The sequence below is a fragment of the Limimaricola soesokkakensis genome, from assembly GCF_900172345.1.
Classification (GTDB): Bacteria; Pseudomonadota; Alphaproteobacteria; order Rhodobacterales; family Rhodobacteraceae; genus Limimaricola; species Limimaricola soesokkakensis.
This window is the reverse complement of sequence record NZ_FWFY01000003.1, coordinates 56,822-166,362: the sequence shown is the minus strand read 5'-3', so window position 1 is coordinate 166,362 and position 109,541 is coordinate 56,822. Positions and strand designations below refer to the sequence as shown.

Here is a 109,541-nt window from a genome sequence, read left to right as displayed (position 1 = left end):
CCTATTCCGAGGGGCTGCTCGACAAGGGCATCAGCCGCAAGAAGGTCACGCCCGAGAAGAAGGAGGAGGTGCTGGGCCGGATCAACGCCACCACCGAGATCGAGGCGCTGTCGGACTGCGACCTCATCGTCGAGGCGGTGTTCGAGGATGTCGGCGTGAAGGCCGAGATGACCAAACGGGTCGAGGCGGTGATCAAGCCCGACGCGATCTTCGCTACCAACACCTCGACCCTGCCGATCACCGAGCTGGCCAAGGCGTCCGAGCGCCCCGACCGGTTCATCGGCATCCATTTCTTCTCGCCGGTCGACAAGATGATGCTGGTCGAGATCATCAAGGGCCGTGAGACCGGCGACGTCGCCGTGGCCAAGGCGCTCGACTTCGCACGGCAGATCCGCAAGACGCCTATCGTGGTGAACGACGCGCGCTTCTTCTACGCCAACCGCTGCATCATCCCCTACATCAACGAGGGCATCCGCATGGTCGCCGAGGGCGTCGAGCCGGCGCTGATCGAGAACGCGGCGCGTCTCGTCGGCATGCCGCTTGGGCCGCTGCAGCTCGTGGACGAAACCTCGATCGATCTCGGCGTGAAGATCGCCAAGGCCACCAAGGCCGCGATGGGCGACGCCTATCCGGACGAGGCGGTGGACGAGGTGCTGTTCTGGATGGCCGATCAGGGCCGGATGGGGCGCAAGTCGAAATCGGGCTTCTACGCCTATGACGAAAAGGGTCAGCGCACCGGCCTCTGGGACGGTCTGTCGGAGCGCTATGCGGTTTCGGACGAGCAGCCCGATCTCGTGGAGGTGCAGCAGCGGCTGCTCTTCGCACAGGTACTCGAGGCGGTGCGCGCCTTCGAGGACGGTGTGCTGACCGACATCCGCGAAGGCGACGTGGCGGCGATCCTGGGCTGGGGCTTCGCGCCGTGGTCGGGCGGGCCGTTCTCCTGGCTCGACATGATCGGCGCGGGCTTTGCCGCCGAGCGTTGCGACGCGCTAACCAAAAAGCATGGCCAGCGTTTCGCCTGCCCCAAGCTGCTGCGCGAGATGGCAGGCTCGGGTGCCGCGTTCTACGACCGCTACGGCGACGGCCAAGCCGCCGACGCCGCCTGACCACGACGATCCGCGGCGCCCGCCCCCGGACGCCGCGGATCCCCGTCCCGCATCGGACGGCGAATGCGACGCAGATGCCGCCGATCCGGCACAGGCTTCGAAGCGTCGCCCCTGTTCCTCCCTACATCGCAGGGCTATGTTGGCCGAAACGGCAGGCCGGGACGTTTGGGCCGCGAAAGGAACGATGACCGCACTGAAGGAATTCGCTCGGCTCGAGACGATCGGCACCTGGCATCCGGAGCCGGGCGCCGAACCGCGTTCCGTGACAATTTCCTTCGGCGAGGCGACGCTCGTGTTGTGCGACGACAGCGGTCTGCCGGTGACGCATTGGTCGCTGCCGGCGCTGCACCGGCTCAACCCCAACCAGCGCCCCGCGATCTATGCCCCCGACGCGGAGGCCAGCGAAACGCTGGAGATCGACGACGACACGATGATCGGCGCGCTGGAGAAGGTGCGCCGCGCCGTGGCCGCGCGGCAGCCGCGGCCGGGGCGGCTCCGGCAGGGCGCGATCTGGGGCGGCACGGCGCTGGCGCTCGGTCTCGCCGTGTTCTGGCTGCCCGGCGCGCTGATGCAGCAGACGCTGAGCGTCGTGCCGCCGGGCAAGCGCTCCGAGTTCGGCGCGACGCTTCTAGGGATGGTGCAGGAGATCACCGGCCCGACCTGCCGCGACCCCTTGGGCAGCGAGGCGCTGGGCCGGATGCGCGACCGGCTGCTCGGGCGCAGCGGCGGTCAGATCGTGGTGGTACCAGAGGGGCTGGCCGGACCGCTCTACCTGCCCGGCGGCATCATCGTGCTGCCGCAGGAGATCATCGAGGCGACCGAGGATCCGGCGGTGGTGGCCGGTCACGTGCTCGCCACGGCCGCGAGCCGCAAGGAATCCGACCCGCTTGACGACCTGCTGCGCGAAGCGGGTTTCGGCACGGTGCTACGGCTGCTGACCACAGGTGACATCCCGACCGAGAAGCTGCAGCAGCAGGCACGCCACCTCGTGAGCACTCCGGCGCCGCGCGCGGATGATGCGGTGCTGCTCGACCAGTTCGCGGCCGCCGGCGTGCCGATCGGCCCCTGGGCCCGGGCCAGTGACCCCGACGGCGCCGTCTCGGCCGTGCTGGTCGCCGCCGAACCCGCCGCCACGGCCGGTCCGGTCCTGTCGGATGGCGACTGGGTCAGCTTGCAGGGCATCTGCCGAAACTGAGCTCCGGCCCGCCCGTCTCCCTATCTGCGTGCAAAGGCGTCGGCGTAGCCCGCCTTCCGCACCGAGCCCAGCACGCGGCCGAGCGTGGCCGCGTCGGCGAAGGGACCCGTCGCGACGATACGCATCTCGGTGCCGCCCTTGGTGACCCGCCCATGCGCCACAGGCAGCCCCATCGCCCGAAGGCGCGCCGCGGCGCGATCGGCATTGGCGCTCTGGGCGAAGGCCCCGATCTGCACGAAACGACCCTGCGAGGCGACAGCCGGGGCCACCGGGGCCGAACGGGTCGAGACACGGCTCACCAGAGCTGTTGGCACCGCCACCGGCGCAGCGGTCACGGGGGCCCGGACCTGTCCCGCCCCGGCCTGCTCGACGATGCGCACGCCGCGGTTCGGGTTCAGCCGGCCATCATCCCAAGCATTGCGATAGCCGCGCGGCGGCGACACCGGGTCGGGCATGGGCACCGCCGCGGCGGCGCGGCGCAGATCGCCCGCCGGATCGAGGAACGCCATGACGCCGGTGCCGCGCGGGGCCACGCGGGCGGCATTGCCGAGGCCCGAAGGCGACTGCGCCTGCGGACCGCAGCGGCGCGGTAGCGTCGAGGCACCGGTGACGGCGCGCCCCGATTCGGAGCCGAAATCGCAGGCCTGCGTCCCGGTGGGACCAGCCGGAAGGGCCGGCATCGCCGCAGCCAGCCGGCTGCCCGGCGCCGGAGCGGTTGCGTCGTGCGGGCCGCAGCTCACCGGCTCGCCGCTGTGCTTTAGCACGTAGCGGCGGCCCGTCGCGGCCATGTCGGCGCAGACGGCGGCGAGCGTCACCGCGCCGCGCAGCGGCGCGCCTGGACGGGTATCGCGGTCCTCGCCACAGATGATTGTCTCGCCGGTGCGGCTGCTGACATATCCCGGCTGCGGCCCGCTACGCCCGGCGCAGAAGGCGGCCCGGGTCAGCACCGGCGGCATGTCGCGCGCCACCGCCGGCTGCGGCGTCACCACACGCGGCGAGACAGGCGCGGCGGTGGCGCGGCGCGATGCCGGGCTGGCCTCGGCCCGCCGGGCCGGTGCGGGTGTGGCGGCGGGCCGGGATTCGGCTACGGCTGGCGCGGCCGCGGCAAGGCTCGGCTCGAACCCGCAAAGCGGCTCGCGGCTGCGGCTCATCCGCGGGATCCAGTTGGTCATGCCGCCGATCCCGGCGCGGATGAAGGCACAGCCCTCGCTATCGACATACTGGTTGGCGGCGTAGCTTTCGGGCGGGAACTCGGCCGGAATCGCCTCCTGCGCCATGGCTGGTCCGGCCACGGCCAAGGCCGCCACCGATGCGGCGAGAAATGTCCTGATCATGTTGCCCCTGCCCCCGGAGTGTTTTCCGAAACCATGGCGCAGCCCCGTCAACCTGTAAAGATTGCGCTACTTCGTTCCGAACATCCTGTCACCCGCATCCCCCAGTCCGGGCACGATGTAGCCGTGATCGTTCAGCTTCTCGTCGAGCGACGCGGTCACGATCGGCACGTCGGGATGCGCCTCCTTCATCCGCGCCACACCCTCGGGCGCCGCCAGCAGGCACAGGAAGATGATGTCCTTCGCCCCGGCCTTCTTGAGCATGTCGATCGCCGCGACCGAGGAGTTGCCGGTGGCGAGCATCGGGTCCACCGCGATGGTCAGCCGCTCGCCAAGATGGCTCGGCACCTTGAAGTAATACTCGACCGGCTGCAGCGTCTCGGGGTCGCGGTATAGACCGACAAAGCCGACCCGGGCCGAGGGGATCAGTTCGAGGATGCCGTCTAGCAGCCCGTTACCGGCGCGCAGGATCGAGATCAGCGCCAGCTTCTTGCCCTCGATCACCGGCGCAGCCATCGGCTGCATCGGCGTGTCGATCCGGGTCGAGGTCATCGGCAGGTCGCGCGTGACCTCGTAGGCCAGCAGCAGGCTGATCTCGCGCAGAAGCTGCCGGAAGCTCGCGGTCGAGGTGTCGGATTTGCGCATCAAGGTCAGCTTGTGCTGCACTAGTGGATGCGTGACGACGGTCAAATGTTGGTCGGTGTGGCTCATGCCGCCTCCAGTTTCTTCAGGATTTCCGCTCGCGTCGTCTCATCGCAGAAGGCCGCTTCGGCGGCTACCCTGTTGGCGACGCGCAGCCGCTCCTCCTCCCAGCCGAAATGCCGCTCCAGCATCTCGTATTCGTGGGTCATGGTGGTGCCGAACCAAGGCGGATCGTCGGTCGAGACGGTGACCCGCAGCCCACGGTCGCGCAGATCCTCGATCGGGTGGGACTTCCAATCCGGCACCGCGCCGAGCACGAGGTTCGACACCGGGCAGACCTCGAGCGTGACGCCCCGCTCGATCAGGTGATCGCAGAGCGCGTGGTCGGTCACGGCGTTGATGCCATGGCCGATGCGATCGCAGCCCAGCAGGTCAACGGTCTCGCGCACCATGTCAGGCCCGCCCCATTCGCCGGCATGGGCGGTGAGACCGAGCCCGGCCTCGCGCGCGGCGTCGAAGGCCCATGCGAAATCGCCGGGCCGGTGCATCATCTCGGCCCCGGCCATTCCGAAGCCGGTGATGAAGCGCCCCTTGGTTTCGGCGGCGCAGCGCGCAATCGGCTTCGCCGCCTCGGGACCCAGATGGCGCAGGCAGGTGACGATCCCGCGCGAGGTGATGCCCATGCGGCGCTCGGCCTCGTCGGCGGCATCCACCATCGCGTCGAGATAGTCGCGCCACGCGCCTAGATCGCCGCCACCGCAGAAATCGGGCGACAGGAAGAACTCGGTATAGACCACCCCCTGCTCGGCGCTCTGCTCCAGCACTGCCAGCATCAGCCGACGGAAGTCCTCGGGGCGCTGCAGCACCGTGCAGGCGGCATCATAGGCCTTGAGGAACCAGTCGAAATCGCCACGGACGTAACCGCCGTTCCCGTCGAAGATGCGGTCGATGTCGATGTGCTTTTCGTGCGCCAGCCCCTTGATGAAGGCGGGCGGGGCCGCGCCCTCGAGATGCAGGTGCAGCTCGACCTTCGGCAAAGAGCGGTAGCTCATGGCGCCGCCTCCGGGTCGGGTGCGGGAATACCGAGATGCCGGGCGGCGAGCGCGCCGACATCGGTGAAGCCCATCAGGCCGAGTTCGCGTGCGCCGAGACCGTGGCACAGCACCGGCACCCGCTCGCGCGTGTGGTCGGTGCCGGTGAAGGTGGGATCGTTGCCATGATCGGCGGTGACGATCACGAGATCGCCGTCGCGCAGCCGCGGCAGGATCTTTCCAAGCTCGACGTCGAACCATTCGAGGTGACGCGCATAGCCCGACACGTCGCGGCGATGGCCGAAATTGGTGTCGAATTCCACGAAATTAGCGAAGACCAATGCGCCATCGGCCGCCTCGTCCACGAGATCGGACAAATGATGCATCAGCTTCTCGTCGGGCCCCTTGCGCAGGTCGGTGACGCCGCGCATCGAGAAGATGTCGCCGATCTTGCCGACCGCATGCACGTCGCGGCCCTCCGCATGGGCGCTGTCGAGCAGCGTCCGTCCCGGCGCGGCGATGGCAAAATCGCGGCGGTTCGGGGTACGGGTGAAGCCTGTCGCCTCGTCGCCCACGAAGGGCCGCGCGATCACCCGGCCGACCTTCATGTCATGCAGCAGCGGCGCCACGTCGCGGCACATGTTCAGCAGCCGTTCGAGGCCGAAGCGCTCCTCATGGGCGGCGATCTGCAGGACGCTGTCGACCGAGGTGTAGCAGATCGGCCAACCGGTCCGCATGTGCTCGGCCCCCTCCTCCTCGATCACCGCCGTGCCGGAGGCGTGGCGGTTGCCGAGGATGCCGTCGGTGCCCGCCGCCTGCATCAGCGCCCGCGTCACCTCAGTCGGAAAGGCCGGGATCTCCTTGGGGAAGTAGTGCCAATCCCACGGCACCGGCACGCCCGCCAGTTCCCAGTGCCCAGAGGGCGTGTCCTTGCCGTTCGAGATCTCGGTCGCCGCGCCCCAGGCGCCCGAGGGCTCCGCCCCGAGGCCTGGCGCATCGAGGCCCGATGCCAGCGCGATGGCGCGCCCCAGCCCCATCGCGTCAAGCGTCGACAGCTTCAACGGGCCGGACCGGCCCTCCTCGGCGCGACCGGCGGCGCAGGCCTCGGCAATGTGGCCGATGGTGTTGGAGCCGGTGTCGGGGGTGTCGCCGTTGAAGAAGGCGTCGGCATCGGGCGCGCCGCCGATCCCGGCGCTGTCCATTACCAGAAGAAATACGCGCGTCATGGGTCCACCCTCCCTCGGACGAGGTCGTTGATCTGCGGCGCATCGCCGATCGCGATGGCCGCTCGCAGCGCCGCCTCGGCGCGGTCGGCGGCCTCGTCGCTCGCCGCATGAACCCGCGCCAGAAGGTCGCCGGGGCCAAGCTTCGCGCCGAGCCGGGCCACGTCGGACAGCCCCACCGCCGGGTCGATCCGGTCGGATTCGACCTTCCGCCCGCCGCCCAAGCCCACGACGGCATGGCCCAGCGCCTCGCCATCGATGGCGGCCAGGTACCCCGCCTCGGGGGCGGCCACGTCGCGGATCACGGGGGCCTTGGGCAGATGCGTGCGCCAGTCATCGGCCATGTCCGGCGGCCCGCCCAGGGCATGGATCATCGCGGCGAACCGTTCAAGTGCCCGGCCCGAGGCAATGGCATGGGCAATCTTCTCCTCGCCCTCGCCCTCCGCTCCGCCAGCAAGCGCCATGAGCCGTCCGCCCAGCGCCACGGTAAGATCATGCAGCCGCGGCGCGGCGAGCCGGTCGCCCGACAGCACCTCCATGATCACCGCCATCTCGGTCGCATTGCCCAAGGCAGGCGCGAGCGGCTCGTCCATGTCGGTCAGGAAGGCCGCAGTCGGGCAGCCCGCGCCGTTCGCCGTCGTCACCAGCGCCTCGGCCAGCGCGCGGGCCTCGGCCTCGGACTTCATGAAGGCGCCGGAGCCGACCTTGACGTCGAGCACGAGGCCTTCGAGCCCGGCCGCAAGCTTCTTCGACAGGATCGAGGCGGTGATCAGATCGATGCTGTCCACCGTGCCGGTCACGTCGCGGATCGCGTAGAGCCGCTTGTCGGCGGGGGCGATGCGGCCCGTGGCGCCGACGATGGCGCAACCGACGTCGCGGGTGATCGTGCGCAGCCGCGCCTCGTCAACCTGGGTCGACAGCCCCGGCACCGCCTCGAGCTTATCAAGGGTGCCGCCGGTATGGCCGAGACCCCGCCCGGAAATCATCGGCACGTAGACGCCGCAGGCCGCGAGCGCGGGCGCCAGCAGCAGCGAGACCGGGTCGCCGACGCCGCCGGTGGAATGCTTGTCGAGCACCGGGCCCGGCAGGTCCCAGCGCAGCCGGTCGCCGCTGTCGCGCATGCCGGTGGTGAGCGCGACGCGACCCGCCTCCCCCAGCCCCCGCAGGCAGACGGCCATGGCGAAGGCCCCGGCCTGCGCGTCGGAGACGGTGCCGTCGGCGAGGCCGCGGGTGAAACCGGCAATGGCCTCGGGCGGCAGCGTCTCGCCCCGGCGCAGCGCGGCGATCAGGCGGCTGGCCTCCATCAGGCGCGTTCCATCTGGTGCTGGTCGAAAGCGCCGGGCAGCAGCGCCCCGAGCGTCGTCTCGCTGGTGGTGCCATCGGTCGTGGCCAGCGTGACCTTCACGTCGCCGCGCCCGAACTCGGCGAGCTTCTGGCGGCAGCCGCCGCAGGGCGAGACCGGCACCGGGCTGTCGGCGATCACCGCCACCTCGGCGATCTCGCTGTCGCCAGCGGCGATCATCGCGGCGATCGCCCCGGCCTCGGCGCAGGTGCCCTCCGGATAGGCGACGTTCTCGACATTGACGCCGAGATGGACGGCGCCCGAGGTGGCGCGGATCGCGGCACCGACCTTGAAGTTGGAATAGGGGGCATAGGCGTTCTCGCGCACGCGGCGCGCGTCATCGACCAGCGTCATGGGTGGGCCTCCTCACGGGTTTGCCGAAAACACTGTCCCTCCCCCTGCCGTGATGCAAGTCCGTCCTCGCGGAACCCCTCTCCCGGGCTCCGGGTTTCCCCCGATGACAGGAGGGACCGAGATGATCGAACCGACCAAGGCCGTTCTGCCCGAAACCGAAGCCCGCACGGCGGGGGACCCCGACGCTCCGATGAACGACAGGCAGGCGGTACTGCTGCGCGAATTGTGCGACAGGACCGGCGAGGAATACGACGCCTCCCTGACCGAGCGGCAGGCCGATGAGCGGATAAGCGTGCTTCAGGAGCAGATCGCGGAGCGATAGGACTTTCGCGCCCCCTTGGGAAAGGTTTAATGCTGAACCATTCCGATCAGGGGGAGAAACGACGCGATGGCCGATAGCACAGACGACAACGCCCGCGCGGGCTCCGACAGCCTGCGGCAGGCGGCGCTCGACTACCATCGGCTGCCCAAGCCCGGCAAGCTGGAGATCCGCGCGACGAAACCGCTGGCCAATGGCCGGGATCTTTCCCGCGCCTATTCCCCCGGCGTCGCCGAGGCCTGCCTCGAGATCAAGTCCGACCCCGACACGGCCCGCGACTACACCTCTCGCGGCAACCTCGTCGCCGTCGTCACCAACGGCACTGCGGTGCTGGGGCTTGGCAATATCGGCGCGCTGGCCTCCAAGCCGGTGATGGAGGGCAAGGCGGTGCTCTTCAAGAAATTCGCGAATATCGACTGCTTCGACATCGAGCTGGAGCAGAGCGATCCTGAGAAGCTCGCCGAGATCGTCTGCGCCCTGGAGCCGACCTTCGGTGCGATCAATCTGGAGGACATCAAGGCGCCGGATTGCTTCATCGTCGAGAAGATCTGCCGCGAGCGGATGAACATCCCGGTCTTCCACGACGACCAGCACGGCACCGCCATCGTTGTGGGGGCCGCGGCCACCAACGCATTGCGCGTGGCGAAGAAGAGCTTCGACGAGATCAAGGTCGTCTCGACCGGCGGCGGCGCGGCGGGCATCGCCTGCCTCGACATGCTGGTCAAGCTCGGGGTGAAGCGCGAGAACATCTGGCTTTGCGACATCAACGGCCTCGTCCATGAGGGTCGCGAGGACGAGGCGATGACGCCGCAGAAGGCGGCCTTCGCGCAGCCCGGCGGGCCGCGCGGGCTCGGTGACGTCATCGATGGCGCCGACCTGTTCCTCGGCCTTTCGGGCCCGAACCTGCTGGCGCCCGAGATGGTGGCGCGCATGTCCGACCGGCCAATCATCTTCGCGCTCGCCAACCCGACGCCCGAGATCATGCCGGAGCTGGCGCGCGAGGTGAAACCGGACGCGATCATCGCCACGGGGCGCTCGGACCGACCGAACCAGGTCAACAACGTGCTGTGCTTCCCCTTCATCTTCCGCGGCGCGCTCGACGTGGGCGCGACCACGATCAACGACGAGATGAAGATCGCCTGCATCGAAGGCATCGCGGCTCTGGCCCGCGCCACCACCTCGGCCGAGGCCGCCGCCGCCTATAGTGGCGAACAGCTCAGCTTCGGGCCCGACTACCTGATCCCCAAGCCTTTCGACCCGCGGCTGATGGGCGTCGTCGCCTCCGCCGTCGCCAAGGCCGCTATGGAAACCGGCGTCGCGGCACGGCCGATCGACGACATGGACGCTTACAAGCGGCGTCTCGACAGCTCGGTGTTCAAATCGGCGCTGCTGATGCGGCCGGTCTTCGACGCCGCGCGCTCGGCCACCCGCAAGATCGTCTTCGCCGAGGGCGAGGACGAGCGGGTGCTGCGCGCCGCGCATGCGATCATCGAGGAGACCACGGACACGCCGATCCTGATCGGACGTCCCGACGTGATCGAGACCCGCTGCGAGCGCGCCGGGCTGACGATCCGCCCTGGCATCGACTTCGAGATCGTGAACCCCGAGAACGACCCGCGCTACCGCGACTACTGGGGCACCTATCACGAAATCATGGCGCGCAAGGGCGTGACCCCCGATCTCGCCAAGGCGATCATGCGCACCAACACCACCGCGATCGGCGCGGTGATGGTGCATCGCGAGGAGGCCGACAGCCTGATCTGCGGCACCTTCGGGCAGTATCTATGGCACCTCAACTACATCGAGCAGGTGCTCGGCACCAAGGAATTGCGCCCGGTCGGCGCCCTGTCCCTGATGATCCTCGAGGACGGACCGCTCTTCGTCGCCGACACCCAAGTCCATGCAGAGCCCAGTCCCGCGCAGATCGCCGAGACGGTGGAGGGCTGCGCCCGGCACATCCGCCGCTTCGGCATCGCGCCGAAGATCGCCCTGTGCTCGCATTCGCAATTCGGCAATCTCGACATCTCCTCGGGACGCCGGATGCGCGCCGCGCTGGAGATCCTCGACGCCGAGCCGCGCGATTTCGCCTATGAGGGCGAGATGCATGTTGATGCCGCGCTTGATCCCGAGCTGCGCGAGCGGACCTTCCCCGGTGCACGCCTATCCGGAGCCGCGAACTGCCTCGTCTTCGCCAACACCGACGCGGCCTCGGGCGTGCGCAACATCCTCAAGATGAAAGGCGCGGGCCTTGAGGTCGGGCCGCTGCTGATGGGGATGGGCAACCGGGCTCATATCGTGACGCCCTCGATCACCGCGCGCGGGCTGCTCAACATGTCGGCTATCGCCGGCACGCCGGTCGCGCATTACGGCTGAGATTTACGGGGGAGGCGCGACCTCCCCCGTGCTTCATTCTCCAAAAAGGCGAACACCGCCGCCCCGGCCGAAAGGGGCGGCGTCGGGGCGCGCGTGACGCTTGCCCCAAAGCCTTGCCCGGGCGTAGGATTCCGTCCGGAGGGAGGACGGATATGACTTATGCGGACGTCTATGAGAGCTGGCGCTCGGACCCCGAGGGGTTCTGGATGGGTGCGGCGCGCGCCATCGACTGGCACCGTTTCCCGAGCCGGGCCCTGTCGGAAGAGGCCGATCCGGTCCCGCTCTGGTATCCCGATGGCATGGTCAATGGCTGCCACAACGCGCTCGACCGGCACGTGGCCGAGGGACGCACGCATGATGTGGCGATCATCCATGACAGCCCGGTCACCGAAAGCCGCACCGAGATCACCTATGGCGAACTTCTGGGTCGGGTCGCGCGGCTGGCGGGCGCGCTGAAGGCGCGCGGCGTGACCAAGGGCGACCGCGTCGTCATCTACATGCCGATGATCCCCGAGGCGCTGGAGGCGATGCTGGCCTGCGCCCGGATCGGCGCGATCCACTGCGTCGTCTTCGGCGGCTTCGCGGCGCGCGAACTCGCCGTGCGCATCGACGACTGCAAGCCGAAGGCGATCCTTGCCGGCTCCTGCGGGATCGAGCCGCACCGCGTCGTTGCCTACAAGCCGCTGCTGGACGCGGCGCTGATCGAGGCCGAGCACAAGCCGGAATTCTGCGTGATCCTGCAGCGCCCGCAGGCGATGGCCGGGATCGAGCACGGCCGCGACATCGAATGGCACGATTTCCAGGAGGAGGCCGAGCCCGCCGACTGCGTGCCGGTCGAGGCCAACCACCCCGCCTATATCCTCTACACCTCCGGCACGACGGGAAAGCCCAAGGGCGTGGTGCGCCCCACCGGCGGGCATCTGGTGGCGCTGCATTGGACCATGAAGAACGTCTACGCCACCGACCCCGGCGAGGTGTTCTGGGCCGCCTCCGACGTCGGCTGGGTCGTGGGCCACAGCTATATCTGCTACGGCCCGCTGATCCACGGCAACACCACGCTGATCTACGAGGGCAAGCCGGTGGGCACGCCCGATGCGGGCGCCTTTTGGCGCGTGATCGCCCGCAACAAGGTCCGCACCTTCTTTACCGCCCCCACGGCGCTGCGCGCGATCAAGCGCGAGGATCCCGAGGGGCGGATGGCGCGGGATCACGACCTCTCGGGGCTGCGGGCGATCTACCTCGCGGGCGAGCGGGCCGATCCGGACACGGTGGCCTGGGCGCGCGAGATCACGAATGTCCCGGTCTACGATCACTGGTGGCAGACCGAGACTGGCTACACCATCACCGGGAACCCGGTGGGGATCGAGCCCCTGCCGGTCAAGGACGGCTCCTCGACCGTGCCGATGCCGGGCTACGACATCCGCATCCTCGACGAGACGGGACAGGAGAAGCCGCGCGGCACCTTGGGCGCGGTGGCGATCCGGCTGCCGCTGCCGCCGGGCACTCTGATCGGGATCTGGGGCGACGAAGCGCGGTTCCGGCGCAGCTACCTTTCCGCCTATCCCGGCTTCTACGCCACCGGCGATGCCGGGATGATCGACGAGGACGGCTATGTCTCGATCCTCTCCCGGACCGACGACGTGATCAACGTGGCCGGGCACCGTCTCTCGACGGGCGGCATGGAGGAGGTTCTGGCCGATCATCCCGACGTCGCCGAATGCGCGGTGATCGGCGTCGCCGACCCGCTCAAGGGGCAGCTGCCGATGGGGTTCCTCTGCCTCAACCGCACCTGCGCCAGACCACCCGAGGAGATCTTGCGCGAAGCGGTCGATCTGGTGCGCGAACGCATCGGCCCGGTCGCGGCGTTCCGGCTCGCCGTGGTGGTAGAGCGGTTACCCAAGACCCGTTCGGGCAAGATCCTGCGCTCGACCATGGCGAAGCTCGCCGATGGCGAGGATTTCGCGATGCCCGCCACCATCGACGACCCCGCGATCCTCGATGAGCTGCGCGCGGCGATCGCGCCGCTGGGCTACGGCGTGCCGAGAGAGGCGGTGAGCTGAGCGCCGCTCAGGCGAACTGCTCGCGGATCAGCCGCTCCTCCAGCCCGTGGCCGGGGTCGAACAGGATGCGGTGCCGCACCCGCGGCTCCGAGCGGATCTCGACCGCGATCACGTCGCGCACCAGCCGGCTGTCGGCATCGGCCATCACCGGCCGCTTGTCGGCCTCCAGCACCTCGAAGCGCACGGTGGCGGCGGTGGGCAGCAGCGCGCCGCGCCAGCGCCGGGGCCGGAACGGCGCGATGGCGGTGAGCGCCAGCACGTCGGCCCCGATCGGCAGGATCGGGCCATAGGCGGAGTAGTTGTAGGCGGTCGAGCCCGCGGGCGTGGCGACCAGCGCCCCGTCGCAGACCAGTTCCTCGAGCCGCACCCGCCCATCTACGATCACCTTCAGCTTGGCCGCCTGCGGCCCCGCGCGCAAAAGGCTCACCTCGTTGATCCCGAGGCCCCGATGCATCTCGCCCGAGGATGTCTCGGCGGTCATGGCCAGCGGGTTGATGATCGCCTCCTCGGCGGCGGCGAGCCGATCCGGCAGGTCGTCCTCTGAGAATGCGTTCATCAGGAAGCCCACGGTGCCGCGATTCATCCCGTAGACCGGCAGGTCGAGCCCCTCGGTCGCGTGCAGCGTCTGCAACATAAAGCCGTCGCCGCCCAGCGCCACCACGACATCCGCCTCGTCCAGCGGGCTGTCGCCGTATCGTTCCGCGAGCCGTGCCCGCGTCTCCTGCGCAATGCTGGCCTCGCTGGCCAGAAAGGCGATGCGGTCGGTGCCCAAATCTCTTTCCCCCCGGATGCTGCGCCTAGTTTGTCGGCCAGCGCTTCCCGAAAGGCAAGCGGCGGGCGATTTCGCCGCGAAGCGCCCATGCTGCGACGGTTTCGGGGCTTTTGGCCCTCTTGTCGCTGGGTTAAGAGAGCCGCGACGCAACCCCGCACGAGGTGTCCGAGATGAACGCATCCACCCGCGACGACGGCTTCTTCACCGAGAAGCTCGCCACCCGCGACCCCGAGATCGCCAAGGCGATCACCGACGAGCTCGGCCGCCAGCGCCACGAGATCGAGCTGATCGCGAGCGAGAACATCGTCTCGGCCGCCGTGCTCGAAGCGCAGGGCTCGGTGCTCACCAACAAATACGCCGAAGGTTACCCGGGGCGCCGCTATTACGGCGGCTGCCAGTTCGCCGACGTGGCCGAGAACCTCGCCATCGACCGCGCCAAGCAGCTCTTCTCCTGCGAATTCGCCAACGTGCAGCCCAACTCCGGCTCCCAGGCGAACCAGGGCGTGTTCCAGGCGCTGCTGCAGCCCGGCGACACCATCCTCGGCATGAGCCTCGACGCGGGCGGCCACCTGACCCATGGCGCCAAGCCGAACCAGTCGGGCAAGTGGTTCAACGCGGTGCAGTACGGCGTGCGCCAACAGGACCAGCAGATCGACTACGACCAGATCCAGGCGCTCGCGACCGAGCACCAGCCGAAGATGATCATCGCTGGCGGCTCGGCGATCCCGCGGATCATCGACTTCCCGCGGATGCGCGAGATCGCCGACAGCGTCGGCGCCTGGCTGCTCGTCGACATGGCGCATTTTGCGGGTCTGGTGGCTGCGGGCATCTACCCCTCGCCCTTCCCGCACGCGCATGTGGCCACCACCACGACCCACAAAACCCTGCGCGGCCCGCGCGGCGGCATGATCCTCACCAATGACGAGGCCATCGCCAAGAAGGTCAATTCGGCGATCTTCCCGGGCATCCAGGGCGGCCCGCTGATGCATGTCATCGCCGGCAAGGCCGTGGCCTTCGGCGAGGCGCTGCGTCCCGAGTTCAAGGCCTACCAAGAACAGGTGGTAAAGAACGCACAGGCGCTTGCCGACCAGCTGATGAAGGGCGGCCTCGACATCGTGACGGGCGGCACCGACAGCCATTTGATGCTCGTCGATCTGCGCCCCAAGGGCGTGAAGGGCAACGCCACCGAGGACGCGCTGGGCCGCGCCCACATCACCTGCAACAAGAACGGCATCCCCTTCGACCCGGAGAAGCCGGCCGTGACCTCCGGCATCCGCCTCGGCTCGCCCGCGGGCACGACGCGCGGCTTCGGCGAGGCCGAGTTCCGGCAGATCGCCGACTGGATCGTCGAGGTGACCGAAGGGCTCGCGGCCAACGGGCCCGAGGGCAATGCCGAGGTCGAGGCGAAGGTACGCGGCGAGGTCGAGGAACTCTGCAAGCGCTTCCCGCTCTACCCCGAGCTCTGAAAACGTCGGCGCGGGGTCAGAGGACCTCGCGCCACAACACGCCCGCGATCAGCGCGGCGATGAGGATCGTGGCGACGGTGCGCGCCCGCTTGATCCAGACCGCCCGGCGCAGCGCCTGCCGCAGCTCGTCCGGCTCCTCGGCCATCAGCCAGCTTTGCACGGTGACATAGGCCGTCTCCACCCGCTCCATGTCGATCGCCTCGGCGCGGCCGGGCAGCTTGGCCACCGCCTCGGCGGCGGCGAGGAATCGGGCGCGCGACAGGATCTCGGGGGGCAATGCCGGCGCGGCGCGGTCGAGCCTGTCACCAAGGTTGCGGCCCTCGACCCCCGCCCTGTCGGACAGAAGCCGGGAAATCTCGCGCGTCCAGACGGTTATCATGGTGCGGTCCATGTCTTGTGTTAGCGCCCCCGCGCCCGGCACTCAATGGTCCGTATCGGCATCACCGGGACTGGCGTCCGGCGCTTGCGGCGCTACAACATGCCCCATGCTGAACACCATCCTCACCGGAGAGCCCTCCGACCGCCCGCCCCTTTTGATCGTCCACGGCCTGTTCGGCTCGGCCCGCAACTGGGGCGTCATCGCACGCCGCCTGGGCGAGGACCGGCAGGTCATCGCCGTGGACATGCGCAACCACGGCGACAGCCACTGGACCGAGCGCCACGACTACTTCGGCATGGCCGAGGATCTGGCCGAGGTGCTGGAGCATCACGGGGTCTCGGACGTGCTGGGCCACTCCATGGGCGGCAAGGCGTCGATGGTGCTCGCCCTTACCCGCCCCGACCTCGTGCGCCGCCTCGTGGTCGCCGACATCGCGCCGGTGACCTATGGCCACGACCAGATCGACAACATCCGCAAGATGAAGCAGGTCGATCTGGAGGCCATCGCCAGCCGTGCCGAGGCGACCGAGATGATGGGCGATCTGGAGGCCGCGACGGCGGCGTTCTTCCTGCAGTCGCTGGATCTTCAGGAGAAACGCTGGAAGCTGAACCTCGACGTGTTGGAACGCGATATGGAAACGATCCTCGGCTTTCCGGAGGTCGAGGGCCGCTTTGACGGCCCTGCCCTGTTCCTGTCGGGGGCGAACTCGTCCTACGTGACCGAGGACCACCATGACGCGATCCGGGCGCTCTTTGCCGAGCCGAACTTCGAGGTGATCGAGGGTGCCGGGCACTGGCTGCACGCGGAAAAGCCGCGCGAGGTCGAGGCGGCGGTCAGGGGCTTTCTCGAAGGCTGAGACCCGCCTCGCGCCGGTGTGATCATCGGCGCGGGGAACGCTTTCGCAGCCGGAACATTACATGAACTCCAACACAGGAGATCATGACATGACCGACAACCCCAATAGCCACCCGCAGGGCAACGCCAAGAAGAGCCCCGAGGATTGGGTCACCGGCGACGAACCGATGACCGGCGCGCAGGCGAGCTATCTCAAGACGCTGTCCGAGGAGGCCGGTGAGGAGTTCGACGACGGGCAGACCAAGGCCGAGGCCAGCGAGCGGATCGATGCGTTGCAGGAAAAGAGTGGGCGGGGGAGATGAACAATCTATTTGACTACTTATCAGAAAAAAAGACTTGAAGCTGATCTAAAGTTTTCAGAAAATCTTTTGGAAGTTCGCTTTCAGATATTTCATCTACAACGCGCGAAGGAGTCAAAGATACCTTAAAGTTCTTCTGCACGTAATCCGCCATTTCAGTAAATACCGCCTTCCCTGGAACCACGGATATTCTGCCATGCTCATCTCGCCAAGAGCTTTCGAAGGACTGACTCTCTTCAGTACTTAGACCAGTAACGTCTACCTTCGGATTTCTCTCAAGCTCAAAACTAATTCTAGAACCCGATCGTCTTGCTGAGGTTGATACCTTACATGCCTCAATAGCATTATCTAGCCTTACCTGAATGATAGATTCTAGATCCGCTGGCAGATTATCTCTCGCATACTTCCTCACGACTCTCCCAATTGCCACAGGCACCAGTAGAATGTTCTCGAGCTCCTTGAAAGGCAAAACAAAACACTTAACTTCGGCATCCCGCATTTTCGCGGTAAAGTCTGCCACTTCGAGGTCCGACCTATAATCTCTATCAAATATCGCAGCAACCTTCACCTCAAAATCAAAAAACTTATTGAACACCCAAGATGTGGTCGATACCCTTAACCAATTCGAAAACCCGTCTGTTTTCATGACTGTTATCGATGCATCATTTAGAAAGTCAGATTTGAGAAATTTTCCTGCGACTTTGGACAGAATGCGCGCATCCTTCCCTTCTAAATACAGCACTTTTCTGGTTCGGGCCAACCTAGCAAACTGAGCATTTTCCGAACTGCCGATGGCATTATAAACCTCGGCATAGCCGTCATCGCCCTTGATCCTTTTAGCTGATCGACCCGTTGGCCGAACAATCAGAACATCCCCAGGTTCAACATCATTAATTATCTCAGTTGAATGTGTAGCAATAAAATATTGCCCGGACTTTTTAGTTACATACCTGAGAAGCTTATGTTGCAAATCAGGGTGCAAATACACATCCGGCTCATCCAGAACAACAATCGAGTTCTTGTCGGCATGCAATAAGTGCATCACTGATTGCATCCAAACCTGAAAGCCGAAGCCCGCCCATTGAATTTCCCGGACATGCGGCCCATCCCGAAAAAACATCCTTACGAATGATTTCCCCGGTGCGTAAGGCTCTAATTCAGGCTTGCGTACCCTAATTCCCGGCCAGCCCATCTCCACGAGGTCTGCAAATTTCTCGAAGTCCTCGGAGGACTGGTGAAGCCAAAAATTTCTGAAGTTTCGACTGGCCAGTCGACTGTAGCGGTTCCGCTCTACAGTTACTTGCTGAACTAGCTCCTCATTTTGTTCAAGAGGGCTAAGCGTGGGTATCACAATGAATTTTGCCCCAAACTCTCGCTCAAGAAACCTAGTATTCTTCTGTGGCTCAGAACTTGAAGCCACGAAGCTCTCGATGTCATCGTCGGGCGAAATTCGGATGACGAACTTGCTGCCGTTAGATGCATCGAATATTATTTCGGCATACCCAGAACCAAAGTTATGGACGCAGTGTCTGAGCTCGCTTTGCACGGCTGAATGAGGAATAAAGTACGTCGAGCAAACGCCATAAGGCCCCTGAGATTTCAACTTAGGGGCGCGCTTGCTCGCACTACGGATTACATCAAACGCTATTCTAAAGGCATCAAGTACAGTAGATTTTCCAGCGTTGTTTGGCCCTACCAGTACATTCCGCTCTCTGGCCGAAAGTTTGAAGTGGGCGAAACTCTTATAATCCTTGAACTCGATCGATCGAATAAATACAGGGGCCAAACAATCCAGTCCTATTAGCTATCCATCTTCAACGCAGAGATGAACGCCTCCTGCGGAATGTCCACCTTGCCGAACTGGCGCATCTTCTTCTTACCCGCCTTCTGCTTGTCTAGAAGCTTGCGCTTACGCGTCGCGTCGCCGCCATAGCACTTGGCGGTCACGTCCTTGCGCATCGCCGACAGCGTCTCGCGGGCGATCACCTTGCCGCCGATCGCGGCCTGGATCGGGATCTTGAACATGTGGCGGGGGATCAGCTCCTTGAGCTTTTCCACCATCGCCCGGCCGCGCATCTCGGCTCGGTCGCGATGCACCATCATCGACAGCGCGTCGACCGGCTCGTCATTGACGAGGATCGACATCTTGACGAGGTTGTCCTGCCGGTAGCCGGTGATCTGATAATCGAAGGACGCATAGCCCTTGGTCACCGATTTCAGCCGGTCGTAGAAGTCGAACACCACCTCGTTGAGCGGCAGGTCGTAGACCACCAGCGGGCGCGAGCCGGCATAGGTCAGCTCGATCTGGATGCCGCGCCGGTCCTGGCACAGCTTGAGCACGTCGCCCAGATAGTCGTCGGGGACCATGATCGTCGCCTTGATCCGCGGCTCTTCGATATGGTCGACATGGGTGAGGTCGGGCATGTCGGCAGGGTTGTGCAGCTCGTGCATCGTGCCGTCGCGCATGTGGACGTGGTAGACCACGGAAGGAGCAGTCGTGATCAGGTCGATATCGTATTCGCGGTCGATCCGGTCGCGGATCACCTCGAGATGCAGCAGACCAAGGAAGCCGCAGCGGAAGCCGAAGCCGAGCGCGGCCGAGGTCTCCATCTCGTAGGAGAAGGAGGCGTCGTTCAGCGCCAGCTTCTCGATCGCGTTGCGCAGATCCTCGAACTCGGCCGAATCCACGGGGAACAGCCCGCAGAACACCACCGGCACCGATGGGGCGAAGCCCGGCAGCGGCTTGTCCGCGCCCTTCTTCTCGTGGGTGATGGTGTCGCCGACCTTGGTGTCGCGCACCTGCTTGATCGAAGCGGTGAGAAAGCCGATCTCGCCCGGCCCCAGCTCATCCACGGGGAGCATGCCGGGCTTGAACACGCCGATCCGGTCGACCTGATGGATCGTGCCGTTCTGCATGAACTTGATGCGGTCGTTCTTCTTCAGCACGCCGTCCATGATCCGCACGAGAACCACGACGCCGAGATAGAGGTCGTACCACGAATCGACCAGCATCGCCTTCAGCGGCGCGTCGCGGTCGCCCTTAGGCGCGGGCAGGCGGTGCACGATGGCCTCGAGCGTCTCGCGGATGCCCTCGCCGGTCTTGGCCGAGACCAGCATCGCCTCGGAGGCGTCGATGCCGATCACGTCCTCGATCTGCTCCTTGATCCGGTCCGGCTCGGAGGCCGGCAGGTCGATCTTGTTGAGGACCGGGACGATCTCGTGATCCGCGTCGAGCGCGTGGTAGACGTTGGCCAGCGTCTGCGCCTCGACCCCTTGGGTCGAATCGACGACCAGCAGCGAGCCCTCGACCGCGCGCATGGAGCGGGAGACCTCGTAGGCAAAGTCGACATGGCCGGGCGTGTCGATCAGGTTGAGCACATAGGTCTCGCCGTTCAGCGCCTTGTAGTCGATGCGGACGGTCTGCGCCTTGATGGTGATGCCGCGCTCGCGCTCGATGTCCATGCTGTCGAGCAGCTGGGCCTTCATCTCGCGGTCCTGCACCGTCCCGGTCGACTGGATCAGCCGGTCGGCAAGCGTCGATTTACCGTGGTCGATATGGGCCACGATGGAGAAGTTGCGGATGTGCGAAAGCTCGGTCATGGCCCGCATATGAAGGGGTTCGAGCTTTCGGTCAATGGGGCGGCGCGGCGGCTGCGCGCGCATGCGCTCACGCCATCGTGAGAGAGCCGCGGCGGCGGCGCGGCGCGGTCGAATTGCGCAAGGCTGCGGAGTGCGGCATCTTGGCGCCCGGCAGAGCAGCACCGCGATCCGGGACAACCCGGGCCGGTCAGACGGGGAATACGGGCATGCGCATCATCATTTCCATCATCGCGCTTACGGCGCTGGCGGCTTGCGGCGGCGGGCGACCCACCGGCGCGATCAGCCGCGCCTGCGAGGCGAGCGACCGGCCCGGCGCCAACCCGGCGCTGTGCTCTTGCGTGCAGGGCGCGGCGAACGCGACGCTCACGGGAAGCGAGCAGCGCCGGGCGGCCAAGTTCTTCAAGGATCCGCAAAAGGCGCAGGACACGCGGCAGGCCGAGGGGTCGGGCGCGTTCTGGAGCCGCTACAAGGCCTTTGCCGACCGCGCCGAGGCGATCTGCCGCTGAGGCTGGACAGGCGGCGTCCACGCCGCGACAAGAGGCCATGAGCATCGAGATCGAAGATCTGGCCACGCGTCTCGTCGCGGGCGAGCGGCGGGCGCTGGCGCGGGCGATCACGCTGGTGGAAAGCACCCGCGCCGATCACCGCGCCGCGGCCGAGGCATTGCTGGACCGGCTCGCCGATCCTGACCGCACAGCGCTGCGCGTCGGGCTCTCGGGCACGCCCGGCGTCGGCAAGTCGAGCTTCATCGAGGCGTTGGGGCTGCGACTCGTGGCAGATGGTCACCGCGTGGCGGTACTCGCGGTCGATCCTTCGTCGGCCCGCTCAGGCGGCTCGATTTTAGGTGACAAGACGCGGATGGAGCGGCTGAGCCGCGAGGCCCGCGCCTTCATCCGCCCCTCCCCCGCCGCCGCCCAGCTGGGCGGCGTGGCCCGCCGCACCCGCGAGGCGATGCTGCTGTGCGAGGCGGCGGGCTTCGACGTGGTGATCGTCGAAACGGTGGGTGTGGGCCAGTCCGAGACGCTGGTGTCGCGGATGACCGACGTGTTCCTGCTGCTGCTGGCACCCGCGGGCGGTGACGAGTTGCAGGGGGTGAAGCGCGGCATCATGGAAATCGCCGACCTTGTGCTCGTCAACAAGGCCGATGGCGACCTCGCGGCCCAGGCGCAGCGCACCCGCGCCGACTACGCGGGCGCGCTGCGCCTGATGCGCCGACGCGACACCGATCCCGAGGGCATCCCGGCCGCGCGCACCGTCTCGGCGCTCACCGGCGGCGGTCTCGCCGAGGCCTGGGCCGAGGTGGAACGGCTGGCCCGTTGGCGGCGCGACAGCGGCGTGACGGCGCGTGTACGCGCCGCGCAGGCGGGCCAGTGGTTCGAGGACGAGTTGCGCGCAGGTCTCGAAGCCCTGCTTGCCTCGGACAGCGAACTCGCCGCGCGGCTGGAACGTCTGCGCGCCGAGGTCGAGACCGGTCGCGCCGCGCCCGGCGCTGCGGCGCGCGCGGCGCTCGATCCGCTGGTTCGGGCGCTGCGGGACGCTTGACGCGGCCATGGAATCCCCGTAAGGCCCCCTGACCGAATTCATGGCCCGGCCCCGTTGCCGACGCCGTATCCGTGCCTTCGGGCTCGGATTTCTGCCAGGCCCCGAGACACGAAGGATGAGACCATGTCGCGCCGCTGCGAACTGACCGGAAAAGGCCCGATGACTGGCAACAATGTCAGCCACGCCAACAACAAGACCCGTCGCCGCTTCCTGCCCAACCTGCAGGATGTGACGCTGCTGTCCGACACGCTGGGCCGCGGCTTCAAGTTCCGCGTCTCGTCGCACGCGCTGCGTTCGGTCGATCACCGCGGCGGCCTCGACGCCTTCCTCGCCAAGGCGAAGGAAGAGGACCTGTCGGCGGCCGCGCTGAAGGTCAAGAAAGAGCTCGCGAAGGCCGCTTCGGCCACCGCCTGATCCATTCGGATCGCGAAGACCAAGGCCCGGCCCTCCCGCGAGGCGCCGGGCCTTTTCGCATGCCATCGACTTTGTTCCTGAAATACGCCGGGGGAGCCGCCCAGCGGGCGGCGGGGGCAGCGCCCCCTGCCCGGCCAGACCGAGGCGCGACATGACCCGACTGCCGATCGACGATGCCCTGCCCGAGTTGCTCGCCGCGCTGGAGAGCAAAGGACAGGCGGTGCTGATGGCCCCGCCCGGAGCCGGCAAGACGACGCGGGTGCCCTTGGCGATGCTCGATCGCATCCCCGGCCGCATCGTCATGCTGGAGCCGCGTCGCCTCGCCGCGCGCGCGGCGGCCATGCGGATGGCCGCGACGCTAGGGGAACGGGTCGGTGAAACGATAGGCTTCCGCATCCGGGGCGAGGCCAAGGTCTCCAAGGCGACGCGGATCGAGGTCGTGACCGAAGGCATCTTGACGCGGATGATCCAGTCCGACCCCGAATTGTCGGGCGTCGGGGCGGTGATCTTCGACGAGTTCCACGAACGCTCGCTCAACGCCGATCTCGGCCTCGCCCTATGCCTCGAGATCCGCGGCGCCCTGCGCGAGGATCTGGTGCTCGTCGCGATGTCGGCGACCCTCGATGCGCAGCCCGTGGCGGATTTGATGGGCGCGCCGGTTGTGATCTCCGAAGGGCGCAGCTTTCCGGTCGAAACCCGCTGGCTCGACCGGCCGCTCGGGCCCCGCGCCCGGTTGGAGCCGGAGCTGGCGGCGCTGGTGGAGCGCGCGGCGGCCGAGGCGGCGGGCTCGATCCTCGTCTTCCTGCCCGGGGAGGGCGAGATCCGGCGGGTGCAGGGCCTGCTGGAGGGACGGCTTCGCGATTGCGAGGTGCTGCCGCTCTATGGCGCGCTGCCGCCGGCGCAGCAGGCGGCGGCGCTCGAGCCCGGCACGGGCCGCCGGGTGGTGCTGGCCACCGCCATCGCCGAGACCTCGCTGACGATCCCCGACATTCGCGTCGTCGTCGATGCGGGCCGCGCCCGCCGGGCCCGGTTCGACCCGGGCTCCGGCATGTCGCGGCTGGTCACCGAGAGGGTCACCCGGGCCGAGGCGGCGCAGCGGGCGGGCCGTGCGGGCCGGGTCGCGCCCGGCGTGGCATACCGGCTCTGGACCCGCGGCGAGGAGGGCGCGCTCGCGGCCTTTCCGGACCCGGAGATCGCCAGCGCCGATCTCGCGCCGCTGGCGCTCGAACTGGCGCTGTGGGGCGCGCAGTCCCTACCCTTCCTGACGCCGCCGCCTGCCCCGGCGCTCGCCGAGGCGCAGGCGCTCCTGCGCGATCTGGGCGCGCTCGACGGCATGGGCACGATCACCGCGCATGGTCGCCGCCTCGCCGCGCTGCCGCTGCATCCGCGACTCGGCCACATGCTGGAGACCGCCGGAGCGCAGGCAGCGCCACTGGCCGCGCTGATGGGCGAGCGCGACCCGATGCGCGGTGCCGGCGCCGACCTGTCCCTGCGCCTCGCCGCGATCGCCGGACGCCGCGATTTGCCTGCTCCGCCCGACATGGGCGCGCTGTCGCGGATCCGCGACGAGGCAAGGCGGTTATCGCGCGGCCGCGCCCAGGGTCCGGAAATGTCGTCGGCCGCGATGGCCGCGCTCGCCTATCCCGACCGGATCGGGCTGAGGCGGCCCGGCGACGATCCGCGATGGCTGCTGTCCGGCGGGCGCGGCGCGGTGATGCCGAGCTCGGACGCCCTCGCGGGGGCGCGGCTGATCGTGGCGACGGATCTCTCGGACGATGTGCCCGAGGCCCGCATCCGCCTCGCCGCCCGGATCGAGGAAGCGGAACTGCGCGAGGTCTTCGCAGACCGGATCGAGGAGGTCGCCCTGTGCGAATGGTCGAGGCGCGAGAACCGCGTCACGAGCCGGCTGCAGGAACGGCTCGGCGCGATCGCGCTCTCGGACCGGATCTGGCGCGACGCGCCCGAGGATGGGGTCGCGCGCGCCATGCTCGACGGGGTGCGCCAACTCGGCCTGCGCCCCTCCCCCGCCGCGGAGCGGTTCCGCGCCAGGGTGCGGCTGGTGCGCGCGGGCGGTGCCGACCTGCCCGACCTGTCGGACGAGGTACTGATGGAGCGGCTGGAAGAGTGGCTGCTGCCCTATCTGGGCGGCGTGAAGACCGCCGGCGATTGGAAGGGCTTCGACCTGTTGGGCCCGTGGCGGGCGATGCTCGACTGGAACCAGTCCCAGTTTCTCGACCGCGAAGCCCCGCCCGCCTACACCACGCCGCTGGGTCGGCAGGTGCCGATCGATTACGGTGACGCTCAGCCCGAGGTCTCGCTCAGGCTACAGGAGGTCTTCGGCGTCACTAGGCACCCCACGATCGGTGGCACGCCGCTGAAGATGACGCTGCTGTCGCCCGCAGGTCGGCCGGTGCAGGTGACCGACGACCTGCCCGGTTTCTGGGCCAGCTCCTATGCGGATGTACGCAAGGACATGCGCGGCCGCTATCCCCGCCATCCCTGGCCCGAGGATCCCACCGAGGCGGCACCGACCCTGCGCGCCAAGCCACGGGGGACGTAGCGGCAATCGGCCGATATGCTTCAGTTCGCCAAGGAAGCTGAATGGGTCAGATTGCATTACCTGTTCATGATGTTATGTTACCCGGCACAAGAACAAGAACGGTACGCGTTATCCGAGGCAGCCTTATGACCCCCAAGGACCTTCCGGGCGAGATGTCCGGCAGTTACACCACCCCAATCCACCGGCAGCTTGCTGCCCTGTGCCATCGCAAGGGCAAGAAGGGTCGCGAGGTGCTTCTCGTCACCTCATCCGAGGGGCGTTGGATCCTGCCCAAGGGCTGGCCGATCGAGGGCATGCGCGACAGTGACGCCGCCCTCGTCGAGGCCTGGGAGGAGGCCGGGGTGCGCGAGGGCAAGGTCAAGCGCAAGCCGGTCGGCACCTTCGTCGCGGTCAAGCTGTCGAAGCATGGCGACGAGGAGATCTGCGTCACCCGCGTCTTCGAGGTCAAGGCCAAGACCGTGCTCGACGATTATCCCGAGGTGAAGCGACGCGACCGCCGCTGGGTCCCGGCCAAGGTGGCGGCGCGGCTGGTCACCGAGGACGGGCTGCGCGAGATCCTGCGCGAGATGTGAGAGCTCAGCGCGCGCCGATCAGCCGGTCGATCACCTGCATCAGCGTCTCTCCCTCGGCATCGGCGGGGGCCATCACGGCGCTGCGCGGCCGGCCGCTCCGGGCGACGTAGCCGGTGATCAGCCCGGCGCTCCGCGCGCCCTGCACGTCCCAGCCATGCGCCGCGACAAGGGCAAGCCGCTCGGGCGCGACGTCGATCCGCGCGGCGGCGTGGTGATAGACCTGTGCGGCGGGCTTCCAGCGGCCCGGCTCGTCGACCGAGATCACCTGGCCCACGAAATCCGACAGCCCGTTGCGCTCGACCAGCGCGCGGGCGACCTTTTCGCTGCCGTTGGTAAGGATGGCGACCGGCAGGCCGTCGCGTTTCAGCCGCTGCATGGCGGGCAGCACGTCGGGTTCGGCGTCGAGTTCGGTAAAGCCCGAAAGGATCGCCTCGATCTTGGTGTCGCGCCCCTCGATTGCTTGCGCTTTCATCATCGCGTCGAGCGTGGCTTCCGCGATCTCGCGAAACGGCTTGTAGATGTCGAGCGCGCAGAGTGCGAAGGCATCACGCAGCATCTGCGCGAACCACGTCTCCAAGGTGTGGCCAGGAAGCCCCGCCGCTTCGATACGCGGCCGCAGGCTTTCGAGGGAGAACAGGGTTTCCACCGCGTCGAAGGCGATGGCGTCGGGGCGGGTCATGGGGCGGTCTCCGGGCAGTGCGTCCGGGGCCAACGCGGGCCGCCGGGCCGCGTTCCCGTGGCGCTCAGATGGCGCGGGCGTAGTGCAGGAGCTGCAGCGGCACGCCGCGCAGCTCGGCCGGCGGCAGGTCGCGTCCGGTGGGCGTGAAGCCATTGGCCTCGAGCACCCGGATCGAGGCGGCGTTGCGGGTGGCCACCTTCGCTTCTAGGCGCGCGATCCCAGCATCCCGCGCCAGCGCGATCGCCGCCGCCAGCGCCGCCTTGGCGAGACCCCGTCCCGCATGGTCGGGGCCGATCCGGTAGCCGACCTCAGCGCACAGCCCCTCGGGCGTCTCGGTAAGGCCGGTAAGATTGACCCGCCCCATGATCTCGCCCCCGGGGCTGCGGACCAGATAGAACCGGTCCCGCCCGGCCTCCGGCCCCTCCAGCAGCTCGCGCAGGAACCCGCGCAGCGTCTCGGGATCGAAATAGCCCGCAGGGCGCGGCGGCACCTCGCGCTCGAACCAGTCGCTGCTGGCCATCTCGAACGCCGCCAGCGCCTCGGCGTCCTCGATCTCGAGCGGCTCTAGGCGAAATTCGGGCGTCACGCGCCCAGGCACCAACGCATCACCGCCTTTTGCGCGTGCAGCCGGTTCTCGGCCTCGTCGAAGATCACCGAGTTTGGTCCGTCCATCACCTCGCTCGTCGCCTCGTCGTCGCGATGCGCGGGCAGGCAATGCATGAACAGCGCGTCGGGCTTGGCCCGGCCCATCAACTCGGCATTGACCTGGTAGCCGCGCAGCTGGTTGTGACGCCGCTCCTTCGCCGATTGCGGATCGTGCATCGACACCCAGGTGTCGGTGACCACGAGATCCGCACCTTCGACCGCCGCCATCGGGTCGCGAACGATCTCGATATTGGCGCCTGCCTCCCTGCACGCCGCGAGGATCTCGGGATCGGGGTCAAGCGGCTTCGGGCCGGTAAAGACGAGATCGAAGCCGAACCGGGCGCTCGCATGGGCGAAGCTCGCGAAGACGTTGTTGCCGTCGCCCGACCAGACCACCCGGCGCCCCTTGATCGGGCCGCGATGCTCTTCGAAGGTCATGATATCGGCCATGATCTGGCACGGATGGGTGCGGTTGGTCAGGCCGTTGATCACCGGGACCGTAGCGTTCTCGGCCATCTCCAGCAGGGTCTGTTCCTCGAAGGTCCGGATCATGATCAGGTCGACATAGCGCGACAGCACCCGGGCCGTGTCGGCGATGGTCTCGCCGTGGCCGAGTTGCATGTCGGCGCCGGACAGCACCATGGTCTGGCCGCCCATCTGGCGCACGCCGACATCGAAGCTCACCCGCGTGCGGGTCGAGGGCTTTTCGAAGATCAGCGCCACCATGCGTCCGTCGAGCGGCTTTTCGTCGTCGCACATGCCCTTCGGGCGGCCCCCGCGCGCATCCTTCATGGCGCGGGCATGGTCGATCATCGTGCGCAGATCGTCCGTGGGAGTGGGCAGGATGTCGAGGAAATGGGTCATGTCGGTCTCCCGGGTCGGATGGCGGAGGGGGGGGCGCTGCCCCCCGTCGCTTGCGCGACTCCCCCCGGCGTATTTGAGGAAAGATGAAATCATGCCGGCTCGAGCAGCATCAGCCGGATCGGCGTGCCGTCCTCGCAGGGCAGGATCGTGTCGCCGGCGAAGCCGGCGCGCAGATAGGCCGCGATGGCGCGGGTGTTGTCGGGCGCGGGATCGACCGCGACCAGAGGCGCGCCCGCCGCGATCAGTTGCAGCGCGCGGGCGCGCAGGAAGGCCGCGCCATGGCCGCGGCCGAGATAGGCCGGATCGCCGAGGAAGGCGTCCATGCCGCGCGCGCGCTTTTTCAGATGCGCGTAATGCGGCATGTCGTAGAAATGGACGTCGTAATCCTGGACATATGCGAAGGGATGCGCCCGGTGCTCGACGATGCGCATGTCGGTGCCGGTGTTGCCCTCGGCCCAGTCGCGCTCGATCTCGGCCCATTCGGTGGCGGCGTCGCCCCACCAGCCGTCGATATGCGGCTCCGCCAGCCAGCGGTCGAACAGCCGCCGGTCCGAGGCGACCAGCGGCCTGAAGCGATATTCAGCCGGCATCGGACCCGATCCGCCCCGCCGCCCGGTCGAGCCGCGCCAGGGCCTCGTCGATCTCGGCCTCGGTGATATTCAGGGGTGGCAGCAGCCGCACCACATTGTCGGCAGCGGGCACGGTGAGCACGCCCTCGGCATAGCCCGCCTGCACCAGATCGGCGGGGGCTGCCTTGCATTTCAGCCCGAGCATCAGCCCGGTGCCGCGCACGCCTTCGAACACTTCGGGATGCGCCGCCACGAGGCCTTCGAGGCCTTGGCGCAGCCGCCCGGCCCGTGCCCGCACCCCTTCGAGAAACCCCTGATCGGCGACGATCTCCATCACCTTCGCGCCGACCGCGCAGGCCAGGGGGTTGCCGCCATAGGTCGAGCCATGTGTGCCGGCGGTCATCGCCGATGCCGCCGCTTCGGTGGCCAGCACCGCGCCCAGGGGAAAGCCGCCGCCGATGCCCTTGGCAACCATCATGATGTCCGGGGTCATACCAGCCCATTCATGGGCGAAGAGGCGGCCGGTCCGGCCCATGCCGCACTGCACCTCGTCGAAAATCAGCAGCGCGCCGATGTCGTCGCACAGGTCGCGCAGCCCCTTCAGACATTGGTCGGGCACCGGCCGGATGCCGCCCTCGCCCTGCACCGGCTCGATCAGGATCGCGCCGACATCCGCCTGCGCCGCGGCCTCGCGCAGGGCATCGTGATCGCCCCAGGGCAGCTGGGTGAAGCCCGGCAGCAGCGGGCCGAAGCCCTTTGTCATTTTCTCGGTGCCGACGGCGGCGATCGCCGCCGAGGAGCGGCCATGGAACGCGCCTTCGAAGGTGAGGATGCGCGTGCGCTGCGGCTCGCCCTTCTCGTGCCAGTACCTGCGCGCCATCTTCACCGCGAGCTCCATCGCTTCGGTGCCCGAATTGGTGAAGAAGCAGGTGTCGGCAAAGCTGTTCTCGACCAGCGCGTCGGCGAGCCGCTGCTGCGCCGGGATCTGGTAGAGGTTCGAGACGTGCCACAGCGCGTTCGCCTGGGTGGTCAGCGCGTCCACGAGATCGGGGTTCGCATGGCCCAGCGCGTTGACGGCGATGCCGGCGCCGAGATCGAGATATCGCCGCCCGTCCTCGGTCTGCAGCCAGACGCCCTCGCCCTTCACGAAGGACAGGGGCGCGCGGTTGTAGGTTGGCAGGATCGAGGGGATCATGGCAATGGTCCTTCAAGAGGCCCCGTTGGTGCCGCAGCGGCAGGGGCAAGTCAATTGTCGTGGGGGAAGCGGGACGCAAAATGAGCCGCGTCGCGAAGCGAATGAGCTTCAGCGTCGGCGTCGGGCGGCGGCAAAGGCGGCGATCTGCGTCATGCGCGCGACGTTAGGCGAGGAATACCGGGACGGAAAGAGGAAAACGGCGCCGCCCCCGCGCGGGCATGCTAGCCTTCGCCGAAAGACGAGGGAGGTATCGCATGCAGGACGATCTCGCGATCCGCGCGCGCGGGCTGCGGCGCAGCTTCGGCGATCTCAGGGCGGTGGACGGCATCGATCTCGACGTGCCGCGCGGCATGATCTTCGCCATTCTCGGTCCCAATGGCGCCGGCAAGACCACGCTGCTGCGGATGCTCGCCACGCTGACCCGGCCCGATGCGGGCACCGCGCAGGTGATGGGTCATGATCTCGCGGAGCATCCGGAGAGGGTCCGCGCCGCGATCGCCATGACCGGGCAATTCGCCTCGCTCGACGAGGATCTGACGGGGCGCGAGAATCTGGTGATGCTGGCCCGGCTCTGGGGGTTCGGCTGGCGCGCGGCCAAGGCGCGGGCCGGCGAGCTTCTGGCGGCGTTCGACCTCGCGGAGGCGGCCAAGAAGCAGGTCAAGGACTACTCGGGCGGGATGCGGCGCCGCCTCGACATCGCCGCATCGCTGATCGTGACGCCGGGCGTGCTGTTTCTCGACGAGCCGACCACCGGGCTTGACCCTTCGGCCCGCGCCGGGGTCTGGCGGCTGATCCGGGGGCTTTCTGCCGAAGGGGTGACGATCCTGCTCACCACGCAGTATCTCGAAGAGGCCGATCAGCTCGCGGGCCGCATCGCGGTGATCGACCACGGCCGCAAGATCGCCGAGGGCACCAGCCGCGAGTTGAAGGCGCAGACCGGGTCGGGCGTGCTGCATGTCACGCCGCTAGATCCGGGCAACCGCGCGATCGCGCTGGGCATTCTCGGCGAGACGGCGCAGGCCGACCCGGAGGGGGCGCGCCTCTCGGTGCCGGTCACCGATGACGCCGAGGCGGCGGCGCATCTGGCACGGCTGTCGGAAGCGGGGATCCGGCTCGTAGAATTCTCGCTCGGCGCGCCGAGCCTCGACGAGGTGTTCTTCGCCCTGACCGGAAAGGAAGCCGCATGAGCATCCCCCTGCCCCGCGGCCCGCGCCCCGCCGCCCCCTCGCCCGCCTCGACGGCGCTGACCTTCGCATGGCGCGCGGTGCTCAAGTTCCGCCACGTGCCCGAGCAGTTGTTCGACCTCGTCATGACGCCGATCATGTTCACGCTGCTCTTCACCTTCATCTTCGGCGGCGCGCTGGCCGGGTCGTCCACCGCCTATCTGCAATGGTTCATTCCCGGCATCCTCGTGCAGACCACCGTGTTCAACACCGTCTATTCCGGGATGGGGCTGTCCACGGATCTCTCCAAGGGGCTGTTCGACCGGTTCCGAAGCCTGCCGATCTGGTCGCTGGCCCCCTTTGCCGGGCTGATGGTGGGCGACATGCTGCGCCACTCCATCGCGGGCGCGATCATCCTCGGCATCGGCTTGGCATTGGGCTACCGCCCCGAGGCGGGGCTGACGGGCATCCTTGCCTCATTCGCGCTGCTGCTGGCGATCGGCTTCGGCTGGGGCTGGATCTTCATCGTGCTGGGACTCGTTGTGCGCACGCCGATGACGGTGATGACGCTGGGCTTCGCGGTGCTGTTTCCGGTGACCTTCGCCTCGAACATCATGGTCGACCCCGTGACCATGCCGGGCTGGCTGCAGGCCTTCGTGGCGGTGAACCCGGTCTCTCTGATGACCACGGCGATGCGGGCGCTGATGGCGGGTACGGCGACGCTCGGGGAGATCGGCCTCGCGCTGCTCGGCCCGGCGATCCTGACCGCGCTTCTGGCGCCGCTGACGCTTGCGCTCTACCGCCGCAGGTAGCGCCGCCAGCGCAGCCGCTCGGGACGCGGCGAGGGCACGGGGGTGAACAGGTTGCGCTCCAGCACCCGGATCGAGCCGGCATTGCCCGGGTCGGTTTCGGCGAGAAGCGCCACGAGCCCCTCGTCCAGCGCGCGTTCGATGAAGGCGCCGACCGCCGCGCCGGCTATGCCGCGACCGCGCTGGGCCGGTGACACCGCATAGCCGAACTCGGCATGGCCCGCCGGGTCGGGCAGCTTCGAAACCACGAAGCCGACCATGAGGTCGCCCTCGGTAATCAGGCACGTGCCCCAGCCCTGCGCTGCTCGCAGGTCCTCGCAGCGCCGGGCGATCAGCATCGCGGTGGTCACGGTGACCAGCCCGGTCTCCGGCAGCTTCAGCCCCTGGGGCGGCAGCCCGACGGCAAGGCGCTCGAAATCGGCCGGGACGGCGTCGCGCAGCTTCATGGTTTGAGCCTGTAGCCCTTCTCGAGCCAGGCCCAGGCCAGGCCGAGAACCACCATGCAGGAGACCAGTGCGATGCCGAGGCCGAGAACCGGCGAGCTGTCGGAGACGCCGATCATGCCGTAGCGCGCCCCGTCGATCAGGTAGAAGAACGGGTTGGCGTGGCTCAGCGTCTGCAGGAATCCCGGCAATGCGTCGATCGAGTAGAAGGTGCCGGACAGGAAAGCGAGCGGGGTCACGAGGAAATTTGTGATCGCCGCCAGCTGGTCGAATTTCTGCGCGTAGATCCCGGCGATCAGGCCCAGCGCGCCCATGAAGATCGACCCCAGCACCCAGAAGGCCAGAGCCCAGAGCGGATGCGCGAGACCGACGCCGAGAAACAGCCAGACGCCCGTGGCGATCACCGTAGCAACGATCAGGCCGCGCGCCACCGATCCCGCGACATAGCCCGCCAGCACCTCGGCCGAGGAGAGCGGCGCCATCAGCGTGTCGACGATGTTGCCCTGCACCTTGGCCGAGGCGAGGGAAGACGAGGTGTTGGCGAAGGCCTGCTGGATCACCGTCATCATCAACAGGCCCGGCGCCAGGAAATGCAGGAACTCCACCCCCATCACGTCGCCGCGTCGCGGCCCGATGGCGATGGTGAAGATCAGCAGGAACAGCGCCGCGTTGATCAGCGGCGCCATCACCGTCTGCGCCCAGACATTGAGGAAACGGCGGATCTCGCGGATGGCGAGCGTGGCGGTGCCCAGCCTGTTGAACCGGCCGAAGCGGCGGATGCCCTGGTCTGTATCGATGCTCATTTGCGCACCTCCTAGGGCCCGGGTTGTAGCCGTCACATGCGCGGTGGCAAGGCCGCAACGCGGGCGATGCCGGCCACCGGGCTGCGCGCGCCGGGTTGAACTGCGGCGCGTGGCTGTGTAAATCGGCACGTCGCAACTGAAACGGCGGGCCACCGCCCAACCGATCGGAGGCATTGCATGTCCTGGACCGACGAGCGCGTCGAGACGCTCAAGAAAATGTGGAACGAGGGCCAGTCGGCGAGCCAGATCGCCAAGGAACTCGGGGGCGTGACGCGCAACGCCGTGATCGGCAAGGTGCACCGCCTGGGCCTGTCGAACCGCACCGGCGTGGCGCCGCAGCCCACCCCGGCCGCCCCGCAGGCCGCCCCCGCGGCCCCGGCCCAGCCGGCGGCCCCGTCGCGCCCAGAGCCCGCGCCGCAGGCCGCCGCGCCCGAGCCCGCGAAGGAAGAAGAGGACGACACGCCGATCCCGATGAGCGCCGCGCGCCGTGCCATCATCCCTGCGGGTCAACCGCTGCCGCCGCAGCCCTCGGCCAACGAGATCAGTCCCGAGGCGCTCGCCAAGGTCTCCGAGGTGGAGAAGGGCGCCAAGAAGCTGACGCTGATGGAGCTGACCGAGAAGACCTGCAAATGGCCGGTGGGCGATCCCGCGACCGACAATTTCTGGTTCTGCGGCCTGCCGACCCAGCAGGGCAAACCCTATTGCGAAGCGCATGTCGGCGTCGCCTTCCAGCCGATGTCCTCGCGCCGCGACCGCCGGCGCTGAGTTCCTCGCAATCGAGAGACGCCAAGGGGCCGCCACCGCGCGGCCCCTTTCTTCATGCGGCCACGGCTATCCGGCGGTCTTCGATGGTCGGCGGTACCAGTCCAGCGCCATCCTTTCGGTCTGCATGATGAACGGGGCCTTGCCGTCCTGATAGGCTTCGCGGGATCGCACCCCGCCATTCGTCAGCCGTAGCTTGAGCGCGCCATAGGCGGCGGCTCGCTCCGGGTGCTGTCGCAGGTAATCGCGGAACGCGAGATGCCGCTCGATATGGGCCGAACCTTCCGAATAGATGTGCAGGTGAAAGGTGTGCCGCCCGGCTGCATCCTTCTTGAGAAAGTAGCGGCGGCCTTCGATGCCGTAGGCGCCCATCGCCACGTAGCCCAACGCACGCAGCTCGGCCGTTCGCTGATCCAGCTGTCCGAGTTCCGGTACCACACCCAACATGTCAATCACCGGTTTCGACGGAATTCCGGGTATGGCCGTGCTGCCGATATGGTGCAGAGCAATGACCATTTCGGCCAGCACCGCCTGAACCGCCCGAGCCTCGGCGGCGAAAGCGGCGGACCAGTTCGGGTCATGGGGCATGATGAGATCTCGCATGCCCGTGCCTAGCGGCGGCCGCGCCCCGCTGCAACGCTACCTCACAGCAAGGCGCCGCCGAGTTAGTTGAGAATTATTCGCAATCCAGTTGACTTCTTGCGAATGGTTCGCATCTTCTCGGTGGCAGAGTTCTAGTCAATCCGGAGACCTACATGCGCCCCCTGCCCCTTCTCGCCCTCGGCCTCTCGGTGCTGGCCCTGCCCGCCACCGCGCAGGACAAGCTCAAGGTGGCGACCAGCTTCACCGTGATCGCCGACATGGCCCGCAATGTCGCGGGCGATGCCGCCGAGGTGGTGTCGATCACCAAGCCCGGCGCGGAGATCCACAACTACCAGCCCACGCCGCGCGACATTCTCGGCGTACGCGATGCCGATCTCGTGCTGTGGAACGGGCTGAACCTCGAACTGTGGTTCGAGCAATTTCTCGACAATGCGGGCGACCGGCCCGCCGCCGTGATCTCCGAGGGCATCGAGCCGATCTCGATCTCGGGCGGCGAATATGAGGGCAAGCCCAACCCGCATGCCTGGATGAGCCCCGACAGCGCCGCGATCTATGTCGACAACATCCGCGACGCCCTGAGCAAGGCCGATCCCGAGAACGCCGAGACCTATGCCGCCAACGCCGAGGCCTACAAGGCCGAGATTGCCGCGATGATCGAGCCGCTGCGCGCCGAGATCGAGAAGGTCCCCGAGGAAAAGCGCTGGCTGGTCTCCTGCGAGGGGGCGTTCAGCTATCTCGCCCGCGACCTCGGGCTGAACGAGCTCTATCTGTGGCCGATCAATGCCGACGCCACCGGCACGCCGCAGCAGGTGCGCAAGGTGATCGACGGGGTGCGCGAGCACGAGATCCCGGCGGTGTTCTGCGAAAGCACGGTCAACACCGACCCGGCAAAGCAGGTCGCACGTGAAACGGGCGCGATCTATGGCGGCGAACTCTACGTCGACTCGCTGTCCGAGCCGGACGGCCCAGTGCCGAGTTATCTTGACCTGCTGCGCGTCACCACCGAAACCATCGCCGATGGCCTGAACGGAGGCGAGTGATGGATGCCCGCGCCTATCCCGAGCACGCGCAAGGCGCGGGCGCCGGCATTTCCGCCGAGGGTGTCACCGTCTCCTACCGCAACGGCGTCACGGCGCTGCGCGAGGCCAGCTTCGCGCTGCCCGTCGGCACGATCTCGGCGCTGGTCGGGGTCAACGGCGCGGGCAAGTCCACCCTGTTCAAGGCGATCATGGGTTTCCTGCCGCTGGCGCGGGGCTCGATCTCGATCCTCGGGCAACCGGTGAAACAGGCGCTTAAATCCGGCCTCGTCGCCTATGTGCCGCAGGCCGAGGAGGTCGACTGGACCTTTCCGGTGCTGGTCGAGGACGTGGTGATGATGGGTCGCTACGGGCGCATGGGCTTCCTGCGCCGGCCGCGCGCGGCCGACCACGCCGCCGTCACCTCGGCGCTGGAGCGGGTCGGCATGACCGATTTCCGGCATCGCCAGATCGGCGAGCTGTCAGGCGGCCAGCGCAAGCGGGTCTTCCTTGCCCGCGCGCTGGCGCAGGATGGGCGGGTGATCCTGCTCGACGAGCCCTTCACCGGCGTCGACGTGCAGACCGAGGAGGCGATCATCCGCCTGCTGCGCGAGTTGCGCGACGAGGGTCGGGTGATGCTGGTCTCGACTCACAACCTCGGGAGCGTGCCCGAGTTCTGCGACCGCACCGTGCTGGTGAAGGGCACGGTTCTCGCGCATGGCCCGACGCGCGAGGTGTTCACCCGCGACAATCTCGAGCGCGCCTTCGGCGGCGTGCTGCGGCATTTCGTGCTGGGCGGCGCCGAGCTGCATCAGGACGAGGATGCCCGCAAGCTGCGCATCCTCTCGGATGATGAACGCCCGCTGGTGTTCTACGACGACCGCCAGCAGACCGGCGGCAGCAACGGGGGCGAGAGATGATCGAAACGCTCACCCTGCCCTTCACCTATGGCTATATGCTCAACGCGATGTGGGTGTCGGCCCTCGTCGGCGCGGTCTGCGCCTTTCTCTCGGCCTATCTGATGCTCAAGGGCTGGTCGCTGATTGGCGACGCGCTCTCGCACTCCATCGTGCCGGGCGTCGCGGGGGCCTACATGCTGGGCCTGCCCTTCGCGCTAGGCGCGTTCCTCTCGGGCGGGCTGGCGGCGGCGGCGATGCTGTTCCTCAACCAGCGCACCGGCCTCAAGGAAGACACGGTGATCGGCCTGATCTTCACCGGCTTCTTCGGGCTGGGGCTGTTCATGGTCTCGGTCTCGCCGACGCCGGTGGACGTGCAGACCATCATCCTTGGCAACATCCTCGCCATCACGCCGGAGGACACGCTCCAGCTCGCCATCATCGGCGCGGTCTGCCTCGTGGTGCTGCTCCTGAAATGGAAGGACCTGATGGTCGCCTTCTTCGACGAGACGCATGCGCGCTCCGTGGGCCTGCGCCCCGGCATGCTGCGCTTCGTGTTCTTCGTGCTGCTTTCGGCGGCCTGCGTGGCGGCACTGCAGACCGTGGGCGCATTTCTCGTCATCGCCATGGTGGTGACGCCCGGCGCCACGGCCTACCTGCTCACCGACCGCTTCCCGCGGCTGATCGTCATTGCCGTGATGCTGGGGAGCCTCACCAGCTTCACCGGCGCCTATGCCTCCTTCTTCCTCGACGGGGCCACGGGCGGCGTGATCATCACGTTGCAGACGCTCATCTTCCTGCTCGTCTTCGTCTTCGCGCCCAAGCATGGCTGGCTCGCGGCACGGGCCCGCGCGAGGGCGGCGCTATGAGCGACTGGCTGCTTCCGTTCCAGCTCGACTTCATGCGCGATGCCTTTGTGATCGGCGGGCTGATCGCCGTGCCCTGCGCGCTGCTGTCGTGCTTTTTGGTGCTCAAGGGCTGGTCGCTGATGGGCGACGCAGTGAGCCACGCGGTGCTGCCCGGCGTGGTGCTGGCCTACATCCTGAACATCCCCCTGCTGATCGGGGCCTTCGTCGCGGGCATGTCCTGCGCGCTGCTGACAGGCTTTCTCACCGATCACAGCCGGATCAAGCAGGACACAGTGATGGGTGTCGTGTTCTCCGGCATGTTCGGCGTAGGCCTCGTGCTCTACACTTGGATCGAGAGCGAAGTGCATCTCGACCACATCCTGTTCGGCAACATGCTCGGCATCGACGCGCAGGATCTTTGGACCGCGGGAATCGTCGGCGGGCTGGTGAGCCTCGCGCTTCTGGCGCGCTGGCGCGACCTGATGCTGCATGCATTCGACGCAGCTCATGCGCGTGCGCTGGGAATGCCGGTGGGGCTTTTTCACTATGGGCTGCTGGCGCTCCTGTCGCTGACCATCGTGAGCACGCTTTCGGCGGTCGGCATCATCCTCGCCATCGGCCTCCTGATCGCGCCGGGCGCCATCGCGTTCCTTGTCACACGCCGCTTCGGCACGATGCTGATGGTCGCAGTGGCGGTGACGCTCCTCGCCACTTGGGGTGGGGTCTATGCGAGCTTCTGGATCGACAGCGCTCCCGCGCCGACGATCATCCTCGGCCTTACGCTGATCTTCGTGATGGCCTTTGCCTGGAAGTCGATCACGATCCGCCGTGCCGAGAACGGAAGGGCTTCCCAGACGGGCTGAGAGCCATTAGATCGCGCGGATGCAGAATCCTCCCGATCTCCGACCCGACCTCGCCCCCAAGGCGCGCTTCACCGATGTCGCCCGCCCCGGCCAGCCGACCATCGGCATGGTCTCGCTCGGCTGCCCCAAGGCGCTCGTGGACAGCGAGCGCATCCTCACGCGGCTCAGGGCCGAAGGCTACGCGATCAGCCCCGACTACGCCGGGGCGGACGCGGTGATCGTCAACACCTGCGGCTTTCTCGACAGCGCCAAGGCCGAGAGCCTCGACGCGATCGGCGAGGCGTTGAACGAGAACGGCAAGGTGATCGTCACCGGCTGCCTCGGCGCCGAGCCCGACTACATCACCGGCGCCCACCCGAAAGTGCTGGCCGTCACTGGCCCGCATCAATACGAGCAGGTGCTCGACGCGGTGCATGGCGCGGTGCCGCCCAGCCCCGATCCCTTCGTGGACCTGCTGCCCGCACGCGGCATCTCGCTCACGCCGCGGCATTTCAGCTATCTGAAGATTTCCGAGGGCTGCAATCACAAGTGCAAGTTCTGCATCATCCCCGACATGCGGGGCCGGCTGCAGTCGCGCCCGGCCCATGCGGTGATGCGCGAGGCCGAAAAGCTCGTGGAGGCAGGGGTGCGCGAGCTTCTGGTGATCAGCCAGGACACGAGCGCCTATGGCCTCGACATCCGCCACGCCGAGGATCGGGGCCACCGCGCCCATATCACCGATCTGGCGCGCGATCTCGGGAGCCTCGGGGCCTGGGTGCGGCTGCACTACGTCTACCCCTACCCGCATGTGCGCGACCTGATCCCGCTGATGGCCGATCCGAACTCCGGCCTGCTGCCCTATCTCGACATCCCGTTCCAGCATGGGCACCCCGACGTGCTCAAGCGCATGGCGCGCCCCGCGGCCTCCGCGAAGACGCTCGACGAGATCGCGGCGTGGCGGTCGATCGCACCCGACATCACCCTGCGCTCGACCTTCATCGTCGGCTACCCCGGCGAGACCGAGGCCGAGTTCGACTACATGCTCGACTGGCTCGACGAGGCGCAGCTCGACCGGGTCGGCTGCTTCAAATATGAGAACGTCGCGGGGGCCCGGTCGAACGACTTGCCGGACCACGTGCCCGAAGAGGTCAAGCAGGAGCGCTGGGAGCGCTTCATGCAGAAGGCGCAGGCAATTTCCGAAGCCAAGCTCGAAGCCAAGGTGGGCCAGCACCTGCAGGTCATCGTCGACGAGGTCGACGAGGAGGCCGCGACCTGCCGCACCATGGCCGACGCGCCCGAGATCGACGGAAACCTGTTCATCGACGAGGGTCACGAGATCCTCAAGCCGGGCGACATGCTCACCGTGAAGGTCGACGAGGCCGGTGAATATGATCTCTGGGGCAGGATGATCGGGAGTTGAAGACATGTGACGCATGGGCGGTGTTGCCGCCCTGCGTCGAACACTAGATGGTCGGAAAATGGCCGCTGGCCGTGATCGCCCCTAAGTGGCATCCTCGGTCGGGTGGCGCTTTCGTCGGAGAACTCGAACCTTGCTGCAATCCTCTCAAATGCGCCCTCTCGACGATGCCCAGCGGCGGCTGCACGCCGTGCTCAACAACGCCAGCGTCTCGATCTTCCTGATGGATGACCGGCAGCAATGCATCTACATGAACCGCGCCGCAGAGCTGCTGACCGGCTGGACGTTGGAGGAGGTCGTCGCGCTCGACAAACCGCTGCACGACATCATCCACCATACCTATCCTGACGGCACTCCGTTTCCGCTGCATGAATGTGCCATCGACCGCGCCTTCCCCGAGCACAACCAGACCCAGGGCGAGGAGGTCTTCGTCCACCGGGACGGGCATTTCTACCCGGTCGGCTTCACCGCCAGCCCGATCCGCGACGAGGAAAGCCAGACCATCGGCACGATCATCGAGGTGCGCGACATCTCCGAGGAGAAGCGCGCCCAGGAACGGCAGCGGCTTCTGGTCAACGAGCTGAACCACCGGGTCAAGAACACCCTCGCCACCGTCCAGTCGATCGCCTGGCAGACCTTCAAGGGCACCGATCCCGAGACTTTCGAGCGCTTCTCGGGTCGGCTGACCACCCTGTCGCGTGCGCATAACGTGCTGACCGAAACCGCATGGGCGGGCGCCTCGCTGCAGGGCATCGCCGATGCCGCCGTCGAGATGACCGCGCCGGGGCGGATCTTCGTGACCGGCGAGGATCTCGATGTTCACCCCAAGGCAGCGGTGAGCCTCTCGATGGCGCTGCACGAGCTGGGTACCAACGCATTGAAATACGGGTCGCTCAGCCAGCCCGATGGCGAGGTCGCGCTTGAATGGACCGCGGAGCCCGCTGAGGAAGGTCGCACGCATCTGGCGCTGCGCTGGACCGAGCGTGGCGGTCCGCTGATCGCCCCGCCCGCGTCGAGGGGCTTCGGACTGCGGCTGATCGAGCGACAGGTGGCGATGGAATTCGGCGGCGAGGCGCATGTCGATTTCCGCCCCGAAGGGCTGGTCTGCCGGATCGACATGCTGCTGCCGCAGCTGCCCGACCCCGTCGCGTTGGAGCCATCCGCCGGGGCCGGACATGGGTAGCGGAGAGCTTACCGGCGTGCGGGTGCTTCTGGTTGAGGACGAATGCATCGTTGCGATGCTGGGCGAGGACGTGCTCAGCGAGGCCGGCTGCCGGGTCACGGTGGCGATGCGGCTCAGCGAGGCGCTGCGCGCCGCCGAGGAGAGCGATCTCGACGTGGCGATCCTCGACGTGAATCTTGGCAACGAGACGAGCTATCCGGTGGCCGAGCTGCTCGAAGAGCGCAAGATCCCCTTCATCTTCGCCACCGGCTACGCCTCGGCCGGCCTTGCGGGCAGCTATGCCGAGCACCCTTGCGTGCAAAAGCCCTACGATCCCGGCCAACTTCTGGCCGCCGCGCGGGCGGTCATCGGGACCTGAGCGCCGACGGCCCGGCATTGACCCAGTGCTGGTCCGACGCGGCGGCGCACCACCTGCGCCTCGCCCGTGGGGCGACTGCAACGTCTCACATCTTCCAAGACTGACAACTGGACTCGATGCAGCTCTCGGTCCCGCTCCCCGAGCCTAGCCGCCATATGCCACCGCGATGGGCAAGACCTTCCCTGCCCTTAGCCAGCTCCAACATCGACGCGGAATCCCGACCGGCCCCGCAAGGGACCGGCCGGTATGTCGATCAGCCCGCCATCTGCCGCGCGGAATCGAGCACGCTGGGCTCTTCGTGATAGGGACAGGCCACGCGGTGGCCGTCGCCCAGGTCGAGCATCGGCGGCAGGCCCTCGGCGCAATCGGGATGCGCCTTGGGGCAGCGGGTGCGGAACACGCAGCCCGAGGGTGGGTTCATCGGCGAAGGCAGCTCGCCGCCGAGCACCGGGCGCTGGCGCTTTCGCTCCAGCACCGGGTCGGGGATCGGCACGCTCGCGATGAGCGCCTGCGTATAGGGGTGCTCGGGGCTGGTGGTCAGCGCCTTGGACTTCGCCACCTCCATCACCCGGCCCAGATACATCACCACGATCCGGTCGGAGATGTGCTTCACGACAGAGAGATCATGCGCGATGAAGATCATCGCCAGCCCCATGTCGCGCTGCAGTTCCTTCAGGAGGTTCACCACCTGCGCCTGCACCGACACGTCGAGCGCCGAGACAGGCTCGTCGCAGATCAGCAGCTTGGGCTTGAGGATCAGCGCGCGGGCGATGCCGATGCGCTGGCACTGGCCGCCCGAGAACTCGTGCGGGTAACGGTTCACGAGGTTCGGCAGCAGCCCCACCCGCTCCATCAGCTCGGCCACCCGGCGGCGGACCTCCTTGCGGGGCGTCTTGGGCTCGTGGGTGACCAGCGGCTCGGCGATGATGTCGCCCACCGTCATGCGCGGGTTGAGCGCGGCGAGGGGGTCCTGGAACACCATCTGCACGTCCTTGCGGTGGACGCGGCGCTGACGCTCGGACATCGAGGCGAGGTCCTGGCCCTCGAACTCGATGCGGCCGCCTGTCGAGGCGATGGTGCCGACGATGGCGCGCGCCAGCGTCGACTTGCCCGAGCCGCTCTCGCCCACCACGCCGAGGCTTTCCCCCGGCGCGAGGTCGAAGCTGATGCCGCCGACGGCGTGCAGCTTCTTCGACGGCGTCCAGGGCCAGGCGCCACGCGGGCGGATGTCGAAGGCCACGCGCAGGTCCTCCACCCGCAGGATCGGCGCAGCGAGCTGGCCGGTGCGGTCGGGGCGACCGCCATTGCCGGCCCGCTTCGCAACCTGCGCGTCCTTGTGCGCCACCTCGGCCGGCGCAGGTGATGGCGGCGTCGCCACCGGCGTGCCGGAGGCCGGGGGCGCGGCGGGGATCGGATCGCCGGCCTCGTCGCGGCCCGTGGCCTCGGTGAACTTGTCGTCCTTGGGATCGGTCATCACTTCACCTCCTCGACGGGGGCATGGCAGGCGCGGCGCAGTTCGGGATAGCCTTCGGCAGGCAGCAGTTCGGGGCGCACCGTCGGGCACGGCCCATGCGCCCAGGCGCAGCGCGGCGTGAAGGGGCAGCCCTTGGGCAGCCGCGACATGTCCGGCGGCTCGCCCGCGATGGTCGAGAGCGTCTCGTCGTCGCGGTCGATGCGCGGCACGGCGCGCAGCAGGCCCAGCGTGTAGGGATGGGTCGGCCGTTCGAACAGCGTGTCGGTCGGGCCGGTCTCCATGATCTGGCCGCCATACATGACGAGCGTACGCTCGCAGGTGTCGGCGACGATGCCGAGATCATGGGTGATCAGGATGATCGCGGTGCCGAATTCCTGCCGGATCTCGGCCATCAGCTCCATGATCTGCGCCTGCACCGTCACATCGAGCGCGGTGGTCGGCTCGTCGGCGATCAGGAGCCGCGGCTGGCACAGCAGTGCCATCGCGATCATGATCCGCTGCCGCATCCCGCCCGAGAACTCGTGCGGGAACATGGTGATGCGGTTCTTGGCGTCGGGGATCTTGACCGCGTCGAGCATCTTCGTGGCCTCGGCGATCGCGTCGCGCTTGGTCATCCCCTTGTGCAGGGTCAGCACCTCGGCCATCTGCTCGGAAATCCGCATGTAGGGATTGAGCGAGGTCATCGGGTCCTGGAAGATCATGCCGATCTCCTCGGACCGGACCCGGTTCAGCTCCTTCTGCTTCAGCTCCAGCAGGTTGCGGCCGTCATAGCGGATCTGGCCCGTGGCGCGCCCGTTGCGCGCCAGGAGGCCCATTGCGGCAAAGGCGGTCTGGCTCTTGCCCGAGCCGCTCTCGCCGACGATGGCAAGGGTCTCGCCCTCCTCCACCGAGAAGGATACGCCGTTGACGGCGTTCACCTCGCCATCGCCGGTGGTGAAGGTGACGCGCAGGTCTTCGATGTCGAGCAGGGCCATCAGCGATCCTTGGGGTCGAGTGCATCACGCAGACCGTCGCCGACGAAGAAGAAGGCGAAGAGGGTGATGACGAAGAAGAAGAGCGGGAAGGCAAGCTGCCAGATCACGCCGTACTGCATGTTGCTGGCACCGTTCGAGATCAGCGCCCCGAGCGAGGTGTTCGGCTCCTGGATGCCGAGACCTAGGAAGCTGATGAAGCTCTCGGTGATGATCATCTGCGGCACGAGCAGCGTGGCGTAGACGATGACGAGGCCCAGGAGGTTCGGCACGATGTGGCGCAGGATGATCGTCATCGGCCGCACGCCGGTGGCATGCGCTGCCTCGACGAACTCCTTGCCCTTGATTGTCAAGGTCTGGCCGCGGGCGATGCGCGACATGTCGAGCCACGAGATCAGGCCGATGCCGATGAACAGCATCAGGATCGAGCGGCCGAAGATCACCAGCATCAGGATCAGCACGAACATGTAAGGCACCGACATCAGGATATCGACCGTGCGCATCATCGCGCCGTCGGTGCGCCCGCCCTTGTAGCCCGCGATGGCGCCGTAGAGCGTGCCGACGATCACCGCGACGCCGGCGCCGACGATGCCGACGAGAAGCGAGATCCGGGTGCCCTGCACGGTGCGCGCATAGAGGTCGCGGCCCGAGCTGTCGGTGCCGAAGTAATGCCCGGTCTCGAAGGAGGGCACGCCCTGCGTGGCGTTGGAGCCGATCAGCGAGAAATCGACGTAGTCGGGTTCGTACTGGGCGAGAAACCCGCCGAAGAAGGCGAAGATGCAGATCAGCACCAGCGCCACGAGACCGGCCACGGCGGCGCGGTTGCGCATGAAGCGCTGGCGCGCATCCTTCCACAGCGAGCGGCCCTTGACCTCGGCGGCGGCCTGCGCAGCGAGCAGGCGGTCGGCGGTGTCGGGATCGGGATTGAGCGACATGGGACCCCTCCTCAGTAGCGGATCTTCGGATCGATCCACGCGTAGAGCAGGTCGACCACGAGGTTGAACGTGACCGTCAGCACACCGACGAGGATGGTGATCCCCATGATGACCGAGTAGTCGCGGTTGAAGGCGGAGTTGACGAAGAACTGGCCGATGCCGCCGGTCGAGAAGAACACGTCGATGATCACCGAGCCGGTGATCATGCCGACGAAGGCAGGCCCGAGATAGCTGAGCACCGGCAGCATGGTGGGCTTCATCGCGTGCTTCCAGATGATCCGACTGGTCGGCAGGCCCTTGGCCCGCGCCGTGCGGATGAAGCCGGCATTGAGCACCTCGAGCATCGATGAGCGGGTGATCCGGGCGATCGAGGCCATGTAGGAGGTCGACAGCGCGATAACCGGCAGGATCAGGTACTCGATCTGCCCGCCCTGCCAGCCGCCGCCGGGCAGCCAGCCGAGCCACAGCGTGAAGACCAGCACCAGAATCGGCGCCATGACGAAATTGGGCAGCACCTGCGCGCCGATCGAGATGCCGACGGCGAGGTAGTCGAGCCAGGAATTGTGCCGGATCGCCGCGGCGACGCCGAGCGCGACGCCGACCACGAGGGCGACGATGAAGCTCCAGAACCCGTAGGTGAGCGTCACCGGGAAGCCTTGGGCGATCACGTCGTTGACGGTGCGGTCGCGGTACTGGAACGAGGGGCCGAAGTCGAAATGCACGACCACGTTCCAGACGTAGTTCGCCATCTGCTTCCAATAGGGCTGATCGAGCCCGTAGCGCGCCTCGATATTGGCCATGACCTGCGCGGGCAGCGGGCGTTCGGAATTGAAGGGGCCGCCGGGGGCGGCATACATCAGCACGAAGGAGATCACGACAAGCAGCAGGATCGTCGGGATCGCGACGGCGACGCGCCTGAGAACGTAGTTCAGCATGGGGGATGATACCTCGTTTCCGCAGCCTGCGGAAATGGATCGCGCCCCCCGGCGCAACGGCCAGGGGGCGCGGTTGTCGTCACATCAGGATTTACTCTTCCGCGACGCGGTAGAGGTCCTTGGCGTACCAGTTGTCCTGCGCGTTCTCGAGCGGGTAGCCCTTGATGGTGTCATCCATCATGAACACGGTGGCGTAGTGGTAGATCGGCAGGATCGGGAATTCCTGCGTCAGGATCTCCTCGGCCTGGGTGTAGAGCGGCAGCGGATCCTCGGCGGTCTTCGCCTCGGCCAGCAGCCCGTCGTAATCGGCGTTGTTGAAGCCGGAGTCGTTGTAGGACGAACCCGAGTCCATGATGTCGAGGAACGACGAGGCCTCGTTGTAGTCGGCGCACCAGCCGGCACGGGCGATCTCGTAGTTCTTGTTGTGGCGCTCTTCGAGGAAGGTCTGCCACTCCATGTTGGCCATCGAGATGTCGACGCCCAAGGTCTGCTTCCACATCTGGCCGATCGCGGTCGCGACCTGCTTGTGCGACTCGGAGGTGTTGTAGAGCAGGTCGAAGGAGAGCGACTCGCCGCCTTCGCCATAGCCGGCCTCGGCGAAGAGCTCCTTGGCGCGCTCGTTGCGCTCCTGCTGGCTCATCTGTGCCGCCTCGACCGAGGGAACCTCGAAGCCCGCGGTGGCCCAGTGGGTCAGCGTGTAGGCCGGTTTCTGGCCACCGGCGACGACGTTCTCGACGATCACGTCACGATCGATGGCGAGATAGAGCGCCTCGCGCACCTTCGGGTCCTTGAGTGCCTCGGGGCCGCTCTCGGAGACGTTCAGGTTGTAGTAGTAGGTGCACAGGTTCGGCACCGAGACCGCCTCGGTCGGGTGCTCCTCGGCGAGGCGCGGGAACTGGCCCGCGGGCACGTCGGTCTGGTCGAACTCGCCGGCGAGATAGCGGGTCAGCGCCTGGTTCTCGTCGTTGATAATGAGCGCCTTCACCTCTTCAATGATGACGTTCTCGGCGTCCCAGTATTCCGGGTTCTTCTTGAGCGTGATGTACTCCTGCGGGACGCGGTCCTCGAGCACGTAGGCGCCGTTCGACACCATGTTGCCGGGCTGGGTCCAGGCGTCGCCATGCTCTTCGATGGTCGCCTTCGGCACCGGGAAGGTGGTGGTGTGCGTCACCATCTGCGGGAAGTAGGGCAGACGCTGCGACAAGGTCACCTCAAGGGTGTGGTCGTCGATCGCCTTAACGCCGAGCTCGGACGGCTCCATGTCGCCCGCGATTACCTCGTCGACATTGGCGATCTTCATCAGGCCCATGTACCACTGGTACTCGGAGGCGGTCGCCGGGTCGGCGGCGCGCTGCCAGGAATAGACGAAGTCGTTCGCGGTCACCGGCTCGCCATTCGACCACTTGGCGTCGTCACGCAGGGTGAAGGTGTAGGTCAGGCCATCCTCGGAGACCTCGTAGCCGGTGGCCACGCCGGGCACCACGTCGCCCTTCTCGTCCTGGTTCATCAGGCCTTCGAACAGGTTGCGGCCGATATGGCTGCCCTCGACGTCCTCGATCAGGTTCGGGTCGATCGACGGGAATTCGTCGAGCACGCGGTAGGTGAAGCTCTGGTCGGCGGCGAGCTTCTCCCCGGTCTCGGGGTGCTCCATCATCGCGTGGCTTTCGGCATGGGCGACGCCAGCCATGGCGATCAGCGCCGCACCGGCGAGAAGGCGGGTCTTCAAGGTCATTAGATCATCCCTGTGTAAAAGGCGCGGGTGAGGCCGCGCCGGATGGACGTCCGCCCTTTGCGGGCGTGGTTGTGGCACGATCCTTTTGCGATAGGCCCTGCAATGCAAGACTATTCGCGGCATGACCATGCGACAGCAGACTCGCCGAATTTCCCCAAGGTCAGGCAAGATGAGCAACCTTATGGCGAAAATCCCGCCGCTTTCGTACAGATCATGTCGAGCGAACCCGAGCGCAGGGCAACTTCACGTTTCATTTCCCGTGCCCGCGTCCGGAAATTGTGATCAATCACGGATAGCAAAAATCTGCCGGCTCTCGTCACAGCCCTCCCTTAGCGCTAGTTCCGAGGCGGGAGAACACGCCAGATGACATGCTATCCGACCGACTCCGCCCCGGATTTCGTACGGGCAATGGAAGCGCGGCATGTGCCGCACGGAACGACATCCTGTCCGGCCCGACAGGCGGTTTCCGGGACCGACAGGTTCGGGGTCATGGGGCCGCTTCGCCACGGCACGGGGAGCTTGCGATGATCGAGCGGCTCGAGGCGTTCCTGGCGCTTGCCAAGGCCCGGCATTTCGGCCGTGCGGCCGAAGCGATGGGTGTGACGCAGCCCACCCTTTCAGCCGCGATCCGCCAGCTCGAGGATCAGCTCGGGGTGATGCTTGTGCGGCGGGGCTCGCGATTTCAGGGGCTGACGCCCGAGGGCGAGCGCGTGCTCGACTGGGCGAGGCGCATTTCGGGCGACGTGAAGGGCATGAAGGAGGAACTGCGCGCTGCGCGTGAGGGGCTTACCGGCGTGCTGCGGCTCGCGGTCATCCCGACGGCACTGGGCGCGGTGGCGCAACTCACCTCGCGCTTTTCGGCCGCGCATCCGAGAATGCGCTTCTCCATACGCTCGGCCACCACCACCCAGCTTCTGGCGGCGATCGAAGATCACGAGGCGGATGCCGGGATCGGCTATCTCGATAACGAGCCGCTGGGCCGGGTCGTCACCGTGCCGCTTTATACCGAGCGCTATGTCGCGGTGATGCGCGCCGACGCACCGCTGGCCGATCGCGACAGGCTGCGCTGGGGCGATCTGGCGCAGGTCGAGCTGTGCCTGCTCACCCCTGACATGCAGAACCGCCGGATCATCGCCGGGCATCTGCGGGCCGCTGGCGTCGAGGTTGCGCCCAAGGTCGAGACCAACTCGACCATCGTGCTGATCAGCCACGTGCTTGCCACCGGCTGGGTGACGATCCTGCCCGAGCGCGGCGCGGCGATCTTTCTGGAAGGGCAGCCGCTGGTCGCCCGCCCCCTGACCGCCCCCGATGCCGCGCATGAGATCGGGCTGATCGCGCCTTGGCGCGAGCCGCACACGCCGCTGCTCTCGGCCCTGCTCGCCGAGGCTCGGCGCTTCGACAAGTTATGATAGGATTTCTCTATCGCGGCACGGAACAGCGATATTGATCCGGGGCGTGAGCATGCAGTTGTATGCGCGGACGACTCGAGGAGGAGCCAGCCAATGCCGACACCGCCAGCCCCCGTCGATCTGGAGACGCGCCTTGGCGCGATTCTCTCCGATCACGCGCAACTTGAGGGGCCGCTGCTGCCGATCCTGCACGCGGTGCAGGCCGAATGGGGCTACGTGCCGCCGGAGGCGCTGCCGATCATCGCCGAAGGGCTGAACATCAGCCGCGCCGAGGTGCATGGCGTGGTCAGCTTCTACCATGATTTCCGCGAGGAGCCGGCGGGCCGCCACATGGTCAAGATCTGCCGCGCCGAGGCCTGCCAGGCCCGTGGCGGCCATGGCGTCGAAGCCGCGGCCAAGGCCCGGCTTGGCGTCGACTGGCACGGCACCACCGCCGATGGCGGCGTGACGCTGGAGCCCGTGTATTGCCTCGGCCTCTGCGCCACCGGCCCTGCCGCGATGATCGACGGTCGCGTCGTGGCCCGCGTCGACGAGAAGCGGCTCGAAACCCTGCTCTCGGAGGTCGGCGCATGAGCAAGCTGAAGATCTACGTCCCCCGTGACGCCGCCGCCCTCGCGGTCGATGCCGAAAAGGTCGCCGAGGCGGTGCTGGCCGAGGCGAAGATCCGCGAGATCGAGGTCGAGCTGATCCGCAACGGCTCGCGCGGGATGCTCTGGCTGGAGCCGATGGTCGAGGTCGAGAAGGACGGCGTCCGCCATGCCTTCGGCCCGGTGACGCCGCACGACGTCGAGGCGCTGTTCGACACCGATTGGGACGATCATACCCTCGCCCTCGGCCCGACCGAGGAGATCGACTGGATGAAGCGGCAGACCCGCCTCACCTTTGCCCGCGTCGGCGTCATCGATCCGCTCTCCCTCGATGCCTACGAGGCGCATGGCGGCCTCAAGGGTCTGCGCCGGGCGCTCGGCATGACCGGCACCGAGATGATCGACGAGATGAAGGAATCGGGCCTGCGCGGTCGTGGCGGCGCCGGTTTCCCGACCGGCATCAAGTGGGACACGGTGCGGCTCGCCCCTGCCTCGCAGAAATACATTGTCGCCAATGCCGACGAGGGCGATTCCGGCACCTTCGCCGATCGGATGCTGATGGAGGGCGACCCCTTCAGCCTGATCGAGGGCATGGCGATCGCCGGCATCTGCGTCGGCGCGACCAAGGGCTACATCTACCTGCGCTCGGAGTATCCCGAGGCGATCCACACCATGAACGAGGCGATCCGCATCGCCCGCGCGCGCGGTGTGCTCGGCGCGTCGGTGCTCGGCTCCGGCTTCACCTATGACATGGAGGTCCGCGTCGGCGCAGGCGCCTATGTCTGCGGCGAGGAGACCTCGCTGCTGAACAGCCTCGAGGGCAAGCGCGGCGTGGTGCGCGCCAAGCCGCCCCTCCCGGCGATCGAAGGCTTCCTCGGCAAGCCGACCGTGGTGAACAACATCATCTCGCTCGGCACCGTGCCGGTGATCTTCGAAAAGGGCGCGGCGCATTACCGCGACTTCGGGCTGGGGCGCTCGCGCGGCACCATCCCGATCCAGATCGCGGGCAACGTGAAGTTCGGCGGCCTGTTCGAAACTGCCTTCGGCACCTCTCTCGGCGCACTGGTCGACGAGATCGGCGGCGGCACGGCGACGGGCCGCCCGGTCAAGGCGGTGCAGGTCGGCGGCCCGCTGGGTGCCTATTTTCCCCGCTCCAAGTTCGACACGCCCTTCGGATACGAGGAGTTCGACGGTCAAGGCGGCCTGATCGGCCATGCGGGCGTGGTGGTGTTCGACGACACCGCCGACATGCTTGGCATGGCGCGCTTCGCGATGGAGTTCTGCGCGGTCGAGAGCTGCGGCAAGTGCACGCCCTGCCGGATCGGCGCGGTGCGCGGTGTCGAGACGGTCGACCGGATCGCGCGTGGCGATGCCTCGGCGATCCCGCTGCTGACCGATCTTTGTGATACCATGAAGGACGGCTCGCTCTGCGCGCTGGGCGGCTTCACCCCCTACCCCGTCATGTCGGCGCTCACCCATTTCCCTGACGATTTCCATGCCAATGCCAAGGAGGCAGCGGAATGAAGGACTTTTTGATCCCCTTTGACGGTCCGGGCGGCACCGGCCTGCACGACGACCGCGACATGGGCACGCCCGCCGCGACCTCCACCAGCATGGTGACGTTGAGCATCGACGGCTTCGAGGTGACGGTGCCCGACGGCACGAGCGTCATGCGCGCCTCGGCCGAGCTGGGCATCCAGGTGCCCAAGCTCTGCGCCAGCGACAACATGGCCGCCTTCGGCTCCTGCCGTCTCTGCGTGGTCGAGATCGAGGGCCGTCGCGGCACCCCCGCCTCCTGCACCACGCCGGTGGCCGAGGGCATGGTGGTCCACACCCAGACCTCCAAGATCAAGAAGCTCCGCAAGGGGGTGATGGAGCTCTACATCTCCGACCACCCGCTCGATTGCCTGACCTGCGGCGCCAATGGCGATTGCGAGTTGCAGGACATGGCGGGCGCCGTGGGCCTGCGCGACGTGCGCTACACCCCCGGCGACAACCACTACGACCCCTCGGGCACCGGTGCGCGGAGCCAGGCCGAGGCGCGGCTGCGCAACCCGGTGGGCATCAACAACCCGCAGTTCATCCCCAAGGATGACAGCAACCCTTACTTCACCTACGACCCCTCCAAGTGCATCGTCTGCTCGCGCTGCGTGCGGGCCTGCGAGGAGGTGCAGGGCACCTTCGCGCTGACCATCGAGGGTCGCGGCTTCGACAGCCGGGTTTCGGCGGGCACCAAGCTCGACGATTTCATGACCTCGGACTGCGTGTCCTGCGGCGCCTGCGTGCAGGCCTGCCCGACCGCGACGCTGCAGGAGAAGTCGGTGATCGAGATCGGCACGCCCGATCGCGCCGTCGTCACCACCTGCGCCTATTGCGGCGTCGGCTGTTCGTTCAAGGCCGAGATGCGCGGCGACGAGCTGGTGCGGATGACCCCCTACAAGCACGGCAAGGCCAATCGCGGCCACTCTTGCGTCAAGGGCCGCTTCGCCTATGGCTATGCCGCGCACAAGGACCGCATCCTCAACCCGATGATCCGCGACAGCATTGACCAGCCCTGGAAAAAGGTGTCCTGGGACGAGGCGATTGGCTTTGCCGCCAAGAAGATGCGCGGCATCCAGGATCAGTACGGCAAGAAGTCGATCGGCGTGATCACCTCGTCGCGCTGCACCAACGAGGAGACCTACCTCGTCCAGAAGATGGCTCGCGCCGTCTTCGGCAACAACAACACCGATACCTGCGCCCGCGTCTGTCACTCACCCACGGGATACGGCCTAGGCCAGACCTACGGCACTTCGGCCGGGACGCAGGATTTCGATTCGGTCGAGGACACGGATGTGGTCGTCGTCATCGGGGCCAACCCGACCGACGGCCACCCGGTCTTCGCGAGCCGCCTCAAGAAGCGGTTGCGGGAGGGGGCGAAGCTGATCGTCGTCGATCCTCGCCGGATCGACCTTGTTAAAAGCCCGCATGTCGCTGCTGCGCATCACCTAGCGCTGCGGCCGGGCACCAACGTCGCGATCGTCACCGCGATGGCGCATGTGATCGTGACCGAGGGCCTCTACGACGAGGAGTTCATCCGCACCCGCTGCGACTGGGAGGAGTTCCAGGACTACGTGGAGTTCGTGGCCGAGGATCGCCACGCGCCCGAGGCGGTCGAAATGCTCACCGGCGTCCCGGCGGAAGAGCTGCGCAAGGCTGCCCGTCTCTACGCCACGGGCGGCAACGGCGCGATCTATTACGGTCTCGGCGTGACCGAGCATTCCCAAGGTTCGACCACCGTCATCGGCATCGCCAACCTCGCCATGCTGACCGGCAATATCGGTCGTCGCGGCGTCGGCGTGAACCCGCTGCGCGGCCAGAACAACGTGCAGGGCTCCTGCGACATGGGCTCCTTCCCGCACGAACTGCCGGGCTACCGGCACGTCTCGGGCTCGGAGGTCCGCGAGGTGTTCGAGAGCCTGTGGAACGTCAAGCTCGACAGCGAGCCGGGCCTGCGCATTCCCAACATGCTGGATGCCGCCGTCGACGGCACCTTCAAGGGCCTCTACTGCCAGGGCGAGGACATCCTTCAGTCCGACCCCGACACCAAGCACGTGGCGGCGGGTCTGGCGGCGATGGACTGCGTGATCGTGCAGGACCTGTTCCTGAACGAGACCGCGAACTACGCGCATGTCTTCCTGCCCGGCTCGACCTTCCTCGAAAAGGACGGCACCTTCACAAATGCCGAGCGCCGTATCAACCGCGTGCGCAAGGTGATGGCGCCAAAGAACGGCTATGCCGATTGGGAGGTGACGCAGCTCTTGGCGAACGCGATGGGCGGCGGCTGGACCTATACCCACCCTGCGCAGATCATGGCCGAGATCGCGGCGACGACGCCGAGCTTCGCCAATGTCAGCTACGAGCTGCTGGAGGAGAAAGGCTCGGTGCAGTGGCCCTGCAACGACGCCTCGCCCGAGGGCACGCCGCTCATGCATATCGACGGCTTCGTGCGCGGTCGCGGGCGTTTCATCCGCACCGAATACGTGGCGACCGACGAGAAGACCGGCCCGCGTTTCCCGCTGCTGCTCACCACTGGGCGCATCCTGTCGCAGTACAATGTGGGCGCGCAGACTCGGCGGACCGAGAACTCGCGCTGGCACGAGGAGGACGTGCTGGAGATCCACCCGCATGATGCCGAGCTGCGCGGCGTGCGCGACGGCGACTACGTCCGTCTCGCCTCGCGCTCGGGCGACACGAGCCTGCGTGCGCTGATCACCGACCGGGTCAGCCCCGGCGTGGTCTACACCACCTTCCACCACCCGACGACGCAGGCCAACGTCATCACCACCGACTTCTCGGACTGGGCCACCAACTGCCCGGAATACAAGGTGACGGCGGTGCAGGTCAGCCCGTCGAACGGCCCCTCCGAATGGCAGCAGGACTACGACGCGCAGGCCGAGCAATCGCGCCGCATCCTGCCGGCGGCGGAATGAGCGACGGGCTGCATCCCTACCGCCGGGTTGCGGCCCATGACACGGGCGCGGTCTCCGCGCCCGTGTCGCTGCCCGAGGAGACCCCGGTGGCGGTGGTCTACAACGGCTCGACCCAAGCGGTGATGATGGCGACGCCCGCCGACATCGAGGATTTCGCGCGCGGTTTCACCCTCACCGAAGGCTTCGCAGAAGCGCACGAGATCGGCGAGGTCGAGATCGTCGAACAGCCAAACGGCATCGAGGCCCGGATCTGGCTGCCCGAGGACAAGCAGGCCGCACTCGACGCGCGCCGCCGCGCGCAGGTCGGCCCGGTGGGCTGCGGCCTGTGCGGCATCGACAGCCTCGCACAGGCCGCGCGCGAGGTGCGGGCCGTCCCCGCCTCGAACCTCGTGCTCGCCCCGTCCGAGATCGCCGCCGCGCTTCAGGCCCTGCGCGCGATGCAGCCGCTGCACGACGAGACCCGCGCCGTCCATGCGGCGGGCTTCTACGTGCCGGGCCGGGGCATCGTGCTGGCGCGCGAGGACGTGGGCCGCCATAACGCGCTCGACAAGCTGGCGGGCGCCATGGCGGCGGCCGGGACCGATCCGGCCTCGGGCGCGGTCGTGCTGACCTCGCGGCTGTCGCTTGAGATGGTCCAGAAGACCGCGATGATCGGCGCGCCAGTGATGCTCTCGGTCTCGCAACCCACCGCCCATGCGGTGCGGCTGGCAGAGGAGGCAGGCGTCGCGCTCGTCACCCACAACCGCCACGGCATCCGCATCTTTACCCATCACGCCCGCATAGGGAGCGCCCATGTCCTCTAGAACCACCGACGAAAAGCTCGTCTACATGGCGAACCAGATCGCCACCTTCTTCGAAAGCCAGGCCGAGGGCACCCGCGCCGAACGCGTGGCCGAACATCTGCGCAGCTTCTGGGAGCCGCGAATGCGCGACCGGCTGTTCGAGATGATGGATGCGGGTCAGGCCGAGGCTCTGAAGCCCCTCGCACGCAAGGGCGCCGAGATCTGGCGCGCGCATGGCCAGGCCGTCCCGGCCCACTCCGAGGAGGAGTGAGGCACCCCGGCTCAAGCCGCGCCCGTCCCTTTCATCTTTCTATAAATACGCATGGCGAAACCCGGCGGGCCAAGAACGACCTTCCGGGCCTCGACTAGTCCTGCGACCCGACCCGAATGCGTCTTTCCGTAAAGACGAAATGACAGGCGCGTTCAGCTTTCCGACTTCGCCCGGTAGATCCCTTCGGGCAGGTGCAGCGCCGCGCCCAGTTCACGTGCCTGATGCAGCGACAGGGTGATGCGAACCACCGCATCGCGCCGGGGGTCGTATTGCTCCACCGTGACGCAATCCTCGAAGGCGCAGACGGTGACGTCCTCCTGCAGGTTCGCCGCCCCTTCATCGACAAGGGTGACCACGGTGGCGTCGAAATCATGCTCGATGGTAAACATGGCCCCAGCCTAGGCAGGCCCGGTCCGCGCCGCAAGCGCGACGGCAACCCCATGCCGATCGCGTGAACAGCGCGCCCGCAGGACTGGCCGCGCCCCGGCCGCGCCGCTAGGATCATCCGCAAAGCCCTCAGACAACCGGAAATTCCTGCCGATGCTGTCACGCCTCACTCTCCTCGCCCTGGCCGCCGGCCTCGGGCTCTCGGCCTGCGCGCCACCCGTCGTGGTCGCCACCGGCCCGCAGCGGACCACCACCGTCACCCGCCCCGGCACCCCGGCCCCGACCCAGGTGACCGTCTCGAAGGGGCCCGGCGTGGTGGCCGACCCCGATGCCGCCCGCGTCGCCGCGCGCAATTTCGTGCAGGTGGTCGAACGTCTCGAGCCGGTCGCCGAGCAGGTCTGCCGCGCCAACGCGCCGCAGCTCGATTGCGATTTCCGGATCGTCGTCGATGACCGCCCCGGCCAGCCCGCCAATGCCTACCAGACCCGCGATGCGCAGGGACGGCCGATCCTCGCCTTCACCGTGGCGCTTCTCGGCGAGGTGCGAAACGCGGACGAGCTCGCTTTCGTGCTCAGCCACGAGGCGGCGCATCACATTGCCGGTCATCTCGACCGGCAGAGCCGCAACGCCGCGATCGGCGCCACGGTGTTCGGCCAGCTCGCCAGTGGCCTCGGCGGCGGCAACGCCGACGTTGTGCGCACAGCGCAGCAGATCGGCGCGGGCGTCGGCGCGCGCAGCTACTCCAAGGATTTCGAGCTGGAGGCCGATGCGCTGGGCACCACCATCGCCAAGCGCGCGGGCTACGATCCCGTCAACGGCGCCCAGTTCTTCCTGCGAATCCCCGACCCGGGCGACGCTTTCCTTGGGACCCACCCGCCGAACGCACAGCGCATGGAGATCGTCCGCCGCACCGCTGCGGGCCTCTGACGCGATCTCCTGAAACGACCGAAATCCGGTCGGGGGTGCTCAGCCGAGCACCCCCATCGTGATCGCGGCAAAGAAGCAGGCCGAGGCTGCCAGCACGAAGCCATGCCAGATCGCGTTGGAAAAGCGCAGCTTTTCCCACAGGAAGAAGATCACGCCGGCCGAGTAGAGCAGCCCGCCGATGACCACCAGCACGGTCGAGGCCACCGGCAGCGTCAGCGCCAGCGACCAGACCAGCGCGGTGCTTAGCCAGCCGAGAACGAGGTAGAGAGTCGGCCCGAGCCGGCCCGGGCTCTTCCAGAAGAACAGACGCGAGATCGCGCCGCCCAGCGCCACGGCCCAGACCACCGCGAGGATCGCATAGGCGAAGGCCGACCCGATCAGTACCACCAGTGGCGTGTAGGTGCCCGCAATCTTCAGGTAGATCGCCGCGTGGTCGATCCGCCGCAGCACCGGCCGGAGCCCAGTCCATGGCGTCATGTGGTAAAAGGCCGAGGCCGTGAATGTCGCGATCAGCGCGCCGCCATAGACGGCGACGGCGGCGATCCGGCCCGCCTGCGCCTCCGCCGCCATCGCCGAGAACACGATGAGCAGCACCGCGCCGGTCAGCGCGAAGGTCACGCCGAGCGCATGGATCACGCCATCGGCGATGCGCTCGGAACGGGCATAGGCGGGATAGTCTTCGTGTTGAGGTGTCATGGGTTCACATCTAGCGCGGCGCGGCGGCCGGTGCAGGGGGCATTGGTACAGGTCGCAGCGTCACCGGCATTTCATTGCTGCCGGCAAGGCTCCGGCGCGTCTTGGCTTCGCCCGGCAGAGCGGCCATTCTGCGCGCTCCGATCCGGGAGCCGAAGATGCGCGAACATTACGAGAGGCTGCGCATGCGCGCGGTTTGGTCCTGGCAGGGCCTCAAGCATATCTGGAACACCGAGGGCAGCCTGCACCAATGGATGTGGGCCAATATCGTCTCGGCCGGCCTCGCCTTCCTGCTGCCGCTCTCGGCCGGCGAGCGGGGCATGCTGCTGATGGGCGGCATCATGGTGCTGGCCTTCGAATGCCTCAACACCGCGATCGAGCGGGTGGTCGACGACGTCTCGGAAGAGCGCCGCGAGTTGGCCAAGCAGGCCAAGGATTCGGGCAGTGCGGCGGTGGCGGTGGCGGGCGCGGCAGTGGGGCTGGCCTGGATCTGCGTGCTGGGGGGACTGGTGCTCTGAGGCGTTGCCCGTGAAACATCGCAACAAAAGAGGCCGCGCCCGGAAGCGCGGCCTTTAGTCGCTCATTCGGGCCGATCAGCTCTCGGGCGGCAGCACCCGCAGGCGCAGTTCGCGCAGCTGCTCGTTAGTGGGCTCGGAGGGCGCGTTCATCATCAGGTCCTCGGCCCGCTGGTTCATCGGGAAGAGGATGACCTCGCGGATGTTGGCCTCGTCGGCGAGCAGCATCACCATGCGGTCGATGCCCGCCGCGCAGCCGCCATGCGGGGGCGCGCCGTACTGGAACGCGTTGACCATGCCGCCGAAGCGCTTGCGCACCTCTTCCTCGCCATAGCCCGCCAGTTCGAACGCCTTGAACATGATCTCCGGCTTGTGGTTCCGGATCGCCCCCGAGATCAGCTCGTAGCCGTTGCAGGCGAGGTCGTACTGGTAGCCCAGTACTTGAAGCGGATCGCCCTGCAGCGCCTCCATGCCGCCCTGCGGCATCGAGAACGGGTTGTGGGAGAAGTCGATCCGGCCCTCGTCGTCCTTCTCGTACATTGGGAAATCGACGATCCAGGCAAAGGCGAAGCGGTCGGTCTCGGTCAGACCCAGCTCCTCGCCGATCACCACGCGGGCACGGCCGGCCACGCGCTCGAATGCCTCGGGCTTGCCGCCGAGAAAGAAGGCCGCGTCACCGACGCCGAGGCCCAGCTGCTGGCGGATCGCCTCTGTGCGCTCCGGCCCGATGTTCTTGGCAAGCGGACCGGCGGCTTCCATGCCACCCTCGGCCTCGCGCCAGAAGATGTAGCCCATGCCCGGAAGACCTTCCTTCTGGGCGAAGGCGTTCATCCGGTCGCAGAACTTGCGCGAGCCGCCCGTCGGCGCGGGAATCGCACGGATCTGCGTGCCTTCCTGTTCCAGCAGCTTGGCGAAGATCGCGAAGCCCGAGCCTTTGAAATGCTCGGAGACGTCCTGCATCCTGATCGGGTTTCGCAGGTCTGGCTTGTCGGTGCCGTACCACAGCGCCGCGTCCTTGTAGGAGATGAGCGGCCATTCGGTGTCGACCTTCCGGCCGCCGCCAAACTCCTCGAAGATGCCCTGCATCACTGGCTGGATTGTGTCGAACACGTCCTGCTGCTCGACGAAGCTCATCTCCATGTCGAGCTGGTAGAAATCGGTCGGCGAGCGATCGGCGCGCGGGTCCTCGTCGCGGAAGCAGGGCGCGATCTGGAAATACTTGTCGAAGCCAGAGACCATCAGGAGTTGCTTGAACTGCTGCGGCGCCTGCGGCAGCGCGTAGAACTTGCCCGGATGCAGGCGCGAGGGCACGAGGAAGTCGCGCGCGCCTTCGGGTGAGGAGGCGGTGATGATCGGCGTCTGGTACTCGCGGAAGTTCTGGTCCCACATCCGCTGGCGGATCGAGCGGACCACGTCCGAGCGCAGCGTCATGTTGGCCTGCATCGCCTCGCGGCGTAGGTCGAGATAGCGGTACTTGAGACGCGTTTCCTCGGGGTATTCCTGATCGCCGAAGACCTGCAGCGGCAGCTCCTTGGAGGCACCCAGCACCTCGACGCCGCGCACGAAGACCTCGATCTCGCCGGTCGGCAGCTTGGGGTTCACCAGCTCAGGCGCGCGGGCCTTCACCTCGCCATCGATGCGGATGCACCATTCCGAGCGCAGCTTCTCGACATCGGCGAAGGCGGCGCTGTCGGGATCGCAGAGCACCTGCGTGACGCCGTAATGGTCGCGCAGGTCGATAAACAGGATGCCGCCATGGTCGCGGATCCGATGCACCCAGCCCGACAGCCGGACGGTATCGCCGACATTGTCACGGGTCAGGGCGGCGCAGGTGTGGGTGCGGTAGGCGTGCATTCTTGGTCCCTTTCGGCGGGTGTCGCGCCGATACACCGGGTTGGGGCCTTGATGTCAAGCAAGCCGAGGGGTCAGCCCGCGACGAGCCGCGCCGGGATCAGTCCGCGAAGCGAGTTGCCCATGAAGAAGCGGGCGCCTGCGAGCTCGTCCGGTCTCACGACCGCCTCGCGCCAGCCCTGCTTCAAGAGCTCGGCCCGCAGCACGCCGGGCAGCAGCCCGCAGGACAAAGCCGGCGTCCGATCCCCGACGAAGAGATTGGTGATCGTGCCCTCGCAAGCCTCACCCGCCCGGTTCAGGAACAGCCACTCGTCCAAGCCTTCGGGCAGCGCGGCTCGCGCCTTGTCGTAGAGCGCGCGCCGTGTCGTCTTGCGGTAGAGCCAAGGGTCGGACGGGTCGAGCCGCTCGGGATGAATCGCCACGCGCCATTCCGGCGGGTTCGGCCCGAGCGGCGCCGTGGTCAGGTCGAACTCGCCATCGGGCCCGAGCGTCAGGCGGCAGCGCAGCGGTGCCTCGGGCGCGAGGTCGAGCAACGTCTCGGCGCGGGTGCGGTCGAAGGGGTAGCTCAGCGCCTCGGCGGTGGCTCCCATGCGGTCGAGATGCGCGGGCAAGCGGCGCGGCCCCTCGCCGGGATGCGCGCCAAGCGTCTCGATGATCTGCGGCCGCGCTCCGGCCGGCACCGGCGGATCTGCGTATTTGGGGAACAAAGTGGCCATGGTTCAGCCCGGAAGGCGGGCGAAGCGGGTCTTCCACAACGCCTCGTCCCATTCCGAAGCCGCATCGCTGTCCCAGACGATGCCGCCGCCCACATTGAGGGTGGCGCGCCCCGCCTCGACCATCAGCGTGCGGATCGCGACGTTGAAGGAGGACCGCCCATCCGGCGCGGCCCAGCCGATCGCGCCGCAATAGGCCTCACGTGGCCACGGCTCCAGCTCGCGGATGATCTCCATCGCCCGCAGCTTTGGCGCGCCGGTGATCGAGCCGCAGGGAAACAGCGCCGCGAGGATCGCCCCGAGGCCGACGCCGGGCGCCAGCCGCGCCGCGACATGGCTTACCATCTGGTGCACCGTCGCATAGATTTCGATGTCGAACAGCTTCGGCACCGAAACGCTTCCCGGCACCGCCACGCGGCTCAGATCGTTGCGCAGCAGATCGACGATCATCAGGTTCTCGGCGCGGTTCTTTTCGTCGGCAGCGAGAAAGGCGCGATGCGCGGCGTCCTCCTCGGGCGTCGCGCCGCGAGGCCGCGTGCCCTTCATCGGCCGGGTCTCGATGCGCCCGGCCCCGTCGGTGGCGAAGAACAGCTCCGGCGAGCGCGAGACCAGCGCCGGCAGCCCCTCCTGCTCGACCAGAGCCCCGTGCGAAACCCGCTGGCCGCGCGACAGCGCCGCGAACAGCGCCTCGGGGCTTCCCGAGCAGGCGGCGTCCAGCGGGAAGGTCAGATTGGCCTGATAGATGTCGCCCGCCGCGATATAGGCCCGCACCCGCTCCAGTGCCGTTGCGTGCTCGGTGGCCGTCCAGCGCGGAACGAGGGCCCCGAGGCTGGCGGGGCCGACCCGCGGAGACCATGGCTCGGGTTCTGTTTCGAACACGCCGAAGCGAAGGAGCGGCAGGCGGCGCGGCTCGGGCATCGAGGGGGTCAAACGCCGCTCCAGCGCATAACCCAGCTCATAGCTCGCATAGCCAGCGACCCAAGCCCCCTCGGCCCGCGCCGCGTCGATGGCGGCCAGCGCCAGCGGCACGCCGCCGGGCTGCCACGCCTCGATTAGCCGCTGCGGGCGCGAGAAGATTGCGCCCCGCCCGCCGGGGCCGCTATCGAAGCCTATCCGCATCTTCGTCCACATTCTTTTGCGCTTCCCCGATACATCGCCGGAGGGCCGGGCGACAGGGGGCGGGACGATTGCTTTCCCTAGCGGGACCGCGGGGCCTTGCGCTGCGCCCGCCCATGTCTATAACCGCGACGATTTGCGCGGCCCCCTCCCCTTGAGGCTGCGCGAGAAACACGAGGGTCCCATGCCGAAAAGAACCGATATCCGCTCGATCATGATCATCGGCGCGGGGCCGATCGTCATTGGCCAGGCCTGCGAGTTCGACTACTCGGGCGCGCAAGCCTGCAAGGCACTGCGCGAAGAGGGCTACCGGGTCATTCTCGTGAACTCCAACCCCGCGACGATCATGACCGATCCGGGGCTGGCCGACGCCACCTATATCGAGCCGATCACCCCCGAGGTCGTGGCCAAGATCATCGAGAAGGAGCGCCCCGACGCGCTGCTGCCCACCATGGGCGGCCAGACCGGCCTCAACACCTCGCTGGCGCTCGCCGACATGGGCGTGCTGGAGAAGTTCGGCGTCGAAATGATCGGTGCCAAGCGCGAGGCCATCGAGATGGCCGAGGACCGCAAGCTGTTCCGCGAGGCGATGGACCGGATCGGGCTCGAGAACCCCAAGGCCACGATTATCACCGCGCCGAAGCTGGCCAATGGCAAGCGCGACCTGAACGCGGGTGTCAGCCTCGCCATCGATGCGCTCGAGGAGATCGGCCTGCCGGCGATCATCCGGCCCGCCTTCACCCTGGGCGGAACGGGGGGCGGCGTCGCCTATAACCGTGCCGAATACGAGCATTACTGCCGCACCGGCATGGATGCTTCGCCCGTGGGCCAGATCCTCGTCGACGAAAGCCTGCTGGGCTGGAAGGAATACGAGATGGAAGTCGTGCGCGACCGCGCCGACAACGCCATCATCGTCTGCTCGATCGAGAACGTCGACCCGATGGGCGTGCATACCGGCGATTCGATCACCGTCGCCCCGGCGCTGACCCTCAGCGACCGCGAATACCAGCACATGCGCAACGGCTCGATCGCCGTGCTGCGCGAGATCGGCGTCGAGACCGGCGGCTCGAACGTGCAGTGGGCGGTGAACCCCGATGACGGCCGCATGGTGGTGATCGAGATGAACCCGCGCGTCTCCCGCTCCTCGGCGCTGGCCTCCAAGGCCACCGGCTTCCCGATCGCCAAGATCGCGGCCAAGCTCGCCGTGGGCTACACGCTCGACGAGCTCGACAACGACATCACCAAGGTGACGCCGGCAAGCTTCGAGCCGACCATCGATTACGTCGTCACAAAGATCCCGCGTTTTGCCTTCGAGAAGTTCCCCGGCTCCGAGCCGCATCTGACCACCGCGATGAAATCGGTGGGCGAGGCGATGGCGATCGGCCGGACCTTCCACGAATCCTTCCAAAAGGCGCTGGCCTCGATGGAAACGGGGCTGACCGGCTTCGACGAGATCGAGATCGCCGGCGCGCCGGACAAGGCGGCGATCACCAAGGCGCTGTCGAAGACCACCCCCGACCGGATCCGGGTCATCGCGCAGGCGATGCGCGAGGGGCTGTCGAACGATGAGATCCAGGCCGTGACCAAGTTCGACCCGTGGTTCCTGGCCCGCATCCGCGAGATCGTCGAGACCGAGGCCGAGATCCGCAGGAACGGCCTGCCCACCACCGAGGAGGGGCTGCGCCACCTCAAGATGATGGGCTTCTCCGACGCACGCCTCGCGACGCTCACGGGGCGCGACGAGGACAATGTCCGCCGCGCGCGTCGTAATCTCGGGGTCACCGCTGTGTTCAAGCGGATCGACACCTGCGCCGCCGAGTTCGAAGCGCAGACGCCCTACATGTACTCGACCTACGAGCATCCCGTGATGGGCGAGGTCGAGGACGAGGCGCGTCCCTCGGATCGCAAGAAGGTGGTGATCCTCGGCGGTGGGCCGAACCGGATCGGCCAGGGCATCGAGTTCGATTACTGCTGCTGCCACGCCTGCTTCGCGCTGACCGACGCGGGCTACGAGACGATCATGGTCAACTGCAACCCCGAGACCGTCTCGACCGATTACGACACCTCCGACCGGCTTTATTTCGAGCCGCTGACCTTCGAGCACGTGATGGAAATCCTGCGGGTCGAGCAGGAGCGCGGCACGCTGCATGGCGTGATCGTGCAGTTCGGCGGCCAGACCCCGCTCAAGCTCGCCAATGCGCTGCATGACGAGGGCATCCCGATCCTCGGCACCACCCCCGACGCGATCGACCTCGCCGAGGACCGCGAGCGGTTCCAGGACCTGGTGAACCGTCTGGGCCTCAAGCAGCCGGTCAACGGCATCGCCTCGACCGACCAGCAGGCCATCGACATCGCCGACAGCATCGGCTTCCCGCTGGTGATCCGTCCCTCCTACGTGCTGGGCGGCCGCGCCATGGAGATCGTCCGCGACATGGACCATCTCAAGCGCTACATCCGCAACGCCGTCGTTGTCTCGGGCGACAGCCCGGTGCTGCTTGACAGCTACCTGTCGGGCGCGACCGAGGTCGATGTCGATGCGCTGTGCGACGGCGAACAGGTGCATGTCGCGGGCATCATGCAGCACATCGAGGAGGCCGGCGTGCATTCGGGCGACAGCGCCTGCTGCCTGCCGCCGCATTCGCTGAGCGAAGAGATCCAGGCCGAGATCCGGCGCCAGACCGAGGCGCTGGCCAAGGCGCTGGGCGTGGTCGGCCTGATGAACGTGCAGTTCGCGGTCAAGGATGACGAGGTTTACCTGATCGAGGTCAACCCGCGCGCCTCGCGCACCGTGCCCTTCGTCGCCAAGGCCACCGACAGCGCCATCGCCTCGATCGCGGCACGTCTGATGGCCGGCGAGAAGCTCTCGGCTTTCCCGTTCCGCCCGGCCTATGAGAACGTCGATTACGACACCCCCCTGCCCTTCGCCGACCCGATGACCCTGGCTGACCCGAACATGCCGTGGTTCTCGGTCAAGGAGGCGGTGCTGCCCTTCGCCCGCTTCCCCGGTGTCGACACCATCCTCGGGCCGGAGATGCGCTCGACCGGCGAGGTCATGGGCTGGGACCGCAGCTTCGCGCTGGCCTTCCTCAAGGCGCAGATGGGCGCGGGCGTCGACCTGCCGCGCGAGGGCCGCGTGTTCCTGTCGATCCGCGACGGCGACAAGACCCCGGCCATGGCCGAGGCCGCGCGCACCGTCACCGATCTCGGGCTGAGCATCCTCGCCACCCGCGGCACGCTGGCCTGGCTCAAGGAGAACGGCATCGAGGCGGAGCTGGTGAACAAGCTCTACGAGGGCGGGCTGACCATCGTCGACCGGCTCAAGGACGGCCACGTGGCGTTGGTGATGAACACCACCGAGGGCGCGCAGGCGATCGAGGACAGCCGCGACATCCGCTCGGCGGCGCTGCACGCCAAGATCCCCTACTTCACTACCGCCGCCGCCGCGCAGGCCGCGGCCCAAGCGATGAAGGCCCGGGTCGAGGGCGAGGTCGGCGTACGTTCGCTGCAGGCCTGACGCTGGCCGGAACGGCCTGAGCGACCATGCGTTTCTCCCTCACCAAGCAGAAGGGAGAAACGCATGGATACCCCCCTCGAGATCGCCTTCCACAACATGGACAGCTCGAACGGGCTGGAGGCCCGGATCCGCGAACGCGTCGCCAAGTTGGAGCGCTTTCACAACCATATCACGAGCTGTCACGTCGTGGTCGAGGTCCCGAACCGCAGCCAGGGCGGCGCCAAGGGCTACCACGTGCGCGTCGAATGCCGGGTGCCGGGCAAGGAGCTCGTGGTGAGCCATGATCCGGGCAAGGGCGACAAGCATGATCCCTACCTCGCCGTGCGGGATGCCTTCTACGCGATGGAGCGTCAGCTCGAGCATGCCGCCCAGAAGGTGCAGGGCGACGTGAAGGCGCATGAGGGGCCGCCGCAGGGCCGGGTGCGTCAGCTCTTCACGGAGTACGGCTTCATCGAGACTCTCGACGGGCGCGACATCTGGTTCCACAAGGCGAGCGTGGCCGAGGACGGCTTCGGCAAGCTCGAGGAGAACACGCCGGTCGAGCTGTCGATCGTCGATGACGGCCCGAACGGCATGGGCCCGCAGGCGACCAGCGTGCGGCCAATCGGCCGGATGCAGCTGCAGGGCGACGTTCCCTCCCAGGCCTGACCCAAATCCTTCCAAGGATTTGCGCAAGAGTTTTGCAAAACTCTTGCCCCCGGCCCCGGCGGCGCGTTGTCAGGACGCGCCGCCCTTTGTATGTGACCGGGCCATGGCCAAGCTCTATTTCAACTACTCGACCATGAACGCCGGCAAGTCGACGGTGCTGTTGCAGGCGGCGCACAACTACGCCGAGCGGGGCATGCAGACCTACCTGCTGACCGCGCGCTTCGACAACCGCTCGGGCGAGGGCTTCATCAAGAGCCGCATCGGCATCGGCTCCAAGGCCGACACCTTCGACGCGGGCGATGACCTGTTCGAGAAGATCACGGCGCGGCTCGAGACGCCCTGCGCCTGCGTCTTCGTGGACGAGGCGCAGTTCCTGTCCCCCGAACAGGTGTGGCAGCTCGCCCGTGCGGTGGACGATCTGAAGGTCCCGGTGATGTGCTACGGGCTGCGCGTCGACTTCCTCGGGCATCTGTTTCCCGGCTCGGCGACGCTTCTGGCGCTGGCCGACGAGATGCGCGAGGTGCGCACCATCTGCTACTGCGGTCGCAAGGCGACCATGGTGGTGCGCAAGGATGCCGAGGGCCGGGTGGCGATGGCGGGCGACCAGGTCGAGATCGGCGGCAACGACCGCTACGTCTCGCTCTGCCGCCGGCATTTCCGCGAGGCGATCGGCGACCGCCCCGCCTGAGCGTCAGTTGACGAGGTTCGGCGGTGCTTGGTCCTTGACGAAGGCGCAGGCATTGTCGAGCGCCATCCGCCCCATCGCCTCGCGCACCTCGAGCGCCGCCGTGCCCAGATGCGGCAGCAGCACCGCGTTATCGAGCCTGCGCAGCCGCTCGGGCACCTGCGGCTCGTTCTCGTAGACGTCGAGCCCGGCGCCGCCGATCCGTCCCGCTTCCAGCGCCTCGATCAGTGCCGTCTCGTCGACCACGTCGCCGCGCGAGATATTGATGAGGATGCCACCCGGCTTCATCACCGACAGCATGTCGCGGCTGATCAGGTGCTTGGTCTCCGGCGTGGCCGGCACCGTCACCACCACGAAATCGGCCGAGGACATCAGCTCCTCGAGATCGCCCACCTGCATCGCGGGCAGCGGCACCGCCTTGGACGAGCGGCTGTGATAGAGCACCTGCATGTCGAAGCCGAGCGCGCAGCGCTTGGCCACCGCCTGGCCGATCCGGCCCATGCCGACGATGCCGACGGTCTTGCCGGTCACATGCGCGCCCAACATCTGCGTCGGCGCCCAGCCGGTCCATGCCCCGGCCCGCACCAGCCGCTCGCCCTCGCCGGCACGGCGCGCCGTGGCCAGAAGCAGCGTCAAACCAATATCGGCGGTGGCATCGGTGACCGCACCCGGCGTGTTCGACACCGCAACGCCAGCCGCGCGTGCGGCATCCGCGTCGATATGGTTGTAGCCCACGCCGAAATTGGCGAGCAGGCCGCAGCGGATCTCGCCGGCCTGCGCGAAGGCCTGCGCGGTGAAACGATCGCCCAGCGTGCACAGGATGATGTCATAGGCGCCGAGCGCCTCGGCCGCCTCGGCCTCGGTCAGGCCACGATCGGCGTCGCGGAAGGTCGCCTCGAACTTCTGCGCGCAGGCGTCGAGCACGGATTGCGGCAGCGGCCGCGTGACGAGCATGGTCTTCTTGGTCATGACAGCCGCCCTCCCGACGGCACAGGCTGGTCCGGGCCGATCAGCACGATCGCGCCTTCGGCGTCGGGCAGGCCGAGCACCAGCACCTCCGACAGGAACCGACCGATCTGGCGCGGCGGGAAGTTCACTACCGCCAGCACCTGCCGGCCCTCCAGATCGACGGGGTCGTAATGCGTCGCGATCTGCGCCGAAGAACGCTTTTCGCCGATCTCCTCGCCGAAATCGATCCAGAGCTTGATCGCGGGCTTGCGGGCTTCTGGATAGGGCTCCGCGCGGGTCACCGTGCCCGCGCGGATATCCACCTTGGCAAAATCGTCAAAGACGATTTCCGAAGACCGCGCCTCACCCATTCGCAAGCTCGCGAGAGCGGTCGGCCGCGGCCTTGAGCGCCCGGCTCAGCAGCACCGGAAAGCCGTCTTTCTCGTTCATCAGCACGTCGAGCGCGGCCTGGGTCGTGCCGTTGGGCGAGGTCACGTTCTCGCGCAGCTTGCCGGGGTGCTCGTCCGAGCCGTCAGCCAGCGCCCCCGCCCCCGCCACGGTGGCGGTGGCGAGCTGCAGCGCCAGTTCGGGGCTCAACCCCTGCTCCTCGCCCGCCTTGGCCATGGTCTCGATCAGGTGAAACACATAGGCCGGCCCGGAGCCCGACACGGCGGTGACGCCGTCCATCTGATCCTCGGATTCCAGCCGCACCACCTGTCCCACGGCCCGCAGCAGCTCTTCCGCGAGATCGACCTGCTCGGACGTGGCATGCGCGTTGCCGATGATCGCGGTGATGCCCCGGCCGATCGCCGAGGGCGTGTTCGGCATGGCGCGCACGATCGGGGTGCTCTCGCCCAGCGCCTGTTCGAAGGTGGCGATCGGCGTACCGGCCGCGACCGAGACGAACAGCGTCGTGCCGTTACCCTTGGCCTGCATCGAGGGCAGCGCGTCGCCCATCATCTGCGGCTTCACCGCGACCAGCACGATCGCCGGATCTTCGGGCAGTTCCTCGTTCAGGCGCACGCCCTGCTTTTGCAGCCACTCCGAGGGTTTGGGGTCGAGCACGGTAACGGACTGCTTCGGCAGACCGCCTTCGAGCCAGCCCGCCAGCATCGCCGAACCCATCTTGCCGCAGCCCAGGAGCACGAGGCCCCGGCGCGCAACTTCATCCATCTGCATGGCGCAACCTCCTTTGAGTTTGCGCGGGAGGCTAGGCGCGTGGGCAGGAAGCTGCAAGCAGATGACCCGAAGGCAGCGCAGGGCCGGCCTTGGAGCATGCGTATTTGGAGAAAGATGAGGCGCAAGGTGCCTTGGCTTCAGACCCTTTTCTTCAATCCGCCCTTGCGCGTGATACCCGGTCCGAGAATTTGTTCAGCGCCGGCGCAGGCGGATCACCACGTCGACCTTGGCGATCTCCGCACCTTCGGGCGCCGAGGGCAGCCGCGAAATCTCGAGCTGATCGGCCGGCGCGTCGGAAAGCCGCGCGTCGTCCTCCCAGTAGAAATGCGGGTGGTCGGTCATGTCGGTGTCGAAATAGCTCTTCGAGCCGTCCACCGTGATCTCGCGCATCAGACCGGCGGCGCAGAAGGCCGAAAGCGTGTTGTAGACCGTCGCGAGCGACACCTTGTAGCCGGCCTGCGAGGCCGCCTCGAACAGGCTTTCGGCGGTGACATGGCGATCCTGCCCGTCGCCCACCAACAGCGTGGCGAGCGCGAGCCGCTGGCGCGTCGGGCGCAGCCCGGCCGTGGCCAGCCAATCGGCGCCGCGACGGGCGCGAGGTTGGGACGTGTGCGTCATGACGAACCAGATATGCCCTTTATCCACGGCAATTTCAATGTCGCGCAATCGCGCCGCACGGCCCCCGCCCTTGCCCTATCGCGCGGCCCGGTGCTAGAGGCTTGTGCTAACGAAACCGAAACGAACCGACGGGGCCACATGTCACAGTATCCGACCCAGTTCGACAAGGACGCGCTGCTGAAATGTTCGCGCGGCGAACTGTTCGGGCCGGGCAACGCCCAGCTTCCGGCGCCGCCGATGCTGATGATGGACCGCATCACCGACATCTCGGGCGACGGCGGCGAGCACGGCAAGGGCCATGTCGTGGCCGAGTTCGACATCACGCCGGAGCTGTGGTTCTTCGAGTGCCACTTTCCGGGCAACCCGATCATGCCCGGCTGCCTCGGCCTCGACGGGCTGTGGCAGCTGACCGGGTTCAACCTCGGCTGGCGCGGCTGGAAGGGGCGCGGCTACGCGCTCGGCGTCGGTGAGGTGAAGCTCACCGGCATGGTGCGCCCCGATCGCAAGATGCTCACCTATTACGTTGATTTCACCAAGGCGGTGCAGACCCGCCGCCTCACCATGGGCGTCGCCGACGGCCGGGTCGAGGCCGACGGTGAAACCATCTATCTCGTCAAGGACATGAAGGTCGCTCTCTCCGAGAGCTGAACCCGTCAAGGAAGGAGGCGCCATGCGTCGCGTCGTCGTCACCGGCCTCGGGGTCGTCTCACCCATCGGAAACTCGGCCGAGGAAGTGGATGCCGCGCTGCGCGCGGGCCGCTCGGGCATCGAGGCCTCCGAGGAAATGGCCGAATACGGCTTTCGCAGCCGTGTCGCGGGCACTCTGAAGATCGATCTCAAGGAAGAGATCGACAAGCGGACCCTGCGCTTCATGGGGCCGGGGGCGGGTTACGCCTACCTCTCGATGCGCCAGGCGATCGCCGATGCCGGGCTCGAAGAGGCCGAGATCTCGAACGAGCGCACCGGCCTGATCGCGGGCTCGGGCGGTCCCTCGACCTCGAACCTCTTCGCCGCACATCAGACCGTGCTCAAGACCGGCTCGCCGAAGCGCATCGGCCCGCTCATGGTGCCGCGCGGCATGTCCTCGACGGTCTCGGCGAACCTCTCGACCGCCTATGCGATCAAGGGCATCAACTACTCGATCACCTCCGCCTGCTCGACCTCGCTGCACTGCATCGGGGCGGCCGCCGAGCAGATCATGATGGGCAAGCAGGACGTGATGTTCGCCGGCGGCGGCGAGGAACTCGACTGGACCCTCTCCTGCCTGTTCGACGCGATGGGCGCGATGTCCTCGAAGTTCAACGACACGCCCGAGAAGGCCAGCCGGGCGTTTGATCGCGACCGCGACGGCTTCGTCATCGCCGGCGGCGGCGGCATGGTGGTGCTCGAGGATCTGGACCACGCCCGGGCGCGCGGTGCCAAGATCTATGCCGAGGTCACCGGCTTCGCCGCGACCTCCGACGGGCATGACATGGTGGCGCCCTCGGGCGAAGGCGGCGAGCGGGCGATGCGCATCGCGCTCTCCACCCTGCCCGAAGATCGCAAGGTCGGCTACATCAACGCGCATGGCACCTCGACGCCGGTGGGCGACGTGGGAGAGGTCGAGGCGGTGCGCCGCGTCTTTGGCGAGGGCAACACGCCGCCGATCTCCTCGACCAAGTCGATGACCGGTCACAGCCAGGGTGCCACCGGCGCTCAGGAGGCGATCTACTGCCTGCTGATGCTCAAGGGCGACTACATCGCGCCGTCGATCAACGTCGAGAACCTCGCCGAGGGCATCAACGAGGGCGAGATCGCGACCGAGCTGCGCGAGAATGCCGGTCTCGACACGGTGATGACCAACAGCTTCGGTTTCGGCGGCACCAACGGCTCGATGCTGCTGTCGCGCTTCAACGACTGACGAGACAGGCAGGAGAGACGGACATGATGTCGATGGTGGGCAAGCGCGGGCTTGTCATGGGGGTCGCGAACGACCGCTCGATCGCATGGGGCATCGCAAAGGCGCTGCATGGCGCCGGGGCCGAGATGGCCTTCTCCTACCAGGGCGAGACCTTCGGGCGGCGCGTCGCGCCGCTCGTGGCGCAGCTGAACTCGGATTTCCTGCTCGATGTCGACGTCACCGACGACGCCTCGCTCGATGCCGCCTTCAAGAAGATCGAGGAGCGCTGGGGCCGGCTGGATTTCGTGATCCACGCGATCGCCTATTCCAACAAGGACGAGCTGACGGGCCGGTTCATCAACACCAGCCGCGAGAACTTCCGCAACTCGCTCGACATCTCCTGCTACTCGCTGATCGACATCGCGCGGCGGGCGCATCCGCTGATGAGTGCCGGCGGCTCGATCATCACCCTGACCTATCAGGGTTCGAACAAGGTGACGCCCTTCTACAACGTGATGGGCGTGGCCAAGGCGGCGCTGGAAGCCAGCGTGCGCTACCTCGCCAACGACCTCGGCCCCGAGGGCATCCGCGTCAACGCGGTCTCCCCCGGCCCGATGAAGACGCTGGCGGGCGCTGCCATCGGCGGCGCGCGCAAGACCTTCAAGCACACCGACATGAACGCGCCGCTGCGCTCCAACGCGACGCTCGAGGCCGTGGGGGGCACCGCGCTCTACCTCTGCTCGGACGCGGCGGCCTGCACCACTGGCGAAATCGTGCATGTCGATGGCGGCTACCACGTGCTGGGCATGCCGCAGAGCGAGAACATCTGAGAACTACGTGCCGCGAAGCGCGCGATGAGAGCGCCCGGATACGCGCTTCCGGCCCATGACCGGCGGCTTCGCACCGATATCCGGACACTGCCGGATATCGGCCCCGAACCGACGTGGGCGACAGCGGATCGACGGAGCGAGGCGACCGGCTCGTCGTCTTGCGGACCTGCTGGTTGCCGATCCTGCCTCTGACAAACGGGCCCGCGCCTCTCCAAGCCCCCGACGGACCGGATGAAGCCTGGCTGCTGCCGCGCATGGGTTGCCGGGCGTTCCGGACCGGGTCGGGCATGAGCGGGGACGGACACGAAAAGGCCCCGGCGACAGCTGTCGCCGGGGCCTTTCTTGGTCATGTCACCGGGATCAGGCCGGGTCGACGCCCACGAGCTCGACCTTGAAGGTCAGGTCCTGACCGGCCAGCGGGTGGTTGGCATCGAGCACCACCTGCTCCTCGGTGGCTTCCATCACCGTCACCGGCACGACCTGGCCCTGCGGGGTCTGCATCTGCAGGCGGGTGCCCGGATCGACCGGGATATCGGCCGGGATCGAGTCGCGCGGCACGGCCTGACGGGCGTTCGGATCGGGCTGGCCATAGGCGTTGTCGCAGGCCACCTCGACGGTCTTCTTCTCGCCGACTTCCATGCCGGGCATGGCGCTGTCGAGACCGGGGATGATCTGGCCGGAGCCGACCTGGAACTCGAGCGGCTCGCGGCCCTCGCTCGAATCGAAGGTCTGGCCGTCCGAAAGGGTGCCGGTGTAATGGATGCGCACGGTGTCGCCCTGCTTGACTTGCGTCATGAGCCTCTCCTTAGAATGGGGTTCTTGCGGGTGAATGTCTGGAGGCCGCTGCTGGCGGGTGCTCCTCGTCGGTCCACCCCAAGGTAGGAAGCCTGACCCCGGATCGCAACCCGATCGCCCCGAGAAGCCTTTCCCTAGGAGGCGGGGCATGCCAGCCTCGCTACCAGAGGGGGATTTCATGACCATCACTACAATCGTTTTCGACGCCTACGGCACGGTTTTCGACGTCGGCGGCGCGGCCCGCATCGCCAGCGCCGAGCCCGGCGGGGAGGCGTTGGCGGAGAACTGGGAGCAGGTGTCGCGGGACTGGCGCACCAAGCAGCTCGAATACACGTGGCTGCGCAGCATCGCCGGCCATCACATCGATTTCGGCCATGTTACCGCCGACGCGCTGACCTGGACGCTTGAAAAGGCCGGGCTGTCGGACCCGGACCTGCGGGCGCGGCTCTTGGCGCTCTACGACACCCTGCCCGCCTTTCCCGAGGCACGCGAGGTGCTCGCTGACCTCAAGGCCAAGGGCCGCAACGTCGCGATCCTGTCGAACGGCGCGCCCGAGATGCTCGACCGTGCGGTCGAATCCGCCGGCATCGGCGGCAGCCTCGACGCGGTGCTCTCGGCCGAGGCCGCAGGGGTCTACAAGCCCGACGCACGGGTCTACGACCTCGTGGGCCAGCGTTTCGGCTGCCAGAAGAACGAGGTGCTCTTCGTCAGCTCGAACTTCTGGGACATCGCCGGGGCCGCCGGTTACGGCTTCATCACCGCGTGGGTGAACCGCCATGGCGAGCCGCGAGACCGGCTCTGGTCGCGACCGACCCATGAGCTGCCCGATCTTACCCATATCGCGGAGTTCGCCTGATGCCCGAGTTCCAGGCCGAGGACGGGGCGCGGCTGCACTATCTCGACGAGGGCGAGGGGCTGCCGCTCCTTTGCCTTCCGGGCCTGTCGCGCAACGCCGCCGATTTCGACCATGTCGCGCCGCATCTGCGCGGCGTGCGGCTGATCCGGCCCGATTATCGCGGCCGTGGCCGCTCGGCCTGGGCCGATCCCGCGACCTATACCGTGATGCAGGAATCGCGCGACGTGCTGGGGCTGATGGACCACCTCGGCCTGTCGCGCGTCGCGATCCTTGGCACCTCGCGCGGCGGCCTGATTGCCATGGCGCTGGCGGCCACCGTGAAGCACCGTCTGATCGGCGTGGCGCTCAACGATATCGGACCCGACATCGCGCCCGCGGGCCTCGAAACGATCAAGGGCTATCTCGGCATCACGCCCGCGCAGAAGAGCTGGGAGGAGGCGGCGCGCGACCGGGCCCGCAGCTGGACCGGCTTCGAGGGGGTGCCGCATGAGCGCTGGCTCGCGGAGGTGCGCGGCCATTACGAGGAGACACCGGAGGGGCTGGCCCTGCGCTACGACCCGGCGCTGCGCGACGCGGTGCTGGGCGGGGCGGTGCAGCCCGCCCCCGATCTCTGGCCGCTCTTCGACGCGCTTGGGGGCCTGCCCACCGCGCTGATCCGAGGCGCGAATTCCGAACTCCTGACTGCGGACACGGCGGCCGAGATGCGCCGCCGCCACCCGGAGATGATCTTCGCCGAAGTCCCCGGGCGCGGCCATGTCCCCTTCCTTGACGAGCCGGAGGCGCTCGCCGCATTGAACGACTGGCTGAGGCGCTGCCGGGCCGCGATGGAGGACGAGACTTGAGCGATATCGAGATGATCCGGGCCGCACGCGCCCGTATCGGCCGCAACCTGAGGCGCACGCCGCTGCTGTCCTCGCCCGCGCTCGACGCCATCGCGGGCCGCCGGGTGCTGGTAAAGGCCGAATGCCTGCAGGTCACCGGCTCGTTCAAGGCGCGCGGCGGCTGGTCCGCGGTCTCGGCGATCCCCGAGGATGTGCGGGCGCGCGGCGTCATCGCCTTTTCCTCGGGCAACCATGCGCAGGGCGTCGCGCATGCGGCGCGCGAACATGGCATCCCGGCGGTGATCCTGATGCCGATCGACGCGCCGCAGGCCAAGATCGACAACACCCGCGCGCTGGGTGCGGAGGTCGTGCCGTTCGACCGCGACACCGATGATCGCGATGCGATGGGCGCGGCGCTGGCCGAGGCGCGCGGGTTGACGCTGATCAAGCCCTTCGACGACCCCCTGGTGATCGCGGGCCAGGGCACGCTGGGCCTCGAACTGGCCGAACAGGCAGCCGAGGCCGGCGTCACGCGCGCCGAGGTGCTGGTCTGCTGCGGCGGCGGCGGGCTGAGTTCTGGCGTGGCGCTGGCGCTCGAGGCCGAGGCCCCGGGGCTGCGGGTGCGCCCTGCCGAGCCCGAGGGCTTCGACGACGTGGCGCGCAGCCTCGCGGCGGGCGAGATCCGCCGCAACGACAGGCTTTCGGGCTCGATCTGCGACGCGATCGTCACGCCGCAGCCGGGCGCGCTCACCTTTCCGATCCTGAAGCGGCTCTGCGGCCCCGGCCTCGCGGTCAGCGATGACGAGGCACTGCGCGCCATGGCGCTCGCGTTCCGGCATCTGCGGGTGGTGATCGAGCCGGGCGGCGCCGTGGCGCTCGCGGCAGCGCTGTTCAGGCCCGAACAAGTCGACGGCGACGCGGTGATCGCGGTGGCCACCGGCGGCAATGTCGACGCCGCGCTCTATGCCCGCGCGCTGGAGACACTCGCGTGATCGTCGAAGCGCGCGATGGCTGTCGCCTCGCGACGCGGCTGCAGGGGCCCGATGGCGCGCCTGCGCTGGTGCTGGCGCATGGGCTGGGCATGGACATGACGCTGTGGGACGCGGTGCTGCCGCTCCTGCCCGGCGACATCCGGGTGCTACGCTACGATTTGCGCGGCCACGGCAATTCCGAGGCGCCGCCCGCCCCCTATTCGATGGGCCAGCTGGTCTCGGACGCCGAGGCGGTGATCGAGGCGCACGGCCTCGCCGAGACGGTCTTCGCGGGGCTGTCGCTGGGCGGCATGGTGGCGCAGGGGCTGGCGGTGAAGCGGCTCGACCTGGTGCGCGGGCTGGTGCTGTCGAATACCGCCGCCAAGATCGGCACGCCGAAGCTCTGGGAGGAGCGGATCGCTGCGATCCGTCGCGGCGGCGTCGCCGCGCAGGCGGACGCGGTGCTCGACCGCTGGCTCGGACGCGACGCGCGGCACGGATCGGTCGCGGCGCGGGCGCGCCGCGTGCTGACCGGCACCCCGGTCGAGGGCTATGTCGGGTCGAGCGCCGCCGTTTCGGGCACCGATTTCTGGACACCGGTGTCGGGGCTGCGCCTGCCGGTTCTGGGCCTCGCCGGGGCCGAGGACCGCTCAACGCCCCCCGACCTGATGCGCGAGACGGTGGAGCTAATCCCCGGCGCCCGGTTCGAGATCATCCGGCGCGCCGGGCACCTGTCACCGGCGGAACGCCCCGAGGACTGGGCCGCGCATGTGACAGGTTTCCTGCGCGCGATCGGGCACGCCGGGGTCCCGCCCGGCGCGCCCTGAGAGCCTGAGACGGCTCAGAGACCCGGCACTATATCGAACAGGCTGCGGCTGTCGAAGCTGGTCCCGGACATCGGCCCGAAGCCGATCTCGGCGCCGATCGCCAGATAGGTCTCGTCACCACTGAAGGCGTCCTCCTCGGCCTCGATCCGGCCCAGCTCGCCCCAGAGCCGCGGCCCGCCATCAATCCGGTAGCCGCCGCCCAGCGCCACGCGCATCAGCTCGGCATTTCCCTCGCCATCGGCGACGCCGAAATCGCCGGTGGCGAAGATCTGCGGCGTGATGTCGTAAAGTGCCGAGACGCCCGCGAGGTTGATGTCGCCCAGATCGCCGTCATGCCGCGCCAGATAGCCCTCGGCCCGCAGCCCGTAGACCTCGCCCGCGCCCTCGATCCCGAAGATCTCGGCGTCGCCATCCTCATAGCCGTCGCGGCCGATGAAGGCCCCGAAGCGGGCATCGCCGAAAGCCATCAGCGGCCCGAAATCATAGATCGCGTGCAGCGTCGCGTTGGTGCCATCCGAGCCAAAGCCGGAAAAGCCATAGGAGGCGAGGTCGAGCGCCAGCCCGAAGCCCGCGCCGACGTCGAACTGCAACCCGCCCGAATAGGTGGTGTAGCCGATATCGGCCTCCTCGAAGAAGGCCGAGGTCTCGACCGAAAGCGTGCCGCCCGCAAAGCCTTGCGCCTGCGCCGCGCCCGCCGCGACGATGCCGAATGCCGCTGCCGTGAATGCCCGTGTGATCATCTGCTCATGTCCCGCTGGTTGGTCTTGATGCCGTTTCCGCGATCGCTTTCTACACCGCCCCGTGATCGGGCCACAGCCCTATTCGCGCCTTGATCTGCCTCGAATGCCGCGCCGGGCCGGATGCGCGGGACCTTGCCGAGCGACGAGGGCAGTATATCTATCATACAGCGAGGCCCCGAGCCGGCATGTCGTCGGCACAGCGGGCGCCCGATCAAAGGACAGTTTGATGAACGCCCTCGAATCCACTTTCGCCAAACTCGAAGCCCGCATGATCCGCGCCACCGGCGCGGCCCCCGAGCGTCCTACCCCGACCCCCGTCCCCGAGACCAAGGGCGACGTCACCACCCGCGCCGCCAAGGCGATCCTCGACGCCGAAACCGAGGCCCGCAACGCTAAGATCGCCGCTTTGCGCACGGCGCGTCTGGAAGGGAAGAAAGGCTGAGATCGGATCGATACCCGCCGCGAGGCGGTTGGCGATCCCACGAGGACTCGAACCCCGAACCTGCTGATTAGAAGTCAGCTGCTCTATCCAGTTGAGCTATGGGACCTCGCCTCTGACCGGGCAGGACCGGTCGACTCGGGCTGGCTGGAAGTTGCAAGAACCACCCCTTGGGATCAAGGGTATATTGGGGATATTCCCGTCCCGTCCATGGCAAAACGGTCGGCGCGAAGCCTGTGGACGGCCGTCGCCGCAGCCATCTCTCCTCGATGGAGGCTCGGGCGAGCGGAAGCGTTTCTCCCTGCCTCGATCAAGCTCTCATGCCCGGACGGGTGGCGGAGCCATCACGAAGCCGTGGGCGCGGTGACATCCCGCATCCCTTTCGACGCCGGAATTTGCTATGGCTTCCATAGGGAATTCCGCATGCAGTCATGACCGTCCCGGGAGGCATCGCGGACCTCGTGGGCTCAGACAGGAGGGACCGAGATGATCCATGATCGACCGACCCGCCGCACCATCCTTGCCACCGGCTCGGCCGCCATGGCCGCGGCGCTGCTCACCGGGGCCTCGGGCCTCCTGGTGCCGGCCCGGGCGCAGGGGCTCGCGCCCACGCCCAGCATGCGCGGTGGCTCCAACAATTACCTCCCCGGCGCGCCCATCGTCGATCGCATCGGCGGTGGCGGGTTCTGGATGACCGGCTCGGTGCGCCGCGCCGGTGACGGTGCGCCGCTTGCAGGGGTGCGAATCCAGATCTGGGCCCACACCACCGAGGGGCACGAGCGCGATCCGCACAGCCATGGCGCCACGCTCACCGACGCCAATGGCCAGTTCCGGCTGGAGATGCCGCAGATCGTGCCGGCCTTCGGCCAACCGCACGGACACCTTGCCTATGACGACCACGCCTTCCAGACGGTGTTCCTGCGGCCGGTGATGCCCAGCGTGCGCGACACCAGCCTCAGCGCGCAGTTCGTGCTCCAACCGGCCTGAGCACCCGGTGCGGCTGCGTCCGGTCCTGATCTGGGGCGCGCTGTCCGCCGCCATCGTGGTGCCCCTTGCCGTGGCCGCGACGAGCCCGCTGCTGGCGTGGCGCGACCCGGTCTATATCGGCGCCGGCCTGGCCGGGGTCGCCGCGATGGCATTGATCCTGCTGCAGCCGCTCCTCGCGGGGGGATACCTGCCCGGCCTGCCGCCGCTGCGCGGACGCCGGGTGCATCGCTGGATCGGCGGAACGTTGGTGGTGGCCGTCATCGCCCATGTCGCGGGGCTCTGGCTGACCAGCCCGCCCGACGTGATCGACGCGCTGCTCTTCACCTCTCCGACACCCTTCTCGGCTTGGGGCGTCATCGCCATGTGGGCCGTCTTCGCCTCGGCGCTGCTGGCGATCCTGCGGCGGCAACGTCGCATCCGCCCTAGACGCTGGCGTCTCGCGCACACGACGCTCGCGATGGTCATCGCTCTGGGCAGCGTGATCCACGCGCTGCTGATCGAGGGAACGATGGGAACCGTGTCGAAGACGGCGCTCTGCCTTCTCGTTCTCGCCGCGACGGCCAAGGTCATGCTCGACCTTCGAGTCTGGGCCCTATGGAGCAGACGCCGGGCCTGACGACCTGTTCGGGCCTGCCCCGGGCTGAACAGCCTGGCGGAACGCCCCCATCAAGGCCGCGACCGGACCTGAACCTCGGCAAGCCGTCAGGAACTCGCATATCCAAACGACTTCAAGTAGGTAGCCCCTAGGTGGCAGGGGCGGCGTGCCCGCGGACAATCGAAAGGGCATCGTCGCGATGATACGTGAAGCCTCGTTCTCGGCGATCTACATGGGCTTGCTTGCCGCTTTCGTGGGCTATTCGGCCTCCTTCGCGATCGTGCTCGCGGGGCTGAGCGCGATGGGTGCCACCGATGCGCAGGTCGCCACGGGGTTGTTCTTCGCGACTCTGGGGATGGGGCTGTGCAGCATCTGGCTGCCCGCCGTTTCGCGGATTCCAGCCGCCGTCGCATGGTCGACCCCTGGCGCGGCCTTTCTCGCCTCGGCCAGCGTCCTGCCCGGCGGCTTCGCCGAGGCGGTGGGGGCGATGATCCTCTGTGCGGCGCTGATCCTCGCCACCGGTTTCGTGCCGGTGCTGGGACGTCTAGTGGCAGCGATTCCGAAGCCCGTCGCCAACGCGCTTCTGGCGGGCGTGCTGCTGCGGCTCTGCTTCGCGCCTGCGCAGGCGCTTGGCACGGCCCCTGCCCTGATCCTGCCGCTTCTGCTGGCTTGGGCGGCGGGACTGGCCTGGCACCGTCTGGCGGCGATGCCGCTGACGATCCTCGCCTTTCTCGCCGTGACCTTCTTCGCCGTGGAAGCCCCGGCCAGCGCCATGGCGGCAAGCGACACCGGCCTTCCGGCGCTGGTGCCGCTGATGCCGGTCTTCAGCCTGCAGGGCTTCGTCTCGGTGGCGCTGCCGCTCTACCTCGTCACGATGGCGGGTCAGAACATTCCCGGCTTCGCTGTGCTGGAACTGAACGGCTACGCGGTGGAGCGGCAGCCGCTGATCCGCCGCACGGGCCTCGCCAGCCTGCTGATCGCCCCTTTCGGCGCCATCCCGGTCAACATGTCCGCGATCACCGCCGCCATGATGTCGGGCGAGGATGCGGGCCGCGAGCCGTCGCGCCGCTACTGGGCCGCGATCGCCTCGGGGCTGGCCTATGTGGCCATGGCGCTCTTTGCCGAGCCGATCGTGGCGCTGGCCAGCATCGCGCCGTCCGAACTGATCACCGCCGTGGCCGGTCTGGCGTTGATCCCAGCGCTGGTCTCGTCGCTGTCGGGTGCCTTCAGCGTGCCGGGCCGGCTCGAAGCGCCGGCCCTGACCTTTCTCTTCGCCGCCAGCGGCATGACCCTTTTCGGCGTGAGCGGCGCCTTCTGGGGCACGCTCGCCGGGGTGCTGGTATGGCTGCTGAAGCGACCAAGCTGACGCGACCGCGGGACGGCTGCCGTCACCTCCGATCCAAGGGGCGAAGCGGCGCGGGCGCTGCCTCGCATCGGAAAGCGGCCTCCCATTCCAGTCGCGCTAGGGTCCGGTCAAGCGCTCCGCATACCGGAACGCCCTATCCGAGCGCCTAATCTGCCTCCCACAGTTGCAGGGCCCCCCCGCGATTTATTCCGCGGGGCACTCCACGGGCATGGCCGCCCGCCGGGGCGCCTTCGACCGCTTCAGGTCCCACCATGCGAAGCTGAAATAGATCGCGGTGCACCAGATGGTCAGGCTGTAGAACAGCTCCCGGTTCGCGTAATAGCTGTCGAGATCGGGGCTGTTGAACAGGACGCGCCAAGCCAGCACGGCCGGGATCAGCAGTCCGACCACGATCCAGACCGCCCGGATGACCTTGGTCAGGACACTCGTGTCCTTCACCGGCTCGGTGACCTCCCGCGCCGCCAGTTCCCGATGATGTTCCTTCACCGCCTCGTCGAATGCCGCAAGCCGCGCCTCGGCCTCGGGCCAGGCGCGATCCGCCCCGGCGCGCTTCGCCAGCCCGGCGTAAAGCAGGACCGACAGGATCCATGTCGGCACGAAGAGGTAATAGAACGGAAACAGGTCGATCATGTTCAACCCGAAGCCGAAGACCAGCGCCACGGCCCAAGTGATGACCGCCGGGTAGTTCTGATGCGCGCCGCGCAGCCTGTGCCAATAGGTCTTCATGCCCATGCGCGGGAACAGGTGCTGCTCGGCGAAGACGATGCCGCCCACGGGCACCAGCAGCAGGCCCGCATAGGTCAGAAGCGGCAGGAAGCTGCGATAGATGATCGGGAAACAGCTGCCCACGACCACCACGACACCCACGATCAGCGTCACCTTGGTACGCGAAATGTTGGGAAACACCGCCTGCGCCGCGAGGCCCGCGCGGTAGAGGTTGGAGTTCGCCGTGGTCCAGCCCGCGACGATGACGATGACGAAGCCGCTGGCGCCGAGGGCGAGATAGGCCACGTCGCCCGGCGAGACGAACGCGATGGAGGTCTGCATGAAGGCTGCGGTCGCGGCGCCCATCAACGCGGCGGAAATCCACGCGACGTAGTGGCCGAACATCATGCCGGTCGCGGTGCAGAGGCCGTAGCGCTTCTTGCGGGCGTAGCGCAGCAGCGCCATGTCGATCAGGCCGAAATGGGCGAAGGTATTGGCGGCCCAGCCGAAACCGATGACCTCCCAGATGCCGATTCCCGGCTCGCCATCGGCATTGGTACCGGTGAACACGGTGGCCCCCGCCAAATCCACGAAGTCCCCGAAGCTCGCCAGCACGGTCTGCCCGGTCAGCGACTCGTTCAGCGCCGGGATCAGCACCATGCCGCCCGCCGCGAACATTACCATCAACCATGGCGCGCAGATCGAGGCGAATTCGCTGAGCACGTTGAAGCCGTAATAGGCCACCAGAACGGCGATCACGCTGGCCGAGGCGGCGATCAGCACGAAGGAGGCGCTCGTCGGATAGGGCATGTTCTGCGGCGGCACCCCGAAGAGCACCCTCAGTGCTGTGGCCGAGACGGTGATCATCGCCGCCGAAATGACGACGAAGATCAGAACGTTTGCGCCATTGTAGAGCCGCGAGAACAGCTCGCCCATGTTCTGTTCGAGATAGGTGTAGAGGCTGAGCCGGGTCTTCACGGCGATCGGCGCGGTGATCAGCCAGAAGCTCAGCACCGCCAGCAGGTTGCCGATCAGCAGGCCGATCAGGATGTCGTGGATCGTGGCGCCAAGCGCCACGAAGGCCGCGCCGATCACGAATTCGGTCGCCGCCACGTGTTCGGCCGCATAGAGCCCCAGGAAATGTCCCGGCCCATGCAGACGATGTTGCGGCACCGGAAGCTGTTCGTCGTCCATTCCCGCAATGGCGCGGCGCAGCTCGGTTGAAGTCTCTCCCATGACACCCGTTCTTTTCTGGTCGGCCTGAAATATCCGGCGCCTTCTAGCGTCTGGACCGCCCATGTACCAGCGGTTGTCGCAGGGTCATTGGCCTCCGATCCTGCCCCGGCCGGGACAGCCCGCAAGATCAGTGCGTTACACGTATAGATTGTTGGGCTATCCATGGGTTTCCAGAGAAAAAGGTGCCCGCCACGATGATCGACACGACCACGCAGAGAATCTCGCTGCACGAGGAGCGGACATGGTTCATCGCCGATCCGCACTTCGGCCATGATGCGATCCGCCAGCACTGCAACCGGCCGTTTCCCTCGGTCGAGGAGATGGACGCGACGATCCGGAAGAACCTCGAACGCGTGGGGGTGGAGGATACTCTGGTCGTGCTGGGCGACCTGACCTGGAACAATGCCAGCGACATCGACGTGAAACGGCTGCCGGGGAAGCACCGGCTGCTGGTCCGCGGCAACCATGCCAAGCAGGTCGTGGTGAAGTCCTGCAAGTGGGCCCGCGTCTGCGACTACCTCGAAGCGACGGTTCTCATGCCGGATGGCGGGAAGCGGAAGCTGGTGATGTCGCATTACCCGATGGCCTCATGGGCCGGTGCGCGCAACAGCATTCACCTGCACGGTCATACCCATGGCTCGGTGCCGCCGATGGCCACCGAGTTCGGGGGTCGGGTCGATGCGGGCGTCGATGTCTGGCAGTTCCGTCCCATCCGCCTGCGCGATGTGATTGCCCATCTCGACGAGATCAAAGCGGATGGTTTCGCGGTTCCGGGGGATTACTGAGTGGCCGGTGCGCCCCTGCCCTGCCGTCGGCTCGCGTAAAACCTCTTGGCAGGACGTACGAGGCGACGGGAACTGGCATCGGAATTCGCGCTGGAGCCGAACCCAGCTCGACGACACCGGCGTCACCTTCGCCATTCGCCGGCGAAGCAGGTGCCGGGCTGAAACGTCGACGCGGCGATGGAGCACCGAGCGAGCGTCTCGACATCGTGCCCATCGCCTCCGTTTCAAGACCCGCGCCGCGAAACGATGGCCAACCCGGTGATTTCGGCGGATGCGCGCCGCCGAGGCCTGCGGAAAATGGCGAGGCTTTGCCAGCCTTTGGCCCGTACGGGAACCATTGGCCATTCGGCGTTGCGCCATGGCGCGGGGGTGTTCAAGTGGGGCGCACAACCAAGGACCACTACTGAAGGACGGGCCTCTTGAACAAGCTGAACGCCACGCTTCGGACCCTGCTGACCGCAAGCTGCCTGCTCGCGGCGGTGCCATTCGCCTCCGCGCATTCCGGTAGTGCCACCCAGACCTTCGAGGGAGCCGCTTCCTGGTACGGGCCGGGCTTTCACGGGCGCCAGACCGCCAATGGCGAGACCTACGACATGAATAGCCTTACCGCCGCCCATCCGAGCCTGCCCTTCGGCACCCGCGTGCGCGTCACCAACGAGGCCACCGACGCGTCCGTGGTGGTGCGGATCAACGATCGTGGCCCCTACGCCAAGAACCGCATCATCGACCTGTCCAAGGGCGCGGCCGACGATATCGGCCTGCTCAGCAGCGGTGTCGGTCATGTCACGGTCGAGGTACTCGCCAGCGCCTGAGCCGCCTTGCAGTCGGCCAAAGCCGTGAAGGGACCAACCGTCGCCGGGCTCGCCTCATCCCCGTGGCTATGTATCGCTCGCTATTGCAAGAGTCCCCGCACAATGGCTTCGACCTGTGGCAGCCAACGCGAACCCGGCGTCCAATCCTCGTCTCTCTATAGGAACAGTCCGGCTCCGCCCGTCGCTCATGGCTTTCGCCCGAGCGTATCGGCCATCTCCGCGTTACGCTCTCCCATCGGCCTCACGCGCCCCCGCGTGGTGTCCCGCCTAGACTGATGCTCCATCTCGGCATTCAGCAGGGCGCCGAGCAGCACCACGAATGCCGTCATCCATATGTAGAGTAGCAGGATCACCACCCCGGCGAGCGCGCCGTAGGTCGGCTGGTAGCTGCCAAAATTGCGCACGAAAAGCGCGAAGAGCACCGAGCTTCCCAGCCAAAGCGCCGTGGCGATGACCGCGCCCGGCGTGACCCAGCTCCATCGCGGGGGCCTTCGCGCCGGCGCGTAACGATACAGCAGCCCCAGCGCCGCCATCGACAGCAGACCCAACACCAGCCAGCGCCCCACGCTGACGATGGTGTCGGTCCAGCCCGAGAGCCCCAACGCCTCCGCGGCCGGCGGCGCCGCCACTGCGAGTGCCAAGGCGGCAAGGGCCATCGCCGTCAGCACCGCCGTCAATCCCAGCGACACGAGGTTGCGCATGATGATGTTGCGCGACTCGTCCTCCGCATGCGCCATGTTGATGCCGCTGACGAGGTTGTCGATCCCGCGCGACGCCCAGAACAACGACAGCGCGAGGCTGATAACCGCCGTGGCCGTCGCCTGACCGGGGGCTTGGCTCACGAGCTCGACCGCCTGATCCCGCACCACCCCGAGCGGCTCGGCTGGGGCCAGCCCGTCCAGCGCGTCGATCTGGTCGATGACGAGTTCGGGGTCGAAGAACAGCCCGGCCAGCGACACCAGCATCGCGATCGCCGGGAACAGCGCCAGCATGCCGAAAAAGGCGACCCCCGCCGCGACCAGCGGGACGAGTTCCCGTCCGATCCGCCCGCTGACGCGCAGCCAGATGTCGCGCCAGCCCGCCGGATGGATCTGATCCGGCCGCCATGCCTCGCGCCCGCGGCCGCGCTCCTGCCCGGCCGCGTCGGGCGCCGCCGGCGCAGTCGGCCCTTCGCCCTCGGAATGCGGGTTCGCCCCTACGCCGGGCCCGGGCCCTTCACCACGTCGGTCCTGCATGCCTTCCGCCTTCTTCAGCGCCGCCAAGCGGGCAGCCCATGATATGGAACGCGAAAGGACCGGCCTTTGGTCCGCGTGGTGTCGCCATCCTTTGTCGCCGTCTTGGCGTTCAATACCTTAGCCGACCGGAAAGCTAAGGGGGCCCCACGAGAGATGCGGAAGTTCCGGTGGCAAACCTCGCAGCCTCTACGTCGCCTTGCTCCTTATCGAACGGTGCATTGCCGCCTTTCAGCGGAGGCCAGTCATGCAACGCCGGACCGCAGCGCTTGCTTCAGGCTTGATCACGGCAACGGCCCTGCCGTGCTCTGGAACTAGCTTCGTCCCGGCACCTTCCCTGCGCATGTCAGGTGCAGCGGCGCAGGACAATGCAGGGTCGCATGGCCTAGCCTGCCGCGACCTCCGACACAGCCAGCTCCGCCATCGCCCTGATCGCCTCGCGGCTGTCGGCCACGGCGATGAAGCGGCCGTTGTGGCAGAACTTCGCGCCCTTCACGCCCGACGCCTTTTCCAGCGCCTCGTCGGTCAGCCCCGCCCATGCGGCGGGCAAGTCGGCACGGGTCTCGAAGGTGTCGTCGCCGGTGCGGATCGTGGTCAGTGCCCAGTCGCTGCCGCGCGGATGGACGACGAACAGCAGGTGGTCGGCCCCCGCCGCCTCGACCCCGGCCCGGAACGGCATGCCCATGGGCAGCTCCAGCACCCGGCCCTCGCCCGCCGCCGCGATGGCCTCGGCAACCATTCCCTCGGCGCGCCGTTTCGCGGCCGAGCGACGGATGCGGGCATCGACGAAGGCACGCGCGATCGGCACGGCGGCGGCAAAGGCACGGTCGTCTGCGCCTTCCTGACAGTCATCGAAGGCGGGCTTCAGGCTTTCGAGCAACGCCGGTAGCGTCAGGCCGGAGAACAGCGGCCCCGCCGCTGAGGCGTCCACCGCGCCATTGTCGAGCAGATCGACGGGCAGCACGAAGCCACGGTCGAACGAGGCGTGGATCGCATCGATATCATGCTCGGGAACATCCAGCGCGCGCAGGTAGTCGCGGCCGTACTGCGCCCAGACCAACCCGAATGAGCTGTAGGGCTGGCCGTCCTCGCGCAGCGGGTTGGGCTTCTGGTGGTGATCGAAGATCCGCGCCACGGCGTCGTACTGACCGCCCACATCGTAGATGATCCGCCCCTCGCCGGGGGTGATCCAAGCCTTGTCACGGCTGCGCACCAGTTCGGCATCGGGGAACAGCCGGGTCAGGATGACCGAGGACAGGAGTTCGTCGGCGTGGAAGCCGCCCGAATGGGTGACGAGATGGGTGATGGTCATGGCTGATCCCTGAAACGAAACGGGCGGCCGTCAGGCCGCCCTCGGTAGAAGTCTATGGCGTCCGACCCTGCCGAACACTCTATGTTGTGGCATCCAGCCTCTTCGCCGGATCTTCACTGCGAAACCGCCTCAACTTGGGTCGGGTTTACAACAGTCAGTGAGTCCAGGCCCCGCGCCGGGTGGTCGAGAAGTTCTCGCCATAGCCGCCGGGGCGGATGTTGTGCTTGCGCACATGAGGTTCCTGCACGATCGCGTCGAGACCGTGCTTCTCGGCATAGGCCACCGCTGCCTCGCGGCTGTCGAAATACATCCGGACCTGGCTTTGCGTGTCGGTCGAGCTGGTCCAGCCCATCAGCGGGTCGATCTCGCGCTTGGACGCCGGCGCGTATTCGAGGATCCAGGCCTCGGTCTTGGCGGTGCCCGACTGGGTGGCGGTCCGGGCGGGTCTGTAGATCCGTGCGCGCATCATTGGTCCCTTCTGGTCTGGCGGCGTTATCGGCAAAACGGCGTCGCCATGCAAGCGGGCAAAGACGCCGCACCCCTCTTGCACAGGAACGAAAAGAGGCCAGATTGGTTCGGTCCCGAGGAGTCCGCCGATGCACAACAACTCGCCCGAACAGATGCCGATCCTGCACGCGCCCGCACCGGAGGTGAAGCGACGCGAAAAGCTCGAAGGCGGTAAGCGTTTTCGCATGCAAACCGAGTTCAGCGCCGCGGGCGACCAGCCCACCGCGATCACCGAGCTCGCGGGCGGTATCGAGACCGGCGAGCGCGACCAGGTGCTCTTGGGCGCCACCGGCACCGGCAAGACCTTCACCATGGCCAAGGTGATCGAGGAGACGCAGCGTCCGGCGATCATCCTCGCGCCGAACAAGACGCTCGCGGCCCAGCTCTATGGCGAGTTCAAGGGCTTCTTCCCGGACAACGCGGTCGAGTATTTCGTCTCGTATTACGACTACTACCAGCCCGAAGCCTACGTGCCGCGCTCGGACACCTTCATCGAGAAGGAAAGCCAGATCAACGAGCAGATCGACCGGATGCGCCACTCCGCCACCCGCGCACTTCTGGAGCGTGACGACGTGATCATCGTGGCCTCCGTGTCGTGCATCTACGGCATCGGCAGCGTCGAGACCTACGGCGCGATGACGGTCGATCTGCACAAGGGCAAGAATTACGAGCAGCGCGCCGTGATGGCCGACCTGGTGGCGCAGCAATACCGGCGCAACGACGCGGCCTTCGCGCGCGGCTCGTTCCGGGTGCGCGGCGACAGCCTCGAGGTCTGGCCCGCCCACCTCGAGGACCGGGCTTGGCGGCTGTCCTTCTTCGGCGACGAGCTGGAGAGCATTACCGAATTCGATCCGCTCACCGGTTCGAAGACCGACGAGTTCGACCGCATCCGCATCTACGCCAACAGCCACTACGTGACGCCGCGCCCGACCATGGCGCAGGCGATCAAGGGCATCAAGGCGGAGCTGAAGACCCGGCTCGACCAGCTCGTCGGCGAGGGCAAGCTTCTGGAGGCGCAGCGGCTCGAGCAGCGCACGCATTTCGATCTCGAGATGCTGGAGGCCACGGGGGTCTGCAACGGCATCGAGAACTACTCGCGCTACCTGACGGGCCGCGCCCCGGGCGAGCCGCCCCCCACCCTGTTCGAGTTCATCCCCGACAACGCCATCGTCTTCGCCGACGAGAGCCACGTCTCGGTGCCGCAGATCGGCGGCATGTATCGCGGCGACTACCGGCGCAAGTTCACCCTCGCCGAGCATGGCTTCCGCCTGCCCTCCTGCATGGACAACCGCCCGCTCAAGTTCGAGGAGTGGGACGCGATGCGCCCGCAATCGATCTTCGTCTCGGCCACGCCCTCGGCGTGGGAGCTGGAGCAGGCGGGCGGCGTCTTCACCGAGCAGGTGATCCGCCCTACCGGCCTTCTGGATCCGCAGATCGAGATCCGGCCGGTCAAGACGCAGGTGGACGATCTGCTCGACGAGATCCGCAAGGTGACGGCGCGCGGCTACCGGACGCTGTGCACCACGCTGACCAAGCGCATGGCCGAGGACCTGACCGAGTACCTGCACGAGCAGGGCATCAAGGTGCGCTACATGCATTCCGACATCGACACGATCGAGCGGATCGAGATCCTGCGCGACCTGCGCCTCGGCGCCTTCGACGTGCTGATCGGCATCAACCTGCTGCGCGAGGGGCTCGACATCCCCGAATGCGGGCTGGTGGCGATCCTCGACGCCGACAAGGAAGGCTTCCTGCGCTCCGAGACCTCGCTCATCCAGACCATCGGGCGGGCCGCGCGCAACGCCGACGGCCGGGTCATCATGTATGCCGACCGGATCACCGGCTCCATGGAGCGCGCGATGGCCGAGACCGAGCGCCGGCGCGAGAAGCAGATCGCCTATAACGAGGAGCACGGCATCACCCCGGCCACCGTCAAGAAGAACGTCGAGGACATCCTCGCCGGTCTCTACAAGGGCGATGTCGACATGAACCGGGTCACCGCCAAGGTCGACAAGCCGATGGCGGGGGCGAACCTGCAGGCGGTGCTGGAGGGGCTCAAGACCGACATGCGCAAGGCCGCCGAGAACCTCGAATTCGAGGAGGCGGCGCGGCTGCGCGACGAGGTGAAGCGTCTCGAAGCGGTCGATCTGATGGTCTCGGACGACCCGATGGCGCGCCAGCAGGCGGTCGAGCGCGCCTCGGAGGCGGCGGTGAAATCCTCAGGCCGCTCCACCGCCGGTCGGCCCGGCCAGCGTGGCGGCAACGTGCAGCGCACCAAGAACCGCAAGCCGCGCTGAGCGCGGCTTGCCGATCCGATGCGCCTATTTCGCGATTGCCCGAACCAGCGCCAGCACCAGCGCCGCGCCGATCAGCGCCACGATCACCACCACCAGCAACCCACCGGCCGCGAGCAGCGTCACGCCCAGCGCCGCCAGCACGAATGGCGTGGCCATCGCCGCCAGTGCGCCGACGATCATGTAGAGCGCCATGTTGCGCCCGCCCGCGAGCTTGCTCGCCAGCCAGCCCGTGGCGAGCCCCACAAGCGCGAGTATCACCAGCGCCGCGACGCCGATGCCCTGCAAGAGCTCTTCCATGAGCCATCTCCCCTTGTTGTTTCCACGAGCCTAGCGCGAGACGTTGGCCGGGAAAGGGGCAACGATGCACGAGGATCGCGGCCCCCAGCGGCCCGGCACCGCGTTTCGATGACCACAGCCTGATGGAGCCCCGATGACCGATGACGTCACAGCCGCGCTGATCCTCGGCGCCGCCGTCTGGGAGAGCGGCCCCTCGCCCACGCTGCAACGGCGCACGGCGCATGCCGCGGCGCTCTACCACGCGGGCCGCGTCGCGTATCTGGTGCCCTGCGGCGGGCTCGGGCGACACCCGCCGAGCGAAGGCGAGGCGATGCGGGACCTGTTGCTGGAAGCCGGCGTGCCCGACACCGCGATCCATCCCGAGACCACCTCGCGCGATACGCTGGAAAACATCCGTAACGCGCTGCCGATCCTGAGGCGGATCGGCGCATCGCGGGTTATCATCGTCACCGACGCGCCGCATCTGCCGCGGGCCCTGATGGTGGCGCGGCGGCTGGGCCTCAGGGCGCGTGGAAGCGCCCCGCGCGGCGGCGCGCGGATCGGCACCCAGACCCGGATGGCGCTGCGCGAAATCCCCGCCTGCGCTGCCTATCTGTGGCGGCTGCGGCGGCTTTAAGACGGGCTTAACCCTCTGCGTCACAGCCTCGTTGGAAGGCTGCGCCGGGGGGCTGCATGATTCGGGCCGTGTTGCTGTCGCTCGTGATCGTCCTGACCGGCGCGATGGCCCGGGCCGGGGCCTGGCCCCGCGAGGAGGGCGAGCTGTTCCTGTCCTTCGGCGGCAACGTGGCCCTGTTCGGCGACGCGGTCCGGCCGGTGCATTACGACCCGACCATCTATCTCGAATACGGGCTGACCGAGCGTCTGACCCTCGGGCTCGACGGCTATACCGCCGATGCGGGCACCGCAGGCAGCCTCTTCGCCTGGCTGCGCGTGCCATGGCGCCCCGATGCGACCGGGGACGTCTGGGCGGTCTCGGCGGGCTTGGGCACGACGCTGCTGCCCGACGGCGCGCAGGAGGCGACGAGCCGGCTCGGCCTGCATTGGGGGCGCGGGCTGGAGAATGGCTGGCTCGCGCTCGACGCGCAGGGCCAGCTCGGCGTCACCCGCCTGTCGCATCAGGCCAAGATCGAGGCGAGCTGGGGCCGCGAGTTCACCCCCCGTTGGACCGGCCTGATGCAGGGCCAGATCGGCTACGGGCTGTCGGGCGACACCTACGCCAAGATCGGCGCCTCCGGCATACTGCATGCGACACCGAGACTCGACCTGCGGCTCGGCCTCACCCGCGCCCTGACCGGCGATCGCGGCGGTGGACTGACGCTCGAGGCTTGGTGGCGGTTCTAGAGGCTTGATCGGCGCGGCGCGTCGCGACAGGCTCCGTGCATGGCAGATCTCGTCCGCCCCACCGATGACGGCGCCCGTCGGCAGGCCCAGCGCCTGTTCGGCACGGCGCGGCATGGCGCGCTGGGCGTGATCGACCCCGTCAACGGAGCGCCGCAGGTCAGCCGCGTGGCGCTGCGCCCGGATGGCGCGGACCTGCTGATGCTGGTCTCGACCCTGTCGCGTCACTGGGCCGCGCTCGAGGCCCGGCCCGACTGCTCGCTGCTGCTCGGAGAGCCCGGCCCCGAGGGCGACCCCCTCGCCGCGCCCCGCCTGACCCTCGCCGCGCGGGCCGCGATGGCACAGAAGGAAGCGTTGAAGTCCGAATGGCTCGCCTGGCATCCGAAGGCTGCGCTCTATTACGACTTCGCCGATTTCAAGCTGATGCGGCTGGAGGTGAGCCACGGCTTTCTGGTCGGCGGTTTCGGCCGCGCCTTCGAGCTGTCGCGCGCCGATCTGGAAAACTCGAAGGGTCCCGGTTGACACCGCTGCCGAGTCGGGCCAGATACGCTCCCAGTGGGGTCGTAGCTCAGTTGGGAGAGCGCGTCGTTCGCAATGACGAGGTCAGGGGTTCGATCCCCCTCGACTCCACCAATATCCCTCTCCTCGACACGAAAACGGCGCCGTAGCTCGTGCCACGACGCCGTAAGGTCTGCATGAGCCCATCGGCTCAGACGGGCATGGCCCGGTCCTGACTGGCGGAGTTCGCATTGGCGACGCTTTGCGCCGCCTTGCGGGCAAAGTCGCTACCGGCCAGCGCCGCCTTGCCGGCCTCCTGAGTCAGATCGGCCCCCTCTTCGGCCATTTCGCGGGCCTTGGGAAGAAAGGCGTTCATCATCGACGTCTGCATGTCGAACGCGGTGCTCCACATCTTGAAACCGGCCTGCCACATCTGCAGCGGCATGGTGAAATAGCGGTTGTCCATCTCTTGGACCTTTCCTGGGAGGTGAGTGCGCCCCCTCAACCCATGGATGCGCCGGCGCGTTCCGGGGCCAGCGTGGCCCCAGCGGAAACCGGCCGTCAGCGGCTCATCTTCAGGAAATTCGGGCCCCGGCGCGCCAGACGCTTGTTGTTCGAGGCGGTGCGGCGCTGCAACGGCATCATCGCCGCCATGGCGATCTGGTCCGGGCGCTTGCCGGACCATATGGCCCGGTTGCCTGCCAGTATCGCCTCGGCGAAGGCCGGGCCCTTCTCATCCACCATGCGGTCGTTCTCGGTCCCCGTCACGGCCCAAAGCCCGGCCATCCCCATCAGGCGGTATGCCATGACCGCCTGTGTTTCAGCCATCAGAGTCCAGAAAGTCATCGACGTGCGCGCCAGTTCGGCCGGGGTCGCCATTTTGGTCATCTTCCGCTCCGGAAACAACGCCCGCAGAACGCGGGCAGACACGGCACGACGCACAAGCCCCCCTGCGGGTTCCTGCAATCCCGATATGCAGGGCCGGTCACGCGGGCTGATCTATGCGCACGCTGCAGCGCATCTCTCCCGAGACGGCGGTGTCGAACACGATGCGGAATTTGCGCCGGTCATTGCCATGTTCCGGGTCGATCCAAGGCAGCTCGTGCACGCTGTTGCCCCCGACATCGGCAAGCCGCCCGACCGGTACCGCCGCCTCGATCACCCGCGCCCGGCCGCCGAACGGCAGATGCGGCGCGGTGTCGACCACCCAGATCCGCGCCGGCGCGGGCTCCGCATGGGCCAGGCTGGCGGGGTTGCGCACCGGCTGGTTCACCCCGTGAAACGCGTTGCCCGAGAAGGTGATGTCGCGCATCCGGCCATAGTTGAGATCGGCGAAGCTGGTATCGACCCGCTCGACGCGGTCGACATATCCGTTGAAGGCCCGGAACGCATTTCCGGTGACGTGCAGCCCGTGGATGAAATGCCCCGGTCCGCGCGGCTTGACGACGATCCAGTTGAACCAGCGCGCCGCATCCGTGAAGATGAAGATGTTGCCGATGATCGTCAGCCCGCCGAAGCTGAACTGCTGCCCCAGAGCAGGGCTCTCGTCATGCTCGTTGCTCCACTCGATGAAGTTGTTGTCGATGTAGTTGCCGACGATCAGCGTCGCCGGGTTCGGCCGGGTCAGGATGATGCCCCCCTTGCGCACGCCGTCAGTTTCCGAGTCTCCATGAAACCAGTGGTTGTTCGAGATCAGGTTCCCGGTGCCCGCCAGCACGCAGAAATGCTCGAACAGCACGATCCGGCTGTCGCGGATTTTCACATCGTTGGCGTTGGCGTTGAAGCACAGCGTTTTCCGCTGCTCCACCGGCAGGCCCTGCTCGTTCGAGAGGAACTGGCAGCGGTCGATCATCATTCCCTGGCAGCCGCTGCCATGGGAGGTGAGGCCACGGTCGCGCGGCTTGGTCACGAAGCAGTCGCGCAGGTGAAAGGTGAGTCCGGCGGGCGGCAGGATGATGCCGCTGGCGACACCGCTGCACTGGAACTCGATGTCATCGAAGACGAACTGGCTCAGATCCTTGAAACCCGAGAAATCGATCAGGTAGCGAAACCGGGTGAAGGTGAAGACCTGCACCCCTTCGGCATCGAACAGCGGCTGGCTCAGGGTGATCCGCCGGTTCGCCACGTCGACCGATTTCACATAGACCTCGCGCCCCACCCCGTTGCCGGTGACGAGGCTACCCGGCGCGATGTCGGAGATGTTGGCGACCTCGGCGAGACGGGTCGGGTTGGAAGGCGAATAGCTGGCCTGCGCCCGCACCACCCGGGGCGTCCACGCGGCCCCGTCGATCGGCTGGAACTGGCCGTTGCGCACGACCCGCCGCGTGGCAAAGGTCTCGCGATCGGGCACGGCGGCAGCCATGTCGAAGGGCTTCGACAGGCTGATCCGGCGGCCCTCGAGATCGAGCGAGTCGTGGTCCGAGAAGCTCAGAAGAGCCTGGAACGCCTTGGTGAAGGCCAGCTCCTCGTCGCCCAGCGCGTCAAGATAGGCCCCGAAGCGGAAATCGCGCTGCAGGATCAGCTTGGCCGCGCCCGCCGGCAGCACGGTGCCGACAAAGCGCACATGGCTGCGGAAGGTGACGTTGCTCGCGATGCGATAGCTCCCCTCCGGGACCAGTACCGTGCGTTGGCCGCCTGCCGCCGCGTCGGCGGCCTCGAAGGCGGCGGCGTCGTCGCCGGTGCCGTCGCCCCGCGCGCCGAAATCGCGCACATCGACCACCGCCGCGAGATCGGCCGCGAAGAGATGCGTGACATCGTCGAACACCAGATCGTCGAGGCGCACCACCCCGCCCGAAGGTCCGGTGAGGTCGACCCCGAGATGCCCGAGATCGGCGCCGGTCCAGACCAGATCGACCCCGGCCTGCCGCCCCGGCCCGATGATCGCCGAGACCTCGACCACCTCGCCATAGGCGGCGAGCTGGGTCACGGGCCCCGTCCCCTCGACGCCGCCGAGCTGGGTGCCGTCGGCGCGGCCGGCCCAGCCCGCGATGCGCAGTCCCGGCATCGGCCCCGACAACGCCTTCGCACGCGCCCGCACCCGGATGTAGAGGCCGGGCCGCATCGGCGTCTCGCCCATGTAGCGCAGCTTCTGGACCGCCGTGGTCTTGAGGATCTCCAACGCGCCGCCAAAATCCTGATCGGCGGGCACGAAAACGCCGCTACCGGACTGGGCATAGGTGTCCGAGCCGGGCGTACCGTCGCCGCTCGACCACACCTCCAACCCTGCGGCGAACGGCGTCGGCATCAATGCATCCAAGATCGGCATGGCGGTCTGGCCCCTGTCGCTGCGGCGGGCCGAAGGCGACAAGGCCCCCCTGCCCGTCGCCATCCCGGCCCGCCCGGTCCGCGTCCATGCGGCCTCGAAGGCCACCGGACAGGAGACAGGATTACCGCCTTTGCATGAACGCACCCGTCATGCACCGCGCGGCCAGACTCGGGCTGCGCAACGCCTCAGACGCCCAGCCCGGGCGCCGCCAAAAGGGTCACACCGTCGATGCGCCAGCCCTGCGGCGTCTCGATCATCCGGTATTCGAGCAGATGCGGCACGCCGCGCGCATCGCGTATCAACACCGTCTGGAACGAGGCATCGCTCTCCTCGCGCAGGCTCATGAAGCGCGCGCTGTCATTGTCCCAGACCATTGGATAGCCCTGTTCGACCATGCGGCCGAAATTCTCCGGGTTGTCGAAGAGACGCTGGATCATCTCGCTAGCATGCGCGAAGGCGCCATCAAGATCGCGCGCGGTAAAGTCGGACAGCTGATCCCCGATCACCTCGGGGATCGTCATCTCGCTTGCCTGCTGTGCCACTGCCGCGACCGTCAGCGTTCCAAAGAGCGCCAGCGCCGCCCAACCCATTCGCATCGTTCGATCTCCGTTCGTTCGGACTATATACGAATGAGAGCGGAACAAGGTTTCACCTAAAGGGCGCTCACCTTGCTGGTTCGTGGAACCGCCATGTAACGCCATGGTTTTGTTTCACCACCCTTCGGAGAAACCATGCCGTTTCGGATCACGCCCGAAGATGCCAGTTTGAAGGCCACGCTGCGCCGGATCATGTCCGAACGCGGCGACCGGGCGGGCGGCAAGCTCGCCGTGCTTCCGGCCGACGAGGCCGTCCACGCGCTGCGGAAGGACGCGCGCAAGCTGCGCGCCGTTCTGCGGCTGGCGCGGCCGGGAATGGCGGATTTCAAATCGGCGAATGGCCGTCTGCGCGATGCGGCCCGCACCCTGTCGGGGCACCGAGACGCCGCCGTCAGGGTCGAGACGTTCGAGGCGCTGATCGATCACTACGCGGACGAACTCGACCGTCGCGCCTTCGCGGGGCTGCGCAGCGCGCTTCATCGCGAGGCGCGTGCCGCCGATCGGGGGACAGCGGCCGATCTCGACGCCATGGTTGCGGCGCTTGAGGAGACGGCGCGTCGCAGCGGCGAATGGGAGATCCGCGGCAAGGGGCGCGACCTGCTGCGCGAAGGGCTGGCACGTACGCTGCGGCGCGGCCACGCGGCACTCAAGGAAGCCGAGCGCGATCCGACACCGGAGCGGCTGCATGAGCTGCGCAAGCGGGCCAAGGATCACCGCGCCCAGATGAGGCTCTTGCGCCCAGCCTGGCCCCAGATGATCGGCGCGCGGGAAAAGACCGCCAAGCGGCTGGCGACTCTGATCGGCGATCACTACGATCTCGACGCGCTGTGCGGCTTCGTCGCCGAGCGCGCCCTGCCCCGCGACGAGACGGCGCGCGGCGCGCTTTGCGCACTTGCGGCGCGGCGACAAAAGGAGCTGGCGGCGCAGGCGATGCCATTGGCCCGCAGGCTCTTCGGCGAGCCGCCGGACGAGGTGGCGGCGCGGATCGTGGAAACTTGGCGGCTGTGGCGTCGCGAAACCAAGGATCTCAGGTAGCGCCAGAATGCCCTGCGCGCGGCCCCTCAGGGCCCACACGCAGGGCCATGCGACCTCAGGCGGAGAGCTCGCCCGCCAGCGCCCGGTCGATCAGCGCAATCGTGTTCTCGACGCCGTAAAGCGCGATGAAGCCACCGAAGCGCGGCCCCTCGGAGGCACCGAGCAGCACTTCGTAGAGCGCCTTGAACCAGGCGCGCATCGGCTCGAACGCCCGCTCGCGGCCTACCGCGAAGACCTCGGATTGCAGCCCGTCGGCATCCGCCCCACCGTCCCACGCGGCAAGCCGCGCGCGCAGGTCCTCGAGCGCGGCACGCTCCTCGTCGGTGGGCGCGCGGTAGGTCTTGGTCGGCTTCACGCGATCCTCGTAATAGCGGATCGCGAAGCCCGCCGCGTTATCGAGGCCGGGATGCGTTTCGGGACTGGCTTCGGGCGCGTAGCGACGGATGAAGCCCCACAGCGTGTCCTTGTCCTCGGCGCCCGACACCGAGACGAGGTTCAAGAGCATCTGGAACGGCACCACCATGTCCGAGGCGGGCACCTCGCCCTGATGGATGTGGTGGACCGGGTTGGCGAGCTGTGCCTTGAGGTCCTGCCCCGGATAGGCGCGCAGCTGCTGGTGATATTCGTCCACCATCTTGGGGATGACGTCGAAATGCATCCGCTTCGCGGTCTTGGGCTTGAGATACATGAAGTAGCTCAGGGAATCCGTCGAGGCGTAGCTCAGCCATTCGTCCATGGTCAGGCCGTTGCCCTTGGACTTGGAGATCTTCTGGCCCTGATCGTCAAGGAACAGCTCGTAGGTGAAGTGGTGCGGCGCGCGGCCGCCCAGCACCTTGCAGATGCCGTCATAAATCGGGGTGTTGGTCGAGTGGTCCTTGCCATACATCTCGAAATCGACGCCGAGCGCGGCCCAGCGCGCGCCGAAATCGGGCTTCCACTGCAGCTTCACGTTGCCGCCGGTGACGGGCAGCGTCCATTCGCGTCCGTCCTCGTCGTCGAAGGTGACGGTGTGCTCCTTGGCATCGACGTGCTTCATCGGCACGTAGAGCACGCGGCCCGTCTCCGGGTGGATCGGCAGGAAGCACGAATAGGTCTCGCGCCGCTCGTCGCGCAAGCTCTTCAGCATGATCGCCATGATGTCGTCATAGCGCTCGGTGGCGAGCTTGAGCGTGTCGTCGAACTTGCCCGTGCGATAGAACTCGGTCGCCGAGATGAACTCGTACTCGAAGCCGAAGGTGTCGAGGAAGCGGCGCAGCATGGCGTTGTTGTGCCCGCCGAAGCTGTCATGCGTGCCGAAAGGATCGGGCACACTCGTCAGCGGCCGCTGCAGGTTCTCGTGCATCATCTCCTGCTGGGGCACATTCTCGGGTACCTTGCGCATGCCGTCGAGATCGTCCGAGAAGCAGACCAGCCGCGTCGGGATGTCCGAGATCGCCTCGAAGGCGCGGCGGATCATCGTGGTACGCAGCACCTCGCCGAAGGTGCCGATATGCGGCAGGCCCGACGGGCCATAGCCGGTCTCGAACAGCACGTAGCCCTTCTCGGGGTCCTTGCCGCCCAGCCGTTTCAAGAGTGCGCGCGCCTCCTCGAAGGGCCAGGCCTTGCTCTGCATCGCCGCGTCGCGCATCTCGGACATCGTGTCACCTCTTGGGAATGATCTCGGCTCTCCTATTGCGGGGGGGTCACGGCGTCAATAAATTGGCCCGTGAATGCAAGGAGCAGGACCCATGAGCGACACCCCTTCCCTGACCGCGCAGGATGCGCTGGTGGCGCTGATGATCGCCGTCTCGGCCTCGGACGAGAACATTCGCACCTCGGAGCTCGTGAAAATCTCCAACATGGTCAACCACCTGCCGGTCTTCGCCGATTACGGCGACGATCTCTCGGCCATCTCCAGCACGGTGTTCGACCTGCTGGAACAGGAGGACGGGCTCGACGCGCTGTTTGGGCTGATCCGCGAGGCGCTGCCCGAGCGGCTCTACGAGACCGCCTATGCGCTGGCTTGCGACGTCGCCGCCGCCGACGGCAACGTTACCGAGGGCGAAGGGCGGATGCTCGAGGAGATCCGCTACGAGCTGTCGATCGACCGGCTGCACGCCGCGGCGATCGAGCGCGGCGCGCGGGCGCGGCATCTCACCGTCTGAGCGGACCCCGCCGGGCGGGATGCGCGTTCAGCGGGCATAGCCATGAAAGGGCCGTGCCATGCGCATCTTCGGACTGATCGTCTTCCTGCTCGACCTCTACGCCATCTGGAACGTCATCACCTCCTCCGCCTCGACCGGCAAGAAGGTGCTCTGGACGCTCGCCATCCTGATCCTGCCGGTGCTGGGCCTGATCGTGTGGTTCTTCATGGGGCCGCGCGGCCGCGGCGCCCGGATCTGACGGGCGGGCCCCGGCGCGGGCTCCGCTGGCCCTAATTGGTGGTTTCCGCCTTGGCCGAATAGGCGATACCCCAGCGCTGCAGCAGCCGTTGCTGCAGCCACTTGGCGCGGCTGTTATAGGTCCGCGCGCCCTCGGGGCGTTCCTCCTCCTCGTCTTGCGCGTCGATCCGGCGCGCGACATCGCCCGAGAAGATCGCGAAGGCGATGTCGCGCCCGCCCAGCGTCCGCTCGTAGCCCGCCAGCGCGCTGACGAAGTTCAGCGTGCCGGTCTTGGCCACCACCACGCCCGGCGGCCGCGGCAGCGCCTCGCCGCGCGGGCCAAAGAGGCGGATCGACTTCAGCAGCGGCCGCAACTCCTCGCGCGCCTGCGGCGTGGCGAGGATCTTGGCCATCTGCATGGCGCTGATCCGGCTGGCGCCGCCCAGCCCCGAATGATCGACGAGGTCCGGCGCCGCACCAAAGCGCGCCTCGACCCAGTCCGACATGGCCCGTCCCGATCCGGGCAGATCGGTCACGCCGGTGCCGCGCGCGACCGAGGCCGCGAGGCCGATCTGCTCGGCGATAAGGTTGGTCGAATAGAGCAGCATGTCGCGGATCAGCTTGGTCAGATCGGCGCTTTGGTGCCGCACCAGAACCGTGCCGCGCGGCGCCGAGGCCGCCTCGGAGACGGTTCCGAGCTCGATCCCCTGCTCCTCGGCCAGCGCAGCGAAGACCTGCCCTGCATAGAGCGCCGGGCGGCGCACCGGCAGCCAGCGCGAGCCGCTGTCGCCGAGATAGCGGCGGCCTACGGTCCAGACGTCGACGCCGTCCTCCTGCGCGTAGGTGTAGACCGGCGTGCCGCGATCCACCGCCTCCATCGTCGCCAGAGAGACCTCTGGGCGGGTGTTGGTGCCACGTGCATCGAGCGACAGCTCGTAGTCGCCGCCCGATCGCGCCCACGAGAAATAGATGCGGTTGTAGTTGAGGTTGAGCCCCGAGACCGCCGGGTTGTACCCCAGATGCGGCAGCTGCACCGGGTCGATCTGGCTCTGCTGCGGCACCGCGCCGCCCCAGACCGCTAACCCGCCGGCGACGCCGCGGACGCCCATCGCCTTGAGTTTGAGCGCCATCTCGGCCAACGCGTCCGTATCCAGCGTCGGATCGCCGGTCCCGGCGAGCACGAGGTCGCCCTGCACGATGCCGTTCTCGATCGGCCCGGTGGCCACGAGCGTGGTCTCGAAGCGGAAATCGCCGCCGAGCGCCTCAAGCGCGTAGAGCGCGGTGATCGCCTTGGCCACCGAAGCCGGCGGCAGCCGCGTATAGGCGTCATGCTGGTCGAGGATCTCGCCCGTGCGGGCGTCGAGCGCGACAAAGCCGGTGCGGCCGCCAAGTCGCGCCTCCTCGACGAAGCGGGCGGTGGAATCACGCAGCTTCGGACGCAGCCCGGAGGGCTGCGCATCGAGCGCCACGGCGCCATCGGGCCGGGCCTGCGGGCGCAAAGAGGTCAATGGCTGCGCCATCGTGGCGGAGGCGGCCATGGAAAGGCCGCCGATGAGCAGCCCGCGTCGGGTCAGTCGTGCTTTCATACCCGTTAGATAGAGCGCGCGGGCGGGTCGAGACAACGCCCCGCGCCTCACGGTTTCGCAAGTTTTCAGCCGCCGCCCGGCCAGTCGCCATCGGCGCGGATCGCGGTCGAGGAAGCGGCCGACATCGGCAGGTTGACGAAGCACCAGGCCGGGGCCGGGGCGCGCGCCAGCCCTTCGGCCGCGTGCATCGGCAGCCGTGCCCCGCGATAGACCCGCGCCGCCTGCGACAGCCGCGCCGCCAGCCGGTCGCCTGGCCGCGCGAAGACGCCCATCGGCACCGTCTCGACGATGCGCCGCCAATCCTGCCAGCGATGCAGCTGCACGAGATTGTCGGCCCCCATCAGCCAGACGAAATCGACACCCGGGTAGCGCGCCCTCAGCCGCGCGATGGTCTGCGCGGTGTAGCGGGTGCCGAGCCGCGCCTCGATGTCGGTGACACGGACTTTCGGGTGCTGTGCCACCTGCTCGGCCTGCGCGATCCGCTGTGCCATCGGTGCCGGGCCGCGCGGCTTGAGCGGGTTGCCCGGGCTGACCAGCCACCAGACGCGGTCCAGCCGGAACCGCCGGATCGCCTCGAGCGTGATCGCCATGTGCCCCTCATGCGCCGGATCGAACGACCCGCCCAGAAGCCCGATTGCCTGCCCCGCCCGTGCCTGCGGCCAGCCTGTGCTCATGCCGGATACCTCACGAAGGCGAAGGCGGAGGAATCGGGCGCCCATGAGGGCACGTTGATACTGCCCTGGCCGCCGCGCATCTGCACGATTTCGCGCCCTGCCCCGCCCGATTGCGGCATCAGCCACAACGCCACGTCGAGATCGGCAGGATGGCCCTTGGTGCCCGGCGGGTAGCGCAGATGTACCACGTGGCGGCCATCCGGCGAGGGGTGAGGGAACCAATCGACGCCTGGCCCGCCGCTCATCCGCTCGGCCCCAGTGCCGTCGGGACGGATGCGCCAGATATCGACCGTGCCGTCGCGCTCGCCGTTGAACCAGATCCATTGCCCGTCGGCCGAGAAATCCGGCCCATCGGCATGGTCGAAACCGGCGGTCACGCGGCGCTCCGTCCCGGTCTCCACATCGGTAAGGTAGATCCCCACCGGACCGCCATCGCGCGCACCGGCATGGACCACCTGTCGCCCGTCGGGGCTCCAGCCATGCATCCATGAGGGCACCTGCCGCGTGAGACGGCGCGGCGCACCGCCTGCCATCGGCACGAGATAGATGCAGGAGGCGCCGGTCTCGACCTTGTCCGAGATCGCGATGACCGAGCCGTCGGGCGCCGGCGCGTGATCGTTGTTGAGCCGCGTGGCGAAGCCCGTCTCGACCGGCTCCAGCCGCTCCGCTCCCAGCGCGAGCCTCCAGAGGCGACCCCCTGCGTTCACGAGGATCGCGCCGTCGGCGCACCAGTTCGGGGCCTCGATCCGGCCCGCGCAGGAGAGGCGCCGCGTGACCGTGCCATCGGTCCGCCAGATGCAGATCTCGCTTTTCATCGCTCCCCCGGGACTGCCGGACCGCGCTGCCGCGGGGCGCGCGACGCGCCACCGACCCGGCTGCGACGCCTCCGAATGCGAATTGATTTTCTGGCCGATTCGGGTTAACTGGACAAGGCGACGTTACCTCTATCGACCACTGTCTCCTTTACGGCCTCAGTCCCTCGATCAGCACTGACAGAGCCGAAGACCGCTGCAATTCCGCGAGCGGGTACTTGTTAAGGAAGACAGCACGATGGCTACCGGCACCGTGAAATGGTTCAACACCACCAAAGGCTATGGCTTCATCGCGCCCGATGGCGGCAAGAAGGACGTCTTTGTCCACATTTCCGCCGTTGAGCGTTCGGGCCTGACCGGCCTCGCCGACAACCAGAAGATCAGCTTCGACATCGAAGCCGGCCGCGACGGCCGCGAATCGGCGGTGAACCTCAAGCCGATGTAAGACGCAGGGGCCGTTCCGGTCCCTTCGCCAGGAATTTCGAACGGGCGCGGCGCGGGCCGCGCCCGTTTTCGTATGGTGTCAGCTTTCCGGGGCCGGCTTTCGGCTGCCCGGCAACCTTCAATCCTCGAGAATGAAGGTGACCCGCATCGCGACACGATACTCGGTGATGCGGCCGCCCTCCACCGCGACCTTCTGCTCCGAGACCCAAGCGCTCGTGATGCCCGAAAGCGTCTCCGAAGCGCGCTCGATCCCCTTCTTCACCGCGTCGTCGAAGCTGTCTGGCGAAGCGGCGATGATTTCAGTGACCTTGGCGACGGACATGGCGTGAACCTCCCTGTTGCCATGGGGGAAGTCTAGCGCAGCTCGGCCCGCGATTCACCCGTGCGCGCCCGCTCGGCCAGCGCCAGTACCTCCGGGCCCAGCGCCTCGACGATCAGCGCCACGCCCTCGGCGTTGGGGTGAAGGCCGTCGGGCTGCAGATAGGCGCGCCGGGCCTCGTCGACACCGCGCCCCTCCTGCAGTGGCGCGAAGAAGTCCGGATACAGCGGCACCTCGTGCTCCCGCGCGAGATCGGCATAGGCCGCGTCGAAGGCCTGCGCATAGTCGGCGCCGTAGTTCGGCCCTGCCTTTATCCCCACCAGCAGCGTCTCGACCTCGGCCGCCTCGGCCTTGTCGAGGATGCCGTCGATGTTGGCGCGCATCTCGTCGGGGTCGAGGCCGCGCAGATAGTCGTTGCCGCCCAGCGCCACGATCATCGCGTCGACCTCGGGCGTGAGCGTCCAGTCGGTCCGCGCCAGCCCGCCCGCCGAGGTGTCGCCCGAGACACCGGCATTGATCAGCCGCACCTCGGCGCCCTCGGCGTCGAGCCATTCCTGCAGCTGCGGCACCAGCCCGTCACCCTGCGGCAGCCCGTATCCGGCGGTCAGGCTGTCGCCCAGCGCCGCGATCACCAGTTCCTCGGCCTGCGCCGTGAGCGGGGCTGCGGCGATCAGCAGCGGGAGCAACAGCTTGCGCATCCCCGCCACCACGCCATATCGCTCGGGGCGTGCGCGAAGAAAGGCCCTGCGAATGACCGAACCCGTTCTCTCCCTGAAGGATGCCGAGCTGACGCTTTCGGGCAATGCGGGGCCGGTGGAAATCCTGCACGGGATCACGCTCGAGGTGACGCCGGGCGAAACCCTGGGGCTGGTGGGTCCGAGTGGCTCAGGCAAGTCGTCTCTCCTCATGCTCATGGGCGGTCTGGAGCGCGCCACCGGCGGCTCCGTCGCGGCGCTGGGCCACGATCTCACCGCGCTGGACGAGGACGCTCTGGCCCGGTTCCGCCGGGACAATATGGGGGTGGTGTTCCAATCCTTCCACCTGATCCCGACGATGACGGCGCTGGAAAACGTCGCGATCCCGCTCGAACTCGCCGGCCTGCGCGACGCGCATGACCGCGCCGAGGCGCAGCTGGAGGCCGTCGGCCTCGGCCACCGCGCCGGACATTACCCCGGCCAGCTTTCGGGCGGCGAGCAGCAGCGCGTGGCGCTGGCGCGCGCCACCGCGCCACATCCCAAGATCCTGCTCGCCGACGAGCCCACCGGAAATCTCGACGCCGCCAACGGCGCGCAGATCATGGACCTGCTGTTCGACCTGCGCGACCGGCACGGCGCGACGCTGGTGATGGTGACCCACGCGCCCGAGCTGGCCGAGCGCTGTGACCGGGTGGTGCGCCTCACCGACGGGCGGGTGGCGGCGTGAGCGCCGGTCTCGCCGCACGCCTCGCGCGGCGCGAGCTGCGCGGCGGGCTGCGCGGCTTTCGCATTTTTCTCGCCTGTCTGGCGCTCGGCGTCGCCGCCATCGCCGCGGTCGGCATGGTGCGCTCGGCGATCCAGGCCGGGTTGGAGCGCGAGAGCGCCGCGATCCTCGGTGGCGATGCCGAGATCGAGCTGACCTATCGCTATGCCGACCCGACCGAGCTGGAATGGATGCAGGGCGTCGCGACAACCGTCTCGGAAACCGTGGATTTCCGCTCCATGGCGGTGGTCGAACGCGATGGCGACACCGAACGCGCCCTGACCCAGATCCGCGCCGTCGACGGGGCCTATCCGCTGGTGGGCGAGGTCCGGCTCGAACCGGAAATGCCGATCGAGGCGGCCTTCGCGGGCACGGACGGCCTGCCCGGCATCGTGGTGGAGCGGGCGCTGGCCGACCGGCTGGCGCTGTCGCCCGGCGACCGGCTGCGGCTCGGCACGCAGGACTTCGTGCTGATGGCGGTCCTGACGCGCTATCCTGACAGCGCGGCGGGCGGCTTCGGCCTGGGGCCGCGCAGCCTGGTTCTGGCCGAGGACCTGTCGGGGTCGGGGCTTCTGGCCGAGGGCACGCTGTTCTCGACCGCCTACCGGCTCGACCTGCCGCCCGAGGCCGATCTGCAGGCGCTTGAGGACGAGGCTGAGAGCCGGTTCGAGGGCAGCGGGCTGCGCTGGCGCGATGTGCGGCGCGGCGCCGGCGGCACCGAGCGTTTCATCGACCGGCTCGGCTCTTTCCTCGTGCTGATCGGCCTGTCGGGCCTCGCTGTGGGCGGCGTCGGCATCTCGGCCGCGGTGCGCGCCTATCTCGCGGGCAAGACCGCAACCATCGCCACGCTCAGGACACTGGGCGCGACCCGCGCCACCATTTTCCTCACCTATTTCCTGCAGATCGGCGCGCTGACCCTGCTGGGTCTCGCCATCGGTCTGGCGCTGGGCATCGCGGTGCCGCTCGTTCTGGCGCCCTTGATCACCGCGCGGCTGCCGATCCCGGCGGAGTTCGCGATCTATCCGCGCCCCCTGATCGAGGCGGCGCTCTACGGCGCGCTGGTCGCCATGATCTTCACGCTCTGGCCGCTGGCGCGGACCGAGAACGTGCGCGCCGCGACGCTGTTTCGCGACGCGATGGGGGCGGGCCGCGCCCTGCCTCGGCGGCGCTACATGGGCGCGATCCTCGCGCTGCTGGCGGTGCTTCTCGGCGCCGCGGTGCTGTTTTCGGGCACGTGGAGGCTCACCCTCTCGACCGCGGGTGGCATAGGGGGGGCGCTGCTGCTGCTGACCCTCGCAGCGCTCGGCGTGCAGGCCTTGGCGCGCCGCTTCGGCCGCGGCCTGCGCGGACGCCCCGGCCTGCGGCTGGCGCTCGGCGCGATCGGCAAGCGCGGGGGCGAGACCGGCTCGGTCGTGCTGTCTCTGGGGCTCGGCCTGTCGGTGCTGGCCGCCGTGGGCCAGATCGACGGCAATCTGCGCCGGGCGATCCAGAACGACCTGCCGGAGGTCGCGCCCGCCTATTTCTTCGTCGACATCCAGCCCGACCAGATCGAGGGCTTCCGCGCCCGGCTCGACGACGATCCGCAGGTTAGCCGGGTCGACAGCGCGCCGATGCTGCGCGGCATCGTCAGCGAGATCAACGGCCGAGCTGCGCGCGAGGTCGCCGATCACTGGGTGCTGCATGGCGATCGCGGCCTGACCTATTCCGCCACGCCGCCGGATGGCGAAGAGATCGTCGCGGGCGAATGGTGGGCCGAGGATTACGCGGGTCCGCCGCTGGTGAGCTTCGCCGAGGAGGAGGCGCTGGAGATCGGGCTCGGAATCGGCGACGAGATCACGGTCAACGTGCTGGGCCGCGACGTGACCGCGACCATCGCCAACCTGCGGCGCGTCGATTTCGGCTCGGCAGCCATCGCCTTCGTGATGTCGATGAACCCCGGCGCGCTCGCCGGCGCGCCGCATAGCTGGATCTCGACGGTCTATGCCGAGGAAGAGGCCGAGGCCGCGATCCTGCGCGATCTCGCCGACGCCTATCCCAACATCACCGCGATCCGGGTCCGCGACGCCATCGATCAGGTCACCCGCGTGGTCGATGGCATCGCCGCCGCGACCCGCTACGGCGCCGCCGCCACCCTGCTCACCGGTTTCCTGGTGCTGATCGGCGCGGCGGCGGCTGGCGAGCGGTCGCGCACCTATGAGGCGGCGATTCTCAAGACGCTGGGCGCCTCGCGCCGCCGCATCCTGTCGAGCTTCGCGCTGCGCGCGGCGCTTCTGGGGGCAGCCGCCGGCCTCGTGGCGCTCGGCGCCGGCGTGCTGGGCGGCTGGGCCGCGGCGCGCTTCGTGATGGAGACCGATTTTTCGGTGATCTGGTCCTCGGCCGTGGGCATCGTGCTGGGTGGTGCGCTGGCGAGCCTGCTGGCGGGGCTGGGCTTCGCCTGGCGACCGCTGAAGGTGCGCCCGGCGCAGGTGCTCAGGGCGCAGGACTGAGCTAGCGCCCGAGCAGCCGGTTGTGGATCGCCGTGGTCGCCACGGCGGCATGGCCCATGCCATAGGCGATCTGGTCGAGCCCGGCGATCACGTCGCCTATGGCGAAGAGCCCCTCGATGCTGGTCTCGCAATGCTCGTCGACCGGGATGCAACCCGCCTCGGTCAGATCCGCGCCGAGATCGCGGGCGAGATCGGAATGCGGATCGGTGCCGAGCGCGACATAGAGCGTGTCGAAGCGGGCCTCGCGCCCGTCCTGCATCTCGACCACGATCTCGTCACCGTCGAGCCGGATCTCGCGGCGATGCGACGGCAGGATCTTCAGCCCTGCCTCGGACAGCGCCCGCTCTCCGTCATCGTCGAGCGGCGCGTGCTCGGGGCGCACCACGGTCACGTCCTCGGCGTAGTGGCGCACGAAGCGGCCTTCGGCCACGGCGTGCGGACCCGAGCCGAGGATCGCCACCTTCTTTCCGCGCACCTCGTAGGCGTCGCAGATCGGGCAATAGCGGATCAGCCCGCGCGCCACCCCTTCGTTATGGATCTCCTCGGGGATCTGTGGCGGGCGGTTGGTGACGCCGGTGGCGAGGATCAGCGTCCGCGCTTCTAGCGCGCCGCCATTGGCCTCGACCCGGAAACCGCCATCGATGCGGCTGGCCGATGTGACGCGGTCGCGGCGGATCTCCACGTCGTAGTGATCGAGCTGGCGGCGCATCCGGTCGAGCAGTTCCGGCCCCTCGATCCCGTCCGGGTAGCCCGGCAGGTTGCGGGTGCGCGGGATGCGATGCGCGCGGGGCCGGCCCGCATCGAACAGCGCCGTGTCGCGCAGGAACCGCGCGAGGTAGATCCCGGCGGTGAGCCCCGCCGGACCGCCGCCCACGATGATGCAATCCTTCATGGCCGATCTCCCGCCTCGTCAGAGGCGGGAGATATGGCGCGGGCGGGCCGGGTCCAGCCCGAAGCCCTGGGCGGGCCCGATCAGACGCGCGGCTTGACCTGCATCAGCGCCATGACATCGGCCATTTCCGGGCCGTGATCCATGCCGGTGACGGCGCGGCGCAGCGGCAGGAACAGCGACTTGCCCTTGCGGCCGGTCTCGGCCTTCACGGCGTCGGTCCAGGACTTCCAGGTCTCCGGGCCATAGGGCGGCTCGCCCAGCATTCCCAGAGCCTGCGCCACGAATTCGGCATCCTCGGGCTCGGCGCGGCCCGCCGTGCCGTCGCGGAACACCGCCCACCACTCGGCGATGGTGGCGCGGGTCTTGAGGTTGCCGCGCACCGTGGCCCAGAACGCCTCGGCCAGATCCTCGGGCACCCCCGCCGCGCGGACGTCCTCGGCGACCTCCGAGAGCGGCTGCTGCGACAGCCAGCGCGCGGTCAGCGGCTCCAGATCGGCGGGGTCGAACTTGGTGGGCGCCGAGCCGAAGGTGGCGATGTCGAAGCCCTCGATCACCTCGGCAGGCGTCTGGCGCAGTTCCACGGGCTGCGAGGAACCCAGCCGCGCCATCAGGCTCAGGATCGCCATCGGCTCGATCCCCGCTGCCTTGAGGTCGCGCAAGCTCAGCGTACCGAGCCGCTTGGACAGCGCCTCGCCCTGCGGGCCGGTGAGCAGCGAGTGATGCGCGAAGCGCGGCGGCTCGTAGCCCAGGGCCCGGATGATCTGGATCTGCGTCGCGGTGTTGGTGACATGGTCCGAGCCACGCACCACGTCGGTGATGCCCATCTCGGCATCGTCCACCGAGGAGGCGAAGGTGTAGAGCACCTGCCCGCTTTCCTTGATCAGCACCGGGTCGGACACGCTCGCGGCGTCGATCGAGATCGGCCCGAGGATGCCGTCCTCCCACTCGATCCGCTCGCGGTCGAGCCTGAAGCGCCAATGGCTACCGCGCTCGGCGCGCAGGCGGTCCTTCTCGGCGTCGGACAGGTCCAGCGCAGCGCGGTCATAGACCGGCGGCTTGCCCATGTTGAGCTGCTTCTTGCGCTTCAGGTCGAGCTCGGTCGGGGTCTCGAAGCATTCGTAGAGCCGCCCGTCGGCCACCAGCTTCTCGCGCGCCGCCGTGTAGCGCTCCATCCGGTCGGATTGCCGCTCAACCCGGTCATGGGTGATGCCAAGCCAATCCAGCGCCTCGAGGATGCCGTCCACGTATTCGGGCTTGGAGCGTTCCTGGTCGGTGTCATCGATGCGCAGGATGAACTCGCCGCCTTGCTGTCGCGCGATGGCATGGTTGAACAGCGCGGCGCGCAGGTTGCCGATATGCAGCCAACCGGTGGGGGACGGGGCGAAACGGGTCGTTGTCATGGGGCTCTCCTGTTCGTGACGGCTCTTTCACAGGCGGTCCGTTTTGTCCATATCGGGGGCTATGGACAGCACATCCGACCCCTTCGCGGGCAGCCCCCTCGCGCCCACTCTCGACGAGATCGAGACGATCGCGCGCCACGTCATCGCCACCCTGCCCGAGCCGTTCCGCCGCGCGGCCGCCGAGGTGGCGCTGCGCGTCGTCGATTTCGCGCCCGACGACATTCTCGAGCAGATGGAAATGGAGCCGTTCGAGCTGACCGGGCTCTATGACGGCACGCCGATGACCGAGAAGTCGAACTGGGACGTGCCGCACGGCCCGGACGTGGTCTGGCTGTTCCGGCGGCCGATCCTCGACGAATGGGCCGAGCGCGGCGACGTCACCGTGGCCGAGATGGTGGCGCATGTGACGGTGCATGAATTCGCCCATCATTTCGGCTGGTCCGACGACGACATCGCCGCGATCGACCAATGGTGGCTGTGATGCAGGGGCTTTGTGCGGCCCGGCGCTAGGCAAAGCCCCGGCACGCCCTAACCTTTGCGTCATACAACGCAGAGGAGACGTGAGATGTCACATTCCATCAGCCGCCGCGCGGCGCTCATGGCCGGCGCGGCGCTGCCGCTGGCTGCGAGTGCGGGCCTGCCCGGTACCGCCATTGCCCAGACCGCCCCCTCGGGCGACGCGGTCGAGCTTCCGACGCACCGCGCCTTCACGCTGGGCGATGTCAAGGTGACCACCCTGCTCGCCGGCAGCCGCGTCGTGCCGGAGCCGCATTCGATCTTCGGGCTCAATGTCGATGACGAGACCTTCGCGCAGGTCAGCGAGGAGAACTTCATCCCCTCCGACGAGGCGCGGTTCTTCTTCAACCCGGTGCTGGTCGAGGCGGGCGAGAACGTGATCCTCGTCGATACCGGCCTCGACGCGGCGGGCATCACCGCGGCGCTGGAGGCCGCCGGCCGCTCGCCGGGGGACGTCACCCACGTGGTGCTGACCCACATGCATGGCGACCATATCGGCGGGCTGATGACCGAGGCCGGGGAAAAGACCTTTGCCAACGCCTCGCATCACGCGGGCCGGGTCGAATTCGACCACTGGGCCGGGCAGAACAACGAGGGCTTCGAAGCCAAGGTGCGGCCGCTCGAGGGGGAACTGCAGTTCATCGAGGATGGCGATCAGGTCGGTCCGCTCACCGCGATGGCGGCCTTTGGCCATACGCCGGGTCACCTCGTCTTCACCGTCGCAGGGAGCGAGGGCGAGCTGCTGCTGATGGCCGATACCGCCAACCACTACGTCTGGTCGGTGGGCGAGCCCGACTGGCATGTCAGCTTCGACTCCGACAAGGAGATGGCGGTCGAAACCCGGCGCCGGGTGCTGTCGATGGCGGCCGAGCGCAAGATGCCCGTGATCGGCTACCACATGCCCTTCCCCGGGGCGGGCTACGTCATGGCGGTGGATGACGGCTTTGCGTGGGTGCCGCACAGCTACCAGCTGACGCTCTGATCACTCCGCCGGGGTGGGCTCGGGCTTTCCGCCAGGTCCCTGCCCCGGCACGAGGCGCGGCTCGGGCAGCCGCCAGACCAGCAGCGCCACGGCGACGAAGGCGGCCGCGTTGAACCACAGCGCAGCCGTCAGCGCGTCCGGATAGCCGCCGCCCCCGCGCAGCATCCCGAAGAACAGCTGCCCCATCACCGCCACGCCCAGCGCGCCGCCGACCTGCTGGAAGCTTTGCAGCGCGCCCGAGCCCGCGCCGGTGTCGCGGTCGGCGACGTTGGCGAGCACCGTCTGGAACAGCGGCGAGACGGCGGTGCCGAGGCCGAGCCCCGAGAGCGCCAGAGGCACGATGAAGGCCGCGCGCGACAGCGCCCCGCCCGCCTCGGGGAGCATCAGCCGCAGCGCAGTCATGCCGATCACCAGCAGCACCGCGCCCGCCGTGATCCGCTCGCGCGGCCAGCGGGTGCCGAGACGCCCCGACAGGACCGACGCGCCCAGCACCCCGAGCGAGAACGGCAAGGTGGTGATCCCCGACTCCAGCGGCGTTAGCCCGTAGCCCAGCTGCAGGAAGATCGCGAAGACCAAGAAGAAGCCGGGAATGCCGGCGAAGAGCAGCGTCGCCAGCACCGAGCCGGTGACGTAGTCGGCATTCGCCAGAAGGCTTGCCGGGATCAACTGCGGCGCGCCCCGCCGGGCCTGCCGCCGCTG

At 67.8% G+C, this 109,541-nt stretch carries 111 protein-coding genes and 2 tRNA genes (2 of these 113 running past the window's edge); 60 read left to right on the top strand and 53 right to left on the bottom strand.

Annotated elements, in window-relative coordinates; translation table 11 throughout:
* Together LOS8367_RS06185 and LOS8367_RS06180 are read left to right on the top strand one after the other, a co-directional pair.
* Positions 1-1,106 carry the 3' portion of a 3-hydroxyacyl-CoA dehydrogenase NAD-binding domain-containing protein gene (locus LOS8367_RS06185; protein WP_085895620.1) on the top strand. It extends 1,096 nt beyond the left edge of the window, so 1,106 of the gene's 2,202 nt are visible here — the last part of the coding sequence; its start codon lies beyond the left edge, outside the window; it ends in the stop codon at positions 1,104-1,106.
* Between the two features lie 184 nt (positions 1,107-1,290).
* The gene (locus tag LOS8367_RS06180; RefSeq protein ID WP_085895619.1) at positions 1,291-2,301 is read left to right on the top strand and encodes a hypothetical protein; all 1,011 of its coding nucleotides are present in this window, start codon (positions 1,291-1,293) and stop codon (positions 2,299-2,301) included.
* A gap of 20 nt (positions 2,302-2,321) precedes the next feature.
* Here the strand turns inward: LOS8367_RS06180 and LOS8367_RS06175 are convergent, their stop codons facing one another.
* The 6 genes from LOS8367_RS06175 to LOS8367_RS06150 form a co-directional block, all read right to left on the bottom strand.
* On the bottom strand, positions 2,322-3,635 hold the full coding sequence (locus LOS8367_RS06175) for an SPOR domain-containing protein (RefSeq protein WP_133056294.1): 1,314 nt from the start codon (positions 3,633-3,635) through the stop codon (positions 2,322-2,324).
* 66 nt (positions 3,636-3,701) lie between these two features.
* A complete protein-coding gene (gene upp / locus LOS8367_RS06170; RefSeq protein ID WP_085895617.1) occupies positions 3,702-4,343 on the bottom strand; it encodes a uracil phosphoribosyltransferase in 642 nt (213 codons plus the stop codon).
* The gene (locus tag LOS8367_RS06165) at positions 4,340-5,326 is read right to left on the bottom strand and encodes an adenosine deaminase (protein WP_085895616.1); all 987 of its coding nucleotides are present in this window, start codon (positions 5,324-5,326) and stop codon (positions 4,340-4,342) included. Before LOS8367_RS06165 ends, upp begins: the two co-directional genes overlap by 4 nt.
* Positions 5,323-6,531 carry a phosphopentomutase gene (locus tag LOS8367_RS06160; RefSeq protein ID WP_085895615.1) on the bottom strand — a complete coding sequence of 403 codons (1,209 nt, stop codon included), beginning with the start codon at positions 6,529-6,531 and terminating at the stop codon, positions 5,323-5,325. Before LOS8367_RS06160 ends, LOS8367_RS06165 begins: the two co-directional genes overlap by 4 nt.
* The gene (locus tag LOS8367_RS06155; RefSeq protein WP_085895614.1) at positions 6,528-7,832 is read right to left on the bottom strand and encodes a thymidine phosphorylase; all 1,305 of its coding nucleotides are present in this window, start codon (positions 7,830-7,832) and stop codon (positions 6,528-6,530) included. The genes LOS8367_RS06160 and LOS8367_RS06155 overlap by 4 nt, the downstream gene beginning before the upstream one ends.
* Positions 7,832-8,224: a cytidine deaminase gene (locus tag LOS8367_RS06150; RefSeq protein ID WP_085895613.1), complete on the bottom strand. Its 393-nt coding sequence runs from the start codon at positions 8,222-8,224 to the stop codon at positions 7,832-7,834. Before LOS8367_RS06150 ends, LOS8367_RS06155 begins: the two co-directional genes overlap by 1 nt.
* A 121-nt stretch (positions 8,225-8,345) precedes the next feature.
* Here LOS8367_RS06150 and LOS8367_RS06145 point away from each other — a divergent pair, with 121 nt between their 5' ends.
* From LOS8367_RS06145 to LOS8367_RS06135, 3 genes are all read left to right on the top strand, one after another.
* Positions 8,346-8,546 carry a hypothetical protein gene (locus tag LOS8367_RS06145; RefSeq protein WP_085895612.1) on the top strand — a complete coding sequence of 67 codons (201 nt, stop codon included), beginning with the start codon at positions 8,346-8,348 and terminating at the stop codon, positions 8,544-8,546.
* 66 nt (positions 8,547-8,612) lie between these two features.
* Positions 8,613-10,916 (top strand): NADP-dependent malic enzyme, encoded by a 2,304-nt coding sequence (locus tag LOS8367_RS06140; protein WP_085895611.1) that lies wholly within the window; start codon positions 8,613-8,615, stop codon positions 10,914-10,916.
* Positions 10,917-11,068: 152 nt separating this feature from the next.
* Positions 11,069-12,976, top strand: coding sequence for an AMP-binding protein (locus tag LOS8367_RS06135; protein WP_085895610.1), 1,908 nt, complete (start codon positions 11,069-11,071; stop codon positions 12,974-12,976).
* 7 nt (positions 12,977-12,983) lie between these two features.
* Here the strand turns inward: LOS8367_RS06135 and LOS8367_RS06130 are convergent, their stop codons facing one another.
* Positions 12,984-13,748 carry an NAD kinase gene (locus LOS8367_RS06130; RefSeq protein WP_085895609.1) on the bottom strand — a complete coding sequence of 255 codons (765 nt, stop codon included), beginning with the start codon at positions 13,746-13,748 and terminating at the stop codon, positions 12,984-12,986.
* Positions 13,749-13,918: 170 nt separating this feature from the next.
* Here LOS8367_RS06130 and glyA point away from each other — a divergent pair, with 170 nt between their 5' ends.
* Complete coding sequence (gene glyA, locus LOS8367_RS06125) at positions 13,919-15,214, top strand: serine hydroxymethyltransferase (protein WP_085895608.1); 1,296 nt, start codon at positions 13,919-13,921, stop codon at positions 15,212-15,214.
* 16 nt (positions 15,215-15,230) lie between these two features.
* Here the strand turns inward: glyA and LOS8367_RS06120 are convergent, their stop codons facing one another.
* A complete protein-coding gene (locus tag LOS8367_RS06120; protein ID WP_133056293.1) occupies positions 15,231-15,593 on the bottom strand; it encodes a hypothetical protein in 363 nt (120 codons plus the stop codon).
* 106 nt (positions 15,594-15,699) lie between these two features.
* Between LOS8367_RS06120 and LOS8367_RS06115 the strand changes: the two genes are divergently transcribed.
* Positions 15,700-16,449 carry an alpha/beta fold hydrolase gene (locus LOS8367_RS06115; RefSeq protein WP_085895606.1) on the top strand — a complete coding sequence of 250 codons (750 nt, stop codon included), beginning with the start codon at positions 15,700-15,702 and terminating at the stop codon, positions 16,447-16,449.
* A gap of 88 nt (positions 16,450-16,537) precedes the next feature.
* Entirely contained in the window at positions 16,538-16,750 is a 213-nt protein-coding gene (locus LOS8367_RS06110; protein WP_085895605.1) for a DUF3072 domain-containing protein, read from the top strand.
* 13 nt (positions 16,751-16,763) lie between these two features.
* Here the strand turns inward: LOS8367_RS06110 and LOS8367_RS06105 are convergent, their stop codons facing one another.
* Entirely contained in the window at positions 16,764-18,533 is a 1,770-nt protein-coding gene (locus tag LOS8367_RS06105; RefSeq protein WP_165761395.1) for an ATP-dependent nuclease, read from the bottom strand.
* Positions 18,534-18,547: 14 nt separating this feature from the next.
* The gene (gene lepA, locus LOS8367_RS06100) at positions 18,548-20,347 is read right to left on the bottom strand and encodes a translation elongation factor 4 (RefSeq protein ID WP_085895891.1); all 1,800 of its coding nucleotides are present in this window, start codon (positions 20,345-20,347) and stop codon (positions 18,548-18,550) included.
* 206 nt (positions 20,348-20,553) lie between these two features.
* On the opposite strand from lepA, the gene LOS8367_RS06095 reads away from it, so the two are divergent.
* From LOS8367_RS06095 to LOS8367_RS06075, 5 genes are all read left to right on the top strand, one after another.
* Positions 20,554-20,853, top strand: a complete 300-nt coding sequence (locus LOS8367_RS06095; protein ID WP_085895603.1) for an arginine transporter — start codon at positions 20,554-20,556, stop codon at positions 20,851-20,853.
* Positions 20,854-20,890: 37 nt separating this feature from the next.
* Entirely contained in the window at positions 20,891-21,889 is a 999-nt protein-coding gene (meaB, locus tag LOS8367_RS06090; protein WP_106534997.1) for a methylmalonyl Co-A mutase-associated GTPase MeaB, read from the top strand.
* 123 nt (positions 21,890-22,012) lie between these two features.
* Entirely contained in the window at positions 22,013-22,303 is a 291-nt protein-coding gene (rpmB, locus tag LOS8367_RS06085; protein ID WP_085895602.1) for a 50S ribosomal protein L28, read from the top strand.
* 151 nt (positions 22,304-22,454) lie between these two features.
* Positions 22,455-24,863 (top strand): ATP-dependent helicase HrpB, encoded by a 2,409-nt coding sequence (gene hrpB, locus LOS8367_RS06080; RefSeq protein WP_085895601.1) that lies wholly within the window; start codon positions 22,455-22,457, stop codon positions 24,861-24,863.
* A gap of 125 nt (positions 24,864-24,988) precedes the next feature.
* Complete coding sequence (locus tag LOS8367_RS06075) at positions 24,989-25,435, top strand: NUDIX hydrolase (RefSeq protein ID WP_242665516.1); 447 nt, start codon at positions 24,989-24,991, stop codon at positions 25,433-25,435.
* A 4-nt stretch (positions 25,436-25,439) separates the two neighbouring features.
* Here LOS8367_RS06075 and LOS8367_RS06070 read toward each other — a convergent pair whose 3' ends face one another.
* The 5 genes from LOS8367_RS06070 to LOS8367_RS06050 all read right to left on the bottom strand — a co-directional run bounded on the left by LOS8367_RS06070 (position 25,440) and on the right by LOS8367_RS06050 (position 29,387).
* On the bottom strand, positions 25,440-26,114 hold the full coding sequence (locus LOS8367_RS06070) for a haloacid dehalogenase type II (protein WP_165761394.1): 675 nt from the start codon (positions 26,112-26,114) through the stop codon (positions 25,440-25,442).
* Between the two features lie 64 nt (positions 26,115-26,178).
* Positions 26,179-26,700 (bottom strand): GNAT family N-acetyltransferase, encoded by a 522-nt coding sequence (locus LOS8367_RS06065; RefSeq protein ID WP_165761393.1) that lies wholly within the window; start codon positions 26,698-26,700, stop codon positions 26,179-26,181.
* The gene (gene argF, locus LOS8367_RS06060; protein WP_085895598.1) at positions 26,697-27,623 is read right to left on the bottom strand and encodes an ornithine carbamoyltransferase; all 927 of its coding nucleotides are present in this window, start codon (positions 27,621-27,623) and stop codon (positions 26,697-26,699) included. Before argF ends, LOS8367_RS06065 begins: the two co-directional genes overlap by 4 nt.
* An 89-nt stretch (positions 27,624-27,712) precedes the next feature.
* Positions 27,713-28,213, bottom strand: coding sequence for a GNAT family N-acetyltransferase (locus tag LOS8367_RS06055; protein WP_085895597.1), 501 nt, complete (start codon positions 28,211-28,213; stop codon positions 27,713-27,715).
* The gene (locus LOS8367_RS06050; RefSeq protein ID WP_085895596.1) at positions 28,203-29,387 is read right to left on the bottom strand and encodes an aspartate aminotransferase family protein; all 1,185 of its coding nucleotides are present in this window, start codon (positions 29,385-29,387) and stop codon (positions 28,203-28,205) included. Before LOS8367_RS06050 ends, LOS8367_RS06055 begins: the two co-directional genes overlap by 11 nt.
* Before the next feature lie 254 nt (positions 29,388-29,641).
* On the opposite strand from LOS8367_RS06050, the gene LOS8367_RS06045 reads away from it, so the two are divergent.
* Together LOS8367_RS06045 and LOS8367_RS06040 are read left to right on the top strand one after the other, a co-directional pair.
* A complete protein-coding gene (locus LOS8367_RS06045) occupies positions 29,642-30,574 on the top strand; it encodes an ATP-binding cassette domain-containing protein (RefSeq protein ID WP_085895595.1) in 933 nt (310 codons plus the stop codon).
* Positions 30,571-31,362: an ABC transporter permease gene (locus tag LOS8367_RS06040; protein ID WP_085895594.1), complete on the top strand. Its 792-nt coding sequence runs from the start codon at positions 30,571-30,573 to the stop codon at positions 31,360-31,362. Before LOS8367_RS06045 ends, LOS8367_RS06040 begins: the two co-directional genes overlap by 4 nt.
* Here the strand turns inward: LOS8367_RS06040 and LOS8367_RS06035 are convergent.
* Positions 31,347-31,805 carry a GNAT family N-acetyltransferase gene (locus LOS8367_RS06035; RefSeq protein ID WP_085895593.1) on the bottom strand — a complete coding sequence of 153 codons (459 nt, stop codon included), beginning with the start codon at positions 31,803-31,805 and terminating at the stop codon, positions 31,347-31,349. The genes LOS8367_RS06040 and LOS8367_RS06035 overlap by 16 nt on opposite strands.
* Positions 31,802-32,605 (bottom strand): ABC transporter permease, encoded by an 804-nt coding sequence (locus LOS8367_RS06030; protein ID WP_085895592.1) that lies wholly within the window; start codon positions 32,603-32,605, stop codon positions 31,802-31,804. The genes LOS8367_RS06035 and LOS8367_RS06030 overlap by 4 nt, the downstream gene beginning before the upstream one ends.
* 177 nt (positions 32,606-32,782) lie before the next feature.
* On the opposite strand from LOS8367_RS06030, the gene LOS8367_RS06025 reads away from it, so the two are divergent.
* Positions 32,783-33,370, top strand: coding sequence for a GcrA family cell cycle regulator (locus LOS8367_RS06025; RefSeq protein ID WP_085895591.1), 588 nt, complete (start codon positions 32,783-32,785; stop codon positions 33,368-33,370).
* 66 nt (positions 33,371-33,436) lie between these two features.
* On the opposite strand, the gene LOS8367_RS06020 is transcribed toward LOS8367_RS06025, so the two are convergent.
* On the bottom strand, positions 33,437-33,970 hold the full coding sequence (locus LOS8367_RS06020; RefSeq protein WP_085895590.1) for a GrpB family protein: 534 nt from the start codon (positions 33,968-33,970) through the stop codon (positions 33,437-33,439).
* Between the two features lie 152 nt (positions 33,971-34,122).
* On the opposite strand from LOS8367_RS06020, the gene LOS8367_RS06015 reads away from it, so the two are divergent.
* The 7 genes from LOS8367_RS06015 to LOS8367_RS05985 all read left to right on the top strand — a co-directional run bounded on the left by LOS8367_RS06015 (position 34,123) and on the right by LOS8367_RS05985 (position 40,530).
* Complete coding sequence (locus tag LOS8367_RS06015; protein ID WP_085895589.1) at positions 34,123-35,010, top strand: metal ABC transporter substrate-binding protein; 888 nt, start codon at positions 34,123-34,125, stop codon at positions 35,008-35,010.
* Entirely contained in the window at positions 35,010-35,906 is an 897-nt protein-coding gene (locus LOS8367_RS06010) for a manganese/iron ABC transporter ATP-binding protein (protein ID WP_085895588.1), read from the top strand. The genes LOS8367_RS06015 and LOS8367_RS06010 overlap by 1 nt, the downstream gene beginning before the upstream one ends.
* Positions 35,903-36,751, top strand: a complete 849-nt coding sequence (locus LOS8367_RS06005; protein ID WP_085895587.1) for a metal ABC transporter permease — start codon at positions 35,903-35,905, stop codon at positions 36,749-36,751. Before LOS8367_RS06010 ends, LOS8367_RS06005 begins: the two co-directional genes overlap by 4 nt.
* Positions 36,748-37,593, top strand: a complete 846-nt coding sequence (locus tag LOS8367_RS06000) for a metal ABC transporter permease (protein WP_085895586.1) — start codon at positions 36,748-36,750, stop codon at positions 37,591-37,593. The genes LOS8367_RS06005 and LOS8367_RS06000 overlap by 4 nt, the downstream gene beginning before the upstream one ends.
* 19 nt (positions 37,594-37,612) lie before the next feature.
* The gene (gene rimO / locus LOS8367_RS05995; RefSeq protein ID WP_085895585.1) at positions 37,613-38,992 is read left to right on the top strand and encodes a 30S ribosomal protein S12 methylthiotransferase RimO; all 1,380 of its coding nucleotides are present in this window, start codon (positions 37,613-37,615) and stop codon (positions 38,990-38,992) included.
* A 148-nt stretch (positions 38,993-39,140) separates the two neighbouring features.
* Positions 39,141-40,172: a sensor histidine kinase gene (locus tag LOS8367_RS05990; protein WP_165761392.1), complete on the top strand. Its 1,032-nt coding sequence runs from the start codon at positions 39,141-39,143 to the stop codon at positions 40,170-40,172.
* Entirely contained in the window at positions 40,165-40,530 is a 366-nt protein-coding gene (locus LOS8367_RS05985) for a response regulator (protein ID WP_085895584.1), read from the top strand. The genes LOS8367_RS05990 and LOS8367_RS05985 overlap by 8 nt, the downstream gene beginning before the upstream one ends.
* 253 nt (positions 40,531-40,783) lie before the next feature.
* On the opposite strand, the gene LOS8367_RS05980 is transcribed toward LOS8367_RS05985, so the two are convergent.
* The 5 genes from LOS8367_RS05980 to LOS8367_RS05960 form a co-directional block, all read right to left on the bottom strand.
* Positions 40,784-42,004: an oligopeptide/dipeptide ABC transporter ATP-binding protein gene (locus tag LOS8367_RS05980; RefSeq protein WP_242665515.1), complete on the bottom strand. Its 1,221-nt coding sequence runs from the start codon at positions 42,002-42,004 to the stop codon at positions 40,784-40,786.
* Positions 42,004-42,978: an oligopeptide/dipeptide ABC transporter ATP-binding protein gene (locus tag LOS8367_RS05975; RefSeq protein ID WP_085895583.1), complete on the bottom strand. Its 975-nt coding sequence runs from the start codon at positions 42,976-42,978 to the stop codon at positions 42,004-42,006. Before LOS8367_RS05975 ends, LOS8367_RS05980 begins: the two co-directional genes overlap by 1 nt.
* Positions 42,978-43,910: an ABC transporter permease subunit gene (locus LOS8367_RS05970; protein ID WP_085895582.1), complete on the bottom strand. Its 933-nt coding sequence runs from the start codon at positions 43,908-43,910 to the stop codon at positions 42,978-42,980. Before LOS8367_RS05970 ends, LOS8367_RS05975 begins: the two co-directional genes overlap by 1 nt.
* Before the next feature lie 11 nt (positions 43,911-43,921).
* A complete protein-coding gene (gene oppB, locus LOS8367_RS05965; RefSeq protein ID WP_085895581.1) occupies positions 43,922-44,845 on the bottom strand; it encodes an oligopeptide ABC transporter permease OppB in 924 nt (307 codons plus the stop codon).
* Between the two features lie 91 nt (positions 44,846-44,936).
* A complete protein-coding gene (locus LOS8367_RS05960; protein WP_085895580.1) occupies positions 44,937-46,577 on the bottom strand; it encodes a peptide ABC transporter substrate-binding protein in 1,641 nt (546 codons plus the stop codon).
* 524 nt (positions 46,578-47,101) lie between these two features.
* On the opposite strand from LOS8367_RS05960, the gene LOS8367_RS05955 reads away from it, so the two are divergent.
* The 6 genes from LOS8367_RS05955 (at position 47,102) to LOS8367_RS05930 (ending at position 54,098) form a co-directional block, all read left to right on the top strand.
* Complete coding sequence (locus LOS8367_RS05955; protein WP_085895579.1) at positions 47,102-47,986, top strand: LysR family transcriptional regulator; 885 nt, start codon at positions 47,102-47,104, stop codon at positions 47,984-47,986.
* Between the two features lie 93 nt (positions 47,987-48,079).
* Positions 48,080-48,559 (top strand): formate dehydrogenase subunit gamma, encoded by a 480-nt coding sequence (locus tag LOS8367_RS05950; protein WP_085895578.1) that lies wholly within the window; start codon positions 48,080-48,082, stop codon positions 48,557-48,559.
* 5 nt (positions 48,560-48,564) lie between these two features.
* Positions 48,565-50,097, top strand: a complete 1,533-nt coding sequence (locus tag LOS8367_RS05945; protein WP_085895886.1) for a formate dehydrogenase beta subunit — start codon at positions 48,565-48,567, stop codon at positions 50,095-50,097.
* The gene (gene fdhF, locus LOS8367_RS05940; protein WP_085895577.1) at positions 50,094-53,045 is read left to right on the top strand and encodes a formate dehydrogenase subunit alpha; all 2,952 of its coding nucleotides are present in this window, start codon (positions 50,094-50,096) and stop codon (positions 53,043-53,045) included. Before LOS8367_RS05945 ends, fdhF begins: the two co-directional genes overlap by 4 nt.
* The gene (gene fdhD, locus LOS8367_RS05935; RefSeq protein ID WP_085895576.1) at positions 53,042-53,848 is read left to right on the top strand and encodes a formate dehydrogenase accessory sulfurtransferase FdhD; all 807 of its coding nucleotides are present in this window, start codon (positions 53,042-53,044) and stop codon (positions 53,846-53,848) included. The genes fdhF and fdhD overlap by 4 nt, the downstream gene beginning before the upstream one ends.
* Positions 53,838-54,098 (top strand): formate dehydrogenase subunit delta, encoded by a 261-nt coding sequence (locus LOS8367_RS05930; RefSeq protein ID WP_085895575.1) that lies wholly within the window; start codon positions 53,838-53,840, stop codon positions 54,096-54,098. Before fdhD ends, LOS8367_RS05930 begins: the two co-directional genes overlap by 11 nt.
* 152 nt (positions 54,099-54,250) lie before the next feature.
* Here the strand turns inward: LOS8367_RS05930 and LOS8367_RS05925 are convergent, their stop codons facing one another.
* Entirely contained in the window at positions 54,251-54,487 is a 237-nt protein-coding gene (locus tag LOS8367_RS05925) for a DUF8831 family protein (RefSeq protein WP_085895574.1), read from the bottom strand.
* Positions 54,488-54,638: 151 nt separating this feature from the next.
* Between LOS8367_RS05925 and LOS8367_RS05920 the strand changes: the two genes are divergently transcribed.
* A complete protein-coding gene (locus LOS8367_RS05920) occupies positions 54,639-55,412 on the top strand; it encodes a M48 family metallopeptidase (protein WP_085895573.1) in 774 nt (257 codons plus the stop codon).
* 39 nt (positions 55,413-55,451) lie between these two features.
* Here the strand turns inward: LOS8367_RS05920 and trhA are convergent, their stop codons facing one another.
* Positions 55,452-56,108: a PAQR family membrane homeostasis protein TrhA gene (gene trhA, locus LOS8367_RS05915; RefSeq protein ID WP_085895572.1), complete on the bottom strand. Its 657-nt coding sequence runs from the start codon at positions 56,106-56,108 to the stop codon at positions 55,452-55,454.
* A gap of 155 nt (positions 56,109-56,263) precedes the next feature.
* On the opposite strand from trhA, the gene LOS8367_RS05910 reads away from it, so the two are divergent.
* Complete coding sequence (locus LOS8367_RS05910; RefSeq protein ID WP_085895571.1) at positions 56,264-56,623, top strand: diacylglycerol kinase; 360 nt, start codon at positions 56,264-56,266, stop codon at positions 56,621-56,623.
* 75 nt (positions 56,624-56,698) lie between these two features.
* Here LOS8367_RS05910 and aspS read toward each other — a convergent pair whose 3' ends face one another.
* From aspS to LOS8367_RS05895, 3 genes are all read right to left on the bottom strand, one after another.
* Positions 56,699-58,474, bottom strand: a complete 1,776-nt coding sequence (aspS, locus tag LOS8367_RS05905; protein ID WP_085895570.1) for an aspartate--tRNA ligase — start codon at positions 58,472-58,474, stop codon at positions 56,699-56,701.
* 71 nt (positions 58,475-58,545) lie between these two features.
* Positions 58,546-59,187: an aminotransferase class IV family protein gene (locus tag LOS8367_RS05900; protein ID WP_085895569.1), complete on the bottom strand. Its 642-nt coding sequence runs from the start codon at positions 59,185-59,187 to the stop codon at positions 58,546-58,548.
* A 3-nt stretch (positions 59,188-59,190) separates the two neighbouring features.
* Positions 59,191-60,303, bottom strand: a complete 1,113-nt coding sequence (locus tag LOS8367_RS05895; RefSeq protein ID WP_085895885.1) for an aminodeoxychorismate synthase component I — start codon at positions 60,301-60,303, stop codon at positions 59,191-59,193.
* Positions 60,304-60,484: 181 nt separating this feature from the next.
* Here LOS8367_RS05895 and carB point away from each other — a divergent pair, with 181 nt between their 5' ends.
* The 3 genes from carB (at position 60,485) to LOS8367_RS05880 (ending at position 65,150) form a co-directional block, all read left to right on the top strand.
* A complete protein-coding gene (carB, locus tag LOS8367_RS05890) occupies positions 60,485-63,814 on the top strand; it encodes a carbamoyl-phosphate synthase large subunit (RefSeq protein WP_085895568.1) in 3,330 nt (1,109 codons plus the stop codon).
* A gap of 63 nt (positions 63,815-63,877) precedes the next feature.
* On the top strand, positions 63,878-64,462 hold the full coding sequence (locus LOS8367_RS05885) for an HPF/RaiA family ribosome-associated protein (RefSeq protein ID WP_085895567.1): 585 nt from the start codon (positions 63,878-63,880) through the stop codon (positions 64,460-64,462).
* Positions 64,463-64,565: 103 nt separating this feature from the next.
* Positions 64,566-65,150, top strand: a complete 585-nt coding sequence (locus tag LOS8367_RS05880; RefSeq protein ID WP_085895566.1) for a thymidine kinase — start codon at positions 64,566-64,568, stop codon at positions 65,148-65,150.
* A gap of 3 nt (positions 65,151-65,153) precedes the next feature.
* Here the strand turns inward: LOS8367_RS05880 and LOS8367_RS05875 are convergent, their stop codons facing one another.
* The 4 genes from LOS8367_RS05875 to irrA form a co-directional block, all read right to left on the bottom strand.
* Complete coding sequence (locus tag LOS8367_RS05875; RefSeq protein WP_085895565.1) at positions 65,154-66,116, bottom strand: 2-hydroxyacid dehydrogenase; 963 nt, start codon at positions 66,114-66,116, stop codon at positions 65,154-65,156.
* Entirely contained in the window at positions 66,113-66,466 is a 354-nt protein-coding gene (locus tag LOS8367_RS05870; protein WP_085895564.1) for a tRNA-binding protein, read from the bottom strand. The genes LOS8367_RS05875 and LOS8367_RS05870 overlap by 4 nt, the downstream gene beginning before the upstream one ends.
* Positions 66,459-67,274 carry a pyrroline-5-carboxylate reductase gene (proC, locus tag LOS8367_RS05865; RefSeq protein ID WP_085895563.1) on the bottom strand — a complete coding sequence of 272 codons (816 nt, stop codon included), beginning with the start codon at positions 67,272-67,274 and terminating at the stop codon, positions 66,459-66,461. Before proC ends, LOS8367_RS05870 begins: the two co-directional genes overlap by 8 nt.
* 192 nt (positions 67,275-67,466) lie before the next feature.
* On the bottom strand, positions 67,467-67,892 hold the full coding sequence (irrA, locus tag LOS8367_RS05860; RefSeq protein ID WP_085895562.1) for an iron response transcriptional regulator IrrA: 426 nt from the start codon (positions 67,890-67,892) through the stop codon (positions 67,467-67,469).
* Positions 67,893-68,030: 138 nt separating this feature from the next.
* Here irrA and fabA point away from each other — a divergent pair, with 138 nt between their 5' ends.
* The 3 genes from fabA to LOS8367_RS05845 are packed head-to-tail and all read left to right on the top strand — an operon-like array spanning position 68,031 to position 70,601.
* Complete coding sequence (gene fabA, locus LOS8367_RS05855; protein ID WP_085895561.1) at positions 68,031-68,540, top strand: bifunctional 3-hydroxydecanoyl-ACP dehydratase/trans-2-decenoyl-ACP isomerase; 510 nt, start codon at positions 68,031-68,033, stop codon at positions 68,538-68,540.
* A gap of 22 nt (positions 68,541-68,562) precedes the next feature.
* Positions 68,563-69,792, top strand: coding sequence for a beta-ketoacyl-ACP synthase I (gene fabB / locus LOS8367_RS05850; protein ID WP_085895560.1), 1,230 nt, complete (start codon positions 68,563-68,565; stop codon positions 69,790-69,792).
* Positions 69,793-69,815: 23 nt separating this feature from the next.
* Positions 69,816-70,601: an enoyl-ACP reductase FabI gene (locus LOS8367_RS05845; protein ID WP_085895559.1), complete on the top strand. Its 786-nt coding sequence runs from the start codon at positions 69,816-69,818 to the stop codon at positions 70,599-70,601.
* A gap of 360 nt (positions 70,602-70,961) precedes the next feature.
* Here the strand turns inward: LOS8367_RS05845 and LOS8367_RS05840 are convergent, their stop codons facing one another.
* Complete coding sequence (locus LOS8367_RS05840; protein ID WP_085895558.1) at positions 70,962-71,396, bottom strand: FKBP-type peptidyl-prolyl cis-trans isomerase; 435 nt, start codon at positions 71,394-71,396, stop codon at positions 70,962-70,964.
* 178 nt (positions 71,397-71,574) lie between these two features.
* Between LOS8367_RS05840 and LOS8367_RS05835 the strand changes: the two genes are divergently transcribed.
* From LOS8367_RS05835 to pcaD, 4 genes are read left to right on the top strand one after another with little or no spacing between them, the layout of a single operon-like run.
* Positions 71,575-72,252 (top strand): haloacid dehalogenase type II, encoded by a 678-nt coding sequence (locus tag LOS8367_RS05835; protein ID WP_085895557.1) that lies wholly within the window; start codon positions 71,575-71,577, stop codon positions 72,250-72,252.
* Positions 72,252-73,094: an alpha/beta fold hydrolase gene (locus LOS8367_RS05830; RefSeq protein ID WP_085895556.1), complete on the top strand. Its 843-nt coding sequence runs from the start codon at positions 72,252-72,254 to the stop codon at positions 73,092-73,094. Before LOS8367_RS05835 ends, LOS8367_RS05830 begins: the two co-directional genes overlap by 1 nt.
* Positions 73,091-74,065 carry a threonine ammonia-lyase gene (locus LOS8367_RS05825; protein ID WP_085895555.1) on the top strand — a complete coding sequence of 325 codons (975 nt, stop codon included), beginning with the start codon at positions 73,091-73,093 and terminating at the stop codon, positions 74,063-74,065. The genes LOS8367_RS05830 and LOS8367_RS05825 overlap by 4 nt, the downstream gene beginning before the upstream one ends.
* Positions 74,062-74,871: a 3-oxoadipate enol-lactonase gene (gene pcaD / locus LOS8367_RS05820; RefSeq protein WP_085895554.1), complete on the top strand. Its 810-nt coding sequence runs from the start codon at positions 74,062-74,064 to the stop codon at positions 74,869-74,871. The genes LOS8367_RS05825 and pcaD overlap by 4 nt, the downstream gene beginning before the upstream one ends.
* A gap of 14 nt (positions 74,872-74,885) precedes the next feature.
* Here the strand turns inward: pcaD and LOS8367_RS05815 are convergent, their stop codons facing one another.
* Complete coding sequence (locus LOS8367_RS05815) at positions 74,886-75,611, bottom strand: hypothetical protein (RefSeq protein WP_085895553.1); 726 nt, start codon at positions 75,609-75,611, stop codon at positions 74,886-74,888.
* 226 nt (positions 75,612-75,837) lie between these two features.
* Between LOS8367_RS05815 and LOS8367_RS05810 the strand changes: the two genes are divergently transcribed.
* Entirely contained in the window at positions 75,838-76,053 is a 216-nt protein-coding gene (locus tag LOS8367_RS05810; RefSeq protein WP_085895552.1) for a hypothetical protein, read from the top strand.
* Positions 76,054-76,082: 29 nt separating this feature from the next.
* Here the strand turns inward: LOS8367_RS05810 and LOS8367_RS05805 are convergent.
* Positions 76,083-76,159, bottom strand: a tRNA-Arg gene (locus tag LOS8367_RS05805).
* A gap of 377 nt (positions 76,160-76,536) precedes the next feature.
* Here LOS8367_RS05805 and LOS8367_RS05800 point away from each other — a divergent pair.
* From LOS8367_RS05800 to LOS8367_RS05790, 3 genes are all read left to right on the top strand, one after another.
* Positions 76,537-77,037, top strand: a complete 501-nt coding sequence (locus LOS8367_RS05800) for a peptidase associated/transthyretin-like domain-containing protein (protein ID WP_085895551.1) — start codon at positions 76,537-76,539, stop codon at positions 77,035-77,037.
* Between the two features lie 13 nt (positions 77,038-77,050).
* Positions 77,051-77,653 (top strand): ferric reductase-like transmembrane domain-containing protein, encoded by a 603-nt coding sequence (locus tag LOS8367_RS05795; RefSeq protein ID WP_085895884.1) that lies wholly within the window; start codon positions 77,051-77,053, stop codon positions 77,651-77,653.
* A 178-nt stretch (positions 77,654-77,831) separates the two neighbouring features.
* Positions 77,832-78,998 carry a benzoate/H(+) symporter BenE family transporter gene (locus LOS8367_RS05790; protein ID WP_085895883.1) on the top strand — a complete coding sequence of 389 codons (1,167 nt, stop codon included), beginning with the start codon at positions 77,832-77,834 and terminating at the stop codon, positions 78,996-78,998.
* A 183-nt stretch (positions 78,999-79,181) separates the two neighbouring features.
* On the opposite strand, the gene LOS8367_RS05785 is transcribed toward LOS8367_RS05790, so the two are convergent.
* A complete protein-coding gene (locus LOS8367_RS05785; protein WP_085895550.1) occupies positions 79,182-80,939 on the bottom strand; it encodes a purine-cytosine permease family protein in 1,758 nt (585 codons plus the stop codon).
* A 194-nt stretch (positions 80,940-81,133) separates the two neighbouring features.
* Between LOS8367_RS05785 and LOS8367_RS05780 the strand changes: the two genes are divergently transcribed.
* Positions 81,134-81,724 carry a metallophosphoesterase gene (locus LOS8367_RS05780; RefSeq protein WP_085895549.1) on the top strand — a complete coding sequence of 197 codons (591 nt, stop codon included), beginning with the start codon at positions 81,134-81,136 and terminating at the stop codon, positions 81,722-81,724.
* 419 nt (positions 81,725-82,143) lie between these two features.
* Positions 82,144-82,536, top strand: coding sequence for a septal ring lytic transglycosylase RlpA family protein (locus tag LOS8367_RS05775; RefSeq protein WP_207569228.1), 393 nt, complete (start codon positions 82,144-82,146; stop codon positions 82,534-82,536).
* A gap of 185 nt (positions 82,537-82,721) precedes the next feature.
* Here the strand turns inward: LOS8367_RS05775 and LOS8367_RS05770 are convergent, their stop codons facing one another.
* From LOS8367_RS05770 to LOS8367_RS05760, 3 genes are all read right to left on the bottom strand, one after another.
* On the bottom strand, positions 82,722-83,771 hold the full coding sequence (locus LOS8367_RS05770; protein WP_133056292.1) for a YihY/virulence factor BrkB family protein: 1,050 nt from the start codon (positions 83,769-83,771) through the stop codon (positions 82,722-82,724).
* A 382-nt stretch (positions 83,772-84,153) separates the two neighbouring features.
* Positions 84,154-85,080, bottom strand: a complete 927-nt coding sequence (locus LOS8367_RS05765; RefSeq protein WP_085895547.1) for an MYG1 family protein — start codon at positions 85,078-85,080, stop codon at positions 84,154-84,156.
* Positions 85,081-85,234: 154 nt separating this feature from the next.
* Entirely contained in the window at positions 85,235-85,546 is a 312-nt protein-coding gene (locus LOS8367_RS05760; RefSeq protein WP_085895881.1) for an ETC complex I subunit, read from the bottom strand.
* A gap of 130 nt (positions 85,547-85,676) precedes the next feature.
* On the opposite strand from LOS8367_RS05760, the gene uvrB reads away from it, so the two are divergent.
* Positions 85,677-87,884 (top strand): excinuclease ABC subunit UvrB, encoded by a 2,208-nt coding sequence (uvrB, locus tag LOS8367_RS05755; RefSeq protein ID WP_085895546.1) that lies wholly within the window; start codon positions 85,677-85,679, stop codon positions 87,882-87,884.
* A gap of 24 nt (positions 87,885-87,908) precedes the next feature.
* On the opposite strand, the gene LOS8367_RS05750 is transcribed toward uvrB, so the two are convergent.
* Positions 87,909-88,181 carry a GlsB/YeaQ/YmgE family stress response membrane protein gene (locus LOS8367_RS05750; RefSeq protein ID WP_085895545.1) on the bottom strand — a complete coding sequence of 91 codons (273 nt, stop codon included), beginning with the start codon at positions 88,179-88,181 and terminating at the stop codon, positions 87,909-87,911.
* 133 nt (positions 88,182-88,314) lie between these two features.
* On the opposite strand from LOS8367_RS05750, the gene LOS8367_RS05745 reads away from it, so the two are divergent.
* The 4 genes from LOS8367_RS05745 to LOS8367_RS05730 all read left to right on the top strand — a co-directional run bounded on the left by LOS8367_RS05745 (position 88,315) and on the right by LOS8367_RS05730 (position 90,152).
* Positions 88,315-88,797 carry a YdcF family protein gene (locus LOS8367_RS05745; protein WP_085895544.1) on the top strand — a complete coding sequence of 161 codons (483 nt, stop codon included), beginning with the start codon at positions 88,315-88,317 and terminating at the stop codon, positions 88,795-88,797.
* 56 nt (positions 88,798-88,853) lie between these two features.
* Positions 88,854-89,522: a hypothetical protein gene (locus tag LOS8367_RS05740; RefSeq protein WP_133056291.1), complete on the top strand. Its 669-nt coding sequence runs from the start codon at positions 88,854-88,856 to the stop codon at positions 89,520-89,522.
* A 39-nt stretch (positions 89,523-89,561) separates the two neighbouring features.
* A complete protein-coding gene (locus LOS8367_RS05735; RefSeq protein ID WP_085895542.1) occupies positions 89,562-90,041 on the top strand; it encodes a pyridoxamine 5'-phosphate oxidase family protein in 480 nt (159 codons plus the stop codon).
* A gap of 35 nt (positions 90,042-90,076) precedes the next feature.
* Positions 90,077-90,152: transfer RNA gene (locus tag LOS8367_RS05730), tRNA-Ala, on the top strand.
* Between the two features lie 76 nt (positions 90,153-90,228).
* Here the strand turns inward: LOS8367_RS05730 and LOS8367_RS05725 are convergent.
* From LOS8367_RS05725 to LOS8367_RS05710, 4 genes are all read right to left on the bottom strand, one after another.
* Positions 90,229-90,483, bottom strand: coding sequence for a hypothetical protein (locus LOS8367_RS05725; protein ID WP_085895541.1), 255 nt, complete (start codon positions 90,481-90,483; stop codon positions 90,229-90,231).
* Between the two features lie 95 nt (positions 90,484-90,578).
* Positions 90,579-90,905 carry an antifreeze protein gene (locus LOS8367_RS05720; RefSeq protein WP_242665514.1) on the bottom strand — a complete coding sequence of 109 codons (327 nt, stop codon included), beginning with the start codon at positions 90,903-90,905 and terminating at the stop codon, positions 90,579-90,581.
* Between the two features lie 97 nt (positions 90,906-91,002).
* Positions 91,003-93,261, bottom strand: a complete 2,259-nt coding sequence (locus LOS8367_RS05715; RefSeq protein ID WP_242665513.1) for a glycosyl hydrolase family 28-related protein — start codon at positions 93,259-93,261, stop codon at positions 91,003-91,005.
* Positions 93,262-93,467: 206 nt separating this feature from the next.
* On the bottom strand, positions 93,468-93,878 hold the full coding sequence (locus tag LOS8367_RS05710; RefSeq protein ID WP_085895539.1) for a DUF4864 domain-containing protein: 411 nt from the start codon (positions 93,876-93,878) through the stop codon (positions 93,468-93,470).
* A gap of 135 nt (positions 93,879-94,013) precedes the next feature.
* Between LOS8367_RS05710 and LOS8367_RS05705 the strand changes: the two genes are divergently transcribed.
* The gene (locus tag LOS8367_RS05705; RefSeq protein ID WP_085895538.1) at positions 94,014-94,913 is read left to right on the top strand and encodes a CHAD domain-containing protein; all 900 of its coding nucleotides are present in this window, start codon (positions 94,014-94,016) and stop codon (positions 94,911-94,913) included.
* A 55-nt stretch (positions 94,914-94,968) separates the two neighbouring features.
* On the opposite strand, the gene LOS8367_RS05700 is transcribed toward LOS8367_RS05705, so the two are convergent.
* The gene (locus LOS8367_RS05700; protein WP_085895537.1) at positions 94,969-96,549 is read right to left on the bottom strand and encodes a lysine--tRNA ligase; all 1,581 of its coding nucleotides are present in this window, start codon (positions 96,547-96,549) and stop codon (positions 94,969-94,971) included.
* A gap of 91 nt (positions 96,550-96,640) precedes the next feature.
* Here LOS8367_RS05700 and LOS8367_RS05695 point away from each other — a divergent pair, with 91 nt between their 5' ends.
* Both LOS8367_RS05695 and LOS8367_RS05690 read left to right on the top strand, forming a co-directional pair.
* Positions 96,641-97,057 (top strand): tellurite resistance TerB family protein, encoded by a 417-nt coding sequence (locus tag LOS8367_RS05695; RefSeq protein ID WP_085895536.1) that lies wholly within the window; start codon positions 96,641-96,643, stop codon positions 97,055-97,057.
* A gap of 58 nt (positions 97,058-97,115) precedes the next feature.
* Entirely contained in the window at positions 97,116-97,295 is a 180-nt protein-coding gene (locus LOS8367_RS05690) for a PLD nuclease N-terminal domain-containing protein (RefSeq protein ID WP_085895535.1), read from the top strand.
* Between the two features lie 31 nt (positions 97,296-97,326).
* Here the strand turns inward: LOS8367_RS05690 and dacB are convergent, their stop codons facing one another.
* The 3 genes from dacB to LOS8367_RS05675 form a co-directional block, all read right to left on the bottom strand.
* Complete coding sequence (dacB, locus tag LOS8367_RS05685; protein ID WP_085895879.1) at positions 97,327-98,811, bottom strand: D-alanyl-D-alanine carboxypeptidase/D-alanyl-D-alanine endopeptidase; 1,485 nt, start codon at positions 98,809-98,811, stop codon at positions 97,327-97,329.
* Positions 98,812-98,924: 113 nt separating this feature from the next.
* On the bottom strand, positions 98,925-99,533 hold the full coding sequence (locus tag LOS8367_RS05680; protein ID WP_085895534.1) for a nicotinate-nucleotide adenylyltransferase: 609 nt from the start codon (positions 99,531-99,533) through the stop codon (positions 98,925-98,927).
* On the bottom strand, positions 99,530-100,348 hold the full coding sequence (locus tag LOS8367_RS05675) for a TolB family protein (RefSeq protein WP_085895533.1): 819 nt from the start codon (positions 100,346-100,348) through the stop codon (positions 99,530-99,532). Before LOS8367_RS05675 ends, LOS8367_RS05680 begins: the two co-directional genes overlap by 4 nt.
* Positions 100,349-100,583: 235 nt before the next feature.
* Between LOS8367_RS05675 and LOS8367_RS05670 the strand changes: the two genes are divergently transcribed.
* Positions 100,584-100,790, top strand: a complete 207-nt coding sequence (locus tag LOS8367_RS05670) for a cold-shock protein (protein ID WP_085895532.1) — start codon at positions 100,584-100,586, stop codon at positions 100,788-100,790.
* Between the two features lie 117 nt (positions 100,791-100,907).
* On the opposite strand, the gene LOS8367_RS05665 is transcribed toward LOS8367_RS05670, so the two are convergent.
* Complete coding sequence (locus LOS8367_RS05665) at positions 100,908-101,111, bottom strand: dodecin family protein (protein WP_085895531.1); 204 nt, start codon at positions 101,109-101,111, stop codon at positions 100,908-100,910.
* Positions 101,112-101,143: 32 nt separating this feature from the next.
* Positions 101,144-101,806, bottom strand: coding sequence for an arylesterase (locus LOS8367_RS05660; RefSeq protein ID WP_085895530.1), 663 nt, complete (start codon positions 101,804-101,806; stop codon positions 101,144-101,146).
* A gap of 52 nt (positions 101,807-101,858) precedes the next feature.
* On the opposite strand from LOS8367_RS05660, the gene LOS8367_RS05655 reads away from it, so the two are divergent.
* Both LOS8367_RS05655 and LOS8367_RS05650 read left to right on the top strand, forming a co-directional pair.
* On the top strand, positions 101,859-102,530 hold the full coding sequence (locus LOS8367_RS05655) for an ABC transporter ATP-binding protein (protein ID WP_085895529.1): 672 nt from the start codon (positions 101,859-101,861) through the stop codon (positions 102,528-102,530).
* The gene (locus LOS8367_RS05650) at positions 102,527-105,052 is read left to right on the top strand and encodes an ABC transporter permease (protein ID WP_085895528.1); all 2,526 of its coding nucleotides are present in this window, start codon (positions 102,527-102,529) and stop codon (positions 105,050-105,052) included. The genes LOS8367_RS05655 and LOS8367_RS05650 overlap by 4 nt, the downstream gene beginning before the upstream one ends.
* 1 nt (position 105,053) lies before the next feature.
* On the opposite strand, the gene LOS8367_RS05645 is transcribed toward LOS8367_RS05650, so the two are convergent.
* Both LOS8367_RS05645 and gltX read right to left on the bottom strand, forming a co-directional pair.
* Entirely contained in the window at positions 105,054-105,944 is an 891-nt protein-coding gene (locus LOS8367_RS05645) for an NAD(P)/FAD-dependent oxidoreductase (protein ID WP_085895527.1), read from the bottom strand.
* Positions 105,945-106,024: 80 nt separating this feature from the next.
* Positions 106,025-107,344, bottom strand: a complete 1,320-nt coding sequence (gltX, locus tag LOS8367_RS05640; RefSeq protein ID WP_085895526.1) for a glutamate--tRNA ligase — start codon at positions 107,342-107,344, stop codon at positions 106,025-106,027.
* Between the two features lie 61 nt (positions 107,345-107,405).
* Between gltX and LOS8367_RS05635 the strand changes: the two genes are divergently transcribed.
* Complete coding sequence (locus LOS8367_RS05635) at positions 107,406-107,825, top strand: metallopeptidase family protein (protein WP_085895525.1); 420 nt, start codon at positions 107,406-107,408, stop codon at positions 107,823-107,825.
* 84 nt (positions 107,826-107,909) lie between these two features.
* Entirely contained in the window at positions 107,910-108,842 is a 933-nt protein-coding gene (locus LOS8367_RS05630; protein ID WP_085895524.1) for an MBL fold metallo-hydrolase, read from the top strand.
* On the opposite strand, the gene LOS8367_RS05625 is transcribed toward LOS8367_RS05630, so the two are convergent.
* A protein-coding gene (locus LOS8367_RS05625) for an MFS transporter (protein ID WP_085895878.1) crosses the window boundary here: on the bottom strand, positions 108,843-109,541 show its 3' end. It continues 753 nt past the right edge of the window; only the last 699 of its 1,452 coding nucleotides appear in the window; the start codon falls outside the window, past its right edge; the stop codon is at positions 108,843-108,845.

Excerpts from the sequence above, each read along its gene's own strand:
- LOS8367_RS06180 (WP_085895619.1), top strand. The coding sequence starts at position 1,291 with ATGACCGCACTGAAGGAATTCGCTCGGCTCGAGACGATCGGCACCTGG.
- LOS8367_RS06175 (WP_133056294.1), bottom strand. The coding sequence starts at position 3,635 with ATGATCAGGACATTTCTCGCCGCATCGGTGGCGGCCTTGGCCGTGGCC.
- upp (WP_085895617.1), bottom strand. The coding sequence starts at position 4,343 with ATGAGCCACACCGACCAACATTTGACCGTCGTCACGCATCCACTAGTG.
- LOS8367_RS06165 (WP_085895616.1), bottom strand. The coding sequence starts at position 5,326 with ATGAGCTACCGCTCTTTGCCGAAGGTCGAGCTGCACCTGCATCTCGAG.
- LOS8367_RS06160 (WP_085895615.1), bottom strand. The coding sequence starts at position 6,531 with ATGACGCGCGTATTTCTTCTGGTAATGGACAGCGCCGGGATCGGCGGC.
- LOS8367_RS06155 (WP_085895614.1), bottom strand. The coding sequence starts at position 7,832 with ATGGAGGCCAGCCGCCTGATCGCCGCGCTGCGCCGGGGCGAGACGCTG.
- LOS8367_RS06150 (WP_085895613.1), bottom strand. The coding sequence starts at position 8,224 with ATGACGCTGGTCGATGACGCGCGCCGCGTGCGCGAGAACGCCTATGCC.
- LOS8367_RS06145 (WP_085895612.1), top strand. The coding sequence starts at position 8,346 with ATGATCGAACCGACCAAGGCCGTTCTGCCCGAAACCGAAGCCCGCACG.
- LOS8367_RS06140 (WP_085895611.1), top strand. The coding sequence starts at position 8,613 with ATGGCCGATAGCACAGACGACAACGCCCGCGCGGGCTCCGACAGCCTG.
- LOS8367_RS06135 (WP_085895610.1), top strand. The coding sequence starts at position 11,069 with ATGACTTATGCGGACGTCTATGAGAGCTGGCGCTCGGACCCCGAGGGG.
- glyA (WP_085895608.1), top strand. The coding sequence starts at position 13,919 with ATGAACGCATCCACCCGCGACGACGGCTTCTTCACCGAGAAGCTCGCC.
- LOS8367_RS06120 (WP_133056293.1), bottom strand. The coding sequence starts at position 15,593 with ATGATAACCGTCTGGACGCGCGAGATTTCCCGGCTTCTGTCCGACAGG.
- LOS8367_RS06115 (WP_085895606.1), top strand. The coding sequence starts at position 15,700 with ATGCTGAACACCATCCTCACCGGAGAGCCCTCCGACCGCCCGCCCCTT.
- LOS8367_RS06110 (WP_085895605.1), top strand. The coding sequence starts at position 16,538 with ATGACCGACAACCCCAATAGCCACCCGCAGGGCAACGCCAAGAAGAGC.
- lepA (WP_085895891.1), bottom strand. The coding sequence starts at position 20,347 with ATGACCGAGCTTTCGCACATCCGCAACTTCTCCATCGTGGCCCATATC.
- LOS8367_RS06095 (WP_085895603.1), top strand. The coding sequence starts at position 20,554 with ATGCGCATCATCATTTCCATCATCGCGCTTACGGCGCTGGCGGCTTGC.
- meaB (WP_106534997.1), top strand. The coding sequence starts at position 20,891 with ATGAGCATCGAGATCGAAGATCTGGCCACGCGTCTCGTCGCGGGCGAG.
- rpmB (WP_085895602.1), top strand. The coding sequence starts at position 22,013 with ATGTCGCGCCGCTGCGAACTGACCGGAAAAGGCCCGATGACTGGCAAC.
- hrpB (WP_085895601.1), top strand. The coding sequence starts at position 22,455 with ATGACCCGACTGCCGATCGACGATGCCCTGCCCGAGTTGCTCGCCGCG.
- LOS8367_RS06075 (WP_242665516.1), top strand. The coding sequence starts at position 24,989 with ATGACCCCCAAGGACCTTCCGGGCGAGATGTCCGGCAGTTACACCACC.
- LOS8367_RS06070 (WP_165761394.1), bottom strand. The coding sequence starts at position 26,114 with ATGACCCGCCCCGACGCCATCGCCTTCGACGCGGTGGAAACCCTGTTC.
- argF (WP_085895598.1), bottom strand. The coding sequence starts at position 27,623 with ATGACCCATTTCCTCGACATCCTGCCCACTCCCACGGACGATCTGCGC.
- LOS8367_RS06055 (WP_085895597.1), bottom strand. The coding sequence starts at position 28,213 with ATGCCGGCTGAATATCGCTTCAGGCCGCTGGTCGCCTCGGACCGGCGG.
- LOS8367_RS06050 (WP_085895596.1), bottom strand. The coding sequence starts at position 29,387 with ATGATCCCCTCGATCCTGCCAACCTACAACCGCGCGCCCCTGTCCTTC.
- LOS8367_RS06045 (WP_085895595.1), top strand. The coding sequence starts at position 29,642 with ATGCAGGACGATCTCGCGATCCGCGCGCGCGGGCTGCGGCGCAGCTTC.
- LOS8367_RS06040 (WP_085895594.1), top strand. The coding sequence starts at position 30,571 with ATGAGCATCCCCCTGCCCCGCGGCCCGCGCCCCGCCGCCCCCTCGCCC.
- LOS8367_RS06035 (WP_085895593.1), bottom strand. The coding sequence starts at position 31,805 with ATGAAGCTGCGCGACGCCGTCCCGGCCGATTTCGAGCGCCTTGCCGTC.
- LOS8367_RS06030 (WP_085895592.1), bottom strand. The coding sequence starts at position 32,605 with ATGAGCATCGATACAGACCAGGGCATCCGCCGCTTCGGCCGGTTCAAC.
- LOS8367_RS06025 (WP_085895591.1), top strand. The coding sequence starts at position 32,783 with ATGTCCTGGACCGACGAGCGCGTCGAGACGCTCAAGAAAATGTGGAAC.
- LOS8367_RS06020 (WP_085895590.1), bottom strand. The coding sequence starts at position 33,970 with ATGCGAGATCTCATCATGCCCCATGACCCGAACTGGTCCGCCGCTTTC.
- LOS8367_RS06015 (WP_085895589.1), top strand. The coding sequence starts at position 34,123 with ATGCGCCCCCTGCCCCTTCTCGCCCTCGGCCTCTCGGTGCTGGCCCTG.
- LOS8367_RS06010 (WP_085895588.1), top strand. The coding sequence starts at position 35,010 with ATGGATGCCCGCGCCTATCCCGAGCACGCGCAAGGCGCGGGCGCCGGC.
- LOS8367_RS06005 (WP_085895587.1), top strand. The coding sequence starts at position 35,903 with ATGATCGAAACGCTCACCCTGCCCTTCACCTATGGCTATATGCTCAAC.
- LOS8367_RS06000 (WP_085895586.1), top strand. The coding sequence starts at position 36,748 with ATGAGCGACTGGCTGCTTCCGTTCCAGCTCGACTTCATGCGCGATGCC.
- rimO (WP_085895585.1), top strand. The coding sequence starts at position 37,613 with ATGCAGAATCCTCCCGATCTCCGACCCGACCTCGCCCCCAAGGCGCGC.
- LOS8367_RS05990 (WP_165761392.1), top strand. The coding sequence starts at position 39,141 with ATGCGCCCTCTCGACGATGCCCAGCGGCGGCTGCACGCCGTGCTCAAC.
- LOS8367_RS05985 (WP_085895584.1), top strand. The coding sequence starts at position 40,165 with ATGGGTAGCGGAGAGCTTACCGGCGTGCGGGTGCTTCTGGTTGAGGAC.
- LOS8367_RS05980 (WP_242665515.1), bottom strand. The coding sequence starts at position 42,004 with ATGACCGATCCCAAGGACGACAAGTTCACCGAGGCCACGGGCCGCGAC.
- LOS8367_RS05975 (WP_085895583.1), bottom strand. The coding sequence starts at position 42,978 with ATGGCCCTGCTCGACATCGAAGACCTGCGCGTCACCTTCACCACCGGC.
- LOS8367_RS05970 (WP_085895582.1), bottom strand. The coding sequence starts at position 43,910 with ATGTCGCTCAATCCCGATCCCGACACCGCCGACCGCCTGCTCGCTGCG.
- oppB (WP_085895581.1), bottom strand. The coding sequence starts at position 44,845 with ATGCTGAACTACGTTCTCAGGCGCGTCGCCGTCGCGATCCCGACGATC.
- LOS8367_RS05960 (WP_085895580.1), bottom strand. The coding sequence starts at position 46,577 with ATGACCTTGAAGACCCGCCTTCTCGCCGGTGCGGCGCTGATCGCCATG.
- LOS8367_RS05955 (WP_085895579.1), top strand. The coding sequence starts at position 47,102 with ATGATCGAGCGGCTCGAGGCGTTCCTGGCGCTTGCCAAGGCCCGGCAT.
- LOS8367_RS05950 (WP_085895578.1), top strand. The coding sequence starts at position 48,080 with ATGCCGACACCGCCAGCCCCCGTCGATCTGGAGACGCGCCTTGGCGCG.
- fdhF (WP_085895577.1), top strand. The coding sequence starts at position 50,094 with ATGAAGGACTTTTTGATCCCCTTTGACGGTCCGGGCGGCACCGGCCTG.
- fdhD (WP_085895576.1), top strand. The coding sequence starts at position 53,042 with ATGAGCGACGGGCTGCATCCCTACCGCCGGGTTGCGGCCCATGACACG.
- LOS8367_RS05930 (WP_085895575.1), top strand. The coding sequence starts at position 53,838 with ATGTCCTCTAGAACCACCGACGAAAAGCTCGTCTACATGGCGAACCAG.
- LOS8367_RS05925 (WP_085895574.1), bottom strand. The coding sequence starts at position 54,487 with ATGTTTACCATCGAGCATGATTTCGACGCCACCGTGGTCACCCTTGTC.
- LOS8367_RS05920 (WP_085895573.1), top strand. The coding sequence starts at position 54,639 with ATGCTGTCACGCCTCACTCTCCTCGCCCTGGCCGCCGGCCTCGGGCTC.
- trhA (WP_085895572.1), bottom strand. The coding sequence starts at position 56,108 with ATGACACCTCAACACGAAGACTATCCCGCCTATGCCCGTTCCGAGCGC.
- LOS8367_RS05910 (WP_085895571.1), top strand. The coding sequence starts at position 56,264 with ATGCGCGAACATTACGAGAGGCTGCGCATGCGCGCGGTTTGGTCCTGG.
- aspS (WP_085895570.1), bottom strand. The coding sequence starts at position 58,474 with ATGCACGCCTACCGCACCCACACCTGCGCCGCCCTGACCCGTGACAAT.
- LOS8367_RS05900 (WP_085895569.1), bottom strand. The coding sequence starts at position 59,187 with ATGGCCACTTTGTTCCCCAAATACGCAGATCCGCCGGTGCCGGCCGGA.
- LOS8367_RS05895 (WP_085895885.1), bottom strand. The coding sequence starts at position 60,303 with ATGCGGATAGGCTTCGATAGCGGCCCCGGCGGGCGGGGCGCAATCTTC.
- carB (WP_085895568.1), top strand. The coding sequence starts at position 60,485 with ATGCCGAAAAGAACCGATATCCGCTCGATCATGATCATCGGCGCGGGG.
- LOS8367_RS05885 (WP_085895567.1), top strand. The coding sequence starts at position 63,878 with ATGGATACCCCCCTCGAGATCGCCTTCCACAACATGGACAGCTCGAAC.
- LOS8367_RS05880 (WP_085895566.1), top strand. The coding sequence starts at position 64,566 with ATGGCCAAGCTCTATTTCAACTACTCGACCATGAACGCCGGCAAGTCG.
- LOS8367_RS05875 (WP_085895565.1), bottom strand. The coding sequence starts at position 66,116 with ATGACCAAGAAGACCATGCTCGTCACGCGGCCGCTGCCGCAATCCGTG.
- LOS8367_RS05870 (WP_085895564.1), bottom strand. The coding sequence starts at position 66,466 with ATGGGTGAGGCGCGGTCTTCGGAAATCGTCTTTGACGATTTTGCCAAG.
- proC (WP_085895563.1), bottom strand. The coding sequence starts at position 67,274 with ATGCAGATGGATGAAGTTGCGCGCCGGGGCCTCGTGCTCCTGGGCTGC.
- irrA (WP_085895562.1), bottom strand. The coding sequence starts at position 67,892 with ATGACGCACACGTCCCAACCTCGCGCCCGTCGCGGCGCCGATTGGCTG.
- fabA (WP_085895561.1), top strand. The coding sequence starts at position 68,031 with ATGTCACAGTATCCGACCCAGTTCGACAAGGACGCGCTGCTGAAATGT.
- fabB (WP_085895560.1), top strand. The coding sequence starts at position 68,563 with ATGCGTCGCGTCGTCGTCACCGGCCTCGGGGTCGTCTCACCCATCGGA.
- LOS8367_RS05845 (WP_085895559.1), top strand. The coding sequence starts at position 69,816 with ATGATGTCGATGGTGGGCAAGCGCGGGCTTGTCATGGGGGTCGCGAAC.
- LOS8367_RS05840 (WP_085895558.1), bottom strand. The coding sequence starts at position 71,396 with ATGACGCAAGTCAAGCAGGGCGACACCGTGCGCATCCATTACACCGGC.
- LOS8367_RS05835 (WP_085895557.1), top strand. The coding sequence starts at position 71,575 with ATGACCATCACTACAATCGTTTTCGACGCCTACGGCACGGTTTTCGAC.
- LOS8367_RS05830 (WP_085895556.1), top strand. The coding sequence starts at position 72,252 with ATGCCCGAGTTCCAGGCCGAGGACGGGGCGCGGCTGCACTATCTCGAC.
- LOS8367_RS05815 (WP_085895553.1), bottom strand. The coding sequence starts at position 75,611 with ATGATCACACGGGCATTCACGGCAGCGGCATTCGGCATCGTCGCGGCG.
- LOS8367_RS05810 (WP_085895552.1), top strand. The coding sequence starts at position 75,838 with ATGAACGCCCTCGAATCCACTTTCGCCAAACTCGAAGCCCGCATGATC.
- LOS8367_RS05800 (WP_085895551.1), top strand. The coding sequence starts at position 76,537 with ATGATCCATGATCGACCGACCCGCCGCACCATCCTTGCCACCGGCTCG.
- LOS8367_RS05790 (WP_085895883.1), top strand. The coding sequence starts at position 77,832 with ATGATACGTGAAGCCTCGTTCTCGGCGATCTACATGGGCTTGCTTGCC.
- LOS8367_RS05785 (WP_085895550.1), bottom strand. The coding sequence starts at position 80,939 with ATGGGAGAGACTTCAACCGAGCTGCGCCGCGCCATTGCGGGAATGGAC.
- LOS8367_RS05780 (WP_085895549.1), top strand. The coding sequence starts at position 81,134 with ATGATCGACACGACCACGCAGAGAATCTCGCTGCACGAGGAGCGGACA.
- LOS8367_RS05770 (WP_133056292.1), bottom strand. The coding sequence starts at position 83,771 with ATGCAGGACCGACGTGGTGAAGGGCCCGGGCCCGGCGTAGGGGCGAAC.
- LOS8367_RS05765 (WP_085895547.1), bottom strand. The coding sequence starts at position 85,080 with ATGACCATCACCCATCTCGTCACCCATTCGGGCGGCTTCCACGCCGAC.
- LOS8367_RS05760 (WP_085895881.1), bottom strand. The coding sequence starts at position 85,546 with ATGCGCGCACGGATCTACAGACCCGCCCGGACCGCCACCCAGTCGGGC.
- uvrB (WP_085895546.1), top strand. The coding sequence starts at position 85,677 with ATGCACAACAACTCGCCCGAACAGATGCCGATCCTGCACGCGCCCGCA.
- LOS8367_RS05750 (WP_085895545.1), bottom strand. The coding sequence starts at position 88,181 with ATGGAAGAGCTCTTGCAGGGCATCGGCGTCGCGGCGCTGGTGATACTC.
- LOS8367_RS05745 (WP_085895544.1), top strand. The coding sequence starts at position 88,315 with ATGACCGATGACGTCACAGCCGCGCTGATCCTCGGCGCCGCCGTCTGG.
- LOS8367_RS05740 (WP_133056291.1), top strand. The coding sequence starts at position 88,854 with ATGATTCGGGCCGTGTTGCTGTCGCTCGTGATCGTCCTGACCGGCGCG.
- LOS8367_RS05735 (WP_085895542.1), top strand. The coding sequence starts at position 89,562 with ATGGCAGATCTCGTCCGCCCCACCGATGACGGCGCCCGTCGGCAGGCC.
- LOS8367_RS05725 (WP_085895541.1), bottom strand. The coding sequence starts at position 90,483 with ATGGACAACCGCTATTTCACCATGCCGCTGCAGATGTGGCAGGCCGGT.
- LOS8367_RS05720 (WP_242665514.1), bottom strand. The coding sequence starts at position 90,905 with ATGACCAAAATGGCGACCCCGGCCGAACTGGCGCGCACGTCGATGACT.
- LOS8367_RS05715 (WP_242665513.1), bottom strand. The coding sequence starts at position 93,261 with ATGCCGACGCCGTTCGCCGCAGGGTTGGAGGTGTGGTCGAGCGGCGAC.
- LOS8367_RS05710 (WP_085895539.1), bottom strand. The coding sequence starts at position 93,878 with ATGCGAATGGGTTGGGCGGCGCTGGCGCTCTTTGGAACGCTGACGGTC.
- LOS8367_RS05705 (WP_085895538.1), top strand. The coding sequence starts at position 94,014 with ATGCCGTTTCGGATCACGCCCGAAGATGCCAGTTTGAAGGCCACGCTG.
- LOS8367_RS05700 (WP_085895537.1), bottom strand. The coding sequence starts at position 96,549 with ATGTCCGAGATGCGCGACGCGGCGATGCAGAGCAAGGCCTGGCCCTTC.
- LOS8367_RS05695 (WP_085895536.1), top strand. The coding sequence starts at position 96,641 with ATGAGCGACACCCCTTCCCTGACCGCGCAGGATGCGCTGGTGGCGCTG.
- LOS8367_RS05690 (WP_085895535.1), top strand. The coding sequence starts at position 97,116 with ATGCGCATCTTCGGACTGATCGTCTTCCTGCTCGACCTCTACGCCATC.
- dacB (WP_085895879.1), bottom strand. The coding sequence starts at position 98,811 with ATGGCCGCCTCCGCCACGATGGCGCAGCCATTGACCTCTTTGCGCCCG.
- LOS8367_RS05680 (WP_085895534.1), bottom strand. The coding sequence starts at position 99,533 with ATGAGCACAGGCTGGCCGCAGGCACGGGCGGGGCAGGCAATCGGGCTT.
- LOS8367_RS05675 (WP_085895533.1), bottom strand. The coding sequence starts at position 100,348 with ATGAAAAGCGAGATCTGCATCTGGCGGACCGATGGCACGGTCACGCGG.
- LOS8367_RS05670 (WP_085895532.1), top strand. The coding sequence starts at position 100,584 with ATGGCTACCGGCACCGTGAAATGGTTCAACACCACCAAAGGCTATGGC.
- LOS8367_RS05665 (WP_085895531.1), bottom strand. The coding sequence starts at position 101,111 with ATGTCCGTCGCCAAGGTCACTGAAATCATCGCCGCTTCGCCAGACAGC.
- LOS8367_RS05660 (WP_085895530.1), bottom strand. The coding sequence starts at position 101,806 with ATGCGCAAGCTGTTGCTCCCGCTGCTGATCGCCGCAGCCCCGCTCACG.
- LOS8367_RS05655 (WP_085895529.1), top strand. The coding sequence starts at position 101,859 with ATGACCGAACCCGTTCTCTCCCTGAAGGATGCCGAGCTGACGCTTTCG.
- LOS8367_RS05645 (WP_085895527.1), bottom strand. The coding sequence starts at position 105,944 with ATGAAGGATTGCATCATCGTGGGCGGCGGTCCGGCGGGGCTCACCGCC.
- gltX (WP_085895526.1), bottom strand. The coding sequence starts at position 107,344 with ATGACAACGACCCGTTTCGCCCCGTCCCCCACCGGTTGGCTGCATATC.
- LOS8367_RS05635 (WP_085895525.1), top strand. The coding sequence starts at position 107,406 with ATGGACAGCACATCCGACCCCTTCGCGGGCAGCCCCCTCGCGCCCACT.
- LOS8367_RS05630 (WP_085895524.1), top strand. The coding sequence starts at position 107,910 with ATGTCACATTCCATCAGCCGCCGCGCGGCGCTCATGGCCGGCGCGGCG.